Source organism: Denitrificimonas caeni, assembly GCF_905120345.1.
Taxonomy (GTDB): domain Bacteria; phylum Pseudomonadota; class Gammaproteobacteria; order Pseudomonadales; family Pseudomonadaceae; genus Denitrificimonas; species Denitrificimonas caeni_A.
Window position 1 is genome coordinate 1 of record NZ_CAJHOA010000009.1, and the last position, 105572, is coordinate 105572.

96 protein-coding genes, 1 tRNA gene, 1 pseudogene and 1 riboswitch are annotated in these 105572 nt (G+C 48.4%); of the genes and pseudogenes, 45 read left to right on the top strand and 53 right to left on the bottom strand.

Annotated features, from left to right (window positions below):
- Window positions 1–166 precede the first annotated feature (166 nt).
- The 4 genes from pssA to JYJ62_RS14425 all read right to left on the bottom strand — a co-directional run bounded on the left by pssA (window position 167) and on the right by JYJ62_RS14425 (window position 4404).
- On the bottom strand, window positions 167–1003 hold the full coding sequence (pssA, locus tag JYJ62_RS14410; protein ID WP_205342934.1) for a CDP-diacylglycerol--serine O-phosphatidyltransferase: 837 nt from the start codon (window positions 1001–1003) through the stop codon (window positions 167–169).
- 121 nt (window positions 1004–1124) lie between these two features.
- Entirely contained in the window at window positions 1125–2141 is a 1017-nt protein-coding gene (gene ilvC / locus JYJ62_RS14415; RefSeq protein ID WP_205342935.1) for a ketol-acid reductoisomerase, read from the bottom strand.
- Between the two features lie 44 nt (window positions 2142–2185).
- Window positions 2186–2677, bottom strand: a complete 492-nt coding sequence (gene ilvN / locus JYJ62_RS14420; protein WP_205342936.1) for an acetolactate synthase small subunit — start codon at window positions 2675–2677, stop codon at window positions 2186–2188.
- Between the two features lie 2 nt (window positions 2678–2679).
- Window positions 2680–4404 (bottom strand): acetolactate synthase 3 large subunit, encoded by a 1725-nt coding sequence (locus tag JYJ62_RS14425; RefSeq protein WP_205342937.1) that lies wholly within the window; start codon window positions 4402–4404, stop codon window positions 2680–2682.
- A gap of 459 nt (window positions 4405–4863) precedes the next feature.
- Between JYJ62_RS14425 and JYJ62_RS14430 the strand changes: the two genes are divergently transcribed.
- Entirely contained in the window at window positions 4864–5316 is a 453-nt protein-coding gene (locus JYJ62_RS14430) for a DUF4124 domain-containing protein (protein WP_205342938.1), read from the top strand.
- Between the two features lie 27 nt (window positions 5317–5343).
- On the opposite strand, the gene JYJ62_RS14435 is transcribed toward JYJ62_RS14430, so the two are convergent.
- The 3 genes from JYJ62_RS14435 to mrcB are packed head-to-tail and all read right to left on the bottom strand — an operon-like array spanning window position 5344 to window position 8729.
- A complete protein-coding gene (locus JYJ62_RS14435; RefSeq protein ID WP_232365814.1) occupies window positions 5344–5685 on the bottom strand; it encodes a YqcC family protein in 342 nt (113 codons plus the stop codon).
- On the bottom strand, window positions 5685–6368 hold the full coding sequence (locus JYJ62_RS14440; RefSeq protein ID WP_205342939.1) for a tetratricopeptide repeat protein: 684 nt from the start codon (window positions 6366–6368) through the stop codon (window positions 5685–5687). The genes JYJ62_RS14435 and JYJ62_RS14440 overlap by 1 nt, the downstream gene beginning before the upstream one ends.
- An 18-nt stretch (window positions 6369–6386) precedes the next feature.
- Window positions 6387–8729: a penicillin-binding protein 1B gene (gene mrcB / locus JYJ62_RS14445; RefSeq protein ID WP_205342940.1), complete on the bottom strand. Its 2343-nt coding sequence runs from the start codon at window positions 8727–8729 to the stop codon at window positions 6387–6389.
- A gap of 113 nt (window positions 8730–8842) precedes the next feature.
- On the opposite strand from mrcB, the gene JYJ62_RS14450 reads away from it, so the two are divergent.
- A complete protein-coding gene (locus JYJ62_RS14450) occupies window positions 8843–10405 on the top strand; it encodes an AAA family ATPase (RefSeq protein ID WP_205342941.1) in 1563 nt (520 codons plus the stop codon).
- 47 nt (window positions 10406–10452) lie between these two features.
- Here JYJ62_RS14450 and JYJ62_RS14455 read toward each other — a convergent pair whose 3' ends face one another.
- Window positions 10453–11076 (bottom strand): NUDIX domain-containing protein, encoded by a 624-nt coding sequence (locus JYJ62_RS14455; protein ID WP_205342942.1) that lies wholly within the window; start codon window positions 11074–11076, stop codon window positions 10453–10455.
- Window positions 11077–11132: 56 nt separating this feature from the next.
- Entirely contained in the window at window positions 11133–13016 is a 1884-nt protein-coding gene (gene thiC, locus JYJ62_RS14460; RefSeq protein WP_205342943.1) for a phosphomethylpyrimidine synthase ThiC, read from the bottom strand.
- A gap of 68 nt (window positions 13017–13084) precedes the next feature.
- A riboswitch (TPP riboswitch) is annotated at window positions 13085–13188 on the bottom strand.
- Window positions 13189–13343: 155 nt separating this feature from the next.
- Here thiC and JYJ62_RS14465 point away from each other — a divergent pair.
- The gene (locus JYJ62_RS14465; RefSeq protein ID WP_205342944.1) at window positions 13344–14780 is read left to right on the top strand and encodes a TolC family outer membrane protein; all 1437 of its coding nucleotides are present in this window, start codon (window positions 13344–13346) and stop codon (window positions 14778–14780) included.
- Between the two features lie 64 nt (window positions 14781–14844).
- Here the strand turns inward: JYJ62_RS14465 and nadC are convergent, their stop codons facing one another.
- Together nadC and JYJ62_RS14475 are read right to left on the bottom strand one after the other, a co-directional pair.
- On the bottom strand, window positions 14845–15693 hold the full coding sequence (gene nadC / locus JYJ62_RS14470; protein WP_205342945.1) for a carboxylating nicotinate-nucleotide diphosphorylase: 849 nt from the start codon (window positions 15691–15693) through the stop codon (window positions 14845–14847).
- A gap of 133 nt (window positions 15694–15826) precedes the next feature.
- Entirely contained in the window at window positions 15827–16306 is a 480-nt protein-coding gene (locus JYJ62_RS14475) for a hypothetical protein (RefSeq protein ID WP_205342946.1), read from the bottom strand.
- On the opposite strand from JYJ62_RS14475, the gene trmL reads away from it, so the two are divergent.
- The gene (gene trmL, locus JYJ62_RS14480; protein ID WP_205342947.1) at window positions 16305–16766 is read left to right on the top strand and encodes a tRNA (uridine(34)/cytosine(34)/5-carboxymethylaminomethyluridine(34)-2'-O)-methyltransferase TrmL; all 462 of its coding nucleotides are present in this window, start codon (window positions 16305–16307) and stop codon (window positions 16764–16766) included. The genes JYJ62_RS14475 and trmL overlap by 2 nt on opposite strands.
- Before the next feature lie 58 nt (window positions 16767–16824).
- Here the strand turns inward: trmL and aceF are convergent, their stop codons facing one another.
- Together aceF and aceE are read right to left on the bottom strand one after the other, a co-directional pair.
- Complete coding sequence (aceF, locus tag JYJ62_RS14485; protein ID WP_205342948.1) at window positions 16825–18447, bottom strand: dihydrolipoyllysine-residue acetyltransferase; 1623 nt, start codon at window positions 18445–18447, stop codon at window positions 16825–16827.
- A gap of 11 nt (window positions 18448–18458) precedes the next feature.
- Window positions 18459–21113 (bottom strand): pyruvate dehydrogenase (acetyl-transferring), homodimeric type, encoded by a 2655-nt coding sequence (gene aceE, locus JYJ62_RS14490; RefSeq protein ID WP_205342949.1) that lies wholly within the window; start codon window positions 21111–21113, stop codon window positions 18459–18461.
- A gap of 249 nt (window positions 21114–21362) precedes the next feature.
- Here aceE and glnE point away from each other — a divergent pair, with 249 nt between their 5' ends.
- Together glnE and JYJ62_RS14500 are read left to right on the top strand one after the other, a co-directional pair.
- Window positions 21363–24290 (top strand): bifunctional [glutamate--ammonia ligase]-adenylyl-L-tyrosine phosphorylase/[glutamate--ammonia-ligase] adenylyltransferase, encoded by a 2928-nt coding sequence (gene glnE / locus JYJ62_RS14495; protein WP_205342950.1) that lies wholly within the window; start codon window positions 21363–21365, stop codon window positions 24288–24290.
- Window positions 24291–24326: 36 nt separating this feature from the next.
- On the top strand, window positions 24327–25250 hold the full coding sequence (locus tag JYJ62_RS14500; protein WP_205342951.1) for a branched-chain amino acid transaminase: 924 nt from the start codon (window positions 24327–24329) through the stop codon (window positions 25248–25250).
- Window positions 25251–25323: 73 nt separating this feature from the next.
- On the opposite strand, the gene JYJ62_RS14505 is transcribed toward JYJ62_RS14500, so the two are convergent.
- The 5 genes from JYJ62_RS14505 to JYJ62_RS14525 form a co-directional block, all read right to left on the bottom strand.
- Window positions 25324–26109, bottom strand: coding sequence for a class I SAM-dependent methyltransferase (locus JYJ62_RS14505; protein ID WP_205342952.1), 786 nt, complete (start codon window positions 26107–26109; stop codon window positions 25324–25326).
- Entirely contained in the window at window positions 26109–26447 is a 339-nt protein-coding gene (locus JYJ62_RS14510; RefSeq protein WP_205342953.1) for a hypothetical protein, read from the bottom strand. Before JYJ62_RS14510 ends, JYJ62_RS14505 begins: the two co-directional genes overlap by 1 nt.
- Window positions 26448–26509: 62 nt before the next feature.
- Window positions 26510–27190 carry a tRNA (adenosine(37)-N6)-threonylcarbamoyltransferase complex dimerization subunit type 1 TsaB gene (tsaB, locus tag JYJ62_RS14515; RefSeq protein ID WP_205342954.1) on the bottom strand — a complete coding sequence of 227 codons (681 nt, stop codon included), beginning with the start codon at window positions 27188–27190 and terminating at the stop codon, window positions 26510–26512.
- 142 nt (window positions 27191–27332) lie between these two features.
- Entirely contained in the window at window positions 27333–27980 is a 648-nt protein-coding gene (adk, locus tag JYJ62_RS14520) for an adenylate kinase (RefSeq protein ID WP_205342955.1), read from the bottom strand.
- A gap of 205 nt (window positions 27981–28185) precedes the next feature.
- Window positions 28186–29661 carry an AAA family ATPase gene (locus JYJ62_RS14525; protein WP_205342956.1) on the bottom strand — a complete coding sequence of 492 codons (1476 nt, stop codon included), beginning with the start codon at window positions 29659–29661 and terminating at the stop codon, window positions 28186–28188.
- Between the two features lie 93 nt (window positions 29662–29754).
- Here JYJ62_RS14525 and JYJ62_RS14530 point away from each other — a divergent pair, with 93 nt between their 5' ends.
- Both JYJ62_RS14530 and coq7 read left to right on the top strand, forming a co-directional pair.
- A complete protein-coding gene (locus JYJ62_RS14530) occupies window positions 29755–30093 on the top strand; it encodes a histidine triad nucleotide-binding protein (protein WP_205342957.1) in 339 nt (112 codons plus the stop codon).
- 88 nt (window positions 30094–30181) lie between these two features.
- Entirely contained in the window at window positions 30182–30829 is a 648-nt protein-coding gene (coq7, locus tag JYJ62_RS14535) for a 2-polyprenyl-3-methyl-6-methoxy-1,4-benzoquinone monooxygenase (protein WP_205342958.1), read from the top strand.
- A 64-nt stretch (window positions 30830–30893) separates the two neighbouring features.
- Here the strand turns inward: coq7 and speD are convergent, their stop codons facing one another.
- Both speD and JYJ62_RS14545 read right to left on the bottom strand, forming a co-directional pair.
- The gene (gene speD, locus JYJ62_RS14540) at window positions 30894–31697 is read right to left on the bottom strand and encodes an adenosylmethionine decarboxylase (RefSeq protein ID WP_205343023.1); all 804 of its coding nucleotides are present in this window, start codon (window positions 31695–31697) and stop codon (window positions 30894–30896) included.
- Window positions 31698–31931: 234 nt separating this feature from the next.
- Window positions 31932–32354 (bottom strand): OsmC family protein, encoded by a 423-nt coding sequence (locus tag JYJ62_RS14545; protein ID WP_205342959.1) that lies wholly within the window; start codon window positions 32352–32354, stop codon window positions 31932–31934.
- 232 nt (window positions 32355–32586) lie between these two features.
- On the opposite strand from JYJ62_RS14545, the gene crp reads away from it, so the two are divergent.
- The gene (gene crp, locus JYJ62_RS14550; RefSeq protein ID WP_205342960.1) at window positions 32587–33225 is read left to right on the top strand and encodes a cAMP-activated global transcriptional regulator CRP; all 639 of its coding nucleotides are present in this window, start codon (window positions 32587–32589) and stop codon (window positions 33223–33225) included.
- Window positions 33226–33283: 58 nt separating this feature from the next.
- Here the strand turns inward: crp and JYJ62_RS14555 are convergent, their stop codons facing one another.
- Both JYJ62_RS14555 and JYJ62_RS14560 read right to left on the bottom strand, forming a co-directional pair.
- Complete coding sequence (locus JYJ62_RS14555) at window positions 33284–33844, bottom strand: response regulator transcription factor (RefSeq protein WP_205342961.1); 561 nt, start codon at window positions 33842–33844, stop codon at window positions 33284–33286.
- Between the two features lie 14 nt (window positions 33845–33858).
- The gene (locus JYJ62_RS14560; protein ID WP_205342962.1) at window positions 33859–35127 is read right to left on the bottom strand and encodes an ATP-binding protein; all 1269 of its coding nucleotides are present in this window, start codon (window positions 35125–35127) and stop codon (window positions 33859–33861) included.
- Window positions 35128–35275: 148 nt separating this feature from the next.
- On the opposite strand from JYJ62_RS14560, the gene JYJ62_RS14565 reads away from it, so the two are divergent.
- The 6 genes from JYJ62_RS14565 to JYJ62_RS14590 all read left to right on the top strand — a co-directional run bounded on the left by JYJ62_RS14565 (window position 35276) and on the right by JYJ62_RS14590 (window position 41879).
- Entirely contained in the window at window positions 35276–35995 is a 720-nt protein-coding gene (locus JYJ62_RS14565; protein ID WP_205342963.1) for an SIMPL domain-containing protein, read from the top strand.
- A 221-nt stretch (window positions 35996–36216) separates the two neighbouring features.
- A complete protein-coding gene (locus JYJ62_RS14570) occupies window positions 36217–38442 on the top strand; it encodes a TonB-dependent receptor domain-containing protein (protein WP_205342964.1) in 2226 nt (741 codons plus the stop codon).
- A gap of 66 nt (window positions 38443–38508) precedes the next feature.
- Window positions 38509–39108 (top strand): PepSY-associated TM helix domain-containing protein, encoded by a 600-nt coding sequence (locus tag JYJ62_RS14575; protein ID WP_205342965.1) that lies wholly within the window; start codon window positions 38509–38511, stop codon window positions 39106–39108.
- Between the two features lie 14 nt (window positions 39109–39122).
- Window positions 39123–39632 carry a DUF2271 domain-containing protein gene (locus JYJ62_RS14580; RefSeq protein WP_205342966.1) on the top strand — a complete coding sequence of 170 codons (510 nt, stop codon included), beginning with the start codon at window positions 39123–39125 and terminating at the stop codon, window positions 39630–39632.
- A 12-nt stretch (window positions 39633–39644) separates the two neighbouring features.
- Window positions 39645–40538: a DUF4198 domain-containing protein gene (locus JYJ62_RS14585; protein ID WP_205342967.1), complete on the top strand. Its 894-nt coding sequence runs from the start codon at window positions 39645–39647 to the stop codon at window positions 40536–40538.
- A gap of 120 nt (window positions 40539–40658) precedes the next feature.
- A complete protein-coding gene (locus JYJ62_RS14590; RefSeq protein ID WP_205342968.1) occupies window positions 40659–41879 on the top strand; it encodes an NADPH cytochrome P450 oxidoreductase family protein in 1221 nt (406 codons plus the stop codon).
- Window positions 41880–41889: 10 nt separating this feature from the next.
- Here JYJ62_RS14590 and JYJ62_RS14595 read toward each other — a convergent pair whose 3' ends face one another.
- From JYJ62_RS14595 to JYJ62_RS14610, 4 genes are all read right to left on the bottom strand, one after another.
- Window positions 41890–42570, bottom strand: coding sequence for a Fe2+-dependent dioxygenase (locus JYJ62_RS14595; protein ID WP_205342969.1), 681 nt, complete (start codon window positions 42568–42570; stop codon window positions 41890–41892).
- A gap of 53 nt (window positions 42571–42623) precedes the next feature.
- Window positions 42624–44834, bottom strand: coding sequence for a TonB-dependent receptor (locus JYJ62_RS14600; RefSeq protein WP_232365815.1), 2211 nt, complete (start codon window positions 44832–44834; stop codon window positions 42624–42626).
- A gap of 107 nt (window positions 44835–44941) precedes the next feature.
- Window positions 44942–46105: a type III PLP-dependent enzyme gene (locus JYJ62_RS14605; protein ID WP_205342970.1), complete on the bottom strand. Its 1164-nt coding sequence runs from the start codon at window positions 46103–46105 to the stop codon at window positions 44942–44944.
- A gap of 381 nt (window positions 46106–46486) precedes the next feature.
- On the bottom strand, window positions 46487–48040 hold the full coding sequence (locus JYJ62_RS14610; protein WP_205342971.1) for a methyl-accepting chemotaxis protein: 1554 nt from the start codon (window positions 48038–48040) through the stop codon (window positions 46487–46489).
- Between the two features lie 647 nt (window positions 48041–48687).
- Here JYJ62_RS14610 and folE2 point away from each other — a divergent pair.
- On the top strand, window positions 48688–49614 hold the full coding sequence (folE2, locus tag JYJ62_RS14615; protein WP_205342972.1) for a GTP cyclohydrolase FolE2: 927 nt from the start codon (window positions 48688–48690) through the stop codon (window positions 49612–49614).
- A gap of 66 nt (window positions 49615–49680) precedes the next feature.
- Window positions 49681–50889, top strand: coding sequence for a zinc metallochaperone GTPase ZigA (gene zigA / locus JYJ62_RS14620; protein WP_205342973.1), 1209 nt, complete (start codon window positions 49681–49683; stop codon window positions 50887–50889).
- Between the two features lie 73 nt (window positions 50890–50962).
- On the opposite strand, the gene JYJ62_RS14625 is transcribed toward zigA, so the two are convergent.
- Window positions 50963–52795, bottom strand: a complete 1833-nt coding sequence (locus JYJ62_RS14625) for an ABC transporter ATP-binding protein (RefSeq protein WP_205342974.1) — start codon at window positions 52793–52795, stop codon at window positions 50963–50965.
- A gap of 221 nt (window positions 52796–53016) precedes the next feature.
- Here JYJ62_RS14625 and JYJ62_RS14630 point away from each other — a divergent pair, with 221 nt between their 5' ends.
- The gene (locus tag JYJ62_RS14630) at window positions 53017–54600 is read left to right on the top strand and encodes a peptide chain release factor 3 (protein ID WP_205342975.1); all 1584 of its coding nucleotides are present in this window, start codon (window positions 53017–53019) and stop codon (window positions 54598–54600) included.
- 88 nt (window positions 54601–54688) lie between these two features.
- Window positions 54689–55486, top strand: a complete 798-nt coding sequence (locus tag JYJ62_RS14635; RefSeq protein ID WP_205342976.1) for a TatD family hydrolase — start codon at window positions 54689–54691, stop codon at window positions 55484–55486.
- On the opposite strand, the gene JYJ62_RS14640 is transcribed toward JYJ62_RS14635, so the two are convergent.
- The gene (locus JYJ62_RS14640) at window positions 55483–57513 is read right to left on the bottom strand and encodes a methyl-accepting chemotaxis protein (RefSeq protein WP_205342977.1); all 2031 of its coding nucleotides are present in this window, start codon (window positions 57511–57513) and stop codon (window positions 55483–55485) included. The genes JYJ62_RS14635 and JYJ62_RS14640 overlap by 4 nt on opposite strands.
- 283 nt (window positions 57514–57796) lie before the next feature.
- Here JYJ62_RS14640 and JYJ62_RS14645 point away from each other — a divergent pair, with 283 nt between their 5' ends.
- Complete coding sequence (locus JYJ62_RS14645) at window positions 57797–60178, top strand: penicillin acylase family protein (RefSeq protein ID WP_205343025.1); 2382 nt, start codon at window positions 57797–57799, stop codon at window positions 60176–60178.
- Window positions 60179–60224: 46 nt separating this feature from the next.
- Here JYJ62_RS14645 and JYJ62_RS14650 read toward each other — a convergent pair whose 3' ends face one another.
- Genes JYJ62_RS14650 through JYJ62_RS14660 form a run of 3 tightly spaced genes read right to left on the bottom strand, consistent with a single transcriptional unit; the run spans window position 60225 to window position 63677 of the window.
- A complete protein-coding gene (locus JYJ62_RS14650; protein ID WP_205342978.1) occupies window positions 60225–60974 on the bottom strand; it encodes a dual specificity protein phosphatase family protein in 750 nt (249 codons plus the stop codon).
- Window positions 60971–61699, bottom strand: coding sequence for a phosphatase PAP2 family protein (locus tag JYJ62_RS14655; protein WP_205342979.1), 729 nt, complete (start codon window positions 61697–61699; stop codon window positions 60971–60973). The genes JYJ62_RS14650 and JYJ62_RS14655 overlap by 4 nt, the downstream gene beginning before the upstream one ends.
- Before the next feature lies 1 nt (window position 61700).
- Window positions 61701–63677, bottom strand: coding sequence for an LTA synthase family protein (locus tag JYJ62_RS14660; protein ID WP_205342980.1), 1977 nt, complete (start codon window positions 63675–63677; stop codon window positions 61701–61703).
- Between the two features lie 113 nt (window positions 63678–63790).
- Between JYJ62_RS14660 and JYJ62_RS14665 the strand changes: the two genes are divergently transcribed.
- The 5 genes from JYJ62_RS14665 (at window position 63791) to JYJ62_RS14685 (ending at window position 69369) form a co-directional block, all read left to right on the top strand.
- Entirely contained in the window at window positions 63791–64474 is a 684-nt protein-coding gene (locus JYJ62_RS14665; protein ID WP_205342981.1) for a response regulator transcription factor, read from the top strand.
- A complete protein-coding gene (locus JYJ62_RS14670) occupies window positions 64464–65756 on the top strand; it encodes a sensor histidine kinase (protein WP_205342982.1) in 1293 nt (430 codons plus the stop codon). Before JYJ62_RS14665 ends, JYJ62_RS14670 begins: the two co-directional genes overlap by 11 nt.
- A 92-nt stretch (window positions 65757–65848) precedes the next feature.
- Window positions 65849–66532, top strand: a complete 684-nt coding sequence (locus tag JYJ62_RS14675; RefSeq protein ID WP_205342983.1) for a class I SAM-dependent methyltransferase — start codon at window positions 65849–65851, stop codon at window positions 66530–66532.
- A gap of 24 nt (window positions 66533–66556) precedes the next feature.
- The gene (locus JYJ62_RS14680; RefSeq protein ID WP_205342984.1) at window positions 66557–67255 is read left to right on the top strand and encodes a lipopolysaccharide kinase InaA family protein; all 699 of its coding nucleotides are present in this window, start codon (window positions 66557–66559) and stop codon (window positions 67253–67255) included.
- A gap of 65 nt (window positions 67256–67320) precedes the next feature.
- Window positions 67321–69369 carry an LTA synthase family protein gene (locus JYJ62_RS14685; protein ID WP_205342985.1) on the top strand — a complete coding sequence of 683 codons (2049 nt, stop codon included), beginning with the start codon at window positions 67321–67323 and terminating at the stop codon, window positions 69367–69369.
- Window positions 69370–69455: 86 nt separating this feature from the next.
- Here the strand turns inward: JYJ62_RS14685 and JYJ62_RS14690 are convergent, their stop codons facing one another.
- The 5 genes from JYJ62_RS14690 to JYJ62_RS14710 form a co-directional block, all read right to left on the bottom strand.
- Entirely contained in the window at window positions 69456–70304 is an 849-nt protein-coding gene (locus tag JYJ62_RS14690) for an ABC transporter permease subunit (protein ID WP_205342986.1), read from the bottom strand.
- A complete protein-coding gene (locus JYJ62_RS14695; protein ID WP_205343026.1) occupies window positions 70301–71182 on the bottom strand; it encodes an ABC transporter permease subunit in 882 nt (293 codons plus the stop codon). The genes JYJ62_RS14690 and JYJ62_RS14695 overlap by 4 nt, the downstream gene beginning before the upstream one ends.
- A 26-nt stretch (window positions 71183–71208) precedes the next feature.
- Window positions 71209–72363, bottom strand: coding sequence for a polyamine ABC transporter ATP-binding protein (gene potA, locus JYJ62_RS14700; protein WP_205342987.1), 1155 nt, complete (start codon window positions 72361–72363; stop codon window positions 71209–71211).
- A 61-nt stretch (window positions 72364–72424) separates the two neighbouring features.
- A complete protein-coding gene (locus JYJ62_RS14705; RefSeq protein WP_232365818.1) occupies window positions 72425–73510 on the bottom strand; it encodes a polyamine ABC transporter substrate-binding protein in 1086 nt (361 codons plus the stop codon).
- A 128-nt stretch (window positions 73511–73638) separates the two neighbouring features.
- Window positions 73639–74736 carry a polyamine ABC transporter substrate-binding protein gene (locus JYJ62_RS14710; protein WP_269751430.1) on the bottom strand — a complete coding sequence of 366 codons (1098 nt, stop codon included), beginning with the start codon at window positions 74734–74736 and terminating at the stop codon, window positions 73639–73641.
- A gap of 314 nt (window positions 74737–75050) precedes the next feature.
- On the opposite strand from JYJ62_RS14710, the gene aguB reads away from it, so the two are divergent.
- Genes aguB through JYJ62_RS14725 form a run of 3 tightly spaced genes read left to right on the top strand, consistent with a single transcriptional unit; the run spans window position 75051 to window position 77535 of the window.
- Window positions 75051–75929 carry an N-carbamoylputrescine amidase gene (aguB, locus tag JYJ62_RS14715; protein WP_205342989.1) on the top strand — a complete coding sequence of 293 codons (879 nt, stop codon included), beginning with the start codon at window positions 75051–75053 and terminating at the stop codon, window positions 75927–75929.
- A 7-nt stretch (window positions 75930–75936) separates the two neighbouring features.
- Window positions 75937–77031, top strand: coding sequence for an agmatine deiminase (aguA, locus tag JYJ62_RS14720; protein WP_205343028.1), 1095 nt, complete (start codon window positions 75937–75939; stop codon window positions 77029–77031).
- A gap of 36 nt (window positions 77032–77067) precedes the next feature.
- A complete protein-coding gene (locus JYJ62_RS14725) occupies window positions 77068–77535 on the top strand; it encodes a c-type cytochrome (protein ID WP_232365816.1) in 468 nt (155 codons plus the stop codon).
- A gap of 81 nt (window positions 77536–77616) precedes the next feature.
- Here JYJ62_RS14725 and JYJ62_RS14730 read toward each other — a convergent pair whose 3' ends face one another.
- From JYJ62_RS14730 to JYJ62_RS14740, 3 genes are read right to left on the bottom strand one after another with little or no spacing between them, the layout of a single operon-like run.
- Window positions 77617–78306: a cytochrome b/b6 domain-containing protein gene (locus JYJ62_RS14730; protein ID WP_205342990.1), complete on the bottom strand. Its 690-nt coding sequence runs from the start codon at window positions 78304–78306 to the stop codon at window positions 77617–77619.
- Window positions 78307–78326: 20 nt separating this feature from the next.
- Complete coding sequence (locus tag JYJ62_RS14735) at window positions 78327–79472, bottom strand: PilT/PilU family type 4a pilus ATPase (protein ID WP_205342991.1); 1146 nt, start codon at window positions 79470–79472, stop codon at window positions 78327–78329.
- 29 nt (window positions 79473–79501) lie between these two features.
- Window positions 79502–80536 carry a type IV pilus twitching motility protein PilT gene (locus JYJ62_RS14740; RefSeq protein ID WP_205342992.1) on the bottom strand — a complete coding sequence of 345 codons (1035 nt, stop codon included), beginning with the start codon at window positions 80534–80536 and terminating at the stop codon, window positions 79502–79504.
- 285 nt (window positions 80537–80821) lie between these two features.
- On the opposite strand from JYJ62_RS14740, the gene proC reads away from it, so the two are divergent.
- From proC to JYJ62_RS14785, 9 genes and pseudogenes are all read left to right on the top strand, one after another.
- Window positions 80822–81640, top strand: coding sequence for a pyrroline-5-carboxylate reductase (gene proC / locus JYJ62_RS14745; protein WP_205342993.1), 819 nt, complete (start codon window positions 80822–80824; stop codon window positions 81638–81640).
- Between the two features lie 9 nt (window positions 81641–81649).
- Window positions 81650–82255 (top strand): YggT family protein, encoded by a 606-nt coding sequence (locus JYJ62_RS14750; RefSeq protein WP_205342994.1) that lies wholly within the window; start codon window positions 81650–81652, stop codon window positions 82253–82255.
- Window positions 82252–82551, top strand: coding sequence for a DUF167 family protein (locus JYJ62_RS14755; protein ID WP_205342995.1), 300 nt, complete (start codon window positions 82252–82254; stop codon window positions 82549–82551). Before JYJ62_RS14750 ends, JYJ62_RS14755 begins: the two co-directional genes overlap by 4 nt.
- Window positions 82552–82755: 204 nt before the next feature.
- Window positions 82756–83895, top strand: coding sequence for a homoserine O-succinyltransferase MetX (gene metX, locus JYJ62_RS14760; RefSeq protein WP_205342996.1), 1140 nt, complete (start codon window positions 82756–82758; stop codon window positions 83893–83895).
- Between the two features lie 7 nt (window positions 83896–83902).
- Window positions 83903–84505 carry a methionine biosynthesis protein MetW gene (gene metW / locus JYJ62_RS14765; RefSeq protein WP_205342997.1) on the top strand — a complete coding sequence of 201 codons (603 nt, stop codon included), beginning with the start codon at window positions 83903–83905 and terminating at the stop codon, window positions 84503–84505.
- Window positions 84506–84523: 18 nt separating this feature from the next.
- Window positions 84524–84943 (top strand): DUF4426 domain-containing protein, encoded by a 420-nt coding sequence (locus JYJ62_RS14770; RefSeq protein WP_205342998.1) that lies wholly within the window; start codon window positions 84524–84526, stop codon window positions 84941–84943.
- Window positions 84940–85524 carry an RdgB/HAM1 family non-canonical purine NTP pyrophosphatase gene (rdgB, locus tag JYJ62_RS14775; RefSeq protein ID WP_205342999.1) on the top strand — a complete coding sequence of 195 codons (585 nt, stop codon included), beginning with the start codon at window positions 84940–84942 and terminating at the stop codon, window positions 85522–85524. The genes JYJ62_RS14770 and rdgB overlap by 4 nt, the downstream gene beginning before the upstream one ends.
- 53 nt (window positions 85525–85577) lie before the next feature.
- Window positions 85578–86714, top strand: a pseudogene (hemW, locus tag JYJ62_RS14780) (radical SAM family heme chaperone HemW); the annotation flags it as partial.
- Window positions 86715–86743: 29 nt separating this feature from the next.
- Window positions 86744–87067 (top strand): DUF3392 domain-containing protein, encoded by a 324-nt coding sequence (locus tag JYJ62_RS14785; RefSeq protein WP_205343001.1) that lies wholly within the window; start codon window positions 86744–86746, stop codon window positions 87065–87067.
- A gap of 139 nt (window positions 87068–87206) precedes the next feature.
- On the opposite strand, the gene trmB is transcribed toward JYJ62_RS14785, so the two are convergent.
- The 4 genes from trmB to JYJ62_RS14805 form a co-directional block, all read right to left on the bottom strand.
- A complete protein-coding gene (gene trmB / locus JYJ62_RS14790; protein ID WP_205343002.1) occupies window positions 87207–87935 on the bottom strand; it encodes a tRNA (guanosine(46)-N7)-methyltransferase TrmB in 729 nt (242 codons plus the stop codon).
- Between the two features lie 64 nt (window positions 87936–87999).
- Window positions 88000–88794: a thiazole synthase gene (locus JYJ62_RS14795; protein WP_205343003.1), complete on the bottom strand. Its 795-nt coding sequence runs from the start codon at window positions 88792–88794 to the stop codon at window positions 88000–88002.
- A gap of 41 nt (window positions 88795–88835) precedes the next feature.
- On the bottom strand, window positions 88836–89036 hold the full coding sequence (gene thiS / locus JYJ62_RS14800; protein ID WP_205343004.1) for a sulfur carrier protein ThiS: 201 nt from the start codon (window positions 89034–89036) through the stop codon (window positions 88836–88838).
- Between the two features lie 64 nt (window positions 89037–89100).
- The gene (locus JYJ62_RS14805; RefSeq protein WP_205343005.1) at window positions 89101–89469 is read right to left on the bottom strand and encodes a DUF423 domain-containing protein; all 369 of its coding nucleotides are present in this window, start codon (window positions 89467–89469) and stop codon (window positions 89101–89103) included.
- A 63-nt stretch (window positions 89470–89532) separates the two neighbouring features.
- Between JYJ62_RS14805 and mtgA the strand changes: the two genes are divergently transcribed.
- Entirely contained in the window at window positions 89533–90243 is a 711-nt protein-coding gene (gene mtgA / locus JYJ62_RS14810; RefSeq protein WP_205343006.1) for a monofunctional biosynthetic peptidoglycan transglycosylase, read from the top strand.
- 102 nt (window positions 90244–90345) lie between these two features.
- Here the strand turns inward: mtgA and sodB are convergent, their stop codons facing one another.
- The 7 genes from sodB to folB form a co-directional block, all read right to left on the bottom strand.
- The gene (gene sodB / locus JYJ62_RS14815; RefSeq protein WP_205343007.1) at window positions 90346–90927 is read right to left on the bottom strand and encodes a superoxide dismutase [Fe]; all 582 of its coding nucleotides are present in this window, start codon (window positions 90925–90927) and stop codon (window positions 90346–90348) included.
- Between the two features lie 146 nt (window positions 90928–91073).
- On the bottom strand, window positions 91074–91676 hold the full coding sequence (locus JYJ62_RS14820; RefSeq protein ID WP_205343008.1) for a LysE/ArgO family amino acid transporter: 603 nt from the start codon (window positions 91674–91676) through the stop codon (window positions 91074–91076).
- Between the two features lie 77 nt (window positions 91677–91753).
- The gene (locus JYJ62_RS14825) at window positions 91754–92188 is read right to left on the bottom strand and encodes a c-type cytochrome (protein ID WP_205343009.1); all 435 of its coding nucleotides are present in this window, start codon (window positions 92186–92188) and stop codon (window positions 91754–91756) included.
- Window positions 92189–92311: 123 nt separating this feature from the next.
- On the bottom strand, window positions 92312–93385 hold the full coding sequence (alr, locus tag JYJ62_RS14830; protein WP_205343010.1) for an alanine racemase: 1074 nt from the start codon (window positions 93383–93385) through the stop codon (window positions 92312–92314).
- Between the two features lie 94 nt (window positions 93386–93479).
- Window positions 93480–94733: a D-amino acid dehydrogenase gene (locus JYJ62_RS14835; RefSeq protein WP_205343011.1), complete on the bottom strand. Its 1254-nt coding sequence runs from the start codon at window positions 94731–94733 to the stop codon at window positions 93480–93482.
- A gap of 68 nt (window positions 94734–94801) precedes the next feature.
- Window positions 94802–95335, bottom strand: a complete 534-nt coding sequence (gene folK, locus JYJ62_RS14840) for a 2-amino-4-hydroxy-6-hydroxymethyldihydropteridine diphosphokinase (protein ID WP_205343012.1) — start codon at window positions 95333–95335, stop codon at window positions 94802–94804.
- Complete coding sequence (gene folB, locus JYJ62_RS14845; RefSeq protein ID WP_205343013.1) at window positions 95326–95679, bottom strand: dihydroneopterin aldolase; 354 nt, start codon at window positions 95677–95679, stop codon at window positions 95326–95328. Before folB ends, folK begins: the two co-directional genes overlap by 10 nt.
- A gap of 50 nt (window positions 95680–95729) precedes the next feature.
- On the opposite strand from folB, the gene plsY reads away from it, so the two are divergent.
- Window positions 95730–96305, top strand: a complete 576-nt coding sequence (plsY, locus tag JYJ62_RS14850; protein WP_205343014.1) for a glycerol-3-phosphate 1-O-acyltransferase PlsY — start codon at window positions 95730–95732, stop codon at window positions 96303–96305.
- Between the two features lie 3 nt (window positions 96306–96308).
- On the opposite strand, the gene tsaD is transcribed toward plsY, so the two are convergent.
- A complete protein-coding gene (gene tsaD / locus JYJ62_RS14855) occupies window positions 96309–97337 on the bottom strand; it encodes a tRNA (adenosine(37)-N6)-threonylcarbamoyltransferase complex transferase subunit TsaD (protein ID WP_205343015.1) in 1029 nt (342 codons plus the stop codon).
- A 197-nt stretch (window positions 97338–97534) separates the two neighbouring features.
- On the opposite strand from tsaD, the gene rpsU reads away from it, so the two are divergent.
- From rpsU to JYJ62_RS14880, 5 genes are all read left to right on the top strand, one after another.
- Window positions 97535–97750 carry a 30S ribosomal protein S21 gene (gene rpsU, locus JYJ62_RS14860; RefSeq protein ID WP_022966022.1) on the top strand — a complete coding sequence of 72 codons (216 nt, stop codon included), beginning with the start codon at window positions 97535–97537 and terminating at the stop codon, window positions 97748–97750.
- Between the two features lie 260 nt (window positions 97751–98010).
- Window positions 98011–99957 (top strand): DNA primase, encoded by a 1947-nt coding sequence (gene dnaG / locus JYJ62_RS14865; protein WP_205343016.1) that lies wholly within the window; start codon window positions 98011–98013, stop codon window positions 99955–99957.
- A gap of 68 nt (window positions 99958–100025) precedes the next feature.
- A complete protein-coding gene (gene rpoD, locus JYJ62_RS14870; protein ID WP_205343017.1) occupies window positions 100026–101879 on the top strand; it encodes an RNA polymerase sigma factor RpoD in 1854 nt (617 codons plus the stop codon).
- A 78-nt stretch (window positions 101880–101957) separates the two neighbouring features.
- Window positions 101958–102034 (top strand) — tRNA-Ile (locus JYJ62_RS14875).
- 304 nt (window positions 102035–102338) lie between these two features.
- On the top strand, window positions 102339–103346 hold the full coding sequence (locus tag JYJ62_RS14880) for an endonuclease (protein WP_232365817.1): 1008 nt from the start codon (window positions 102339–102341) through the stop codon (window positions 103344–103346).
- Window positions 103347–103487: 141 nt separating this feature from the next.
- Here JYJ62_RS14880 and JYJ62_RS14885 read toward each other — a convergent pair whose 3' ends face one another.
- Window positions 103488–104375, bottom strand: a complete 888-nt coding sequence (locus JYJ62_RS14885; protein ID WP_205343019.1) for a DMT family transporter — start codon at window positions 104373–104375, stop codon at window positions 103488–103490.
- A 97-nt stretch (window positions 104376–104472) separates the two neighbouring features.
- Between JYJ62_RS14885 and JYJ62_RS14890 the strand changes: the two genes are divergently transcribed.
- A complete protein-coding gene (locus JYJ62_RS14890; RefSeq protein WP_205343020.1) occupies window positions 104473–105264 on the top strand; it encodes an AraC family transcriptional regulator in 792 nt (263 codons plus the stop codon).
- Between the two features lie 98 nt (window positions 105265–105362).
- Here JYJ62_RS14890 and JYJ62_RS14895 read toward each other — a convergent pair.
- Window positions 105363–105572: TRAP transporter large permease subunit (locus JYJ62_RS14895; protein WP_205343021.1), on the bottom strand; the 210-nt coding region annotated here is incomplete at its 5' end.

The following is a 105572-nucleotide window of genomic DNA, read 5'->3' on the forward strand; positions in this document are numbered from 1 at the left end:
AGCGCGAACCTGTCAAGCTAATTTTTAAGTTATTTCCTTAAGAATCAACCTGTTACGTTAAGCTGTGAAACCTTGTTCGCCTAACGAGGTGCGCATTCTACAGCAGGAGCACTTCCTGTCAACAGCAATTACCAAGGAAATGCAAAATACTTCAAAAACGACGTCTTTACTGCTCAACCTGACGCTTACGTAGACGCAACATATACTGCACAGGACCTGAAGCGGCATAAACCAGGAACATAAGTAGCAGAATACGCGGTGGGTCACTGAATACAACAGCAAAAACTAAAACCACAACTAAGATTGCTACAAAAGGCACGCGCCCTTTAAGATCAAGATCCTTAAAGCTGTAGTACTTAATATTACTCACCATCAACAAACCCGCTAATGCGACTAATATGGCAAACAAGATGATGACCGCAAATGGTAAGTCAGCGCCACCCACTCCTTCATCGCTAAACGCCCAAATAGCCCAAACCATACCAGCAACCAGCCCTGCAGCGGCTGGACTGGCCAAACCAATAAACCAGCGCTTATCAACGATGCCTATTTGCGTATTAAAGCGTGCTAAACGCAAAGCAGCACAGGCTACATAGATAAAGGCAATCGTCAGTCCAACATTACCCAGCTCTGACAGTGCCCACTGATAAGCAATAATCGCTGGTGCCAAACCAAACGCGACCATATCAGACAAAGAATCGTACTCAGCACCAAAGGCGCTCTGCGTATTGGTTAACCGCGCCACTCGCCCATCTAAACCATCGAGCACCATAGCGACAAACACAGTTGCTGCGGCAACATAAAAATTTCCATTTATCGCACATATGATCGAATAAAACCCAGCAAACAGGTTAGCAGTGGTAAATAAATTCGGCAGCAAGTAGATACCTCTGTGCCGCACTTTGCGACCTTCGTTATCGTGGCCTTCTTCAACATGCTCATCTATAGGCAACAAACTCTCAATAGACGATGCGTTATCGTGTTCTTCAGGACGCTGATTCATAAACTTCCTTAAGCTTCTCTAGGTAATAAACCAATCTATCTGGTAAGGGTATTATTTTATACTAAATAAGTACCTGAAACGAAAAACGCGGCCTAAGCCGCGTTTTTCAATTGTAAGTAAATCAGTTCTTTGATTTATCAACAATTTTGTTAGCAGAAATCCACGGCATCATAGAACGCAATTTCTCACCAACCACTTCAATGCCGTGCGCAGCATTGTTGCGACGGTATGCAGTCATTGAAGGATAGTTCGTTGCACCTTCAGTGATAAACATTTTCGCATATTCACCATTCTGAATGCGCTTCAGAGCATTACGCATTGCTGCGCGTGACTCAGCATTGATCACTTCTGGGCCAGTAACGTACTCACCATACTCTGCGTTGTTAGAGATTGAGTAGTTCATGTTCGCAATACCACCTTCGAACATCAAATCTACAATCAACTTCAATTCGTGCAGGCACTCAAAGTATGCCATTTCTGGAGCGTAGCCCGCTTCAACCAACACCTCAAAACCAGCCTTAACCAACTCAACAGTACCGCCACACAGGACAGCCTGCTCACCGAACAAGTCAGTTTCGGTTTCGTCTTTAAAGGTTGTTTCGATAATACCAGTACGACCACCACCTACACCGCTGGCGTAAGACAGAGCAACGTTTTTCGCATTACCCGAAGCATCTTGGTAAATAGCGATAAGATCTGGAATACCACCACCTTTAACAAACTCAGAACGTACAGTATGACCCGGCGCCTTTGGCGCGATCATAATAACGTCGAGGTCAGCACGTGGCGTGACTTGGTTGTAATGCACAGAAAAACCGTGAGCAAAAGCCAAAGTTGCACCTTTTTTCAGGTTTGGCTCTAATTCTTCTTTGTACAGTTGACCTTGGAACTCATCCGGAGTCAGAACCATAACGATGTCAGCAGCTTTAACAGCAGAGGCAACATCTGAAACTTTCAAACCATGCGCTTCAGCTTTAGCAATTGAAGAAGAACCAGCGCGTAGACCAACAGTGACATCAACGCCTGAATCTTGCAGGTTGCATGCATGCGCATGACCTTGCGAACCATAACCAATAATGGCTACTTTTTTGCCTTTGATAATGGATAAGTCACAATCTTTGTCGTAGTAAACTTTCATAAAATTCTCCTAATGTTGGAGAGCCCGCGCTCTCCATGATTGATTCAAAGGCTTAAAACTTTATCGCCGCGCGCAATACCTGTCACACCACTGCGCACAACTTCTAAAATAGAGGCTGGACCAATTGCCTGAATAAAGCTGTCCAGCTTATCTGTTGTTCCTGTGAGTTGCACCGTGTAAAGACTTGGTGAAACATCAACAATCTGCCCCCTGAAAATATCAGCGGTACGCTTGATTTCTGCACGCTGAGCACCGCTGGCTTTTACTTTAACCAGCATCAACTCACGCTCAATGTGTGCACTTTCTGACAAATCGACCAATTTAACCACTTCGATCAGCTTATTAAGGTTCTTAGTGATTTGCTCAATCACTTCCTCTTTACCAATCGTGGTTAAAGTTAGGCGCGACAGTGTTGGATCTTCTGTCGCAGCAACCGTCAAACTTTCAATATTGTAGTTACGCTGAGAAAACAGGCCGATTACACGAGATAAGGCACCTGGCTCATTCTCCATCAGCAAAGAAATAATATGTCTCATGATTATGTCCGCTCCGTTTTGCTGAGCCACATATCACGCATTGCACCATCACGGATCTGCATTGGGTACACGTGCTCACTCGCATCAACTTGAATATCTAAGAATACCAAGCGATTTTTCATCGCAAAGGCTTCTTCCATTTTTGGCTTGAGATCTTTCAAGTCAGTAATACGCATACCCACATGACCATACGCCTCAACTAACTTAACAAAGTCAGGCAATGACTCCATATAAGAGTGCGAATAGCGACTGTTGTAGACCATATCCTGCCACTGGCGAACCATGCCTAACACACCGTTATTCAAGTTGATAATCTTAACTGGCAGGTCATATTGCAAGCAGGTTGACAGCTCTTGGATATTCATCTGAATACTGCCTTCACCGGTCACGCAAGCAACGTCATCATCAGGAAAGCTCAGCTTAACGCCCATCGCTGCAGGAAAACCAAAGCCCATCGTGCCTAAACCACCGGAGTTAATCCAACGATTAGGTTTATTGAAACGATAATATTGCGCAGCAAACATCTGGTGCTGACCAACATCCGAGGTAACAAACGCATTACCGCCAGTCACTTCGCTCAAAGTTTCAATAACTGCTTGCGGCTTGATAACGTTGCCATCACCACTGTCGTAGGGGAACATTTTACCGTTACCGCGCCACTCATCGATCTGCTTCCACCAGCTCGCAACAACATCTGGATTTGGCTGAGTTCCAATATCTTTTAGCGCGGCCAGCATATCGGCCAACACGCTATCAACCGGCCCAACAATCGGAATGTCAGCTTTAATCGTTTTCGAAATAGACGCTGGGTCAATATCAATATGAATAATTTTTGCGTTAGGGCAGAATTTAGCGGCACCATTAATCACGCGGTCATCAAATCGCGCACCAACCGCCAACAACACGTCGCAATGATGCATGGCTAAGTTAGCGGTGTAGCTGCCATGCATCCCAAGCATGCCGAGGAACTGGCGGTCATCACCTGGAAAGCAACCCAAACCCATTAAGGTATTGGTCACTGGCACATTGAGCAATTTAGCCATTTCAGTCAATGGCGTAGACGCACCACCTAAAATAACACCACCACCGGCATACACAACTGGACGCTTAGCAGCTAGCAACATTTCTGCCGCTTTGCGAATTTGCCCAGAGTGCCCGCGAGTCGCTGGTGCATAAGAGCGCAACTTAGCTTTTTTAGGATAGCTGTATTCAAACTTATCAATTGGATTAGTCATATCCTTAGGGATATCAATAACCACTGGACCAGGTCGACCTGACTCAGCTAAATAGAAAGCTTTTTTCATCACTTCAGGAATGTCTGAAGCATGCTTAATAATAAAACTGTGCTTAACAATCGGACGCGAAATACCGATCATATCGGTTTCTTGGAAAGCGTCTGTACCGACCATATCACTGGCCACTTGACCCGAGATAACAACCATCGGAATCGAGTCCATAAAGGCTGTCGCAATACCAGTTATCGCATTGGTCGCGCCTGGACCTGAAGTCACAAAAACAACACCCGCTTTACCAGTCGCGCGCGCATAGCCATCGGCCATATGCGTTGCCGCTTGTTCATGACGCACTAAAATATGCGTCAGAGCAGGCTCTTTGAATAATGCATCGTAGATATGCAAGATGGCCCCACCTGGGTAGCCATAAATATATTTAACGCCTTGGTCGCGCAGTGAGCGAACAACCATTTCTGCGCCGGATAAAAGTTCCACAGTAACACCTCTAAAACGCCAGAATAGCGCCCCTCATCAAGGGCAATCTGATTGTAGGTTGCTGTCATTTGCAGCATGGATGCCGGTGATTGCCGACTACCCAGCCACTTAAATAAAGCAGCATAGAGAAACCCGAATGTCTAAAGATTCCTCACCCAGCGCGAGGTAACGCGATACGGGTATAGCGGGCGGCACGGGTACGCACCTCATGAACTAACGCTATAAGCGCCTTTTTGAGGCGAACTTTACAGCAATCTATGAATTGTTCGTATTCAGCAGCCGCAAGTCAAGCACTACGAGACAATTCTCTCGGTTCTTGGGCTATTTATTGTCTATGATAGATATTTATAGGCCTTGTGCGCAACCACAAGGTTACCCTATGAGCTTTTACGCTATATTAAGGCTCTTATTTGCCTTATCTCTATTTGGCTTTTTGCACACACAGTATAAGGAAATTGCATGCGCTGTTTTATAACGACTGCCAGCCTTTTATTATTGCTTAGCTCTTCACTAATCGCCGCTCCTATTTACAAATGGGAAGACGCGCACGGTGTGACTCATTTTGGTTCAGAACCTCCAGCTAACCAAACAGCCGAAAGCATCAATAGAACTTTTTCTCAACCTAAGCCAAGCCAAAAAACAGCCGCTCAAGTAACAGCTGAAGAAATCAAGACCAGCGCTGACATACAAGCTGAGATCGATCGCCAAGTACGCAAACAAGTTGCCGAGGAGGAAATCACTCTACGCAAGTATTGCACAGAGGTTCGCTATAACCTCTCACAGTTAGAAAACAACCCTCGAGTTTTGGCCGAAATCGACGGTAAACCTACGCGGCTTAGCGAAGAGCAACGCCAAGCACGTATCGCTGAACTGAAAAAAATTATTAGCGAGCGCTGCGTTGACGTTAAATAACAACGCAGCGACATCACCCTCAACCCGCTAATGCAGCACATTCGCGCCAACAATGGCTGTATCGATACGCTTCAAACAACTCAGTAAACGAGTTGTTTGCGCCAGCTGATCACGATAAACCACTTCGGCCATATCACAAATCGCACACTGACTCGGCAAGGCCTGATCAGCCAGCAAAATACTCTGCATCCGCGGTATAAACAGCCACTGTAACCACTCTGCAAACTCCAACGTGTCAACGCAAAAAGGCTGCTGGCTTTGCAGAGCTTGTGCACTTGGTGCTTGCTGCTGCCACCAACCTAATTGTTGCAACTCATCTTGCAACTCAGCCAATAGCGCCATCAAGAAAAATTTGCGCTGAGCAACCATTATAAGTTAACCCTTGCGCGGTTCTGTGCTTCTTGCGCGCCAGATGTATTACCTTGCTGCGCACGTGCACGAGCGATCAAGTCCCACAGTCCAGCTTGCAACGCAGGACGCCCATTGCTATAGCTTAGGCCGCGCTGAGCCAACTGCTCAGCCTGCCCTGCATCACCTTGCGCCAAGCGCACTTCAGCTAAGCGGTATAGCACTTGCGGCTCGCGTGGTGCAATACGCTGCGCACGTTCAAGACTTGACGCAGCACCATTAAAATCACCACTGCCTTGCTGTTGTTTGGCTGTGGTTAATAACGCTAATACCGCGCCATCAAGCTGCTCGTCTGCGGCTAAGCGTGCTTGATTGCCAATCGGCATTGGTGATGTTGGCGCTGGAGCTGCTGTGCTAGGTGTGCTTGAAATGGAGTCAGCATGGTATACCTCAATGCCGCCAATTGGAGCGCTAGGCACAGCGTAGGTTTGCACTGCTTCACTCTCGCCTTGAGGCATCACGGTTACCGTGGGCTGCTGAGCAGTTTGTGCTGTGCCAGCAGATTGACGTGCTCGATTGTCACGCATCGCACCAGGCGTTAGCGGTCCACCACTTTCCACAACGGGTATTGCTCGCTGCTGCGAGCCAGCACAACCGGCCAAAAGCGTCACTAATGCAATTAAAATGATGGCATGCTTACTCACGTTTATTCCTCATAGCTATTAATTTAACCAACTGCGAATCCAACTTTTAACCGATTCAACAGGCGCAATCTCATACGCAGGCTTATCGCAAGACTCGCCGGCTAAAGGCTCGCTACCGCCAATATACGGCATTTGTACGGCACCCGGACAACCTTTCGCACTGCCTAAACCAGAATAAGCATCAACCCACGCCATCACCACATTACCCGGTGGCGTCATATTCAAGGAGCTTGGCGCGGCGGTCTGCATAAAATTCGCCCAGACCTGTAGAGCTCCGCTGGCACCGGTCAGCGGTGTTTGGCCATTATCATCACGCCCCATCCACACCACAGCCAACAAATCCTGACCAAAACCGGCAAACCAACTATCACGCGAATCATTACTGGTACCGGTTTTTCCCGCCAAGACCACTGAAGACGGCACTCGGTTATACACTGAGCGGCCAGTTCCTTCAGTCATCACGCGACGCATTGCTTCTTGAGTTAAATAAATCGCGCCCGCATCAAAACGTTGCTCCACCGTATAGGGATAACGCCCTAAAGGCTCACCCTCTGCCGTTAAAACACTGCGAATAGCACGCAAGGGTGTATTAAAACCACCATTGGCAATGGTTTGGTACATGCCGGCCACCTCAATCGGGGTCAAGCTGCCGGCACCCAACAGCATCGAGGGATAGGCTGGCCAATCACGCTCAACACCCAGTTTACGCAGCGTTTGCAAGACGCGAGGCACGCCCATTTCCAAGCCGAGCTTTGCTGTTGAGAGGTTATACGACTGCGCCAAGCCTTGATATAAAAATACCGTACCATGCTCTTTACGATCATAGTTTTGCGGCGTCCAAACTTTACCATTTTGGCTTTTAACGGAAAAAGACTCATCTTGGATGTAGCGGGTCAAGGTGTACTGGCTGGGCTGCTCTAAAGCCGTGAGATAGATAGCAGGCTTCACTAGCGAACCAATTGGGCGTAGCGCATCTAAAGCGCGATTAAAACCCGCATAGCGTGGGAGACGACTACCTAGCAGCGCCAGCACTTCACCGGTTTCTGGATTGCTGACCAGCATCGCCGACTCGACCTTATCGATTTCTTTGCGCCCTGCCAGTTGCTTATAGGTTTTATCTAACGCCTCTTCTGCTTTGCGCTGCAGGATCGGGTCAAAACTGGTAAAGATACGCAATCCTTCTTCGGTTAAATCTTGATCACGGTAGTCTTCGCGTAATTGACGCTTTACCAGATCAACAAAGCCAGGATAAGTCGTGTTAGCAAGACTGCCACGTGTAGTAATACCCAGCGGCTGCTTCTTCGCATGACTCGCCTGTTCAGTATCAACAACTCCTTGCTCTGCCAATAAATCAATCACTAAATTACGGCGCTCAAGAGCACGCTCTGGCTGACGGCGAGGATTATAGTAAGACGGCCCCTTAACCATACCGACCAAGAGAGCTACTTGATGCAACTTCAACTCAGGCAGTGGCTGACTAAAAAAGTACTGACTGGCCAAACCAAATCCATGTACCGCACGCTGTCCGTCTTGACCTAAAAAGACCTCATTAAGGTAGGCCTCTAAGATTTCTGCTTTACTGTAATGCACTTCAATCAGCAGCGACATCAAGGCTTCAGTCACTTTACGCGTTAAGGTGCGCTCATTACTGAGAAAGAAGTTTTTCACCAACTGCTGAGTCAGCGTACTACCACCTTGGCGTAGCGAACCAGACGAAGTATTAACCCATAAGGCGCGCGCGATAGACTTTAAAGAAACGCCATGGTGAGTATAAAAATCGCGATCTTCCACGGCAATCAGTGCTTGCGGCAATAAGTCAGGCACTTGATCCAAACGAACCAAGATACGGTCTTCCTGATGCGCAGGGTATAAGCCGCCAACCAGTAAAGGCTCAAGGCGCGCCACCGCTAAAGGCGTCCCGTTCGAGAGCGCCAAGCTTGCTACGCTACTGCCAGAAAAGCTCACTCGAAGCGCTTGCGCAGGCTCAGCCCCCTCATAAAATTGAAAGCCTCGAGTATGCAACTCAACGGTATTGCCATTGACAGCGACAGCACCGGAACTCTTTGCTGAAGACTCGTTACGGTAGCCTAAAGCGTTCAACTCGGTTAAAAAGTCTTGTTTATTAAGCTTTTGCCCAGCGAATAACTCTAAGGGCCGCGCATAGACTTTGGCAGGAACCGTCCAGCGCTTGCCAGAAAACTTCTCTTGCACAATGGCATCTAAATACATCAGGACACCAGCAAGCACTACAACAGCGACGATAGACAGCTTAACAAACAAGCCCAGCCAGCGACCTGAAGTTCTTGCTTTACGCTGGTTTGCAGTCTTTTTAGAAGACCGAGAAGTTGATTTTCGAGTCATACTACTAATTACACCTGTTTTGTTTCAGTTCAAAATGCATGTTGTTATAGTTTGCACAGTTGCCCACAGTTGCCATAATGAAGGCATTATTTTATTACTCTGAAGGATCACCTGTGACTCAAGCCCTGATTGCCGCCCTACAAAACCCTACAATCTTTCCGCATCCTGTCGAAGATTTTCAGGTCATCGAAACGCATATCTCATGGGTCATTCTGACAGGCCCCTATGCTTATAAAATCAAAAAAGCGGTTAACTTTGGCTTTTTAGACTTTACTGATATTGCTGCTCGCCAACACTTTTGCAATGAAGAAGTTCGTCTTAACCAGCGTTTAACCGAAGGTCTCTACCTCAACGTTGTGGCCATCACCGGCACTATCGATGCCCCAGAATTAAACGGCAATGGTCCAGTGATTGAATACGCGGTTAAAATGCGTCAGTTTCCGCAAACCCAACTTTTGGGCGATATGCAAAAACGCGGCGAACTCTGCGAAACTCATATTGATGCACTGGCTAAACAAATTGCCCGCTTCCACCATGAAGCGCCTCGCGTACCAGCAGAACACGCGCTGGGTGATCCATACGCAATTATGGCACCAATTCGCCAAAACTTTGAGCAAATCCGCCCACTACTCAGCGAACCCGCTGATTTACAGCAACTGGATGCACTCGAGGCTTGGGCAGAAGATGGTTTTACCCGCTTACTCCCCTTATTAGAGCTACGTCGCCACAATGGTTCAATTCGCGAATGTCATGGTGACATTCACTTAGGCAACGCTACCTTGCTGGACGGTGAAGTGGTGCTGTTTGACTGCATCGAATTTAACGAGCCGTTCCGCTTAATTGATGTTGCTTCAGATGCAGCGTTTCTCGCCATGGACCTCGAAGACCGTGGCCTTAAGCCTTTGTCACGTCGTTTTATTAATGGATGGTTAGAGCTGACTGGCGACTACCAAGCCATGCCGCTGATCAACTTTTATAAAGCCTATCGCGCCATGGTACGTGGTAAAGTTAACTTGTTCCGTCTTGGTCAAGAAACTGACCCAGTACAGCGCGCAGCGATTGTGCGTCAATACCGCAGCTATGCCAATTTAGCTGAAAGTTACAGTGCGATTCCATCACGCTTGCTGGCCATTACTCATGGTATTTCTGCAGTGGGTAAAAGCTCCGTAGCGATGCGCTTAGTCGAAGCCTTGGGGGCTTTACGCTTACGCTCTGACTTTGAGCGCAAACGCTTGTTTGGCGAGCAGGATAGTGAACAGCAAAACACTTTAGGCGGTGGTATTTACAACCCCAATGCCAGTGCCGCCACTTACCAACGTCTGCATGCCCTGGCTGCTGATGCGTTACAAGCAGGTTTCCCAGTAGTGATCGATGCCACCTACTTAAAAAGCGAGCAGCGTCATGATGCTTGGCAGATTGCAGAAAACACCGGCACACCGTTCTTAATTCTCGACTGCCAGGCTCCCGATGAAGTGGTTGCTACATGGTTAAAACAGCGCCAAGCAGAAGGTCTAGATCCGTCTGATGCGACAGCGGATGTGATCTTGGCACAGCGTGAAAACCTAGAGCCGCTCAGCGTTACAGAGATTGCACAAAGCTATCTTGTCGACACTCACGACGCAGCAACTTTAGATAATCTGATTAACCAGATTCGCAAACGCTTACCTGGTTTATAAGCTATACGTTCTTGGCTGCGTTATATGCAAGCGCAGCCAAGACGATTTTAAAGTGCCAGCCAATCAGCCCTCACTTGTTCTTTGTTTAATGCCAACCACTGCAGAGCAATAATACTTGCGGCATTATCAATACGCCCATCGCGCACAGCTTGCAAGGCAGACTCTAGTGGCCACACATGCACGCGAATATCCTCACCCTCTTCTTCTACGCCAAACACACCACCAACACCGTCTGTCGAACAACGTCCCACATAGAGATAGACACGTTCATCTGAACCACCGGGTGACGGATAATAGGTCATTACGGGCATTAACTCATGCAATTCTAAATCCGCTTCTTCACGCGCTTCGCGGCGTGCAACCTCTTCTGGCTGCTCATCGGTATCAATCAAACCGGCCACAATTTCTAGCAACCACGGCTCAGGGCTTTTATCCAAGGCACCAATACGAAACTGCTCAATTAAGACCACCGAATCGGTGTGTGGATCATAGGGCAACACGCATACCGCATCAGGTCGCACAAACAACTCTCGACTGAGAGTCGGTCCCATGCCGCCAGCAAATAACCGATGCTTTAAATGCACTCGATCTAATTGATAAAAGCCTTTAAAACACTGTTCACGCTGCTCTACCACAACATCATTTTCACGGTTCATTGTGCGCTCAAGCATCTTTATCTCCCACAAAAAAGCGGCCACTTAGAGCCGCCTTTTATACCACTGCCGGTTTAAACCTGCTTATAGATAATCGAGCCTTCTTCACGAAAACGCGCAGACTGCTGTTTAAATCCCGCTTCAATGGCTTTCTGCGAGTCAGTTAGACCATTTTCTTTGGCGTACTGGCGCACTTCTTGACTGATTTTCATTGAGCAGAATTTAGGTCCACACATTGAGCAAAAATGCGCCACTTTGGCTGACTCTTTCGGTAAGGTTTCGTCATGGAAAGAGCGTGCGGTATCCGGATCGAGAGCTACATTAAACTGATCATCCCAACGGAACTCAAAACGTGCCTTACTTAAAGCATCATCACGTAACTGCGCGCCAGGGTGACCTTTGGCCAAGTCTGCGGCATGCGCTGCAATCTTATAAGTGATAATGCCCGTTTTCACATCATCCTTATTGGGCAGACCTAAATGCTCTTTGGGCGTGACATAACAAAGCATGGCGCAACCGTACCAAGCAATCATCGCCGCACCAATACCCGAGGTAATGTGATCGTAACCTGGGGCAATATCAGTGGTTAATGGGCCAAGCGTATAAAAGGGTGCTTCATCACAACACTCCAGTTGCTTGTCCATATTTTCTTTAATCATATGCATCGGCACATGACCTGGACCCTCAATAAAGCACTGCACATCATGTTTCCACGCAATCTTAGTCAGCTCTCCTAAGGTTTCCAGCTCTGCAAATTGCGCAGCATCGTTAGCATCGGCGATAGAGCCGGGGCGCAAACCATCACCTAAAGAGAAGCTGACATCATAAGCTTTCATAATTTCACAGATGTCTTCAAAATGCGTGTAGAGAAAGTTTTCTTGATGGTGAGCTAAACACCATTTGGCCATGATCGAGCCACCACGCGAAACAATGCCGGTCACGCGCTTGGCGGTCAGCGGTACATAACGCAGCAAGACACCGGCGTGAATGGTAAAATAATCAACGCCCTGCTCGGCTTGTTCAATCAACGTATCGCGGAACAACTCCCAAGTCAGGTCTTCAGCAACCCCATTCACCTTTTCCAGCGCCTGATAAATGGGCACGGTACCGACTGGAACCGGCGAATTACGCACAATCCACTCACGGGTTTCATGAATATTTTTACCGGTGGACAAATCCATAATGGTGTCTGAACCCCAACGTATCCCCCAGGTCAGCTTAGCCACTTCTTCTTCAATGGATGAGCCCAGCGCACTGTTACCGATATTGCCATTAATCTTCACGAGGAAGTTACGGCCTAAAATCATCGGCTCCAGTTCAGTATGGTTGATATTGGCAGGAATAATCGCACGGCCACGGGCAATTTCCGAGCGTACAAACTCTGGAGTGATTTCTTTAGGAATGCTGGCACCGAAACTTTGCCCTGGATGCTGGTGATCTAACAAACCTGCGTCACGCGCTTTCTCTAACTTCAAGCTCTCTCGAATCGCTACATACTCCATTTCAGGAGTAATAATACCTTGGCGTGCATAGTGCATTTGTGTAACGTTTTTACCTGCTTTAGCGCGTCGCGGGTTGCGGATCGAAACGAAGCGCATCTTACTTAACTCAGGATCATCTAAGCGTTCTTGGCTAAAGCTCGAGCTGAGCCCACTCAGAATTTCAGTATCATCACGCTCTACAATCCAACTGCTGCGCACATCAGTCAAACCTTTTCGCACATCAATTTTTACACAGGGATCGCTATAGGGGCCGGAGGTATCGTAGACAAAGACGGGGGCATTTTCTTCAATACCCTCGTCCGTCTCGGTCGGCGTCAGGCTGATTTCACGCATCGGTACGAGAATGTCAGGGCGCGAGCCTTCAACGTAAATTTTTCGCGAGTTAGGAAAGGGCTGGATCGACTGTTGATCGACTTGAGCGGTATCACTGAGATGCTGCGACAGGGCTTGATTCATGCTATTGGCTCTCCAAAATACACCATAAAGTGTCGGGGGAACCAACGGACAAAGGCAGGTCTACCTTGCGGCAAACTTATCTTGTTCCCTACGCGAGTATGAGCTCGATCAGGTTCAACGGGATCCAGTATAACCGATCTCAGCTCTATTCAGAGCACCCCGACAAGAAACAGACCACAGTCTACGCATGGTACAACATAAACTGCAAGCACACGCGACTAAGCGCTAAGCTGTACAATGCCTTAAACAATGTTAGAGCACGCTTGACCGACTTAGTGATCATCCGTAGCCTTAAGCCGATTTCTCTTTGCAAAACTTAGGATATTGATGATGCGTGTACTGTCGCTTACTTTTGCTATAGCTACAGTTTTGGGATCGGCCGCTTATGCAGCACCGCTCAGCCAAAACAAAGTTAACCTGCTCGATGTCTACCAACTCGCAGTTGATAACAACGCAGATTTAGCTGCAGCCCATGCTGACTACCAAGCACAACGTGAACGCGTACCGCAGGCGCGCGCAGGCTTGCTACCGCAAATAGGTGCCGGCGCCAGCAACTCGAACAGTCGCAGCAAGGTCGACACAACTGATGGTTCGAAAACCACTTCTCGTAGTGGCCTCGTCTATCAAGCCAGCTTAAGCCAACCACTATTTCGCTTAGATCGCTGGTACCAATTACAAGCTGCACAAGCAACCAATGAGCAATCAGCGTTAGAGTTATCAGCGATTGATCAAAACTTGATTTTGCAAAGCTCTGAAGTGTACTTTGCGGTGCTGCGTGCGCAGGATAACCTAGCCGCCAGTCGTGCTGAAGAATCTGCGTTTAAACGCCAGTTTGATTTAGCCAGCGAGCGCTTTGATGTCGGCTTGTCCGATAAAACCGATGTTTTACAAGCGCAAGCGGCCTATGACGCTGCCCGCGCGAATCGTATGGTTGCTGAACGCATGGTCAGCGATGCTTTCCAAGCCGTTAGCACTCTGACTAATGTTGATTTAGCCGCGTTAGAAGGAGTGAAGCACAGCTTACCGATTCTTGCACCAACACCGAACGATGCCAGCGCATGGGTCAATACCGCTACCGAACAAAACCTCGGTTTACAAGCCATTAACTTCGCCGTGCAAGCTGCGCAAGAGAGTGTCAAACAACGTAAATCAGGCCACGCGCCGACCGTTGATGCTATCGCGCAATATCAAAAAGGCGATAACGACAGCATGGGTTTTGTAAATAGTGGCTTTCCTGGCATGCCAAGGTATGACGGTAAAGCTGAGCAAGGCAGCGTTGGCTTGCAACTTAATATCCCTTTGTACACCGGTGGCATGACCAGCTCGCAAGTACGTGAAGGCGTGTATCGTTTAGATCAAGTTGAGCAAATGCGTGAAAGCCTGCGGCGTAAAACGGTACAAGATGCACGCAACTTCTACCGTGCGGTAAATACCGATGTTGAGCAAGTACAAGCGCTGAAACAAGCGATTATTTCTAGCCAGAGCGCTGTCGAAGCCACGCAGATTGGCTACGATGTTGGTACGCGAAATATTGTCGATGTGCTGGATGCGCAACGCTATCTGTACGCGGCAGTACGCAACTACAACAATGCGCGCTATGACTACATCTTAAACAATCTACGCTTGCAACAAACAGCTGGCACGCTCAGCCCTGATAATTTGCAAGCGTTATCGATCTATTTAAACCCCAACTACAACCCCGACAACGACTTTCTACCACCCGATTTAGATAAAGAAATCGAAGCGAATCTACGTCGCCGCTAAGCGTTTAGACTGGCTGCTCACTAGAGCAGTCAGCCACAGACAATACTGCTGTATAAGTCGAGATTTACAGGCTTAAGCGCATGGATAAGTCGATCGCCTTTACATCTTTAGTTAAGGTACCCAGAGAGATATAATCAACACCCGTCCCGGCTATCGCTCGAATCGTCTGTTCATTGACACCACCCGATGCCTCTAGCTTGGCTTGTGAAGCATTGAGCTGAACCGCAGTGCGCATATCGTCTAAGCTCAACTCATCCAGCATAATAATGTCAGCACCCGCTGCCAGTGCTTCACGCAGCTCATCAAGGTTCTCCACCTCAACTTCAACAGGTTTGCCTGGGGCAATACGATGTGCAGCTGCGACAGTGGCCGCCACCCCGCCACAGGCGGCGATATGATTTTCTTTAATCAAAAAAGCATCGTACAGGCCCAGTCGATGATTATGGCAACCGCCACAGGTGACAGCGTACTTTTGCGCCAAACGTAAGCCCGGTAAGGTTTTGCGGGTATCCAATAATTTAACTGCGGTGCCCGTCACCCTATCAGCGAAATATTGGCAACGTGTCGCGACCGCCGACAAGCTTTGCAAGAAGTTTAGTGCGGTACGCTCACCCGTCAGCAACGCTCGTGCTTTGCCTTGCAGCTCAAACAACACATCATTGGCTTGCACGCGCTGGCCATCAGCAACCAGCCAGCGTACCTGTACGCTGCTATCAACCTGACGAAAGACTTCATTGACCCAAGCCACGCCACTGATCACTGCAGACTCGCGCGTAATCACTCGAGCGCTGGCAGTTTTTTCAGCAGGTATCAGCTGTGCAGTGATGTCCCCCGAGCCAATATCTTCCGCCAAAGCGATACGGACATTGGCTTCAATTTCTGCGCCTAACTGCTCAAGTAAAAGATTGGCCATGTTCTGCTCCTCAATAAATTGCAGCCATTATAAAGCCTTACCCCAGCATTAATAGCCAGACCTAATAACACGGTCGTACTTTTAACAGCCAAACCTCGCGCTAAGCCAAATCACTTAGCACTCTACACATAGTTTACAGATCCGCATGGTCTGCTGACACGCTGATCTGTATATCAGCACACCAACGCTCCTCAGCAACACGCTGACGCCAGTGCCCAAACACAGGCTGTAAACCAATAAAGACAATGCGTACACTAGAATCTTGCGGTTCAACGCGCCAACGCACAGGCGTATTCCCCGTTAAAATAATCTCTCCTTGCGCAGACTGTCCCTGCGTATCAAGCAGTACCAACTGGTAAATACCTTGCTGATTATTCTCTTGGATCGGCGTCGACTGAGATAAGCAGACACCCAAGCCGTCAGCATAGGTCTGCAATTGCACAATACTAGGACTGCGTTGCGGCAAAGGTTGAGGATCAAATAAGCGGCCAAGCATTAAGCCCAGCAAAAATCCGACCAGTATTAGACTGGCAACAAATTTGATCAGTAACTGCCGTCTTGGCAACACTTCCAAGGTAGAATTGGCGTCTATTTTATTGCTAGGATCAAGCATGTTTCACGTTATTCTCTTTGAACCAGAAATCCCACCCAACACCGGCAATATTATCCGCTTGTGCGCGAATGTGGGTTGCAGCTTACATTTAATTGAACCACTTGGCTTTGACTTTGACGACAAACGTTTACGTCGTGCCGGCCTCGATTATCAAGAGTTTGCCCATGTGCAACTGCACGCTAATCTAGAGGCGTGCTTAAACGTTTTGCAGCAACCGCGCCTCTTTGCCTTAAGCACTAAAGCCGCACATAGCTATGCTGATGCGACTTATCAAGACGGTGATGCTTTTATTTTTGGTCCAGAAACACGCGGACTGCCTGCAGACATACGCAATAGCATACCTGCAGAGCAATTGCTGCGCTTACCGATGCGTGAAGGCTCACGCAGTTTAAATCTGTCCAATACGGTAGCAATTGCTGTGTATGAAGCGTGGCGACAGTTAGACTTTGCCGAGCAGTAACAAAAACACCCCGACACGCGTTCAGCCTGTACGGGGTGTTAAGTGACGGCTTAAAGACTTACAGCAATAAGCTGCGGATCTCGGCTAACAACTCACTCAAGCGTCGAGTAAAGTGTGCAGCGGCGGCGCCATTAATGACACGGTGGTCATAAGACAACGACAATGGCAGCATTAAGCGCGGATCAAAACCCTCGCCATTCCACACCGGTTGCATGGTCGCCCGTGAGACACCGAGAATAGCCACTTCAGGTGCATTGACAATCGGCGTAAAGCCGGTGCCGCCAATGTGCCCTAAGCTGGAAATCGTAAAGCACGCGCCTTGCATCTGCTCAGCACTGAGCTTTTTATTGCGCGCTTTATCCGCCAACTCAGCCGCTTCGGCAGACAATTGCAGCAAGCTCTTCTGATTGACATCACGAATCACTGGCACCAACAGCCCTTCAGGGGTATCGACAGCAAAGCCTAAATGCACATACTTCTTGCGAATCAATGCTTTGCCGCTCGGCGCCAGCGAACTATTGAAATCTGGCATTTCTTGTAGCAGATGCGCACAGGCTTTCAATAAGAACGGCAGTATCGTCAGCTTCACTCCCGCTTTTTCCGCAACAGCTTTTTGACTGACGCGAAACGCTTCTAAATCGGTAATATCCGCCGATTCAAACTGAGTCACATGCGGCACATTCAGCCAACTGCGGTGCAAGTTTAATGCGCCGATTTGCTGTAAGCGGGTCATCGCTACTTCTTCGATCTCACCGAAGCGAGCAAAGTCTATTTCAGGAATTGGCGGAATACCGCTGCCCTGCTCAACAGTGCTACTGCTTTGTTTACTCAGAGCGGTTTGCACATAGGCATGCACGTCTTCTTTAACCAGACGTTGATGCGGGCCACTGGCGGTAACTAAACCAAGGTCCACACCAAACTCACGCGCCAACTTACGTACCGCAGGACCGGCATGTACCACGGTCGTTTTGCGTTTATCTGGACTTGGTGCGGTTACAGGTGCCACGGACACTGCGGCACTCGGCTTGGCTGCCACAGCAGATTCAGCAGCAGCGGCAACAGGTGCCACAGCTGCAGGCGCCTGACTGACCGCCGCTTGTGCGACTTTGACCTTAAAGATTAAGTCACCGGTACCGACTTCTGCATCTAGACGGACCAACACTTCAACCACTTCACCGCTGACCGGTGAAGGAATTTCCATACTGGCTTTGTCCGACTCTAGGGTCAGCAATGATTGCTCTTCAGTAATCTGATCACCCACGGCCACCAGCAGCTCAATCACCCGCGCTTTACCAGAGGAGCCAATATCTGGCACATGGATTTCTTCAACAATATTTTCTGCCGCCACCTCAGCCACACTCGGCACCGCCGCAGCTTGTGCGACAGGTGCAGGTGCAGCCGGCTCTGCACGGGTCTCAGCGACCGGCTCAGCGTTGTCCTCCGGTGCTTCATCGACTTCCAACTCTAATAAGTCATCACCTTCTTTAAGGCGATCACCCAGCTTGACTGAAAGGCTTTTAATCACTCCAGCTTTAGGCGCAGGAATTTCCATACTGGCTTTATCCGACTCAAGCGTCAGCAAGCTCTGCTCCGCCTCAATGCGGTCGCCCACTTTTACAAATAACTCAATCACCTCACCCTCACCGGTGCCGATGTCGGGTACGCGAATTAATTCACTCATCGTCGCTCTCCTCAGCAGTCCAGTGGGTTAGGTTTATTGGCATCGATACCAAACTTCTGCATGGCATCAAGCATCACTTGCACATCCATTTGGCCTTGAGCAACTAAGCCTTCTAACGCCGCCAACACCACCCAGTAACGGTCCACTTCAAAGAAGTGACGTAGTTTTTTACGTGAGTCACTGCGACCAAAACCATCAGTGCCCAACACTTTGTACTGGTCTTGCGGCACCCATTGGCGCACTTGATCAGCATACAATTTCATGTAATCGGTTGATGCCACCACGGGCCCACGACGATCCTGCAAGCAATTTTCGATATGCGACAGGCGTGTCGTTTCACGCGGATGTAAACGGTTCCAACGCTCAGCGTCTAAGCAGTCGCGACGCAGTTCGTTAAAGCTGGTGACACTCCAGACATCAGCGCCCACACCAAATTCATCACGCAGAATTTTTGCGGCTTCGCGTACTTCAAGCAAAATCGTACCGCTACCTAATAGCTGTACATGCAAATCACTGCTGCGTTTGTCTTCTTCAAGCAAGTACATACCGCGAACAATATCGGCCTCAATACCTTCACGCTCAGGCATTGCCGGTTGCTCGTAGGCTTCGTTCATCATGGTGATGTAGTAGTAACGATCATTTTGTAGCTCAAGCATTTGATAAATGCCTTCGCGAATAATCACCGCCATTTCGTAGCCGTAGGTTGGATCATAGGTATGGCAGTTCGGAATAGTGCCCGCCAAAATATGACTGTGACCATCTTGGTGCTGTAAACCTTCACCATTCAGCGTGGTGCGTCCTGCAGTACCACCCATCAAGAAACCTCGAGCACGAATATCACCTGAGGCCCAGGCTAAATCACCAATACGCTGGAAACCAAACATCGAGTAGAACGCATAGAAAGGCAGCATCGGCTGGTTGTGGTTACTGTAGGCTGTTGCTGCAGCAATCCACGCCGACATCGCACCCGCTTCGGTGATGCCTTCTTCAAGGATCTGTCCTTTTTTGTCTTCCTTGTAATACATCACTTGGCCATGGTCGACCGGCTGATACAGCTGACCAACTGCCGAATAAATACCCAACTGACGGAACATGCCTTCCATACCAAAGGTGCGCGCTTCATCAGGCACGATGGGTACGATACGCTTACCTAAGTCTTTATCTTTGAGTAATTGCGCCAAAATACGCACAAACACCATGGTCGTGGAGACTTCACGATCACCACTGCCATCCAGAATACTTTTCAAGGTTTCCAGCGATGGTGTCGGAACACTGATACTTTTCATCCGGCGCTGCGGTACAAAACCACCGAGTTTTTCACGACGCTCTTGCAGATAACGCATCTCTGGGCTGTTTTCTGCAGGACGATAGAACGGCAAGCTTTCTAAGTTCTCATCACTCACCGGAATATCAAAACGGTCTCTAAAGCCTTTGAGGCTGGCTAAATCAACTTTCTTCACGTTGTGAGCAATGTTTTGCGCTTCACCGGTACCAGTACCATAACCTTTAATGGTTTTTGCCAAGATCACCGTGGGCTGACCGGTATGGTTAACCGCCGCATGATAGGCAGCGTACACTTTAAACGGATCATGACCACCACGATTGAGGTTCCACACCTCATCATCGGTTAGATCAGACACCATCTCGGCTAAGCGTGGATCAGCACCAAAGAAGTCTTTACGGACAAAGGCGCCATCATTGGCTTTATAGTTTTGATAATCACCATCCAGCGCTTCATCCATACGACGCTGCATAACACCTTCAGTGTCTTTAGCAAACAACGGATCCCATAAGCGGCCCCATAGAACTTTAATAACGTTCCACTCAGCACCACGGAAGTTACCTTCCAACTCTTGGATAATTTTCCCATTACCGCGCACTGGGCCATCTAAGCGCTGCAAGTTACAGTTGATCACAAAAATCAGGTTGTCGAGTTTTTCACGACCGGCCAAAGAAATCGCACCCAGCGATTCTGGCTCATCGGTTTCACCATCACCTAAGAAGCACCAGATTTTTTGCTTGCCCGGCTCAATAAAGCCACGGTGCTCAAGGTATTTCATAAAGCGTGCTTGGTAAATCGCTTGAATTGGACCTAAACCCATCGACACCGTTGGGAACTGCCAGTAGTCCGGCATCAACCAAGGATGCGGATAAGATGACAAGCCTTCGCCATCGGTTTCACGACGGAAATGGTCCAATTGCTCTTCAGTGATACGCCCTTCTAAAAAAGAACGCGCATACACACCTGGCGAGGCATGCCCTTGGAAATAAATTAAGTCACCACCATGTTCTTCGGTCGGTGCTTTAAAGAAATAGTTGAAACCAATGTCATACAAGGTCGCACTGGAGGCAAAGGTGGCAATATGTCCACCTAAGTCGGGATCGGCTTGGTTAGCACGCATCACCATGGCCAAAGCATTCCAGCGCACTAAAGAACGAATGCGGCGCTCCATAAATAAATCGCCAGGCATTCGTGCTTCATGAGTAACCGGAATAGTATTGCGATAAGGGGTTGTAATGGCATGCGGTAAACGCGTGCCGCTGCGACTGGCCAGCTCGCCTAAACGCGATAAAATATAATGAACGCGTTCTTCGCCTTCGTGCGCTTGGACAGAATCCAAGGCGTCCAGCCATTCTTGTGTTTCTACCGGATCAAGATCTTGCATGTTTTGCTCCCGAACAAAGGGTCTATTGATGATAAGACCTATACGTGCTTCATGTCTTGTGAACAGTCAGCCCATGGCACTGCAAAGTCATATTGTTTTTCTTTTATGTAGTTTTACTACAAAACGACGCGCGAGTCAGCATCTATTCACTACATCTTTTGGCCAAGTGCTTTTCTTGGACACGCCACAACCTGTGAATTTAAGGTATCTTTACTGACACCCTTGGCGCGACAATGTTCAGGATCTCGCATGACCCCTCTTTTACTGGATACAATTCCTTCTAGCTTATTATTTTTGCAACAAAGAGCACAGCGCGAATGGGCGCATGCCCTGCAAGAACAACAGATTGCTAACCCATTATGGCCTGACAGCCGCTATCAAGCGTTTATTCGTGTCTGCAGCCTCAGCGATTTCGTTCTAGGCCAAGCAATTCGTGATCCGCAAATGCTAATTGATTTAGTCGCTTCTGGGCAGCTGGACCGTACTTTGGTGCCAGGGGAAATACGCTATCAACTCAATGAGCGCTTAACCGATTGTGCCGATGAGACCAGTCTCTTACTGCATTTACGTCAATACCGTAACCGTCAACAAGTACGTATTATTTGGCGTGATTTAATCCGGCAATCTGAACTGAGTGAAACCTGCCGCGACCTCTCGGCCATGGGCGACGCCTGTATCGACTTAGCCTATCACTGGCTGTATCAGCAACACTGTCAGCTGTTCGGCACGCCAATTGGACGCTATAGCAAACTACCACAGCAACTGGTCGTGCTGGGTATGGGCAAGCTCGGTGCCTATGAACTGAACCTCTCCTCGGATGTCGATCTGATTTTTACCTACCCTGAGGGCGGTGAAACCGAAGGGGCAAAACGCAGCCTCGATAACCAAGAGTTTTTCACCCGCCTGGGCCAGAAGCTGATTAAGGCCTTGGATACTATTACCGTGGATGGTTTCGCCTTTCGCGTGGATATGCGCCTGCGTCCTTATGGTTCAAGCGGTCCACTGGTGTATAGCTTTAACGCCATTGAACAGTATTACCAAAACCAAGGCCGCGACTGGGAACGTTATGCGATGATTAAAGCGCGCGTGGTCGGTGGTGATCAAAATACCGGTGCGAGTTTATTGCGTATTTTGCGGCCCTTTGTTTATCGACGTTATTTAGATTTCTCGGCGATTGAAGCGCTGCGCTCAATGAAGCAACTGATTCAACAAGAAGTGCGCCGCAAAGATATGGATGACAATATCAAGCTCGGTTCAGGCGGTATTCGCGAGGTCGAGTTTATTGCACAAGCCTTCCAGCTGATTCATGGCGGACGTGATTTAAGCCTGCAACAGCGCCCTTTGCTGAATATTTTAGACACCCTCGCTGCGCAGGGCTATATGCCCTCGGCCGATGTCACCGAACTGAAAGACGCCTATCGTTTCTTGCGCTACACCGAGCACGCCTTGCAAGCTGTTAGTGATTTGCAAACGCAAAGCCTGCCGGATACCGAACAAGAGCAAGCGCGCATTGCTTTTATGATGGGGTTTAATGATTGGACGACGTTTTTCGGACAACTGATGTATTGGCGTAAACGTATTGAGCACCATTTTCGCGATGTGATTGCCGATCCCGACGAAGATGACGAAGATTGTATAGGCGCTGAATGGCTACCGGTCTGGGAAGACTCAATTGCCGTAGAGAGTATTTGTCAGCAACTCAGCGAAGCGGGCTACCATGACAGTCATGCGGCTTGGCAACGCATTGTACAATTGCGCGAAGGCAGTCAAGTGCGAGCCATGCAACGTTTAGGACGTGAGCGTTTAGATGCTTTTATGCCACGTTTTTTATCGCAAGCCATTGAGCACGATAATCCTGATCTAGTACTGGAGCGGGTTTTACCACTGATTGAAGCGGTCGCCCGCCGTTCTGCTTATCTGGTGTTATTGACTGAAAACCCTGGAGCACTGCTTAGAGTGATTAGCCTCTGCGCGGCCAGCCCATGGATAGCCGAACAACTAAGTCGCTTCCCAGCGCTGCTGGATGAGTTACTCAATGAGGGACGCTTGTATCGCCCACCGCTGGCACCTGAGTTAACGGCGGAGTTGCGTGAGCACTTATTGCGTATTCCTGAGGAAGATATTGAACAGCAGATGAATGCGCTGCGTCACTTCAAGCTAGCGCACCGGCTACGTGTCGCCGCCTCGGAAATCGCCGGCACTCTGCCACTAATGAAGGTCAGTGATTATCTGACCTGGCTGGCGGAAGCGATTCTGGAGCAAGTGCTGCACTTAGTCTGGAATGAAATGGTGCGCAAACACGGCATGCCACAACGCATGGATGGCAGCCGCAGTGAGCTCGACTTTGTGGTGGTGGGGTACGGCAAGCTCGGCGGAATTGAGTTGGGCCACGGCTCTGATCTGGACCTGGTCTTTATTTACGATTGTGACCCCTTGGCTGAAACGGATGGCGCTCGGCCTGTCGATGGCGCGCAGTTTTATACCCGTCTAGGGCAACGGGTTATCTCAATGCTGACTACGCGCACCACCGCGGGAGGGCTCTATGATGTGGATATGCGCCTCAGACCCAGCGGTGATGCAGGCTTACTCGCCAGTTCACTCAGCGCCTTTGCTCGCTATCAAGAAGAACAAGCCTGGACTTGGGAACACCAAGCACTGATACGTGCACGGGTATTGGTCGGTAGCCCTGCCTTAACCGAGCAATTTAACCAAGTACGACTGAACGTTTTAGGACGTCAACGTAGCCTGCCAGTCTTGCAAGATGAAGTCAGCGAAATGCGCGCAAAAATGCGGCATAATCATGGCACTCAGATCACCCAAGGTGGTTTAGGCCAGAATGCATTCAATAGTGATGTGCCATTTGATCTAAAGCAGGATGCTGGTGGTATCGTTGACATCGAATTTATGGTGCAATATGCCGTTCTAGCTTGGTCATGGCAATATCCACAACTGGTAACCTATACCGATAACATCCGTATTCTTGACGGTCTCGGCGCAGAAAACCTGCTCAATGCGGATTATGTTCGCATGTTACAGGAGGCTTACAAGGCCTATCGTGCTGCTGCCCACCGTCTGGCCCTGCAAAAGCAGCAAGGCGTGGTTGAAGGCAATTTATTTACCGACGAACGTCACGCAGTGATGGGCGTTTGGCAAGAGCTGGGCTTGAGTTATCTGTAAGCATTTTTTAAATATTATTTTCAGGAGCACGTAAAAATGTCGATGGCTGATCGTGATGGCGTTATTTGGTATGACGGTGAAATGGTTGAATGGCGTAACGCAACCACTCACGTTCTGACTCACTCATTGCACTACGGCATGGGTGTCTTTGAAGGCATTCGCGCCTATAAAACGCCTCAAGGTACCGCGATTTTCCGCTTACAAGCACACACTGACCGTCTGTTTGAATCAGCACATATCATGAATATGAAGATTCCTTTCACTAAAGAGCAGATCAACGAAGCAGTGATTGCTTCAGTGCGTGACAACAAACTGGATAGCGCTTATATTCGTCCTTTGGCGTTTTATGGTTCAGAAGGCATGGGTATCCGTGCTGACAACTTAAAAGTACACCTCATTGTTGCGGCATGGCATTGGGGCGCGTACATGGGCGATGAAGCCTTGAAGAATGGTATTAAAGTGCGTACCAGCTCCTTCACCCGTCACCACGTGAATATCACTATGACCCGCGCAAAATCAAGCGGTGCTTATGTGAACTCTATGCTAGCGTTACAAGAAGCAGTTTCTGGCGGTGCTGACGAAGCGCTGTTACTTGATCCAGAAGGTTATGTAGCTGAAGGTTCTGGCGAAAATATTTTCCTCGTTAAAGATGGCGTCATTTACACACCAGAAGTGACCGCCTGCCTCAATGGTATTACCCGTAATACCATTTTGACTCTCGCTAAAGCGCGCGGTATCGAAATCGTTGAGAAACGTATTACTCGCGATGAAGTGTATATCGCTGATGAAGCGTTCTTTACCGGTACTGCTGCCGAAGTGACACCCATTCGTGAAGTAGATGGCCGTCAAATCGGTATCGGCAGCCGTGGTCCAGTCACTGCAGTGCTGCAAAAAGCCTACTTTGATTTAGTAACGGGTGAGACTGATGATCACGCCGAGTGGCGCACATTGGTTAACTAAGCGTTCGTAACTGATTAAAAAGCCCGCTGAAATTATTTTCGCGGGCTTTTTTTGTAATTGATACTTTCATCCGTTACGACTTTAAACTTTTCTTCGCATAGACATCGTAGCGGCTGGATTTACCATCCAAGCTATAGGTCGGTGCTGTACCAGCAATCGCTGGTGCTTTGCGCGGACGCTTGACCACGACGCGGTGGCTGGCTAAGGCTAAAGCGGCAGCCAATAAATCAGACGCATCATCATCAGCACCCACTAAGGGCTTAAACAGACGCATTTCTTTTTTCACCAATGCGCTTTTATCACGACTGGGAAACATCGGGTCAAGGTGAATAACCTGCGGCGGCTCTGCCGTCCAAGCCAACATGAGCTCAATGGCATCGCCAACCAGCAAGGGCATCCGCTGTACAATTCCCAGCACTTGCGAGTCAAGCCGTGCCCGGCGCAAACCATCAGAGAGTAAGGCCGCAACAATCGGATTGCGCTCAATCATCGTCACCTGACAATCCAAACATGCTAAGACAAAGGCATCGCGACCAAGGCCTGCCGTTGCATCTAAAACAGTTGGGCGAACACCCGGCTGGATGCCCACTGCTTTAGCAATCATCTGGCCGGTACCGCCACCAAACTGACGACGATGCGCCAGCGCGCCTTCAATAAAATCAACCCGAATCGGCCCAGGAGCTGAAGCGCTGAGTTCCTGTAGCTGCAAGCCGTCAACGCTGACCTGCAAAGCAAACTCAGCCTCGCCCTCTAGCGGCAAACCTAAATCCTGCGCCCACTGCACGGCTGCAGCTTGATCAGCAGCAGTCATGGCGTCAACGCGGATTAATACAGCTGTGGTTAAAGTTAAATCTGACATTAAGCGTACAAATCAAGGCCGAGGACGGTGGCCGCTTCTTCTGCTTTACTACTAAACCCCGCAGTACTGCTGTAACTGGCCAAGGCTTTGCTGGCTTGATACTGCTGTGCCGGATTATTTAAAGCTTGCCGCGCTTCGTATTGCTGGATCTGCATGTGCGCAGAAGCTCGCGGCACTGCTTGATAAGTATCCAAGCGCAAGGTATCAGAAGCGTTAAGCGGTTGCTGTTGACGGTTACGGCTTTCAGCCTCGCGCACAGCAGCATCCATCTGCGCACTGCTATCAGGGCGCGTGGTTCTGTTGGGCACATAAGCAGGTGAAAAACCGTCAATACGCATTGCTTTAAAATCCTATTAACTGAGCTGCACTGTAACCAGAGTTAGCCAACAGTTCAATCCTGTTAAGGCTGCTTCGGCGTTGCTACTTGATCGCGTAGGTAAATCGGCTGCGCCTGCTGCGCGCTAATCGCTTCACCGCGCTGCCACATTCCTTGCGCGAGGTTCAAAATATCCACAGCGTGAGGTAATAATTGCGGGGCTCGCGCCTCAACCGGTACGGCAATTCGCTCAGCATAGGCCTGCCAACCGGTACCGGCGGCAAACCATTCAGTATCAGCGGCGCCGCGCGGCAATTCTGCGCGCTCTGGTGGTAGTACGGCCTCGATTCCTTGCAGCTGCACTTCACCATCAAGCAAGGTATAGCACCCCCAGTACACTTCATCCATTCGTGCATCAATCGCCACGGCAACGTGTTTAGCACCGTATTCACGGCACGCACGTTGGGCAATCGCAGCCAGGTTGGATATCGGTAGCACTGGGCATTCGAGAGCAAAGGCTAAGCCTTGTACTACGCCTACCGCAATCCGTAAACCGGTAAATGCGCCTGGACCACGGCCAAAAGCAATCGCATCCACGGCAGTTTTAGCAATACCGGCCTCGGCCAATACTTCGCTAATCATCGGCAAAATAGATTGTGCATGTAAACGAGGAATGACCGCGTAACGGCTGAACACTTGCCCATTGTGTAATAACGCAACAGAACAAGCTTCAGTGGCCGTATCCAGCGCCAATAAAGTCGTCATGATTTATCGTCAAGTAATTGAAAACAGAATTGTAGCAGGCAGACTGCTAACAGGGGAATTTTGCACAACAAAGGACAAAGAATACATTCGCTATTACATCGAGTTCGCTCACTGCAAAAACGAATGTATTCCTTAAGTCAGCTTAGGCCAGTGCAGCCAATACCTTCGCGGTAATTTGCTCAACTGAACCGACACCCTCAATAGCACTGTATTTTGGTGTGCCATTGACCGCTGCTAAATCTTGATAGAAAGCAACCAGCGGCTTGGTCTGTGAGTGGTAAACAGACAAACGGTGACGCACGGTGTCTTCTTTATCGTCTTCACGTTGAATTAAGTCTTCACCTGTCTCGTCGTCTTTACCTGCCACTTTCGGTGGATTGTGCAAATCATGATAAGTACGACCTGAAGCGGGGTGCATACGGCGGCCAGCAATACGGCCGACAATTTCTTCATCTTCCACAGCAATTTCAATCACATGATCGATTTCAACACCGGCGTCACGCAGTGCTTCTGCTTGCGGAATGGTGCGTGGAAAGCCATCGAATAAAAAGCCATTGGCGCAATCATCGGCAGTAATGCGCTCTTTAATCAAATCGATGATGATGTCATCTGACACCAAACCACCGGTTGCCATCACGTTTTTAACTTTCAATCCCAGTGGACTTTCTGCCTTAACAGCCGCACGCAGCATATCGCCAGTAGAAATCTGTGGAATGCCAAACTTTTTAGTAATGAATCCGGCTTGTGTGCCCTTTCCGGCGCCCGGCGCTCCTAACAAAATAACGCGCATTATTGTGCTCCTTATATTAAAGATTATTATCGTAAAACTCTTAACAGAGCAGCATTAGGGCTGCTCTGTATATTTAAATGAGGTGGCCTTCTAAAGCCCAAAAGCGACCAAGATACACATCAGCCTTTAGTCGCACAAGAAAAATTATCAGCGCTAGCCAGTAAAGTAAGTCGACTCAGCACTATTTTTCTAAATCAGCATAACCCTAACCAGCATGAACGGTTCGCTCTGCGGCCCAATGTCGCAGTGCCGTCAGTTCTTCTGACATCACCACGGACAACGGCACTGTGCGCTGTAACGCTTCAAGCAACAGTGACTGTACAACAGGGACCTGCCGCGCCTGTGCCGCATACAATGCAGACACCACGGCTTGCTCAATTTCCGCACCAGAGAAACCTGCACTGGCCAGTGCTAAGGCAGTCACATCAAAATTTTCAGCCGCCAGTTCGCGCTTTAGCAAATGGATTTTAAAAATATCTTCACGCACTGCAGGCGCAGGTAGGTCAACAAAGAAAATCTCATCAAAACGACCTTTACGCATCAACTCTGGCGGTAAGCGCTTAATGATATTAGCCGTAGCCACGACAAAGACCGGAGCTTTACGCTCAGCCATCCAGGTTAACAAGGTGCCTAAGACTCGCTGACTGACACCATTGTCCATATCTCCCGTCGCTAAGCCTTTTTCAATTTCATCCATCCACAGCACACAAGGAGACATGCGTTCAGCCATCAGCAAGGCTTCACGTAAATTGCGTTCGGTTTCACCAAAATATTTATTGTATAAACTGGCAAAATCTAATCGCAGTAATGGCAAACCCCAAAGACCGGCCACCGCTTTCGCAGCCAAGCTTTTACCGCTGCCTTGCGCGCCCAACAACAGCATGCCTTTTGGTAGATCATTAGCTGTGCCAGCCATAAACGCGGCTTGGCGCTCAGAGAGCCACTGTTTTAAGTTTAACAAACCACCCACGTCAGCAAAGTGTGCAGTATCAGCCTCGTAACCCAACACGCCATCTAGATCCAGCAACTGGAACTTGGCTTTATTAAGCTCAGGTAAATCTTCTTGGGTTATAGCACCATCATCACAGATCAAACTACGCGCCAGCAGACGAGCATCAGCATGACTTAAGCCGCGTAAGTTTTTCACCACCTGCTGCAAGGTTTTATTATCGGTACGCACACGCAAGCCACGATTGACCTCACTCCAGCGCACGGCTTCTTCACGAACCAGAGCCAGCAGCTCATCCTCACTCGGCAATGACAAACTAAAACGTGCCGCATAACGCTGCACTTCAGACGGTAATTTTAACGCATGTGAAACCAGTATTAGTGTCGGTTTATCCGGTCCTGCAGCCATCGCAATATCTTTAACTAAACGAATCAATAACGCATCATTCTCAAGAAATGAATGCAGATCAAAAAACACATAGAGCCCTGCCTGCGGATCAGCTTTAACCAAGCGCAGAGCCTTCTCTGGGACATGACTGTCCTCCAGCATCGCGCCACCAAAGCCAAGATTTTGCAAGCCTTCGCTGATTGACCAGACATGCAAATTGATACCGCGCTGAACCACCAGTGAGGTCAATGTTTCTAAGACGCGCAGCTCATCCCACGACTCAATCACAATTAAGCGCACTCGTGAATCTAAAACCAGCTGTAAATCTTTAAGATCATTTTTCAAACGGCTGCACCCATCAAAACATTATCAACACTGGTGATTGAACGACCAGACAGCTAAACTCGAAGAATCTTACAACAAGCAGAGGTCGGTGTTATGGATTGTTTGTTTTGCAAAATTGTTGCGGGCGAAATCCCCGCACGCAAATTATATGAAGATGAACATGTCGTCGCCTTTCATGATATTGCAGGCCAAGCACCTGTACATTTTCTAGTAATTCCGAAAAAACATATCAGCATGCTGTCTGACTTGACCCCAGAAGATACTTTTGTAGCGGGACATATTCTCTATACGGCACAGCGTTTAGCTAAAGAGCAAGGCTGCGAAGAAGGCTTTCGCGTGGTGATGAACACCAACGAAATGGGCGGTCAAACTGTTTACCATATTCATATGCACGTGCTCGGCCAACGACAAATGAGCTGGCCACCAGGCTAGGCGTATACTGATAACGCTATAAAATATTAGGTAAGGTGCTGATCCTCCTTGCTGCACAGTTATTACGGCCATTTAACAGGAGCCTGCTATGTCCTCTCAACGCCACTACTCGCCCATTGATCGTTTGTTACTGCAAGCTGATGCGGCCCTGCGCACCTTAATTCCTAACAGCAGCCACGCGCACCGCCCATCACCCGCAGTACTAGAGCCGCAAAGTGCGTTAGACACAGAACAAACACGCCATATTGCAGGTTTAATGCGTATTAACCACACCGGTGAAGTCTGTGCTCAAGCGCTGTACCAAGGCCAAGCATTGACCGCCAGCCTGCCAGAGATTCGCGAAAAAATGGAACAAGCAGCCGAGGAAGAAATTGATCATTTAGTGTGGTGCGAGCAACGTATTCGCGAACTGGGCAGCCACACCAGTCTGCTCAATCCGTTGTTTTATGGCTTATCCTTTGCAATAGGTGCGACGGCTGGAGCGATCAGTGACAAAGTCAGTTTAGGTTTTGTTGCCGCTACTGAAGACCAGGTCTGTAAACACTTAGATGATCACCTGCAGCAAATCCCAGAAACAGATCGCAAGTCTCGTGCTATTTTAGAACAAATGCGCATCGATGAAGAACAGCACGCGACAAGTGCACTGGATGCAGGCGGCTATCGTTTCCCAGCGCCAGTTAAGCTGGGCATGAGTCTGATGGCAAAAGTGATGACCAGCAGCACCTACCGTATTTAGTCAGTAGAAAACCACTTAAAAAAAAGCGCTGATAATCAGCGCTTTTTTATTGACGTAGCAACGCTTAACGATTTGTTTGCGGCATATTACGCCCGTAAAAAATCTCTAGCATTTCATGGCGTAAACGCTCTTCTACATCACGGCGTTGCTCGTAGGATAGATTACGGGTGGCATCACCGAATAAATAATCATCCAAATCAAAGTTTTTCAACAACATCTTGGTATGAAACAAGTGCTCTTGATACACGTTCACATCAGTCATTTGATAGGCTGAGCGTGTATCTTCAGACAAGTAATTCTGAATCGAATTAATCTCGTGATCAATAAAGTGCTTACGCCCTTCAATATCGCGAGTAAAACCACGGACACGGTAATCAATCGTGACAATGTCAGAATCAAACTGGTGAATCAGGTAGTTCAGTGCTTTTAGCGGTGAAATCACTCCACAGGTTGATACATCAATATCAACACGGAAGGTCGCCAAACCATCCACCGGATGAATTTCCGGGTAGGTATGCACGGTAATATGGCTTTTATCCAAATGCGCCAGAATAATTTCTGGAAGAGGACCGGGTGATTCCTCAATTTGACTGGCAGTGGGTTCTACCGGCTCTTCTGAAATCAAGATCGTCACACTCGCGCCTTGCGGTTCGTAGTCTTGACGAGCAATATTCAAAATATTAGCGCCGATGATGTCAACAACATCAGTCAGTATTTGCGTTAAACGTTCAGCATCATATTCTTCATTGATATAGCCAACGTAGGCTTGCTGATCATCTGTCGTTCGCGCATAACTGATGTCATAAATATTAAAGCTCAAAGTCTTGGTGAGATTGTTGAACCCATGCAGCTTGAGTTTACTGGTCAACGTTAGATGCTCTTCATTGGTGCGGCGCAGCCGCGTTATCATGCACGCCGGTCAACTGTATTCAAAGTTACATCAATACAGTTGCGTAGGGCAGTTTTCACCTCTTCGCAATGCGATTCTGGTTTCCCTTACACACCCACTTAGTGTGTAGAAAAGGGGCGCGCCATTATGCAGAGCAAGACCTGTGGATGCTAGCTTTTAGCCAGAATAAATTAACAAATCTTGACCGCGGCTCTAAGCCAATTCAATAATTTCAAAACTGTGGGTAATCTCAACGCCGGCGCGCGCCAGCATAATCGATGCAGAACAGTATTTTTCCGCAGATAAATCAACCGCGCGTTTGACCACTGTTTCTTTTAAGTCAGTACCACTGACAATAAAATGCAGAGCAATTTTAGTAAACACCTTAGGCTCAACATCGGCCCGTTCAGCATCAATACGGACTTCACAATCACGTACAGCTTGGCGTGATTTTTTCAAAATACTGACCACATCAAAGTTACTGCAACCGCCTAAGCCCATCAATAACATTTCCATTGGACGTACGCCGACATTGCGTCCGCCGCTCTCTTCTGGGCCATCCATCACCACCGTGTGACCACTGCCTGACTCAGCTAAAAACATCGCCTGCTCAACCCACTTTACCCGCGCTTGCATAACCTATACTCCAATTGCTTACGGAAAAAAGGCAAGCTTACCACAGCCCTTAAAATCCCTCGCCTATAGGCAAAAAACCTAACTAATACTCTTTAATTACATCCCTATTACAACTGTTTAGTACCCTTGCGCAACCTAGGCTTAGCTTTATGATAAGTGCAACACACTTATAAAAACCAGAAGAATGATTGCTTTGCACTCTAAAGACCAGGTTCATTCTTGAGGCTATCGCATGGCTGTCATCAGCGCAAAAAGTAAAAACATCGAGAAAATTCTTCAACACTGTAATAAGCGTTATTACAGTAACAAAAGCAGCATTATTTGTGCAGGCGACCCTTGTGAATCATTGTTTTTTATTCTGCAAGGCTCCGTCACCATTCATATTGCAGGTAGCAATGATAAAGAAATTATTATGGCCTACTTAAACCCGGGTGACTTTTTTGGTGAAATGGGCTTATTTAGCTGCAGCACCTCTGAGCCACAGCGTAGTGCTGGGGTACGAGCAAAAACCGCCTGTGAGGTCGCGGAAATAAGTTATGAAAAGTTTCGTGAACTAAGCCAGCGTGACTCTGGGCTATTGCACACTCTGGGCAATCAAATGGCCGATCGCTTGCGCAACACTACACTTAAAGTCGGTGATCTCGCTTTTCTAGATGTCACCGGTCGCATTGCTAGTACCTTACTGGCGCTGTGCAAAGAACCCGATGCCATGACCCACCCTGACGGCATGCAAATCAAAATTACTCGTCAAGAGATTGGCCGCATTGTTGGCTGTTCGCGCGAGATGGTCGGGCGCGTATTGAAAAACCTTGAAGAACAAGGTTTAGTCGACGTGAATGGTAAAACCATGGTGGTGCTGGGCACCCGTTAAAGCTCTCGACTTGAGCTCCGAAGGCGTCTGCGTGATCCTACGCAGACGCCTGCTAACCTTAACGATGAACGGGGCGCTTTTGTAATTTACGCTGCAGAGTGCGCCTGTGCATACCCAAGGCACGGGCTGTCGCGGATATATTACCGTCATGTTCAGCTAACACGCGCTGGATATGCTCCCACTGCAAACGATCAACCGACATTGGATTCTCAGGAACCAGTGTGGCTAAATCAGCATGATCCGACAACAGCGCTACGAGAACATCATCGGCATCCGCCGGCTTGCATAAGTAATTGGATGCGCCTCGTTTAATCGCCTCAACTGCAGTGGTGATACTGGAGTAGCCAGTTAAAATCAGCACCTTCATCTCAGCATCTAACTCCAGTAACTTCGGCAGTAACACCAAGCCAGAGTCACCATCCATTTTCAGATCAAGCACCGCGTAATCCGGCAAATCAACTTTAGCTAAAGCTAAGCCCTCATCCGCAGAGCCGGCAATCGACACACGCAAACCGCGTCGTGACATCGCGCGTGCCATCACCCGAGTAAAGGTTTCATCATCATCCACCAACAACAAATGCGGCTGTTCTTCACCTTCAAATAGGTTTTCTTCAGTCACTTGTAACTCCTCGCTTAAAGCACTATATGCATCCGCGGTAAACGTAACTCCGTTAAAGTCCCACCGCCTTCTTGGTTATACAACTTTACCGTGCCGCCTGCACGAATAACGCTAATCTGGCTTAAAAACAGGCCTAAGCCAAAACCTTTGCCTTTCGTGGTAAAAAACGGTTTGCCCAACTGTTCAGCAATCGCCAAAGGCACACCTGCGCCATAATCACGGATAGTGATAACAATCGACTGCTGATCCCAGCCTAAACGAATCACTAAGTTGTCAGGACAGGCATCCGCTGCGTTATTGAGCAAATTAAGCAATGCCTGGCTTAAGTCCACCGCTGGCATCAAGGTTGGTGCCACACCAACACCGGTTAACTGATAACGATAAGTAGCCTCGGGACGCATCAAGTGCCAGCGGTGCAAAGCGGCTTCTAACCAGTCGACGACACTTTGCTCTTCAATGGTTTGCCGACGATCGGCTTCAGCCGCACGTACCAAGTGTTGCAAAGTACCCTTGCATAACTTCACTTGTTCTTGCAGTAGAGCTAAGTCATCTTGTAACTCTGCCTGCTCTCGGTATTCATGGCGCAACTCTGTCAGTAATACACTCATGGTTGATAGCGGCGTACTTAGCTCATGAGCAGCACCCGCCGCTTGCGTTGCCACCGCTAATAATTGCTGATCACGCATACTGTCTTCACGTCGCGCAGCACGTAACTGGTCTTGCTCGCGCACCGCTTCGGACATTTTCGAAACGAAAAATGTAATAAATGCCGCTGATAAAGCAAAATTCAGCCACATACCAAATAAATGCAGGGTAATCAGTAACTGCCCCACTTGTTCGCCCTGCAAATGTAAGGGTCGATACCAGATCAGTAATGCCGTATAGCCAGTCAAGGCCAAGCCACTCAGCACAATAGAATGCAGCCAAGGCAAGGTAGCGGCTGCAATCGTCAGCGGCACTAAGTAATACGCCACAAAAGGATTGGTCGATCCGCCCACATAATACAGCAAGCCACTGTGGATTAATAAATCCATGGCTAGGTGAATCGCAAACTCCAGCTCAGTCACCGGCCAACTGCCGCGCAAACGCAAACTGGTCAACACACACATGCTCAGCGATAGTGCCAATAACACCAGCAATGGTAACCACGCTAATGCGACCAAATCACTCATATAGGTAAAGCCGAGCGTACCTGCTTGTGCGGCCAGAACTAAAAGACGAATCCACGTCAACCGCCATAAATTCCGGCGACTTGCAGATAACAGCTGTATGGGTGCCAACATAACTTCTCCTTAACCTGCTATAGAGTATAACTGTCTGGCAGCAATCCACTGCACGCTGCGACTCATAGTCACATAAGCCGGTCTTAATGAACCTATATTCAGCTAAGCTGTCTTTTTATTTCATGCACAGGATGCACATGGAGTTTTTATGATCCAGTTTTTACGCGTCACACCTATCATTTTATTGATCAGCAGTCTCGCAACAAGCACTGCTGTACTGGCTAACGAACAAACTTACAATCAAATATCCTTGCGTGCCGAAGCGCATCAAGAGGTCGCTCACGATCAAATGCAAGTCACTTTGTATAGTGAAGCACAAGACACGGATCCTGCCCTTCTCGCCACTACAGTCACCAATGCACTCAATCAAGCGATTGATAAAGCCCGTTTACAACCGCAAATCAGCGTTAAACTGGGCAAACGTAGCAGTTACCCAATTCATGACAGTAAAGGTCAAAAAATCACTGGGTGGCGCGAACGTGCAGAAGTACGCTTAGAAAGTACCGATTTTTCTGCACTATCCTCGTTAACTGGTGAGCTTCTAAAAACTTTAAAAATGGCCAATATGCAATTTAGTATCGCCGCAGAAACTCGCATCAGCAGTGAAGACGAGTTGCTTAAACAAGCGATTAGCGCTTTCCAAGCCAGAGCCAAACTGGTCAGCGATGCGTTTGGTAGCACGCACTATAAAGTGGTGAATCTAAACTTAAACAGCAATGGCTTTTCACAGCCACCGATCTACGCGCGCTCCGCCAAGATGTTCTCATCCGGAATGGCTGAGCAAGAAAACGCAGTACCAGAAATTGAAGCGGGCAGCAGCCAAGTCAGCATTATTGCCGATGGCGTGATTGAGGTCGCTCTGCCTTAAACAGCCTGCGTGACAGGATGGCACACTATTCTGTGTCATCCTAATGAGTACCGGGCAATACTTCGTCACGAAAATGTCAGCAAAACGGAGAACCGTCCTTAGCTATTAAGACACGCAGATAGCTCAAACCAAGCCACATACGAATAGTAATAATTCTCAACTCTATTTACATTGCAGTTGCGAATGGTTAGCATGCGCAGCATTCTTATTTGGAGTTTGCTATGCGTATCCCTTTTGCTTATTCATTGCTTGCTTGTTCTATTCTCTGCACCAGCAGTCTTGCTCTAGCTGATCAATCCCCTGCTCAACTCGGCTCAACCGTAGTCAGTGCCTCAGGTTTTGAGCAAAAAATTACCGATGCGCCAGCCAGTATTTCAGTGGTGAGCAACGCCGACCTGCAAAAGAAACGCTACAGCAATCTCGCGCAAGCCTTAGATGATGTTGAAGGCATCGATGTTAAGCAAACCACTGGAAAAACTGGTGGCTTAAACATCAGCATGCGTGGCATGCCCAGCGATTACACGCTGATCTTGATTGATGGTCGTCGGCAAAACCCAGCGGGCAGTGTGACGCCGAACGGCTTTGGCGATACCTCCACCAGCTTTATGCCACCGATGTCAGCCATTGAGCGCATTGAAGTGATTCGCGGCCCAATGTCGACCCTGTATGGTTCCGATGCCATGGGCGGGATCATTAATATCATTACCAAAAAAGTCGGTAGTGAATGGAACGGTAGCGTCACCGCAGACTACACCTACCAAGAAGAACGTGATTTCGGCGATACCGGCGGCACCAGTTTTTACAGCAGCGGCCCGCTGATTGACGGCTTACTCGGCCTCAATGTACGCGGCAGCTTCTTTGATCGCCAAGCATCAGATCTAACCTACGGCAGCGGTATTAATGTCAGCAAACGCGGCCCTTCCCCAGTTGAAGGACAAAATTTCAACCTTGGCGCTCGTTTGAACTTCACCCCGCAAGATAATCATGACTTTGCTTTAGATTTTGAAAAAGGTCGGCAACGATACAATAACGATGACTGCCAACTGGGTACTTTAGATGGCAAAAAAGGTGGCGACGCGATCGATGGCTGTGCTGTTAACGATGCAAGCAAAGCCAATGGTTACAGTGATGAATTAAAGTTTGAGCGCACTCAATACGCCTTAACTCATACCGGTCGTTTTGATCTAGGGACGCTGGACAGTGCGATCACCTACAACACCACTGAAACCTTTGGCCGTAGCATTCCTGGCACCATTGGCACCGGTTATGTCGGTTTTCCTGACATTGTTGGCGGCGATAAACGCACCTTAAAATCCACTGATTTAGTTGTCGACACTAAGTTTGTCACAGCGCTCACCGACAATACGGTCAGCACCCTTGGCGGCCAGTACTGGGATGCCGAACTGGAAGATGGCATCGCCACCAAGAAGTTTAAGCAAGAGGCCGCTGCTGTCTTTGCCGAAAACGAATGGCACATGAGCGATGATCTAGCACTGACGTTGGGCGCGCGTTATGACCGCCATCAGGCGTTTGGCGGCCATACCAGTCCACGTGCGTACTTAGTTTGGAACACCAATGATAATTGGACACTGAAAGGCGGCGTGAGCAAAGGCTATAAGACCCCAAGTTTGAATGATCTACACAGTGGTATTAACGGCGTAACCGGTCAAGGTAAAACCACCACAATCGGCAATCCCAACTTAAAGCCAGAAACCAGTACCAGCACTGAATTTGGTATGTACTTTGATAACCTCGCTGGTTTCAATGCCAACGCCACAGTTTTCCATAACAAATTTAAAGATAAAATCGCCACAGGTAATCCTATTATCGATCCACTCTGCGCCGGTAACACGGGTGGCGAGTGCTCACAGAAAATCAACGTTGATGAAGCCATTACCCAAGGTTTTGAGCTGGCCGGTCGCTGGCAGTTTGCTGATGCTTGGAGCGTGAATGCCAATTACACCTTTACCGACAGCGAGCAAAAAAGCGGCAAAGATAAGGGCGAGCCTTTAACCAATACACCTAAGCACTTGGCTAACGCCAGCTTAAATTGGGCGACCACTGACAGACTTAATCTATGGCTGAAAAGTGAGTATCGCGGCGAACGCGCACGCTTCACCTCAAAATACGCCAACCTTGCCAACGCCAATGGCAGTTACTCCACCAGCCAATCCATTTATCAAAACCTTGGCAAGAACATGCAGGCTTATACCTTGCTCCACTTAGGCGGCTCTTATCAAGCCACCGAAGAGTTGTCTTTCAACGCAACCCTCTACAACCTGCTCAACAAAGACTTTGTTAAAGGTAAAAGTTACGCCACCTACAGTAATGCTGGCGTCGCTAACGGTATCGCTTACGGCACTGACTATACCCACTCCACTGCAGGCTCTTCAGGCACCATCGAAGAAGGCCGTCGTCTATGGATGTCAGCCACCTACGCGTTCTAACTTTCCACTCGTTTAAACACCACTCGCATGCAACATACGCGGGTGGTGTTTGCATCAGGTCTCCTTATGCGTCCTCCTGTTTGGCTCGGCACACTTAGGCAATGGCACTGGATCAGCTCGGCACTGTGCTTAGCTGGCATGCTGCTGTTTGCCGTCACCGGCATCACCCTGAATCACGCCAGCCAAATTAGTGCTAAACCGCTCATCGTTACCCTCGACAGCGTCTTGCCCAAACCATTACTCGCTGAACTGCAGCTCGCCGCGACACAGCAACAGATTCCCCGCTTGGCACAAGACTGGATTGAGCAGCAACTCCAGCAATCGATCAATCCAACCCATGCCGAGTGGTCTTCTGATGAGCTGTATTTAGCCTTACCACGCCCCGGTGGTGATGGCTGGTTCAGTATCGATTTAGACAGTGGCGAATTGCTTTATGAAAGCACTGATCGTGGCTGGATTGCTTATTTTAATGATCTGCATAAAGGCCGTCATAGCGGTGCGGCATGGTCGTGGTTTATCGACATTTTCGCTGGCATTTGCGTGCTATTTAGCTTCACTGGGCTGTGGTTGCTGACGCGGCAAACAAACATGCGCCCAAACACTTGGCCGGTCACCTTGGCAGGCTTGGTGATTCCACTACTCATCATGCTGTTATTTATTCATTAAGGAAGGATCGTTTCATGCTTAGAAAAGCCCTCGCTGCATGCGCGTTAGCCACCTGTTTACCAGTCAGTGCTGCTGATCTGAAAATTGAGTTAGACATACCTCGCCTCGAAGTTGCTGAATACCACCGTCCGTACGTCGCGCTGTGGATTGAGCAAGACAACCAGCATATTGCCAATTTAAATGTCTGGTATGACTTGAAAATGAAAGACAACGAAGGTGAGAAATGGCTCAAAGATATGCGTCAATGGTGGCGTCGCAGTGGCCGTAGCCTTGAGTTGCCAGTCGATGGCGTCAGCGGTGCAACACGCGCGGTGGGCACACACTCACTAAACTTTAACGGCGGCAGCGCTGCTTTACAGCAGCTCAAAGCCGGCGACTACGAGTTACTGGTTGAAGCGGCTCGCGAAGTCGGCGGGCGTGAAATTTTACGTATTCCTTTCAGCTGGCCACCGTCGCAAAAAGTCAGCGCAAAAGCCCAAGGCTCCAGCGAACTTGGTGCCATCAATCTCACCCTCATTCCTTAAGGAAACCTAACAATGAAACCTATGATCAAATGGACTGCACTGGCGTTAGCCATCTGCTTGCCGCTCAGCGCCCATGCCCACCGCGCATGGATGTTGCCTTCAGCGACAGTACTATCAGGCGATGAACCTTGGATTAGCGTTGATGCTGCAGTTTCCAATGATATTTTTTATTTTGAGCATTTCCCGCTACAAATCGAAGGAGTCGGTGAGCCCTTGGTGATGCCTGGGCAAACACCAGCAGGCAAAGATGCAAAACCAGCACCGGCACGCCCGCGTGCGCAATTGGAAATTATCCGTCCAGACGGCAGCTTAGCCAAACCCCTCTTTGCCAATACCGGCCGTTACCGCAGCACCTTCGATGTACAACTGGATCAAAAAGGTACATGGAAGTTAGCCATTGCTAACCAAGGTCTTTTTGCTCGTTACCAAGAAAATGGCGAAATGAAGCGCTGGTCAGGCAAAGCTGCAGATTTTGCCAAACAGGTGCCAAAGGATGCAGAAAAACTGCAAGTCACCGAAAGCGCCAGCCGCATGGAAGTTTTTGTCACGTCAGGCCAACCCTCTGAGCAAGTGCTTAAACCGACTAACAAGGGCTTAGAGCTGATCGCAAAAACCCACCCTAACGACCTCTTCGCCGGTGAAACAGCGCACTTTGCTTTTCTACTCGATGGTAAACCCGCCGCAAATTTAAAAGTCACGGTGATTGCTGAAGGGATTCGCTACCGCGACAGCCTCAACGAGATCGTACTGAGCACCGATAACAACGGCGCTTTTTCTATCACTTGGCCACAGGCTGGCATGTACTGGCTCGAAGCTGTGAGCACGCAAGCCATTACCAGCACAGAGTCACCGGCCACACAAAAACGTGCCAGCTACAGCGCCACTCTAGAAGTGTTGGCACCCTAAGTACCTATGTTTGAGATCGTTGCAGACCATAGCCGCCAGCTCATTGCTGCTGGCGTGCTACTGAGTTATTGCGGATGCTGCATCTGGACTTGGTATGGTTATCGCGCCAAGCAACGCACTATGTCTTACGCGACAGGGGATCTGCTCATTGTCTGGGCCAGTCAAAGTGGTAACGCCCAGCAACTTGCTGAGCAACTGCAGCAGCAACTCAGCCGAGCAGGGAAATCTGCAAGCTGTTTAGCTCTGGATCAGCTCAGTAGCAGCCTGCTGCAAAAAAGCACACAGATCATCTTTATCGTCAGCACCTTCGGCGAGGGTGAAGCGCCTGAACATGCGCGTCTATTCTTAAAAAATGTATCGACCGACTGTCATCTGCAGCACCTCAATATTCAGGTGCTCGGATTAGGCGATCGTCGTTATCCAGATTTTTGTAAATTTGCCGAACAACTGCAAGCACGCTTAGTCGCACAGGGTGCAAAATTAAGCTTACCCTTGATGACTGTCGACAATATGCAAGCAGAACAGCTGGCTCATTGGCAGCAACGTATGGCTGCACACTTTGCCATCGACACAATTGAGCCAAGCCAGTACCAACCCGTTTGGTTTAATGCCACTCTGCTTGAGCGCCAGCACCTCAACCCTTACAGCAACAGCCCTGGGCTCTATAAACTGCGCTTTCAAACCGCACACTGTGACTGGCAAGCTGGCGATACTGTGCGGGTACACCCCTTCAATGATCCAGCGTTCAGCAGCCGCGAATACTCCATTGCATCAAGCGCTACGAGTGGTTACTTAGAGCTGATCGTGCGCCTCAACTACGATGCTAAACAAACACCGGGGCAATGCTCAGGCTGGCTCTGTGAAACGCTAAGTCTTAACGACAGTATTGCCTTTAGCCTCTGCGGCAAGCCTAACTTTAACGCTGTAGAGCAACACAAACCGGCGATTTTCATTGGCGCTGGCAGCGGCTTGGCAGGCTTAAGAGCACACCTTGCCGAGCGGCCACAGTTCAGTCAAAACTGGCTGATTTTAGGCGAGCGCTGCCCGCGCACCGATCGACTGCTGCCTGAAGAATTACATCAATGGCAGCGCAGTCAGCACCTCACTTATCTTGATTACGCCTTTTCCCGCGATACAAATACACCCCGTTATGTGCAAGATTATCTAGATGAACAGCACCAGCGCTTACTCAGCTGGCTCGAACAAGGTGCGGTGATTTATGTCTGTGGCCGCTTGCAAGGGATGGGACGTGGCGTGCAAGAAACCTTGACGCAACTGCTCGGTGAAGAGCAGATGCAGAGCTTGCAGCAACAAGGACGTTATCGTACGGATCTATATTGAACAGGGAAGCTTAACGTGCCCAGCGTCTGAGCAAATTATGATACACACCGGTCAATTGCACACTGGTGGCATGGCCGACACCGAGCGCTTGATTGACTTCTTGAATACTGGTGTCCAGATCAAACAACAAGCTACGCTGCGCATCTTCACGAATCAGACTCTGCAGCCAGAAAAAGGAACAAACGCGCTGCCCACGTGTGATGGGCATTACCTGATGCAAGCTGCTCGATGGATACAAAATCATATCACCAGCCGGCAACTTAACGCTGTGCGCGCCGTAAGAGTCTTCCACCACCAGTTCACCGCCATCGTATTCATCCGGCTCGCTAAAAAACAAGGTCGCTGATAAATCCGTACGCACTTTTTGTCCGGTTTGCCGATCGATGCGGATCGCATTATCCACATGAATACCAAAGCCTTGTCCGACTTGGTAGCAATTAAATAATGGTGGGAAAATGGTGTCTGGCAACGCAGCAGCAACAAACAGCGGATTGTTGTGTAAGGCCTGCACAATCAGCGCACCGATGTTGATCGCAGTAGTCGAGTCTTGCGCTAACTGCAGATTATTTTTTGTCATCGCCGACTGAAAGCCTGAAGTGGCGTTACCGTCCTGCCAGCTCGCTTGCGCCAATAACTGGCGACACTCTTGCACCTGCTGCGCAGTTAATACATTAGGAATATGTAACATCATCGTCTTAATCTCAAAACACCCTTGCTGCATTAAACAGCAAGGGTGACATCATTTTAGAACGTATAGGTGGTCGATAAAATCAGATTGCGACCATCACCAAACTCCACTGCCGATGAGCGTGAGCCATCACCAGGACGCTGACGTACCCGTTCAACATAGTCTTTATCAAAGATATTATTAAGGTTCAGTTGCACACCCAGCTGATCATTCACTTGGTAACCGATCAAAGCATTATGCACCCAATACTCTGCCAACTTAGCACGGTCTTCCGAGGTGACATTGCGCTGACTGACATAACGGCTGCCATAACCCACTTGCCAGCCCTGCGGTAGATCATAAGTGGTCCAGAGGTTGAATGAATGCGGCGGCGTATTACCCAACGCCTGACCTTTTCTATTGGCATCATTTGACTTGGTGGTTTCACTGCTGAGGTAGGTGTAGTTGGCATAGACTTTCCAATCAGCTGTCACCTTTCCGGTTGCACCTAACTCCACACCCTGCACACGCTGCTCACCCGCCATCCGGTACGAACCATCGGCTAACTGTTCGCGGGCATTGGTTTTCTCAACACGGAAGAGCGCACCATCCAACTCTAAGGCACTATTGAAGAAGGTCCACTTAGTACCCAATTCGAGTGTGCGGTTCTTCTCAGGAGATAAGTCTGCCGTGGCGCCACTAACGCCAGAACCCATAGTGGTTAAAAACTCAGCAGACGGGTTAAACGAGGTGCCATAGGCCACATAAATCCGGCCATTATCCGCAGGCTTATACACCAAGCCCGCACGCCCACTGAACTTTTTATCTTCAGTTCGGTACGTATCGGTGAGACCTGTTTTTACTGTGGTCTTCTCAAAGTCGCCATTGAGCCAGTCATAACGCAGGCCCAGATTGATATCCCATTGCGGAGTGAGACTGATAGTGTCAAAGGCATACAGCGCTTTATTGGTCAGGTGGGTTTCGGTGTTATCCAATGAGGTGCGCTGCGCAGGGCCGGCGTAATAACCTGGTGGGTTATACAAGTCATAATCAATGCCTGTAAAATCAAAGGCATGGTTATAAGCTTCACGCTCATAGGTTTCTCGTGAGATTTCGCCACCCGCAACCCAGCTGTGCTGCATACCCAACAGCTCATTTTCACCAATCAAACTCAGCTGATTGATCCACATTTGTGACTCGACATCACGACCATAGGCTTGAGGGCCTGCTGGCTGGTAACGTCCCGCAGGTATCAGCCGATTCGTGCCTTTTTCTTTATCAAGATTCACATGCGAAGCTGAAATCACGGTATCGCGATCAATGCGGCTGTAACGGGTTAAGTTTTGCAGCTGTAACGAATCGCTAATATCGTGCTCAAATTTAACCGTGAAAGCATCGCTAGTAATGTCTTCTTTATCAAAGTTACGAAAACCAAAGTAATCATCACGACTGACGCCCGACAGCTTTTTACCGTCGCGTGCCGGCACCCCGTAATCTGGTAGATTGTCATCGACTTGATGAAAATAACTCAGCGTGAGGCGCGTCGCATCGTTCAGACCAAATAACACTGAGGGTGCAATACCCCAACGCTTACGATCAATATCATCACGACCTGGCACATCATTTTCATGCGCCATTAAATTAAGACGAAACGCACTACCAGTGCCCACGCCTTCTAGACGCTGATTGGCATCCAGCGTCATACGGTGATAACCATCGGTGCCTAAAGCTGCGCCGAGCTCAGCAAAATTACGCTGTTTGGGTGCTTTACTGGCTTGGTTGATACTGCCACCGGTAGTGCCGCTGCCGCCAAACACTGAATTCGGGCCTTTAATCACCTCAACCGCTTCAATATTAAAGGTGTCAGTACGATTGGTTTGTGTGCTGTCGCGCAGGCCATCAATTTGCATATTGGCATTGGCGCTAAAGCCACGAATATTGATGCTGTCACCTGAACCACCACCGCCCTCACCAGCATTGAAAGTAATGCCTGAGACGTTACTCAAGACTTGACGCAAACTCAGTGCCTGCTGCTCTTTAATCACTTCGGCAGGAATCACTTGAATGGTTTGTGGCATATCGAACAAAGGCACAGTGTTCTTAACCGAAACGGAATGAGTGGTGCGATAGGCTGGCGTCTCACCCACTACTGTTTGCGAATCAAGTTCGACGGCAGCGGTGTTGTCTTGTGCAACTGACATATGGCTGGCTGAGGCAAGCGCAAGACCAACGGCAGTGACTAACAAAGAACGCGGTTGTTTTTTTGATGAAACGATAGATGCAGGCAAGGGAGTTCCTCCTTTTTTAGAAGAAGGAATCCTAAATGATAACAATTAGCATTACCATTACTTTATTGACATATCTCAATAAAGTAATGGTATATACAGAGCGAGTCTTACAGGTAGTAAGATTTCAACGGCGGAAAACCATTGAATTCAACCGCACTGTAGCTGGTGGTATAGGCACCTGTTGATAACCAATAGAGCCGATCTTCACTGGCTAAGTTCAACGGCAAACCGTATTTGTAGTTTTCATACATAATATCGGCGCTGTCACAGGTTGGACCGGCAATCACCACATCTTCCAGCTCGCCCTGCTTTTCGGTCCAGATCGGGAACTTAATCGATTCATCCATGGTTTCAATCAAACCGGAGAATTTGCCGACATCGGTATACACCCAACGCTCAACTGCCGTGCGTGATTTACGCGAAACCAATACCACTTCACTGACCAAAATACCGGCATTAGCAATCAAGGAACGGCCTGGCTCAAGAATAATTTCGGGTAAATCATCACCGAAATCTTCTTTTAAGAAACGGGTAATTTCTTCAGCATAGGCTTGCAGTGTATTGGTGCGATTCAAATAGTTGGCTGGGAAACCGCCGCCCATATTGATCATTTGTAAATGAATGCCATCTTCTTCACGCAAGCGCTCATAAATGATTTTCACTTTACCAATCGCCGCATCCCAAGATCCGATTTCACGCTGCTGTGAACCCACATGGAAGGAGACGCCGTAAGGCACTAGGCCTAACTCGCGCGCCAGCACCAATAAGTCCATCGCCATATCGGTTTGGCAACCAAACTTACGTGACAATGGCCAATCAGCCGAGCCTGAGCCTTCGGTCAGAATACGCACATAGACTTTAGAGCCCGGCGCAGCTTTAGCAATATTGCGCAAGTCAGCTTCTGAGTCGGTGGCATACATGCGTATGCCCTTCTCATAGAAGTAACGCACATCACGGGCTTTTTTAATGGTGTTGCCAAAGCTGATTTGCTCAGGCTTCACGCCGCATGACAGCACCTTGTCTAATTCATAGATCGAGGCGATATCAAAGTTAGAGCCTTTTTCATTCAGCAACTTAGTGATTTCTACCGCAGGGTTAGCTTTCACTGCATAGTAAATTTTTGCAAAAGGAAAGTTTTCTGCAATTTCATCGTAAGCGCGTGCGATGGTCGCTGTATCAATCACCACAAATGGGGTTTCATGTTGATCAGCAAACGCCTTCATTTTTTTAAATGTTTCAGGCGCGAAGTAATCTTCCACTTTAATGGACATAGCTGGACTCCTCTCCGGGTCGTGGCAAAATCAAGAAAACAAGGGGTTAAACCTGAACGCTGAATCCGTTTCCCCACTTTGGTTCGCCTACTTCCCAAGGCATGTCGCCGATGATTTATAGCGTTAAGCGCTATCAACCTCTCGTCGTCAGTACTTGAGCCGGATGGATCGTTTCAGCATGAGCGTTCTAGGCGCGCACTTTAGGACGATGACTCGGGGATAGCAACATTAAAAAAACACATCTTAAGACTTTTTAGCTATAAGCATTTAAGATAGCCATAATAGCGGGTAATAAGAAATAGACAAGCGCAGCGTCCTTGCGCGCGAATACTGCTCGGATTGGCAATCACTACTCAACAGCATGCAGACTCTATCGGCCTATTAAGATCGAAAGCGATTGACCAATTCATGCAACTGCTCAGAAACACGCTGTGAGCTGCGGATACTCTCAGCACTGTCTTCGGTGCGATGCAAACTACGATCAGCCAGCGCTGAGATCTCAGCGACTTGACGGTTGACATCTTGTGACACCATCGCCTGCTCTTCCACTGCAGTGGCCATTTGCTCAGACATCGCGGAGATCTTGCTGACAGCCTCAACAATGCCCAGCAGCATGCTTTCTGACTCCACCACTCGCTGTAAACCCATTTCAGCATCGGCAGCGCCTTCTTGAGCAACCAATACCGAGGTGGCCGCTTGTGCACTTAAGCTCTGCACAATATGACCAATATTTTTTGCTGAATCACGGGTGTTCGCCGCCAATAAACGTACTTCATCGGCAACCACAGAAAAACCACGACCATGTTCGCCTGCCCGTGCTGCTTCAATCGCCGCATTCAGCGCCAGCAAGTTGGTTTGATCAGAAATGGTTTCGATTGATGCTGCAGCACGAGCAATAGCATCGGTTTGATCCGCTAAGCGTTTCACTGACTGGCCAATATCTAATACCGTACCGCGCAGTTGCTCGATAGAAGTGCGAGTAATATGAGCAATCTCGACACCCTGATTAGCTAAATCACTGGAGTGATCAGCCTGTCCTGCGGTTTTTTGCACATTATCGGAGATTTCATGAATGGCCAAAGACATCTCATGCATCGCTGTTGCTACCAACTCAGTTTGCTGGTTTTGATTAATCATCTCTTCACGAGCTTTTTCAGTCAGCGCTAAACCGCGTCGAGATTGCTCGGTGACCTGCCGTGAAGCATCTTCAATACGGGTCAAGACTGCATCCAAATGCGCGCGTAAGCTCATCACGCCGACCATAATATTACCAGTCATACCGTGCTGATTGGTGTAAGTGCTCGCGGCCAACGGGTGCATAAAGACACCTTCCAGCTCATTGCTGATCAACTGCAAATCATGCTTGTACTGCAAATACTGGATGCCACCGAAGGCTAATAAGGCCGCTATCAGCCACAGCGTACTGGCTAAAGGTGACACGCTATAGCCTAAGATTAATGCTGGAATAATAAAACCAACTGCTGCCATCAATTGCTTTAAATAACGTGGGACTTGCAACTGCAGACGCTTACGATTCATCCGTGCATAAAGCTTCTCGGCTCGCTCGACATCAACACGTGAGGGACAGGAGCGTACTGACTCATAACCAACAACTTCTGCATGCTCAGTCACAGGGGTTACATAGGCACTGACCCAGTAATAATCGCCATTTTTACAGCGATTTTTCACCATGCCCATCCACGGCCGCCCCGCTTTAAGGTGTCGCCACATCACCTCAAACGCTTCTCTGGGCATATCTGGATGGCGAACAATATTGTGATGCTGACCTACCAACTCGTCACGCGAAAAACCACTGATCTTTTCAAAACCATCATTGCAATGTGTAATAACACCTCGCAAGTCAGTACTAGAAATAAGTTTAATATCAGAGGGAAAGCGTTGTTCTTGATGGGTTATTGGTCGTTCATTTCGCATAGCAGTCACTTTGAATATACCCACGCATAATAATGTAGTAATGAATTAAGTTCGTCTGTCTTGCTCGGCCTAGCCATTGCAGATCATTCAAACGATGACAGCCTGCAACGGTGCGTGCTTATTGCACAAGACCAAAGCCCTATTCGACCGTAAGCTGTCACTATAAAAAGTAAACGGACAGAACTGCTATCACGACTCAGCAGTCACTGTTGCCATACGCATATCAGAATTCTGAGCAGCTTTAATTAAGCGCTAATTAGTCGTTCAAGATAATACAAATGTCGGTCATCTGATTAGCAAATCAGACATATATAGATTAAAACAGGCTTACAAATTGGACACGCGTTTAGCACCTTAATATGGCGAAACAGCGTCACTTGATTTATGACATAAATTATACGCTAAAAAAACTGCGCGGCAGTATGAAATAAAACACATTGGTGCAAAATATAGACATAGTACAGCCCACTGCAAAAACCAATGGAGCTTAGCAATTTAGCAGTAAGCCTTAGTCCAGTAGTAGATAATCCAGCCCCAAGTCGGCTTATCAGTCAAACCAACCCGTAGCAACAAAGATGAGTATTCATTGTCATCGAAGCAGTAATAGTTATATTATAACGTAATACTTCTTATTGTATGCGATAACCATGACTCGTGCCCTTCCTGATATTTCCTTAGACACACAAGCCCATATCCACACAGCAATCAACTGGGTAGGTATGGATAACATTGATCTGCCACTGTGCTTTGCTGAGGAGCATCTCAGTACTTTGGCCACGCAAGCCTGTTTTCAGGTTGATATGGGTAATGCAAAAAGCAAAGGCATCCATATGTCGCGCTTGTATCAGTTACTCGATGAGCTCGCAGCAGTGCAACCGCTAACGCCAGCCGCTCTGCTAGCGACCTTACAGAAAGCGATTGCTGGCCAACAAGAAGCGCAAGCTTCACAGGCACGTTTAATCCTGCGCTTTAATTTATTACTTAAGCGTCCTGCGCTGCTAAGTACTGAGCTCGCGGGTTGGAAAAGCTACCCTGTGCAACTGCATGCGCAGTTATCACCAACAGGATTCCAGCTCTCGGCAGACGTCAAAATCGGCTATGCATCCACCTGCCCTTGCTCTGCGGCCCTAGCTCGCCAACTGTTAGCCGAGCACTTCAGCGCAGCCTTCGCCACGGCTGACAGCTGCAGCCCTGCAGACGTTGCGCACTGGTTACAACAGCATGGCAGTTTTGCCACTCCGCATAGTCAACGCAGCCAAGCCACGGTCAGCGTTACTGTGCCACAAGGCGCTGTACAGTTTGGCTTAGTATCGCTCATTGATTGTATCGAAGAGGCTCTAGCGACTCCGCTGCAAACAGCGGTGAAACGTATTGATGAGCAAGCCTTTGCTCGCCTTAACGGCCAGAATTTGATGTTTGTCGAAGATGCGGTACGTCGTATGCAGCAGGCCTTGGCTGGGCGTTACACACACTTTTCCGCCACGGCTCGTCACTTAGAGAGTCTGCATGCACATGATGCACTCGCGTCAATTAAGCAGACCAGCACCTGCGTATCTAACGCTTTCTCACTTTAATCAACTTACTGCGCTGCTGTATCTAATCACAGCCGCGCAGCATGACTCAATGCAAGGAAAAACAACATGTCCACTCCGCTTCCCGTTACCGTGTTATCTGGTTTTTTAGGTGCAGGCAAAACCACCTTACTCAATCATATTTTAAAAAACCGCGAAGGCTTACGCGTCGCCGTCATCGTCAATGATATGAGTGAAATTAATATTGACGGTAACGCTGCGCAACAAGGGGTTGAGCTCAATCGCGCGGAAGAGCAACTGATTGAGATGAGCAATGGCTGCATCTGCTGCACCTTGCGTGAGGACTTGCTAAAAGAAGTGGCAACGCTGGCCCAGCAAAATCGCTTTGATTATTTGCTGATTGAATCCACTGGTATTTCCGAGCCATTACCGGTGGCAGAAACCTTCACTTTTACCGATGAAAACGGCCACAGTTTATCCGACATGACTCGTCTTGATACCATGGTCACCGTGGTGGATGGGGTTAACTTTTTAACCGATTATCAAGAGGCGCAGTGGATCGGCGAACGCGAAAACAATATTGCTGAAGAGGATGAGCGCGCCATCACTGACTTATTAGTTGAGCAGGTGGAATTTGCCGATGTCATTTTAGTCAGCAAAACCGATCTCATCAGCCAAGTGGCCTACCAAGAATTAGCAGCGATTTTGCGCTCGCTCAATACCCAAGCGAAAATCTTACCGATGCGTATGGGCGATATTCCTCTCGCCGAAGTATTGAATACCCATGCCTTTAAGTTCGATACAGCCGCACAAGCACCCGGCTGGCTACAAGAAATGCGCGGCGAGCATATTCCCGAAAGTGAAGAGTACGGTATTGCTGCGCATGCATGGCAAGCGCGCCGTCCGTTACATGCCGAGCGCTTCCATCAGTTTCTAAATCAAGAATGGTGTAATGGGCGCTTATTACGCTCCAAAGGTTACTTTTGGCTGGCACCTTGCCCTGATCTGGTGGGCAGCTGGTCACAAGCCGGAGGCATGATGCGTTACAGCTATGCCGGTCAATGGTGGGCCAGTGTGCCACGTGCCGACTGGCCACAGGATGCCGAGAGTTTAAAATCGATCGAAGAGAAATGGCAGGACCAGGTCGGTGACTGCCGTCAAGAGCTGGTCTTTATTGGCCAGAACATTAACTTTAATCAGCTCGAAGCTGACTTAGCCGAGTGTTTACTGACCGATGATGAGTTGGCACAAGGTCCTATCATTTGGCAACAATGGGCCGAACCGTTTAATTTAGCGGGCACATTAGAAGTGGCATAAAGTGACAGCGGTTACATCACATATAGCGATGTAACCGCTGCTGTCTGCGATAAAAGAGTGCCCATCAGCCTGATTATTCGCCGCCTAAAAAACCTCCCGACTGACGATTCCATAAACGAGCATATAGACCATTTTTTGCCAATAACTCATGATGACTGCCCACTTCCACAATCTGCCCCTTATCCATCACCACCAAGCGGTCCATCGCAGCAATAGTGGATAAACGGTGGGCAATCGCGATAACAGTCTTACCCGCCATTAAGTCATACAGACTTTCTTGAATTGCCATTTCCACTTCAGAGTCCAAAGCGCTAGTGGCTTCATCGAGGAGCAAAATCGGCGCATCTTTGAGCATCACTCGGGCAATGGCAATGCGCTGGCGTTGGCCGCCGGACAGTTTAACCCCACGATCACCGACATAAGCGTCCAAGCCGCTGCGCCCTTTGGCATCGGATAATGACGGAATAAACTCTGCCGCTTGTGCGCGCTCAATGGCTTGCTGCAATTCTTCTTCTGTAGCCTCAGGACGGCCATAGACAATATTTTCGCGTACAGAACGATGCAACAATGAGGTGTCTTGGGTGACCATACCGATGTGCTGACGTAAGGATTGCTGACTGACTTTGGCAATGTCTTGACCATCAATCAAAATCTGCCCGCTGCTGACATCATAAAAACGCAGCAAAATATTCACTAGCGTAGATTTTCCGGCACCAGAGCGACCGACTAAACCGATTTTCTCGCCGGCTTTAATATGCAGATTAAAATCACTCATCAGCGGTGTGCCGTTACGGTAGGCAAAGTTCAGCTGTTTAAACTCGATGTCACCCTGGGTGACTTTAAGCTCAACGGCATCTGGCGCATCCAAGAGTTTTACCGGCGTACTTATAGTGTTCATACCATCTTGTACGGTGCCGAGATTTTCAAAGAGCATGGTGGCTTCCCACATAATCCAATGCGACAAACCAATCAAACGCAGCGCCATCGCAATTGCTGCCGCCACCGCTCCCACACCAATTAAATCTTGCTGCCACAGATACAAACTCAAAGCTGCGGTAGCGCCGACCAAGAGCATATTCAAGCTGTGGTTGAGCAGTTCTAAATAGCTGACCCAGCGCATTTGCGCATGCACCGTACCCATAAACTCTTGCATGGCTTGCTTGGCATAACGCGCTTCACGGCCACCATGGGAAAACAATTTGACTGTAGCGATGTTGGAATAAGCATCGGTAATGCGCCCAGTCATCAACGAGCGCGCATCGGCTTGAGTACTGGCCAACTGCGCCATACGCGGGACAAACACGCGCAGCACTACGCCAAAAATCACTAACCAAGCGACAAAAGGCAGCAGTAGCCAGGCATCAAAACTCAGTAAAATAACTGCAGTAGTAAGAAAATAAATCACCACATAGACCAGCATTTCCGCGCAGATCATGATGGTATCGCGCACCGCCAAGGCGGTTTGCATAACCTTGGCGGAAATTCGCCCAGCAAACTCATCTTGGTAAAACTGCATACTTTGACTGAGTAACAACTGATGAAACTGCCAACGCAAACGCATCGGCAAGACACCTTGCAAGGTCTGAAAACGCACATTACTGGCAAGCAGTACCCACAGTGGACTGAGGATAATCAGCGCCAACATAGCTAACAGCGGTGTGCTTTTTTCCGCCCAAAGCTGCGCTGGGCCATATTGATTCATCCAATCCACAATCAAGCCCATCATTTGAAACAAGACTGCTTCAAAGACACCAAGGCCTGCGTTAAATAACACCAGCACTAACAGCCAAGGCCCAGCGCCACGTGCGCAGGCCCGAATAAAATGGCCAATCGTCACCTGTTTCACAACCAGCGGTTGTTCAGGATAAGGATCAATGCGCCGCTCAAACCAATCAAACCAAGCCATACATAACCTTGTCAAAAAAAGTGATCCACACTGCTCATCACCTATCAAACCACACAGCGCAGCTAAGCCAACTAGTTTAACCCAATCAGCCATAAGCACTGCGTATTTGCGTCTTTACAAGATTTAATCAGCGATTAAGCGCGCCTATTTCCAACTGAGTGGGTAACTCCGCTATAATTACCGGCTAATTTTTGATCTTTTGATTTTGAGGCACTATCAGCATGAGCAAACAGGCTGCCGAAGTCGCGAAACGTCGTACGTTCGCTATTATTGCCCACCCGGACGCCGGTAAAACCACCATTACCGAACGCTTATTGCTGATGGGACAGGCCATTTCCGTTGCCGGTACGGTCAAATCACGTAAGTCTGACCGCCACGCCACCTCTGACTGGATGGCCATGGAGCAGCAACGGGGTATTTCCATTACCACCTCAGTGATGCAGTTTCCTTACCGCAAGCACATGATCAATCTGCTCGACACCCCGGGTCACGAAGACTTCTCGGAAGATACGTATCGTACACTCACCGCGGTCGACAGTGCTTTGATGATGATCGACGGCGGTAAAGGGGTTGAGCCACGCACTATCGCCTTGATGAATGTCTGTCGGATGCGTGATACGCCGATTATCAGCTTTATCAATAAAATGGACCGTGATATTCGTGACCCGATTGAGTTGCTCGATGAAATTGAAGCGGTACTCGGTATTAAAGCAGCGCCCATCACTTGGCCGATTGGCTGTTACCGTGAATTTAAAGGCGTGTATCACCTCACCGATGATGTGATTTATGTCTACACCTCAGGTCATGGCCATGAACGTACTGAAGCGAAACTGATTAAAGGTCTCGATAGCGATGAAGCGCGTGCGCATATCGGGGACCTATACGATAAATTTGTCGAAGACCTCGAACTGGTTCAAGGCGCTTGCCATGAGTTTGATCATGACCAGTTTCTTAAAGGCAAAATGACACCCGTATTCTTCGGTACTGCCTTGGGCAACTTTGGTGTGGACCATGTTCTTGATGCCTTTGTTGATTGGGCACCACCGCCACAGCCACGTACGGCGCTGGAGCGTGAAGTACGCCCAGAGGACGAAAAGTTCAGCGGCTTTGTCTTTAAAATTCAAGCCAATATGGACCCGCGCCACCGTGACCGCATTGCCTTTATGCGCGTGTGCTCAGGTAAATATGAGCAAGGTATGAAAATGCGTCATGTGCGCATCAATAAAGAGATTCGTATTGCCGATGCGCTGACCTTCTTCTCCAGTGAGCGTGAACGTTTAGAAGAAGCTTATGCCGGCGATATTATTGGTCTACACAACCACGGCACCATTCAAATTGGCGATACCTTTACCGAAGATGAAGATTTGTCCTTTACCGGTGTTCCACACTTTGCGCCAGAATTGTTCCGCCGTGTCCGTCTAGCCGACCCATTGCGTGCTAAGCAACTGCGCCAAGGTCTGCAAGAGCTGGCTGAAGAAGGGGCAACGCAAGTATTTTTCCCGCAGCGCAACAACGATATTATTCTCGGTGCCATTGGTGTGTTGCAGTTCGATGTGGTGTTTAGTCGCCTGAAAGAAGAATACAAAGTGGCCTTTATCTACGAAAATATTAACGTCTGGTCAGCGCGCTGGATTGAGTGTGACGATAAGAAAAAGCTGCAAGAGTTTAAAGATAAAGCCCATGAAAACTTATCCATTGATGGCGGTGGTCATCTCACCTATCTTGCCCCAACTCGGGTCAACTTAAGTTTGATGGAAGAACGCTGGCCGGATATTAAGTTCTTATCAGCACGCGAATCGCACTAAGCTCAATCAGCAACACTGGACTTACTCAACTGTGAGTCCCACTCTAAAAGCGCAGGTTTAGCCTGCGCTTTTTTGTTGGAGCGTCTTCATGTTATTGATTGATAGCCACTGCCATCTGGATTTCCCCGCTTTTGATCACGACCGTGAAGCGGTGATTGCTCGCAGCCAAGCGCTGGGTGTGGAGAAAATGATTGTGATCGGTGTCACCCGTCAGCATTGGCCGCGCTTATGCAATACCGTAGAGAACACCGCAGGTTTATATGCTGCCTTCGGTCTACACCCCTACTTTCTCGCTGAGCATCAAGATAAGGATATTCAGGCGCTAGTTGAGCAGTTGAGCCGCTATCAAGATCATCCCAAACTGTGTGCGGTCGGTGAAATTGGTCTCGATTTCTTCTTAAAAGAGCTCGATCCGCAGCAGCAAATTCGTTTATTTGAGCAGCAACTGACAATCGCAGCGGAGTTTAACTTACCGGTGATTATCCACTCGCGGCGCGCCAACGCACAGGTCACTGTCAGCTTAAAACAAGCCAAGCTGCCGCGCGCGGGCATTATTCATGCATTTTCTGGCAGTTATGAAGAAGCCTTGGAATATATCAAGCTGGGCTTTTTACTGGGCTTTGGTGGTGCTGCGACGTGGTCACGCGCCACCCGTTTACAAGCCGTACTCAAGCGCCTGCCCATCGACAGTATTGCCTTAGAAACAGACAGTCCTGATATGCCACCGCAGTGGTTAGCAGGGCAACGCAACAGTCCTGAGCAACTCCCGCAGATTTGCCAGCAATTGGCGCAAATCTGCGGGATGTCCAGTTCAGCGTTTGCCGCACAGACGACAAAAAACGTGCAGCGCTTGTTTGGCTGGAACAGCTCAGCCTTGACCGGCTAAATTTTAAAAGCATTGATCAAGGTTTTTAGATACTCCACTTGCCCACTCATATCCTGACTGGCCTGTGCAGTTTCATCAGCGCCTTGTGCAGTCAACTCACCGGTTTGATTAATTTGCACAATCGTTTGATCAATATCGTGCGCCACTGCGGTTTGCTGTTCAGCAGCGGCGGCAATTTGTTGAATTTGATCAACAATCATCCCAACAGCCGCGAGAATATTTTCTAACGCGCTCTGCACATCAACCGACTGCGCCACAGTTTCATCCGCCATTAAATGGCTGCTACTCATCGCCTTAACAGCAGAGCTGACACCACTGTGCAGTTGACTGATCATCTGTTCGATTTCTTCTGTGGATTGCTGCGTGCGTCGCGCTAGATTACGCACTTCATCAGCCACCACCGCAAAGCCACGACCTTGCTCACCGGCACGCGCCGCTTCAATCGCCGCATTCAACGCCAACAAGTTAGTTTGCTCAGCAATGCCTTTAATCACGTCCAGCACTTGACCAATCGATTTACTATTGGTCGCTAGCTGATTAATCACCAGCACTGAAGTGTTGATTTCCTGCGCAAGCTTTTGGATGCTGCTCACTTGCTGCTCAACTCGCGCGCGTCCGGTCACTGTTTCATCGTTGACACTCTGAGCGTTACTCACTGCAGCCGCAGCACTATTGGCCACTTCTTGTGAGGTGGCGGACATTTCATTCATTGCTGTCGCCACTTGCTCAATTTGTGCACGCTGCTGAGTCACCGCTTCACTGCTTTGCGTGGAGACACGCTCAACTCGTGTTGCTTGTCCTTCGACATCCTCTACAGTGCCATTGACGTGTTTAAGTAAGGCATGAATACGCTGCACCGTTTGATTAAAGGCTGCGCCTAACTCTCCAATTTCATCACGACTTTGCACATTAAAATGTGCAGTTAAATCACCTGCGGCAACGCGATCCATTACCTGACCAAGACTGCGTAAACTCGCTCGAGTCGAGATATAAAACGCGCCATACAGATAGCCTATCAACAAAAAAACTGCGACTAAGGCAATGATCAACAGCATCATTTGCAAACGATAACTGATCAGTCGCGCATCCAGCAAAGCATCTAAATAACGCACAGTTTGACTATTTAAGTGGTGGGTTTTATTAATTAAGGCCGATGTTTGCTGAAACAGCGTATGCCAAGGCTTATCCAAAGAATCCGCTAAAATCACTTCGTTCTCGAGCAAACGTAAACTCTCGAGCAGGGTTGCACGACTCTCAGTAGCTAAACCACTGAGCGCACTATACGCGGCGGTACTCCCAGCTAAAGCCTCTGTGAGCTTCATATCGTACTCGGCATCGAGCTTTTCAAGACTCAACTGTAAGTCGTCTAAGCGGCGACTGTTTGTCGAGTCCAAGTAGCCTCGAGCCATTGACAAGCTGGCTACAGCACGCCCATCACCTAAGCTGAGCGTGACCTCTGGCGTCACCTCAGTGATCAAGGCCACCAATTGCCGTACCTCTAGCTGCGGGTCCTGACTGAGCCCCGTTTGGCTGGCGATAAAACGATTAAACAGCACACCTCTGGCTAATAATTCGCTGGCTAAGACAGCTCTGTTTTGTAAAGATGCCTCACTGCGGATAGTCACTAAGCGCTCTAATAACTGATCGCGTTTCAACACAAAATCGGCACGTTGTTCTTCATCACCTTGCAGCAACTCTAACGCTTGCCATTGATTCGCGATGTCCTGCTGCAAGCCCTCAACCCGCTGCTCTAATTCGCCGGTGGCACCACCCTGACCAATCACCGCATTGATACGTAGCAAATCATGCCAAGCTTCCAGTTGCGCAGTAATTTTTAAGCTTGCATCTAGCTGCTGTAGGCCATTCACTTCAGCTTGGGTATGGATAAAATCCAGATATGAATCGCGCACTAAATAAAAATTAGTCACTAGCATGGGTAAAAAAAACAGTGCGCTAATCAAGCTAAACTTCATGCCAAAACTTAAACGATTCATCAGCTTAATCGCTGGATAGAGTAGTATTTTCAAAGCAGCCCCCAAGTCTTTCTTATTTTATATTGGCATCGTAACAGCGAACTAAGCTCAGTAAATCGTTATATTTTTATGACCGTACAGTCTCTTTACTGGAACGGTTTAGACTGCCACGTCTATCGCTCAAACTATCGACTCAGAGGCTGACAACTTAAACCCAGAGGGGAAAAGTTTGACATCTCCACACAGGCACTTTTAACTATGCCGATAGTTATACTCGCCTTCTGCTGTGCTTAACGCGGCACGCTATATTTGTATTTTCTACACAGGCTTAATGATGATGAAACGTTTTTTTATTTTTTGCACTGTGCTGCTTGGCTGCAGCGCATTAGCGGCCGCTTGGTATGTGCAAGATAAACGTCCACAACGCTCAGGCAATCTACAACTAACAGAGCTCAGCGCAGCCGTTGATGTGCATTACGATGAGCGCGGTGTGCCGCATATTAAAGCGCAAACCGAACTGGATGCTTATCGTACACTGGGTTATGTCCACGCCCAGGATCGCCTCTTTCAAATGGAAATCATGCGTCGTTTAGCTCGCGGCGAACTCTCTGAAATTCTGGGTGAAAAAACCGTCAAACTCGACCGTTTATTCCGCACCTTGCGTCTGCATCAACATGCTCAGCAATATGTACAAAAAATTGATTTAGACAGCGCGCCTGCGCAAGCGCTACAGGCCTATCTCGATGGTATTAATCAATACCAAGCACAAGGCCCGAAACCGTTGGAGTTTGATTTACTCGGAATAAGCCCACGCCCCTATACCATGGAAGATACCATCAGTATTGCTGGCTATTTAGCCTACAGTTTTGCCGCGGCATTTCGTACCGAGCCCACCCTAAGCTATATTCGCCAAGAACTGGGTGAAGACTACTTATCTATCTTTGACCTCAAAACACCCAGCGGCGGCGCGCTACCCCAGTTAGCGCTAACAGATTCAGACTGGTCACATCTACACAGCTTGGCACAGCTCAGCCAAGAGGCAATATTTGCTGCCGGCTTACCACAATTTGAAGGCAGTAATGCTTGGGTGCTAAACGGTTCCAAAACAGCCAGTGGTAAACCCTTATTAGCTGGCGATCCACACATCAGCTTCTCGGTACCCGCCGTCTGGTACGAAGCCCACTTGCAAGCACCTGGCTTTGAATTGTACGGCCATTTCCAAGCGCTTAACCCTTTTGCTCTACTGGGCCACAACCAAGAGTTTGGTTGGTCAGTCACGATGTTTCAAAATGATGACCTCGACCTTATTGCGCTAAAGAGCAACCCTGAAGACCCACAACAAGTTTGGCAAAATGGTCAATGGCAAGCATTGGATAGCCAAACCCAATGGATTGTTATTAAAGACCAAGAACCACAGCAGTTAATCCTATATAACTCAGCCTACGGCCCCATTATTAATGATATTTTAAACGATCAAGAGAGTGATACGCCGATTGCCATGTGGTGGACTTTCTTAGAAACAGAAAACCCTATTTTGGATGCCTTTTATGAACTCAATCGTGCCAATACTATGGATAAAGCGCGCCAAGCAGCCAGTAAAATACATGCCCCTGGTCTGAATATTGTCTGGGCCAACGCCCAAAATGATATTGCCTGGTGGGCAGCCGCAAAAATGCCAATCCGCGATAAATCAGCACAACCATCGTTCATTCTCGACAGCCAAACAGCTGCCAGTAAAAAATACGGTTTTTATCCATTTAGCGCTAATCCACATGAAGAAAACCCAGCGCGTGGTTATATTATCTCGGCTAATTTTTTACCCGCCTCGCCCAAAAAAGTACCGTTACCGGGTTACTACAACTTAGCCGATCGCGGCGCACAGTTGATCGAGCAACTCAGTCAGTCGAATATGCAGTGGGATATAAAAAATAGCCAAGCAGTACAACTGGGTGACCGTACGGGTTACGCCCAACGTTTACTCCAGCCGTTGCTAGAGGATTTACAGGCCTGCGCGCGCGGTACTGAAGAAAAAAAACTGATCCAACAACTCAGTGTTTGGCAGGGTAACTATCCCATCAACAGCTACCTACCCACACTCTTTACTGAATTCACCTACCAGCTTTTACAAGCGGCCATGCTCGACGAACTGGGTGGCAGCGTCTTTAATAACTTAATGAATACTCGGATTATCGATAGCGCCTTGCCTTTGTTAGCTGCCGATCCGCAATCGCCTTGGTGGAACAATCATCGCAACGCTGAAATACAAACTCGGCAACAAGTGGTTGCCCAAGCATGGCAAGCCACACTACTGCACTTACGCACAACCTTTGGCGTTGACCCCAATGATTGGCTCTGGGGCACAGCACATACTCTGACTCACAAGCACCCCTTAGGTCAGCAATCACCATTAGACAGCTTGCTCAATATTGGCCGATTTGCAGCGCCGGGTGGCCATGAGTTACCTAATAACTTGTCCAGTGGTTACAGCAGTGCACCTTGGGCCGTCGCTTACGGTCCATCGACACGCAGGATTATCGATTTTGCCAGTCCCGAGCAAGCGCTGGTCGTTAACCCTGTGGGACAAAGCGGCGTACGTTTCGATCGTCACTATGACGACCAAGCCCAAACCTATATACAAGGTCAATACTTTCAGTCACATCTTGCCGAAAAGGATATTCAACAGAACACGCAAAGTACCTTACGTTTGCTGCCGCAATAAACGTAACGAGAGTCACCTCAGGCCTCGGGCCTGAGATGACCTCTACTTAAATTCCCGCAGGATTCAAGACAACCTGCTTATGTCCCACCCATGCAGAGCTATGTTGTGCGTCCTTGTTTAACACGTTGTGAGTTTGCTCTTGCCACCAATTCGCAACTTTACACCACGCTAAAGACCGAGTACTGCAGGCACCGCTGGCTAACGCCTGCTTAATGGCCGCTACATCGACATTTTCAAGATAACGAGTTGCTCCAGCCATACGCTGTTCACCGCCATAACCTTGCTGCATTTCGGCCATCGCAGCGGCTTTACTCCAACCTTCAAACACCATTCGATACATCGCCGCAATCAGTCCGGTACGGTTCTGTCCGTGCTTACAATGCATCAGCACTGCACCTTTTTGTTGCGCGCTGGCAATACTGCGCAGTACTCGCAGCACGTCAACATCATCAATACGATCAGTGCGTAAAGGGATCTGCACCTGCGCAATGCTGTCATCTTGCAGCCAAGTACTGTCGGGTTTTTGATAAAAATTAATCACCGTTTTAATATTTTGCTGCTGCAGCCATGGCACATCATCTTCTCGCGGTAAAGCGCTGCGGTAGAGCACATCACTCATTTTATATAAGTGATAGCTAGCATCCACCGATTGCGCCCATTGTGTCGGACGCGGCTCAGCGCTACTCAATATTGCTAGCGATAACTCAGACTCAGAAGTTTGCACATAGTGGCGCACAACAAGGCTGCCGATCAGCACCACCAGCAGTGCCGCGAACGTATAGAGGTAGCGTTTCATCGTGCCACCTGCGCAATAAGCTCAGACTTAGCGCAGCTGCTGCTGCTGCGATATAACAACAACCCATAGCAGAGCGTACAAATTAGCCAATCAAATAAAAACGTCCACAAATTATGTGAGAAGAAATGCGCACCCTGTAACATCCGTCCCAGCGAAAAGATCGAACCTAAAGTGATGGCAAAGACTAAACAAACCTTCGCCGTACGCGGTTTAATATCACGTAAGGCAAAAAATAAGGCCATCAGTGAAAAACCAGCTGAAGCATGCCCGCCAGGCCAGCAACGACCTGGATTAGCGGTTACTGGGCGAGCCTCAAGCAAACCGGAATACAACTCTTGCCCACCAAACTCCTGCAAGCTCCATGGGCATTGCACGCCAGTCAACGTCTTCAGTGGGGTCACTAAGGCCGTCGAGATTCCCAACGCCAAAACCACATACCCCAGCCGACGGCGCCACACCCGTAATCTCTGCGCAACGAAACTGAGGACGAAGCCAGCAATGGCCAACACTCCAAAAGCGATAACCACTTGCTTAGCGCGATCATGTAAAACGTCTTCTAAGAAAAAGCTTTTTGCTCCAATAAAACCACTATTGGGTTCATACATCAGTCGAGCTAAACCCAGATCAAGCGCGTGTGGCTCAAATATTAATAAGCCCGCCATCAGTAATAAAGGAATCGATAACGCATACTTAAAATTGAAAGGGTGTACGGTTAAAGTACTCATATCACTGCTGTCCTTGCAAGCGGGCTAAGATCGGTTGTTTAACTACTGCTGTGCCCTGCCACTTCAATAATCCTTGGGCAATGTCATAACTTGCACCTTGGTAATAGGCAATATCGCGCTGTACGAGTTCATTACTTTTATTGGTACGGCGTTCATAACTCACACCTAACGCATCATCATGGCGGCGCACCGTTTTACGTGGGCTAAGAATGGCTAAGTCACCACCATCAAACAGGCCTAAGTGTTGGTAGTTACCTAACAGCGCACGTCCACGCAGAGCTGCTTCAGGACGCAATATGTCACGACCAAAAAAAGTGCTGATATAGGATTGATTGAGTAGGCCAAGCAAGGTTGGCGCAATATCAATTTGACTCACTAGCGTGTCAATTTCATTTGGTTGCAGATAATGCGGCGCATAGATAAACATCGGGATGTGATAGTTGCTCACCGGCAAATCTTCTTTACCAGCACTGCCTGCAGTATGGTCAGCAACAAAGACAAAGATCGTCTCAGCAAACCAAGGTTTCTGTTGCGCTTGGCGTAAAAACTCACCAATAGCATAGTCGGTGTATTTCACTGCACCTTCACGCCCCTCACCTGAAGCAATATCAATACGACCATCAGGATAGCTATAAGGACGATGATTAGAAGTGGTCATCAACTGTAGAAAGAAAGGCTTGCCCTGCGCATGATCGGCATCGGCAATTTTCAAAGTCTGCGCGTATAAATCTTCATCAGCCATACCCCAAGCATTGGTAAAGCTCATCTCACTGTCTGGCACACTGCTTTGGTCAACAATGCGATAACCATTGCCAGAAAAGAACGCATTCATATTGTCAAAGTAACCACGGCCACCATAGACAAAAACGCTGTCATAGCCTTGCGCATTGAGTTGCTGACCTAAGCTAGCAAAGCCACTTTCGCGCCCAATACGTTTCACCAAGGAGCGACCTGGCGTCGGTGGCACCGATAAAGTAATCGCTTCTAATCCACGATCGGTACGAGTGCCGGTAGCGTAAAGATTAGTAAAGGCCAAGCTTTCACGGCGTAATTTATCTAAATTGGGCGTGAGTCCACGCTCATCACCAAAGCTGCCTAAATACTTCGCCGACAAGCTTTCAATGGTGACTAACACCACATTTAGATGACGCGGTGCGCCCTGATAAGTAATTTCACGACGAATATCCAGCGGGTTATCGCTGACAAAGCGCGCATGACTTTCTTCGACTTCGGCACGCAATAAAGCACCGACTTGCTGCTCATCAAGAGTGGCGTAAAAGCTGGGGTAATCCAGTTCATTATTACGGAATGCGGCAAAAAACTGATAAGGACCATTCGCTGCCAACTCACGTTGATAGCTATTGCCATCACTGCCGCGCGGGAAATCCTGACTGAGCAACAATCCCGAGAGACCTGCTAGCGCAATCAACACGGCAAGCCCAGGCAACCGAGAGAGCACCTTGCTTTCAGGTACACGTAAGGCCTTGTGCAGGGGTTTCTTCAGCATTACAGTGAGCACAACAGCCAGCAACGCTAGACCTGCCAGTAGAGGATAAACCGGATAGGACTCAAGAATATTGTCGATGACTTCTTTGGAATAAACCAAATAATCCACGGCAATAAAGTTGAAGCGCACCGAAAACTCATCCCAAAACAGCCACTCGGATACAGCGGTAAATAACATAACAAACAGGCTTATCGCAAACATCATCCGCAGCAACAACTGATGCCAACTATTCGACCATAGCCACTGCGGGCAAAAGGTCAGATAGAGACCTAACGGCAGACTGGCAAAGCTCAAAAAGCCCAAGTCATAGACTAAACCTTGGACGAACATTAATAATAATTGCCAGACACTGACGTCCGCGGCAGAAAAACTAGCGCACAATAAAACGACGCGAGTGACGGTAAATAATGCCAGCCATGCGATACTAATCATCGCCAAATAGCGCCAGCGAGAAGCGTTAAGCAGTAACATAAGACAGCACCTAGTCAGATTAATAAGGCAGCAGTGTGCGGCAATGGCTGTGAGGCAATTGTTAATCTGATGTGAAAATACTGTTAAATACGTAACTTATACAGCGAGTGTCCATGCGCATTTTAGTGATTGAAGACAACCGAGATATTCTTGCCAATATCGTTGATTACCTAGAGCTCAAAGGCTTTATTGTTGACTGTGCCCAAGACGGCCTCAGCGGTATGCATCTGGCTCTCACCCAACCTTACGACTTGATTGTTTTAGATATTATGCTGCCAGGTATGGATGGTTATCAGGTCTGTCAAAAGCTGCGCCAAGACGCTGGAATCAACACACCAATTATTATGTTGACTGCTCGTGATGCGCTAGATGATCGCCTGAAAGGTCTGCATTCAGGTGCCGATGATTATCTCGTTAAGCCTTTTGCCCTATCCGAGTTAGTCGCACGCATTCAAGCCGTGTTACGCCGCAGTTTAGGAATCAAAACACGGGTTCTTGAAGTCGCTGATTTGCACTATAACCTCGAAACCTTAGAGGTTAGCCGCGCCGGGCAAGCGCTTAAGCTTAATCCGATCGGACTTAAACTACTGGCGATTTTGATGCAGCGTAGCCCTGCCGTAGTGCGCCGTGAAACACTTGAAGAGACACTCTGGGGCGATGATGTGCCAGATAGCGACAGTTTGCGCAGCCATATTCATCAGCTACGGCAAACGATTGATAAGCCCTTCACAACCCACCTGCTGCACACCATTCACGGTGTCGGTTTTCGCTTAACGGATCTCGGCCATGAACACTAAACAGCCTTTAGAGCGGCGGATTATTATCGCCTTCACCGTCATGACGTTGCTGGTCAGTGGTACTTTTTCCTTGGGTATTGTTGGCATCGTCCATTTCATCGAGGAACATCTAGTTTCCCAAGAACTCGACCGGCAACTGCACGTTGTCGTGCATGAAGATTTACCTAAAGGTCATCCGCCACGTTTAGATCCAGAAACCCGTTTTTATGCCAGCAACCTAGAAAAGTTTGCGATTCCTCCACAGTTTAATCAGCAAGAACCTGGCTTTACGGAAGTGGTGGATGGTGATGAAGCATTCTATGTCTACATGCAAGAAATCAACGGCGTGCGCTATGTTCTGGTGCAAGAACAAGATGAGTTTGAACAGCGTGAACAAGCTTTATTTAATGTAGTGCTCGCTGGCTTTCTGTTGAGCATTGTTGGTGCTTGGGTCTTAGGCCGATTCATGGCGCGTAAAATCATGCAGCCAGTCAGCCGCTTGGCTCAACAAGTGCAACACCGTGACCAACTGTTACCATTAGCGCCACCGCTAGCGCCAGAATACGCGGATGATGAAATTGGCCATTTAGCGGCTGCTTTTGATCGCACTTTAAGTAAATTACGCAGCAGTTTAGAACGCGAAAAACTCTTTACCAGCGATGTTAGCCATGAGTTGCGCACGCCGTTAATGATCATCGCCAGCTCCTGTGAACTGCTCTCTGAAGCGAATTTATCAGAGAAAGACAATACCCATTTACAACGTATTCAGCGCGCCAGCGAAGAGATGCACGATCTGGTGCAAACCTTTTTGATTCTTGCCCGCAGCAAACCCGAAGAAGCTATTTTAGGCGGACAAGCCACCTTACAAAAAATTACCGATGCACAAGTAGAACAGTGGCAGCCCTTATTTACTGAAAAAAATATTCACTTTCAACTCTGTACTGCGCAGCCGCCTAACCAGGTTTTTTACAATGCTATCTTTCTGCGCACTGTACTCTCAAATCTGCTACGCAATGCCTTGCACTACACCGAACAGGGTGAAGTTATTTTAACCTTGTATAGCGATCACTTCACTGTTGAAGACACGGGCATTGGTATCCCTGTTGGTTTTCAAGAAAACATTTTCGAGCCATTTACCCGAGGCGAAAACGCACGCGGTGAAGGTTTGGGGCTGGGCTTATCTTTGGTCCGTAGAATTTGTAATCACCAAGGCTGGTCGATCCAAGTCAGTACCCGTACACCGACTGGTAGTTGTTTCAGGGTATTGTTAGACACTAAAACGGATACGCTAAAGAAAACCTAAGAACTCACATATTTTTCACATCCATTTAACATCGGCTTGATGACGCTCAGCTTAGGCTATGCAGTATTCCTTATCTCGACAGGACAACTGCAATGCCTAAAACGCCTATCCAATTGGCTTTTTCAGAAAAATATGATCAAGCCCATGCTCAGCAATACTTGGAAAAACATCAAGATGGCTTAGCTCGTCAACTGTCGCATTATCGCGACCAGCAACTGGCTCGTCGCGCATTAAGCTTAGCTGGTGAACCTGACTTAGTTCTAGACTTACCCTGTGGTGCCGGACGCTTTTGGCCAACCCTAGCCGAGCAACCCAATCGTATTATTTTAGCCGCAGACAACTCTGCTGACATGCTCAGCACCGCATTAGCCTCACAACCCGAATCTATCACCGAGCGCGTGCGCACCTTTCAAACCTCAGCCTTTGCTATCGACTTACCCGATAACTCCGTCGACAATATCTTCTGCATGCGTTTACTGCACCATATTGAGCAACCTGAGCACCGTCTAGCCTTACTCAAAGAGTTTCATCGCACCACGCGCGACAGCGTGATTATTTCATTGTGGGTGGATGGCAACTACAAAGCTTGGCGACGTAAAGTGTTAGAGAAGCAGCGCTTGCAAGAGGATCCATGCTATAAAAGCAGCAACCGATTTGTGATTAGCCAAAAAACAGTCGAACAAGAGTTTATTCAAGCTGGATTTAGCATTCAAAACCATCTCGATTTTCTACCCGGCTACTCCATGTGGCGAGTCTATGTTTTACGAAAAAAATAATAACTGAGTCATAAGAGGTATGGCATGAGCGCAGCAGGACAACTTCACGAGCAAGACTTTAATGCTTGGTGGTTACGTACCGGAGAATGGGTCGAAGAACCCAACCAACGTCGCGGCGGGGAAAGTGGCGTGCAATTTCTTGCACCTGAAACACCCGAGCAGCCTTGGCTATACAGCAAACGTCAAATCGGACATCAGTTTTTTTCTTTACGCCACCCGTTTGGTTACCCGACTGCATTGCGTGAAAAAAATGCTCTGCAGGCTTTAGAACACTTGGGTGTACGAGTGCCAAAACTCGTGTTTTACGGGGTAACAAAACGAGGCAAAAACTGGCATGCGTTATTGGTCACCGAAGCGCTCACAGGTTTTGTCAGCTTAGACGAATGGTACAGTCAGCAACAGGCGCAATCTGTAGATAGCACGACGATTTCATCAATGCTGCAGCAGGTGGCCAACAACTTTTATAAAATGCACACAGGTGGCTGGCAACATGGTTGCTGCTACGCGAAACATATTTTTATTAAGATTAATCCGCAGCAGACACCCGAAGTCGCTTTTATAGATTTAGAAAAAGCGCGCCGTCGCTGGCCAGCACATCAAGCTGCTTTACACGATATTAAACAGTTTGGACGCCATCGTGGCGGCATGCCAGAAGAACATTGGCAGCTTTTTTTACAGCATTACTGCAACCTAAACCCAAAGTTACGTACTAAGTTGGCATAATTTTGCGGCCGCAACAACGCAGACACCTACCCTCTCTTCTATTCATGCCAACATAGGCGTTATTTATGCTTTCCAGCACTCCCTCTGTGCCTAAAAAAAGAATCACTTTAGGTTCACATTTACTCTTTAGTTGCGCCAGTATTGTGCTATGGCTGCTGTTATTAACAGCCTTACGCGCCTTACTCTTGGCCTATAACCATGAAATGATCGGTAGCACCAGTACCGCAGACCTGCTTGAGGCCTTTAGCAATGGCGTACGCTTTGATCTACGCTTAATCGTTTATGTGAGTGTGCCATTACTGCTCGGCATACTGATTCCATGGTTGATGAATCAGCGCCGCATGCTGGTGGCTTGGCTCGTACTCAGTGCTGCTGTTAGCATTTTACTGGGTATTATTGAACTCGATTTTTATCGCGAATTTCATCAACGTCTTAACAGTTTAGTCTTTCAATATCTGAATGAAGATCCCGCGACGGTGCTAAGTATGCTTTGGCACGGCTTCCCAGTCGTGAGCTTACTCAGCGCATGGTTAGCCTGCACCCTAGTGATGTTTCTACTGTTCTCTTGGGCAGAACGAAAAACCCGCATCTACAGTACTGCAGCCTCTGCCTACAGCTATCTCGCTCAAGGTGTGACCTTCTCGATTTGCTTAGTGATTTGCGTGATCGCAGCACGCGGTACTTTGCGTCAAGGCCCACCCTTACGCTGGGGTGATGCCTATACCACCCACTCGATGTTTGCCAATCACCTTGGCTTAAATCCGGTACTTAGCTTATATAACGCCGCCAAAACTACTTTTTCTGAACACCGCGATAATATTTGGAAAGCCACGCTACCTGCAGCCGAAGCACAAGACATTACTCGCAACTTAGTGCTAACGACACATGATCAATTAACAGATGCTGACAGCGCTGCCATTCGCCGCATCTATACGCCTGTCGCTGATACGCAGCTGAACGTGCGTAATGTTGTGGTGATTTTGATGGAAAGCTTTGCGGGACGTTATACCGGGGCATTGGGTAGCAACGATCAAATCACTCCGGAGTTTGATAAATTAAGTAAAGAAGGGTTACTGTTTACCCGCTTCTTTGCCAACGGCACCCACACCCACCAAGGTATGTTCGCCAGCATGGCGTGTTTCCCCAACTTACCAGCATTTGAATACCTGATGCAAAGCCCTGAAGGCGGCCATCAGTTTTCTGGTTTACCACAGCTCTTAAGTGTACGTAACTTCCAAGATGCCTATGTCTATAACGGCGACTTTGCTTGGGATAATCAACAAGGTTTCTTTAGTAATCAAGGGATGACCAACTTTATTGGCCGCAACGATTATGTCAATCCGGTGGTGTCGGATCCAACGTGGGGCGTCTCCGATCAAGATATGTTTGATCGCAGTATCATTGAGCTGAATAAGCTTAAAGATGACAAACCCTTTTATGCATTGCTGCAAAGCCTGTCGAATCACACCCCGTATGCGCTACCCGATACCTTGCCGACTGACGCAGTGACTGGCCACGGCAGCTTAGATTTACACCTGACGGCGATGCGCTACTCTGACTGGGCCTTAGGTGAGTTTTTTAAGCAAGCCAAACAACAACCTTGGTACAACGACACTCTTTTTGTAGTGCTCGGTGACCACGGTTTTGGTGCGCCAGAACAAATGACCGAAATGGACTTGTACCGCTTTCACGTGCCGATGTTGCTACTTGCGCCAGGTATCCAAGACAAATGGGGAGCGAAAAACTCTACAGTTGGCTCACAAGTGGATATGGTGCCGACTATCATGGGTCGCTTAGGCGATAAAGTACAACACCAGTGCTGGGGCCGCGACTTATTGACTCTGCCTAAGGATGATCAAGGCTTTGCGATTATCAAACCTTCAGGTAGCGATCAGACCGTGGCGCTGATTAAAGGTGAACGGATTGTGATCAAACCTAAAGATCTTGATGCTCGCGTCTGGAACTACCAGCTTGGTGCAAACCCACAGAGCGCACCCGCTACAGAAGAGCCTGCTGACAAGCAACTGTTGCAGCAGCTCAATGCCTACATACAGACAGCAACAAGCAGCTTGCTCGATAACACTGCCGGTGCACAGGCCAGTCCTGAAGAGTAAACGGTGTTGCTAGTACAACGTACAATGCTATAAACAAAAACGCCGCAATCTACTTCAATAGACTGCGGCGTTTTTATTCAGCGCAATTATGCCTGACTGGCGCGCTCCTGCTCTTTAATCTGTGCCATCGCCCTTTTACGGCTTTCTTCAGCGCGACGCGTAAAGAACCACAGCAAGAAAGTAGCGATGGAAATAAACAGGAGAATCAAGCTGGCCACCGCGTTGATCTCTGGTTTAACGCCCATACGTACCGCAGAGAAGATTTCCATTGGCAAGGTCGTTGAGCCTGGACCGGAAACAAAGCTCGCCAATACCAAGTCATCCAATGACAAGGCAAACGACATCATCGCTCCCGCCGCTAAAGACGGAGCAATCATCGGCACCGTAATCAGGAAAAACACTTTCCATGGCTTAGCACCGAGATCCATGGCCGCCTCTTCCATAGAGCGATCAATTTCCCGCAAGCGCGACGACACCACTACCGAGACGTAAGCGGTACAGAAAGTGGTATGCGCGATCCAAATGGTGATCACACCGCGCTCCATCGGCCAGCCAATCAGCTGTGCCATCGCCACAAACAAGAGCAACAAGGACAAACCGGTAATCACCTCTGGCATCACCAACGGCGCGGTAACCATGCCGCCAAACAGCGTACGTCCGCGAAAGCGCCCGACACGAGTTAACACCAATGCGGCCAGTGTGCCTAAGGCAGTCGCAGCAATCGCCGTGTAAGTAGCAATCTCTAGCGAACGCAGTACCGCATTCATTAGCTGGGTGTTATCCAGTAAACCGGCATACCACTTGGTTGACCAGCCACCCCACACTGTCACTAAACGTGAAGCGTTAAAAGAGTAGATCACCAAAATCAGCATCGGCAGATAAATAAATAGCAAGCCAGCGATCAGCATAAAGCGCGAGAATCTAAAGTTCTTCATGCTTTACCCTCCATCTCACCGGCTTGGTTACGATTAAATAAAATAATTGGGATAATTAAAATCAGTAGCATAATCACCGCTAACGATGCCGCTACCGGCCAATCGCGATTATTAAAGAACTCTTGCCAGAGCACCTTACCAATCATCAACGTTTCCGGACCGCCCAGCAGCTCTGGAATCACAAACTCACCAACCACCGGAATAAACACCAGCATACAACCGGCAATCACACCGCTTTTCGACAACGGTACTGTAATTTTCCAAAACGCGGTATAGCCTTTAGCGCCAAGGTCAGAGGCGGCTTCTAACAGCGAGAGATCATGCTTAACCAAATTGGCATACAACGGCAGCACCATAAACGGCAAGTAAGCATAGACAATGCCGATATACACAGCGATATTGGTGTTAAGAATCTGCAACGGTTCATTGATCACACCCAGCCACAGCAAGGCATTATTGAGCAAACCGTTATTGCTGAGAATACCCATCCAGGCATACACGCGAATCAGCAGTGCCGTCCAGGTCGGCATCATAATCAGCAGCAACCACACCGGCTGCATCTGCTTACTCGAGCGAGCAATGGCATAGGCCATGGGATAACCGACCAACAAACATAGCACTGTACTAATTAGAGCAATTTTTAATGAGCCTAAGTACGCCGCGATATACAGCTGGTCTTCACTGAGCAAGACGTAATTACCAAAGTTCAGCAACACCGTCAGTTGACTGTCCGCCCATTCAGTCAAACTGGTATACGGCGGAATCGCGATATCCGCTTCAGCAAAACTAATTTTGATAATGATGGCAAACGGCAGTAAGAAAAACAGTAGCATCCAAAAAAACGGCACGCCAATCACTGCATGACGGCCCTTGGGCAACATCCCGAGTAATTTTTCGCGTATTGTCATGATTGGAATACCACGCCGCTGTCATCCACCCAATGCACATACACCTCATCATCCCAAGTCGGACGTTTGACGTTACGCTCTGAGTTAGCAATAAAGGCTTGGACAATGGTGCCGGATGCTAACTCAACGTAGTACACCGAGTGTCCTCCGAGGTAAGCAATATCATGTACGATACCTTTGGCCCAGTTATAGTCTTGGTGCTCAAGATCATCCGGTTTGTTGCTGCATAGCAGTAATTTCTCTGGACGCAGAGCAAAAGTGACACGCTTATCTTCAGCCAAGCTGGTGATCCCGTGACCGATATAAATCGGACGTTCAAGCTGCGGACAAATAATCACCGCATGGTCGGAATCATCGGTAATAATTTCACCATCAAACAAATTGACGTTACCAATAAATTCGCAAACTAAGCGGCTGGCAGGCGTCTCATAAATATCCATCGGGCTACCGACTTGAGCAATCCAACCTTGGTGCATGATGGCGATGCGCTCAGCCATGGTCATAGCTTCTTCTTGGTCGTGAGTCACCATCACACAGGTTACCCCCACCCGCTCAATAATCTCCACCAATTCCAACTGCATTTGCGAACGCAGTTTTTTATCCAATGCACCCATCGGCTCATCCAGTAGCAACAGCTTAGGACGTTTCGCCAAAGAACGGGCTAAAGCCACACGTTGGCGCTGACCACCGGATAACTGGTGCGGCTTACGCTTGGCATATTGCGTCATATGCACCAGTTTCAGCATTTCAGTAACACGCTCAGCAATTTCTTGTTTGCTCAGGCTGTCTTGCTTTAAGCCGAAAGCAATATTTTGCTCAACACTCATATGCGGAAATAAGGCATAAGACTGGAACATCATATTAATCGGACGCTCATAAGGTGGCATGTGAGTAATATCAACACCATCCAAGACAATACGGCCTTCAGTCGGCGTTTCAAAACCCGCTAGCATCCGTAGCAAAGTCGACTTACCCGAACCCGAACCACCCAGTAGAGCAAAGATCTCACCTTTATTAATTTTCAGCGAGACTTCATCCACCGCTAAGGTGTCATCAAAGTACTTGGTGACGCGCTCAATTTTTACTAAAACGTCTTTAGGTTTTTGCAAGTTAGCAAGTGCTTTCTTGTACGCGCCTGAGGCTATTGCCATAGAGTTCTCCAAATGCAGAAAGCCCAACCTTGCGGCTGAGCTTTACAAACTTAACAGATGATTATTTTCCAGATTTAAAACGAGTCCAGCTGCGGGTTTTAATGCGCTGCACGTTGCTCGGTAACGGCTTTGATACAAATAGATTATCCAATACAGCCTGCTCTGGATAGACCGCTGGATTATTTCGGACGTCTTCGTCCATTAACTCATCAGCATAACGATTAGGGTTAGCATAACCGACATAATCACTGATTTGAGCAATCACTGCTGGATCAAGTAAATAGTTAATAAAGGCATGCGCCTCTTCGACATTTTTCGCATCAGCTGGAATCGCCAACATGTCGAACCACAGATTACCACCTTCTTTGGGAATACTGTACGCCACGCGCACGCCTTGGCCTGCGTCATCAGCACGATCAGCCGCTTGCAAGACATCACCTGAGAAGCCAGCAGCAACACAAATATTACCGTTGGCTAAGTCGCCAACATATTTGGACGAGTGAAAATAGGTGACATAGGGACGAATTTCAGCCAATTTCTCCTCTGCTTTTTTGTAATCTGCAGACTTATGGCTATTAGGGTCTAGACCCAAATAATTGAGCATGGCGGGTAGCATTTCATCCGCTGAATCCAGAAAAGCCACACCGCACGTGCTGAGTTTTTTCATGTTTTCTGGTTCAAACAACACTGCCCAGGAATCAATACTGTCAACGCCGAGCACGTCTTTAACTTTATCAACGTTGTAACCAATGCCATTGGTGCCCCATAAATAGGGCACAGCATATTGATTACCGGGATCATTGACTGCGACTTGCTGCATCAATTGCGGATCTAAGTTATCCCAATTGGGCAGTAAGCTTTTATCTAATTTGGCAAACGCACCAGCTTGAATTTGGCGGGCTAAAAAGTGATCAGAAGGAACGACCACATCATAGCCACTACGGCCCGCAAGCAATTTACCTTCCAATGCTTCATTAGAATCAAACACGTCGTAAATTACTTTGGTTTGTGTTTGCGCAGTAAAGTCTTCTAGTACTGACTTACTAATGTAGTCTGACCAGTTATAGACGTGCACTTTCGGCTCAGCAAAAACCTCTGAACTTATTGTTATACCGATCGTTAGCGCTAATACAGCACTCTGTATCAATCTAGGCAATAGCCCATCCTCCAACCTTTAAACGTGAGCTGCTGATGCAACCCAACTGTGCGTTTATTGCTAATATGCGCGGGTTACATACAGCCATGAAAGACTGAAAAACCGCGCATAGTAGGTGATTATTTACCTGATTTAATTTTAGTCCAGCTGCGCGTCATAACACGCTGAGTTTTTGCCGGTAAATCAGGGAACGTATAGAGTTTACTCATGACGTCTGCTGGTGGATAAATGCCTGGGTCAGTACGAATCGACTCTTCAACTAACGCGGTTGCTTGCTGATTGGCGTTAGGAAACTGTAAGTAGTCAGTTAAATCTGCCATCACTTGCGGCTCTAGCAAGTAGTTAATAAACTCATGGGCTTCTTTAACGTTTTTAGAATCGCTTGGAATCGCGACCATATCAAAGAACGTACCTGCACCTTCTTTAGGAATTTTATAGGCAACTTTGACCTTGCCACCGGCTTCTTCTGCTCGTGACTTACTCTGATATAGATCACCTGAGTAACCTATCGCCATACAAATATTACCGCTGGCCAAGTCGGAAATATACTTGGACGAGTGGAAGTAAGTGATATAAGGACGAATGGTTAACAACAGCGCTTCAGCTTGTTTTAAATCGTCTGGTTTTTCACTATCAGCTGGCAGGCCTAAGTAATGCAAGGCGGCTGGAATAATTTCGGTTGGTGAATCAAGTAAGGCCACGCCGCACTCATGCAGTTTGCTAATATTTTCAGGCTTAAAAATAATATCCCAAGAGTCAATCGGCTGATCACCTAATACGGCTTTAACCTTATCGACGTTGTAACCCAGACCAATCGAGCCCCACATATAAGGGATCGAATACTGATTACCCGGATCACTGATTTCTAGGGTATGCAATAAGTCTTTATCGAGGTTATCCCACAGCGGCAACTGGGTCTTATCCAGTTTCTGATAGACGCCTGCTTTAATTTGCTTAGCTAAAAACGGGTTAGAGGGCACGACAATATCGTAGCCTGAGCCACCCGATAGCAATTTAGCTTCAAGGACTTCATTGCTGTCATAGACATCAAATACCACCTTAATGCCACTTTTCTTTTCAAAGTTGCTGATCGTAGTGGGTGCCACATAATCAGACCAGTGATACACCTTCAACACACGCTGCTGCTCAGCCTGCACCGAAGCAACAACAGCCATGCCGACAGCGGCGGCCAATAACATTTGCTTAGTTTTTTTCACGCGCACAGCTCCTTTAGTTCATTGTGTTAATCAAGTTAAATGCGCGCTCTGGCCGCGCTATGCGAAGTCTGGCAAGGTCTGCTTCAGGACTCAAGATGTAAAAGCACATTTAGTGCTTTATTGTGTCATTAGCAGGAGAAAAGAGCCGATAAACTGATTTAAGTGTAGATAACTTATCACATTCAACCCGGCTCATCTTTATCGCCCTTGTAGCAACAGATCAACGGTTGCTAAAGCACAAGGTAGGCTTGGGTTGCGCAGAGTAATCAGTTAGCCTAGAAGCCAGTTTATTTTTAGTCGTTTGGAGTGTTTCTATGTCACGCATTGTCAGTGTCGCCATCACGCAAATGGCTTGTTCTTGGGATGCTGCAGCCAATATTGCTAAAGCGGAGCAACTGGTGCGTCAAGCAGCCAAGCAAGGCGCGCACATCATTTTGCTGCAAGAGCTATTTGAAACCCCTTATTTCTGTAAAAAACCAAATCCTGATTACTTACAATTGGCCACTACCGTAGAAAACAACCCGGCGATCCTGCACTTTCAAAAGATTGCTAAAGAGCTGCAAGTGGTACTACCGATCAGCTTTTTTGAGCGTGCCGGTCAAGCTCGATTTAATAGCATTGCCATTATTGACGCCGATGGCAGTCTGTTAGGCGTGTACCGTAAAAGTCATATTCCTGATGGCCCTGGTTACCATGAGAAGTATTACTTCAACCCAGGCGATACCGGCTTTAAAGTGTGGCAAACACGCTATGCAAAAATTGGCGTCGGTATTTGCTGGGATCAGTGGTTCCCTGAATGCGCACGCGCCATGGCTTTGCAAGGTGCCGAACTATTGTTCTACCCAACCGCAATCGGCACTGAGCCGCATGACGCCAACATTAACTCGTGCGCGCACTGGCAGCGAGTACAGCAAGGCCATGCCGGAGCCAACCTGACTCCTCTCATCGCCTCCAACCGGATCGGTAGTGAAGAGCAAGACGGTTACAACATCACCTTTTATGGTGCTTCTTTTATTGCCGATCAGTTTGGCGAAAAAGTCGCCGAACTCAACAAGAGTGACGAAGGCGTTGCCGTACACAGTTTTGATTTAGATAAACTGGAGCACACCCGTACTGCTTGGGGTGTATTCCGTGATCGCCGGCCTCATCTATATAGCAGCTTAAAAACCCTCGATGGCCAATTGGAATCTTAATATGCTGCTGAGTCAGACACTGAGTACACCTGCGGCCGATGGCTTTCGTATGCCTGCCGAGTGGGAGCCACAGCAGCAAATTTGGATGCTCTGGCCCGAGCGTCCAGATAACTGGCGATTTGGCGCTAAACCTGCACAAGCAGCATTTTGCCAAGTGGCCTTAGCCATTGCCGACTATCAACAGGTCAGTATTGGTGTTAGCGCAGCGCAGTATGACAACGCCCTAGCCCGCCTAAGTCATGCCAATATTCGCGTATTAGAACTGAGCAGTGACGATGCATGGATGCGCGATACCGGCCCAACCTTTGTTATCAATGCCGCTGGTGCAGTGCGCGGCATTGATTGGGCATTTAATGCTTGGGGTGGCTTGCAAGGAGGCCTGTATTGGCCATGGCAACGCGACGACCAAGTCGCGCGCAAAGTACTCGCGATCGAACACCTACCACGCTATCGCACTGATGATTTTATTTTAGAAGGCGGCGCTATTCATGTCGATGGCGAAGGGACGCTACTGACCACAGCCGAATGCTTACTCAACAACAACCGTAATTCGCACTTGAGCCCAGCCGAGGTTGAGCAATACCTGCGCGACTACCTGAATGTCAGCACCATCATCTGGTTACCTGAAGGCTTATACAACGACGAAACCGATGGTCATATTGATAACTTCTGCTGTTTTGCCCGTCCTGGTGAAGTGATTTTAGCTTGGACCGACGACACCAGCGATCATAATTATGCGCGCTGCCGCACGGCTTTAGCGGTTTTAAACAGCAGCACCGATGCACAAGGTCGCCAATTAAAAGTGCATAAAATGCCGCTACCCAGCCCAATTTATGCCACCAAACAAGAATGTGATGGCGTTGATATCGTTCTAGGCTCACAGCCGCGCAGCCCAGACATTCGTCTCGCCGGATCTTATATAAACTTTTTAATCATTAATTGCGCTATTATTGCTCCAAGTTTTAATGATCCAATGGATACCATTGCAAAAAGCATCCTGCATGAGATATTTCCTGATCGCGAGATCGTGATGGTACCTGGACGAGAAATCTTACTTGGCGGTGGAAATATTCACTGCATTACCCAGCAGCAACCTAAATAATAAACGGGACTATGTTGCTACAAAGGAGAGAGCCTGATGAAAAACCTGATGATTGGCGGCCTAGCTGCACTTTTTTTAACCACCAGTTTAAATGCAAGCGCACAAATTGATCCAGAAGATCAAATTAACTTCCGTAAAGCTGGTTACAGCTTTATGAGTTGGAATATGGGTAAAATCAAGGCAATGGCCATTGATGAAAGCGTGGCTTGGGATCCAGCACAAGTGCAAGCAGCAGCAAACAGCATTGCTGCAACAGCCAATTCAGGTATGGGTGCGTTATTTAGCCCTGGCACTGAAAAAAGCATTGGTGATACTAAAACACGCGTTAAACCTGAAATGTTTACCGACCGTGAAGGCGTCACTAAAGTAGGTATGGCGTTTAATAAAGCTGCGAACGAACTAGCAGTCGCTGCTGCAACAGGCGACAAAGCCGTCGTTGCCAAAGCGTTTGCAGCAACCGGTGACAGCTGTAAAGGTTGCCACGACAAATACCGCAACGACTAACTCTTTACCGTTTGGTTAATGTGTTATGCAAAAAAGGTCGCCAATTGGCGACCTTTTTTATGCACGCTGAACGGAGTTAAGCTACCAAGCGGGGGCAGCGACTGGGGCTGGCGGCGGCTTACTTTGCCACTCACCGGAAGCCAAGTACACCGCACCCAAAGCAACGGCTACAGCAAAAACAAAAGCCAGCCAATGCCCACCTTGTGCTGGTTTTTGCTGCGGATACTGTTGCTCTGCTTTCCCTGTCAGCATCGCTGTGACCAAGTTGTGTTTCTTCAGTACTGCATGCGCAATAATCGCCAACACATGCAACGTAATTAAGCCAATAATAATCCACAACCCCAGTTTGTGTAGGCGCGTAATATCAGCACTTAAGCTGCTACTCACCAATTTATAGAGCGGTCCAGTAAAGGCAATATCATCATTGGTAAATAAACCACTAACCGCCTGCCAGCTCAGCATTCCCAGCATGGCAAACACTGATAAGACACCCAATGGGTTATGCCCTAACTGCCGCCACTCACCTCGTAAGTATTGCGGTAACGCTAGCAACGAGCAGAGTAAAGTCGATAAACGAGCATACGTAGAGCCAAGCAACAGCCAAGTGATGCGGAAACTCAGCAGGCCCACGATCAGGAGACCTGCACGCGCATGCCAATCCATCCAACTGCCACCTAACCACCCTGTCAGCAAGGCCGTTATCACGCTCAATACCAAGAGCCAATGGAATACACGCAACGGACCATCCCATACACGTATCTGTTGTGTCATAAATCTAATCTCCTTATTGTTTAACGCATACGTCGACCTGGATTTTCGTCAGTACCGCGCAAAGATAATCCAGATGACGTACTCGTGGAATTTTTACCTGCCTCCTCTGAGCCCAATTTAATCATTAAGCGTAAATCATTGCCTGAGTCAGCATGCGCCAAAGCGTCTGCATAGGTAATTTCACCCTGAGAATACAGAGCATACAAGGCTTGATCAAAGGTCTGCATGCCACTCTCTGTAGAGCGTTTCATCAAAGGTTTTAATGCATGCACATCACCTTTGCGAATTAAGTCAGCCACTAACGGTGTATTGATCAACACTTCAATCACCGCTCGACGGCCTTTACCATCAACGGTCGGCAGCAACTGCTGGGCAACGACAGCGCGTAAGTTAAGAGATAAATCCATCCAAACTTGCGCATGTCGATCAGCGGGGAAAAAATTAATAATACGGTCTAACGCTTGGCTGGCGTTGTTTGCGTGCAAAGTGGCTAAGCATAAATGACCGGTTTCGGCAAAAGTCACGGCATACCCCATCGTTTCACGGGTACGCACCTCACCAATTAAAATCACATCGGGTGCTTGCCGCAACGTATTTTTCAGCGCGACCTCAAATGACTCGGTATCAATACCCACTTCACGTTGAGTAACAATACAGTTTTGATGCTGGTGAATAAATTCAATTGGATCTTCAATTGAAATAATATGCCCCGAGCCGTGCTTATTGCGATGTCCAACCATTGCCGCTAACGAAGTAGATTTACCCGCTCCGGTCGCACCAACAAATAAAACCAATCCTCGCTTGCTCATCGCCAGCGTTTTTAAAACCTCTGGCAGCTTTAAACCATCCAAGCTCGGAATATTAGTTTCGATACGACGCAACACCATTCCAATCAAATTACGTTGATAGAATGCGCTGACTCGAAAGCGGCCAATACCATCGGCATTGATCGCAAAGTTACATTCAAGCTGCTCAGAAAAATCACGACGCTGACGCTCACTCATAACGTTCAGCACCATCTCACGCGCCATCTCAGCCGACAAAGGTGTTTTAGTGACCGACAGGATTTTACCGTTTATTTTCATTGCAGGCGCAACACCCGCGGTAATAAACAGATCTGAACCGCCCTTTTCGACCATTAAGCTTAAGAGCTTTTCAAAGTCCATAGCCTGCCCCTACTGCACCTTTGGTGAGCTTAAAAGTTTTCTGGAATTTTAGCTTTTTCACGCGCACTTTCACGGCTAATCAAACTTTTCCCTATCAAATCTTTTAAGCAACTGTCCAGTGTCTGCATCCCTAATGAGCCGCCGGTTTGGATAGCCGAATACATTTGCGCAACTTTATCTTCACGGATCAAGTTACGAATAGCGGGTGTTCCTAGCATAATTTCATGCGCAGCTACACGACCCCCACCGTTTTTCTTCAGCAGCACTTGCGAAATGACCGCCTGTAAAGATTCTGACAGCATAGAGCGCACCATGGATTTTTCTTCCGCAGGGAACACGTCAACGATACGGTCAACAGTTTTTGCGGCAGAAGTAGTGTGCAAGGTGCCAAACACTAAGTGACCGGTTTCTGCGGCTGTTAGCGCTAAGCGAATGGTTTCCAAGTCACGCAGTTCACCCACCAAAATAACATCGGGATCTTCACGCATAGCTGAGCGTAATGCTGCACTAAAACCATGGGTATCGCGAAATACTTCACGCTGGTTGACCAGACTTTTTTTCGATTCATGGACAAACTCAATCGGGTCTTCAACCGTGAGAATGTGCAGGTACTTGTTACTGTTTAAATGGTCTATCATCGCTGCCAGGGTGGTGGATTTACCTGACCCTGAGGGGCCTGTCAGCAAGACTAAGCCTCGTGGCACATCAGTAATATTGCGAAAAACCTTACCTAAACCAAGGTCATCCATGCTCAGCACTTTTGACGGGATGGTACGAAAGACTGCCGCCGCACCGCGGTTTTGGTTAAAAGCATTGACTCGGAAACGCGCCACACCCGGCACTTCAAATGAAAAGTCAGTCTCTAAAAACTCCTCATAATCCTTGCGCTGCTTGTCATTCATAATATCGTAAATCAGCGCATGCACCTGCTTATGTTCCATAGCAGGTAAATTAATTCGGCGTACATCACCATCAATACGTATCATGGGTGGCAAGCCTGACGACAAGTGCAAGTCAGATGCGCCTTGTTTCGCGCTAAAGGCCAGCAGTTCAGTAATATCCATAGCGCTCCCCAGTCACAAATAAACAGTTAAAATATCGTTATATTATTGTACGGTATGATGCGTAGCTAAATAATATCTACGATAGCAGACAATCATGCACAGCTATCTATAAAGTGGCTGGCTGCGCTAGCGAACACGCCGGCCCAGTATAAGCAAAGTCTTGCGTAAATCGTCAATTGCAGGACAATTAGCAGCTGTGTTTAAGATCCGCATGCAATAATTGAATGCCGCGCATGCGGTTAAATACTATTTATAAGTGCATTAGCAATAAAGGAGCCTCACTCAGTGGGCAATACACAGATTACTTTTATAGGCGCTGGCAATATGGCCGCCAGCCTGATTGGCGGTTTATGCAAACAAGGCGTCAACGCTGAGTGTATTCGCGCCAGTGACCCGGGCCTTGGCGCACTTGAAGCGCTACAAAATAGTTACGCCATCCGTACCTTTAGCGATAATGGTTTAGCTATTAAAGGAACTGATGTCATTGTGCTCGCGGTTAAACCGCAAGTCATGCGGCACGTCTGTGAACAGTTAGCACCCTCTATCACGCAACAGCAGTTAGTGATATCCATCGCAGCAGGCATCAATTGCGATAGCTTAAGTCGCTGGCTGGGTGTCAATGCGATTGTCCGTTGCATGCCCAATACACCGGCATTAATACAACAAGGTGTGAGCGGCCTCTACGCGACAAAGTACGTATCGGCGCAGCAACGCGAACAAGCGCAGCAGCTATTATCGGCTGTCGGCTTAGCAGTTTGGTTGGATCAAGAGCAACAAATTGATGCTGTCACTGCCGTCTCAGGGAGTGGGCCAGCCTATTTCTTTCTGCTCATTGAAGCCATGACTGCAGCGGGCATTAAGCTTGGTTTACCTGCAGAAACGGCAGCACAACTGGCAAAGTACACAGCTCAAGGCGCCTCGACAATGGCCTGCCAAAGCACCCTAGAAGCGGCGCAACTGCGCCAGCAAGTCACATCGCCGAACGGCACCACAGAAGCCGCTATCGGCACCTTCCAAAACGGCGGCTTTGCTGAGTTAGTCGAGGCTGCTGTACGCAGCGCCGCATCACGCTCAGCAGAGCTTGCCCAACAATTAAGCGAATAAGAGGACTGTATGTCAGGACTTACTGAAGCGTTCATTTACATTATCCAAACGCTAGGCCAACTCTATTTACTGATTGCGCTACTGCGCTTCATATTGCAGTTAGTGCGAGCTGACTTTTATAACCCGCTCAGCCAATTCACGGTAAAAGTGACCCAACCACTACTTGCCCCGCTACGCCGCGTCATTCCTAGCGTGGCCGGTATTGATCTGGCCGGTTTAGTCTTTGTCCTGCTGCTGCAACTGCTGCTGATAATAGTTATATTATCGATTGTAGGTTTTCCAATCTTAGACAACCTGCCCAATATATTGGCATGGACACTGATTGCTGTTGCAGGCTTATTTTTAAAGATTTTCTTCTTTGCTTTAATTATTAGCGTTATTTTGTCGTGGGTGGCACCGGGCAGCCAGAATCCTGGGGCACAACTGACGCAGCAAATTTGTGAACCAATGATGGCACCCATTCGCAACCTCTTACCCAATTTAGGCGGTCTAGACCTCTCACCCATTTTTGCCTTTATTGGCATTAATCTCTTAGAGCGTTTGGTGATTGCGAACTTAGCGACGAGCACTGGGTTGGTCGGGCCGATTCGTGCCTTGGTCAGTCCATTTCTATGACCGATTATGTTCGCTGGGATGCCGATGACCTAGTTTTACTCTGTCATCTGCAACCTGGTGCAAAACGTAGTGAGTTTGTTGGCATGCACGGCGATCGAATTAAAATACGTTTACATGCACCGCCCGTGGATGGCAAAGCCAATAGTCAGCTCATTACTTTTCTAAGCAAAGCTTTTGGCGTTACGAAACATGCGGTGCAAATCGAAAGTGGTGAACTGTCACGGCAAAAACGTGTGCGTATTACAGAGCCTAAACAGATTCCCGATATGCCTGAGTTTGCCCATTTATCAGTTTGAAACAATTAGTGCTCAACAGATGTACGCTAATGAGCGCCTAAGCAAAAGTCGCATCGCTACAACACCGTGCCAGTACGCTACAGAAGCCCTTAAACAGAGCTTCTGACGTAGAGAAGTAAAGCTTCAGGCGGTGAATATTGCATACGACTTGCCGCGACGGGCTAGGCTCTTTAGACTGCATCTCTAACTTTAGAGAGAGTTGCCGTGTCTTCCGTTTACCCAGCAGATTCTGTCGGTTTAGTCAGTCCTAAGGTGGCGCATTTTACTCAGCCATTACGCTTAGCCTGCGGCCGCACACTGGATCAATACGAACTGACCTATGAAACCTATGGTGAGCTCAACGCTACAGCCAGTAACGCTGTACTGATCTGCCATGCCTTATCTGGCACCCACCATGCTGCCGGTTACCACCATGCTGATGACCGTAAACCAGGTTGGTGGGACAGCTGTATCGGTCCGGGCAAGCCGATTGATACCAATAAGTTTTTTGTGGTCTCGCCGAATAACTTAGGCGGTTGCCATGGTTCTACCGGCCCCAGCAGTCGTAACCCTAAAACAGACAGAATTTATGGTGCTGACTTCCCAGTCGTCACCGTTGAAGACTGGGTCCACAGCCAAGCACGTCTAGCCGATTTACTGGGTATTGAGCAGTGGGCAGCAGTGGTTGGCGGCAGTCTCGGTGGTATGCAAGCGCTGCAATGGACCATCAGTTACCCTGATCGTGTACGTCATTGCATCTCCATTGCTGTCGCACCGCGCTTATCAGCACAAAACATCGCCTTTAATGAAGTTGCCCGACAAGCCATCCTTACCGACCCTGACTTTTATGCTGGACACTTTGTTGAAGAAGGTAAAATCCCTAAACGCGGCTTAATGTTAGCGCGCATGGTGGGCCATATCACCTACCTCTCCGATGACTCCATGGGCGAGAAGTTTGGTCGCGAGTTAAAAACCGATCGTCTCAACTATGACTTCCATAGCGTTGAGTTTCAGGTCGAAAGCTATTTGCGCTATCAAGGTGAACAGTTTTCCAATAGCTTTGATGCCAATACCTATTTGCTAATGACCAAAGCACTCGACTACTTTGATCCGGCCGCTGAGCATGCTGGCGATTTAACCGCGACCTTTGCCTGCGCCAAAGCAAATTTCTATATTATTTCCTTTACCACCGACTGGCGTTTCTCCCCTGCTCGCTCAAAAGAAATTGTTGATGCGCTGATGGATGCCAAAAAGAACGTATCCTATTTAGAGATTGATGCCCCGCAAGGTCATGATGCGTTCTTAATTCCAATTCCGCGTTACCTGCAAGCATTTAGCGGGTACATGAACCGCATCAGCCTGTGAGACAACTATGAGAGCAGATTTAGAAATTATCCAAAAATGGATTCCCGCCAATAGCCGTGTTCTTGACTTAGGCTGCGGTGACGGTGAACTCTTAGCCTGGCTGCAAGAAAACAGGAATGTCACCGGCTATGGTTTAGAAATTGATGCCGATAATATTGCTGCCTGTATTGATAAAGGCGTCAATGTTATTGAGCAAAACCTTGACCTTGGTTTAGGTAACTTCGCCAACGACAGCTTTGATGTTGTGGTGATGACCCAAGCCCTACAAGTGGTGCACTATCCTGATAAGATTCTGCAGGAGATGCTACGTGTCGGCCGCACCTGTATTATCACCTTTCCCAACTTCGCACACTGGCGTTGCCGTTGGTATTTAGCCCATAAAGGTCGCATGCCGGTCTCGGACTTTTTACCTTATACGTGGTACAACACACCTAACATTCATTTTTGTACATTTACTGACTTTGAAACACTGTGCAGTGATATGCAAATGACGGTCCTTGACCGTCTGGCGGTAGACCATCAATACCGTCAGAATGTTGGTAATCGTATCTGGCCCAATCTACTCGGTGAAATTGGTATTTACCGTGTGACGGGTGCCAATGCTCGTTAACTTAAGGAGTTTACCACTATGCGTTATTTACTGATTGTATGCATAAGTTTCTTTATGGCATTTGCCGCTCAGGCCGAACGTAAACAAAGCTATGGTGCACTGGATGTGCATTACAATATTTTCAATTCAACATTTTTACAGCCCGATACAGCCAGCGCGGTAGGTTTAAACCGTAGCAAAAACCAAGCGGTGCTCAATGTATCCATGGTCAAAAATGCTAAAGGGCAAAAAGGCGCAGTCACGGGTAGTTTTCAAAACCTACTGGGACAAAGCGAAACACTGACCTTTAAAGAAATCGATGAAGGTGATGCAGTGTATTACTTAGCGCAATTTGCTATTACTGGCCAAGAAATTCTTCGTTTTGACCTGCGAGTCACTGACGCTGAAGGTCAAGTACATTCTTTAAAATTTAACCAAGAAGTCTTCCCTGATCTATGAAAGAACTCGTTCTAGCCAGTCATAACACTGGCAAACTGCGTGAACTGCAGGCTTTGTTGGGTGATAGTGTGATAATTCGCTCCATCGGCGAGTTCAGCGATATCGAGCCGGAAGAAACCGGCTTAAGCTTTATCGAAAACGCCATCTTAAAAGCGCGTAATGCCTGTAAAGTTTCAGGCTTACCCGCTTTAGCCGATGACTCAGGTTTAACCGTTGATTATTTAAACGGGGCGCCTGGAATTTACTCAGCACGTTACAGCGAAACTGGTGGCGATGCGGGCAATAATCAAAAGCTGCTCGCCGCTCTACAAGGCGTACCAGATGCACAACGTGGTGCGCAGTTTATTTGCGTGCTGGCTTTATTGCAGCACGCAGATGACCCGCTACCTATTATCTGCGAAGGCCGCTGGCACGGCCGCATTTTGCATGCAGCACAAGGCGAACATGGTTTTGGCTACGATCCCCTGTTTTACGTGGCCGAACAACAGTGCAGTAGCGCAGAACTGCCCAGCGCATTAAAAAATCAACTGAGCCATCGCGCCCAAGCCATGCAACGACTAAAAAAACAGCTGTCCTTATGAGTCTGATTGCGTCTGACTTAAGTACGCAACACGCACTCAAAAATGGTTTTAAACTGCCACCGCTAGCGCTGTATGTGCATATTCCATGGTGCATTCGTAAATGCCCTTATTGCGATTTCAACTCGCATGCGGCGACGCCTGAATTACCTGAGCAGGCCTACGTTGCCGCAGTCTTGGCTGACTTAGATTTAGATTTAGTGCATGTCCATGAGCGCCAACTGGAATCGATTTTCTTTGGCGGTGGCACGCCCAGCTTATTTTCAGCCGCGGCATTACAAACCTTGCTTGAGGGTATTGAGCAACGTATCCACTTTAGTCCAAACATTGAAATCACTCTGGAAGCCAACCCCGGCACCTTTGAACAAGAAAAGTTTGCAGCCTATCGTGCGCTGGGTATCAACCGTCTCTCGATTGGCATCCAAAGCTTTGCCGACAGCAAGTTACAAGCCTTAGGCCGAGTGCACTCAGGCACAGAAGCCATTGCTGCCATTGCAATGGCCCGTAAAGCTGGCTTTGATAACTTTAATTTGGATTTAATGCACGGCTTGCCGGATCAATCGCCAGAAGAAGCGTTAGCTGATTTACAAACTGCGATTGATCTGTCGCCCAGCCACTTATCTTGGTATCAGCTAACCATGGAGCCCAATACCGTTTTTTGGAATAAGCCACCCATTTTGCCTGAAGATGATGTGCTCTGGGATATTCAAGAAGCCGGTCAAGCTTTGCTGGCTAAGCATGGTTATATCCAATATGAAGTGTCAGCTTATGCTCGTGCAGAAGCAGTGGCGCAACACAATGTTAACTACTGGTCGTTCGGTGATTTTATCGGTATCGGTGCTGGTGCGCATGGCAAGCTCAGCGATCCACAAGGACGAATTCAGCGGACTTGGAAGACCCGCCAGCCTAACGACTACCTGAATCCAGACAAACCCTTCTTAGCCGGTAGCGCCACGCTTGCCGCTGATGACTTACCCTTTGAGTTTTTGATGAATGCCTTACGCTTGAGCGATGGTGTTGAACTCAAACTGTTTAGTGAACGTACGGGCTTAGCTATTGCAGCGCTACAGGACGGCCTCAGCCAAGCCCGTCAACGCGGTTTACTCTGCAGCGACCCTGAACGTTTAGCCGCCAGTGCACAAGGGCAATTGTTTTTAAATGATTTACTACAAATCTTTCTAACCTCTGCATAGTCAATCATAACGCTAGATAAGGAATCTCTATGGACGTCTTGTTTGATTTTATCCTGACTCTATCCAAGTGGAGTCGTTTGCATCTGCACGATATTGCCTTGGCAATAATGGCGACGGCATTAGTGCTATTTGGCCCTATTATTAATACTTGGGCGCGTCGCACAGTGGGCCATCTAAATTTTGCCATACGCATTATAGCTTTTGCTGCGCTCTGCATATTAGGCTTCGGTTTAGCATTGATTTATCTAACGCCTTTATTAGCCAGCACCCTTGCACACCTGAATAACTACACACTCGCACCGGTACTGCTCATGATCTTTATTCTGGTTGGGGTTTTAGCCGATAGAAACTAGGTTTGCGTAATACGCTGCGCTGGATCGATGGCGCAGCGTTAAACATCTTCAGTCACTGATCGGCTAAGACTTAGATCTACCCGCCAGGTGCAAACAGAGAGAATGGCTCTAGCGGGTTCAATAGTACGATAACTCTAGTTTATTCAGCGGCTGGATCAGCCACTCGCTGGAATTTAAAATCCCAGACACCATGTCCTAAACGCTCACCACGACGCTCAAACTTGGTCACCGGACGTTCTTCTGGGCGTGGTACCCAGGTTTGCTCTGCAGACAAGTTCTGCAAGCCTGGGGCAACATTAAGCACTTCGAGCATATATTCAGCGTACTCTTCCCAGTCAGTCGCCAAGTGGAAGACTCCACCCTCTTTCAGTTTTTGACGCACCAACTGGGCAAACTCAGGCTGCACAATTCGTCGTTTATGGTGACGACTTTTATGCCAAGGGTCGGGGAAGAACAGCATCAGGCGATCAAGACTGGCATCTGCCACACAGTGCTTTAGTACTTCCAGCGCATCACAACTGTAGACGCGTACGTTATTGATATTCTCGGTCAATAAACCATTGAGTAGCGCGCCAACGCCAGGGCGATGCACTTCAATACCGATAAAATCCTGTTTAGGCGCCGCTTTCGCCATTTCCAGTAAGGACTGTCCCATGCCGAAACCAATTTCTAAAGTGCGCGGTGCTTGGCGGCCAAACACTTGATCAAAATCTCGCAAGCCATCAGCCAACAATAAGCCAAACTTTGGCCAACCTTCATCTAAACCACGTTGTTGCCCGTCAGTCATACGACCAGCACGCATCACATAGCTTTTAATTTCACGGCGGCGCACAGGCAGTGCTGCACCTGTGATCAGATCGTCTGTCATGGGAATCCTATCTAAATGAGTGCAATGGCTGTGCAAGAGAGGCACAGCCATTTAATTAATATACTTAACCGATCATGCCATCAAGTGGCGAAGAGGCACTGGCGTAGAGTTTTTTCGGCATGCGCCCAGCTAAATAGGCTAAACGCCCTGCTTCAATCGCATGACGCATCGCTTGCGCCATTAGAATTGGCTGCTGCGCATTAGCAATTGCGCTGTTCATCAGCACCGCGGCGCAGCCCATTTCCATCGCGATCGTCGCATCGGAGGCAGTACCCACTCCGGCATCCACCAGCACTGGGATTTTCGCTTCTTCTAAAATAATGCGTAGGTTATACGGATTACAAATCCCCAACCCCGTGCCAATCAAACCGGCTAATGGCATCACTGCAATGCAACCAATTGCTTCCAACTCTCGCGCAATAATAGGGTCATCGCTGGTGTAAACCATCACCTCAAAACCTTCATCAACCAGCACTTTAGCGGCTTTTAAGGTTTCGACGACATTCGGAAACAAAGTCTTCTGGTCCGCCAGGATTTCCAACTTAACCAGCGTGTGATTACCCAGTAACTCACGCGCTAAACGGCACGTACGGATTGCCGACTCGGCATCATAACAACCGGCAGTATTTGGCAAAATGGTATAGTGATCAGGGCTGATCACATCCAACAAATTCGGCTCGTCTTTATTCTGACCAATATTGGTCCGACGCACCGCTACAGTGACAATTTCAGCACCTGAGGCTGCAATCGCTAAACCGGTTTCTTCCAGATCTTTATATTTACCAGTACCGACCAATAAGCGTGATGAGTAAATTTTACCCGCTATTTCAAAGGGCCGGTCTATACGCGCAAGATTCATCTAAAGCCTCTCTATTAGTAAGTCAAGACGATCAGCTAAGACTAACCGCCGCCAATCGCATGTACGATTTCAACAGCATCGCCTTCTTTAAGAGTCGTTGATTCATACAGGCTGCGTGGCACAATTTCGAAGTTTAACTCGACGGCAACGCGGCGCCCTGCTAACTGCAGATGCTCAAGTAAACCTGCCACACTGAGCGTATCGCTTAATGCGTAGGCTTCACCATTCAACTGAATATGCATAACACAACCGTGAAATTCCGAAGGGCTTTCATTTTAGCGGGTTCATTAGCCGATCACCAAATATTTACGCTTTACGCCAAGCGGAACAGGCCAAACTGAGCCAACCTAAGACTAATAAACTGCCGCCAATCGGGGTGACCAAGCCGGGCTTAAGCGCTGTCAGTACCAACAGATATAAGCTGCCGGAAAATAAAATAATGCCTAGGGTAAAAAACACTGCTGAGAAAACCAATGCTCGCGAAGGACGCCGTTGCGCCAGCAGCACAACCGACAATAGAGCCAAGGCGTGAATAAACTGATAGTGCACGCCAGTTTGCAACACCGCTAAGGATTCAACACTTAGCGTATTTTTTAAACCATGGGCGGCAAATGCACCGAGTAACACCGCCAGCGCGCCAAACACTGCCGCGATAAATACGCCATAACGTTCCACAACCACTCCAAAGCCCTAACCGGGCTGTATATACTCTAATATCTAGTTCATTAGGTTAGCACTATGCTTGCGAAACTGCTGCGCACCGTCTTGATCACGCTCTTCGCCTGCCTGGCACTCAGCATACTCTTGGTGTTGCTGCTGCGCTGGGTAAATCCGCCCTACAGCGCACTCATGTTAGAACGACAACTGCGCGCCACGCTAGCAGGACAGAGCTACAGCAGCCAACGCAGTTGGGCCGCTTGGCCAGCATTACCGGATAACTTGAAAATGGCGGTGATTGCCGCTGAAGATCAGCAATTCCCCAATCATCATGGCTTTGATATTGCCGCGATCCGCGCCGCTCTCTCACACAATAAAAACAGTGAAAGTATACGAGGCGCCAGTACGATTTCACAACAAGTGGCGAAAAACACCTTTTTATGGTCCTCGCGCAGTTGGTCGCGAAAAGCACTGGAGGCATGGTTTACGCTATGGATTGAGCTGCTCTGGAGTAAGGAGCGCATTCTAGAGGTATATTTAAATAGCGCCGAGTGGGGCCCTGGTATTTTTGGTGCAGAAGCAGCCGCACAGTATCATTTCAAAACACCTGTAACGCACCTCGCCAACCAACAAGCCTATACGCTGGCCGCTGTGCTGCCCAGCCCTTTGACCCGTAGCGCCAGCCAACCCAGTCTAGCAACAGCACAACGCGCCCGCTGGATCAGCCAGCAAGTTCGGCAATTGGGTGGTAGCAATTACTTAGAAACACTGAAATCCACGCACTCTGAGTAGATGCATGTATTCAATAAAAAAGCCGCTTAAATAAAAAGCCCCCAATGTTGCCAAGGCAACGATTGGGGGCTTTTTTGGAACTGGCGTTAGGTATTCAGCAACTTAAGCAGCAAAGTTTTTCGCTACGAAGTCCCAGTTAACCAAATTCCAGAATGCTTCCACGTACTTAGGACGTGCATTACGGTAGTCAATGTAATAAGCATGTTCCCAAACGTCACAGGTCAACAGCGCAGTGTCGCTTGTGGTTAATGGGCAGCCGGCACCGATAGTGCTAGATAGAGCTAAAGAGCCGTCGGCTTTTTTAACTAACCATGCCCAACCTGAACCGAAGGTACCGATTGCAGTTTTGGTAAATTCTTCTTTGAATTTTTCAAAAGAGCCAAACGCTGCGTTAATTGCATCAGCTAAAGCACCCGTTGGTGCACCACCGGCATTTGCCGCTAAGCAATTCCAGTAGAAAGTGTGGTTCCAAACTTGTGCAGCGTTGTTAAATACGCCACCTGTTGAAGATTTAATAATCTCTTCTAGGCTCTTACCTTCAAACTCGGTACCTGGAACAAGATTATTTAAGTTCACGACATAGGCGTTGTGGTGCTTGCCATGGTGAAAATCTAGGGTTTCTGCAGAGATATGTGGTTCTAATGCATTTTTTTCATACGGAAGTGCAGGTAATTCAAAAGCCATGATTATTCTCCAGTAACATCAGACGAGGCACAATCAGCAAGCTTATTAAGCGGACAGCTGATTCAATTGCCAGCGGTTCCAGCTTGCCTTAAGTCACTTATCATAGCACTCCAAAGGCAGCTTATCCACGCAGTAAAGCTAAGGGTTTAGTCAGCTATTATTAATTGCAGGGCCACACTGAACATCATCAAGGCCACCAAAAAATCAATGACACGCCATGTTATGGGCCGTGCGAGCCAAGGTGCTAGTTTTGCCGCCGCCAAGGCCAAGCTAAAAAACCAAACCACGGAAGCCGTCGCCGCACCCAGCACATAGGCACTCGGAGAAGGTTGCTGTGCCCCCAACGAGCCAATCAATAAAACGGTGTCCAAATAGACATGCGGGTTTAACAGGGTCACGGCAAGGGCGGTCGACAGCACCGCACGCAATGATTGCGGCGCACGTGCCGTAACAACTCCCAACCTATTTGTGCGTAACGCGCGCTGTAGCGCTAAGGCACCATACCACGATAAAAAAAGCACCCCACCCCAACGCGCAATCGCTAGCAATAGCGGGCTACTGGTGAGCAATTGCGCCAGCCCATAGACGCCACAGGCAACCAATAACACATCAAAAAAAACGCAGAGACTAGCTACCCAGAGGTGATGTTCACGGCGCAAGGCTTGCGATAAGACAAACGCATTCTGTGCACCAATGGCCATAATTAAACCTAAGGCGATAGCTAAACCATTGAGATAACTGTGCAGCACGAGGCCATCCTTGAACTATTGTTTTTGAGTACCATAAAAAAACCGCCCTGCGGCGGTTCTTTTAAATCAGCAACGACTTACAAACCAGACATCGACTTAATCGCAACCATTAACTCGTCATCAGTACAATCGCTGCAAGTGCCTTTTGGTGGCATCGCACGAATACCGCTGATGGAAAACTTCAGCAAGCCTTCTAAGCCACCTTGAGTGTCTGCACGCTCTTGCCAAGCAGCAGTCTCACCAATGATAGGTGCACCCAGTAAGCCGGAGCCATGACACGCCACGCAATGCTTATTGATAATATCATCAGCACTGCGACCTGCAGAAGCAACGGCGGCTCCAGCAGCAGCGGCACCTGCCGGAGCATTCGCACACTCTTGGCCTTGTACACAGACTTCGCCAACCGGCTTAATGCGTTGTGCAATGTCTTCATCAGTGGTTGCTTGTGCACCGGCAGCCCATAAGGCTAAAACCGTTGCTTGAGCGAGCAGAATTTTTTTCATCAGGTTCACGGTACACCCTCTATTATCATGACAATTCACTCTCGCAACATGTCTTTTGCGAGCTCTACACAGTATAACCACTCCCCGCCCTCAGGCAAACAGAACAATAGCTGCAATAGTGCTTTTTAAACATCACACAGCTGTATATTCATAGCGAACACGTTTGACATTGCATAACAACTCATAAGAAATAGTACCCGCACGCGCCGCTACCTCATCAATCGAAACCTGATTGCCCCACAATTCGACCGTACTGCCAACGCCCGCTTGACTCAGCCCAGTCAAGTCGATCGCCAGCATATCCATGGAAACACGACCCAACAATTGCGTCAGACAGCCATCCACCGCAACCACTGTGCCTGTTGGGGCATGCCGCGGATAACCATCAGCATAACCGATCGCGACAATACCCACCCGCACCGGCTGACTGGCGACAAATTGCGCACCATAACCGACCGGCTCGCCGCTTGGTAACTCTCGCACAGCAATAATTTTTGACTGCAACGTCATCACTGGCTGAAATTTTTCCGTACTTAAGCCCTGCATGGCAACCGGCTGACTGCCATATAAAATAATACCGGGACGTGACCAATCACTACGAATCTCAGGCCAGGCTAATAAAGCTGGAGAATTACACACACTGATTAGCGACTGCATGCCAGCAGTGGCATCGGTAAAAACTTGGAATTGTTCGTGTGTTCGCGCCGAGTCAATTTCATCAGCACGAGAAAAATGGGTGATTAACACCACCGTAGCAACATTTTTACTGGCCTGTAAGCGCTGCCAAACAGCGCGGTATTCGGCTGGAGAAAAACCGACACGGTGCATTCCTGAATCCATTTTCAGCCAGATGGTCAAGGGTTCAGCTAATACAGCTTGCTCGACAGCCTTAAGCTGCCACTCTGAATGCACAACGCACCACAGCTGATGCTCGACAATTTGCGCAAGCTCATCCGGGTGAAAAAAGCCCTCGAGCAAGACAATCGGCAACGACACGCCCGCGGCGCGCAACTCCAGCGCCTCTTCTAAACAAGAGACGGCAAAGCCATCCGCTAGATCATGTAAAGCCTGTGCACAAGCGACAGCACCATGCCCATAGGCATCAGCCTTGACCACTGCCAGTGCTTTATCTGCGCACAATTTTCGTGCAAGTTGGTAGTTGTGCCGTAAGGCTTGCAAATTAATTAACGCGCGTGCTGGACGCATGAGCGACTCACTCTCCAAATTAAAATCTTGTAGCGAAAATTCGTAGTCAAGCAACCTAATCCCAGCGCTGCGCAACACAAAGCCCAGCGGTCACTCAGCAATAGCGAAACATATCCAAACCTTCCGTGCTGATCTGCGGCGTTTTCTTGCTGATAATATCGGCTAAGTAATTGGCAGAACCACAGGACATGGTCCACCCTAAAGTGCCGTGACCGGTATTTAAAAACAAATTGCGATAGCTGGTTCGACCAACAATTGGCGTACCGTCTGGTGTCGCTGGCCGCAGTCCGGTCCAAAACTCAGCCTGAGTTAAGTCGCCACCTTGCGGATAAAGTAGACCGGTCACGTACTCTAAGGTTTCGCGGCGCTTAGGGTTAAGCGACAAATCAAAGCCGCTGACTTGTGCCATACCGCCGACCCGAATACGTTGATCAAAGCGCGTAATCGCCACTTTGTAGGTTTCATCAATAATGGTGGATTGTGGTGCCATCGACGGCTCAGTAATGGGCACCGTCAGCGAATAACCTTTGAGGGGATACACTGGGATTTTAATTCCAAGCGGCATCAACATCGCTCGTGAGTAACTACCCAGTGCCACCACATACTGGTCAGCAACCTCTAATTGATCGTCAATAGTCACGCCAGTAATGCGATCGCCGCTGTTGCTAATACTTTGCACGGTGCATCCTAAACGAAACTCAACCCCCAGGTCTTGCGCCATTCGCGCTAAATTGCGGGTAAATAAATTACAATCACCAGTTTGATCATTGGGCAAATGTAAAGCGCCCGCTAACGTGTCAGTGACGGCCGCTAGTGCCGGTTCAACACGAGCAATCTCACTCGCACTCAGCAACTCATAAGCAACACCCATGCGTTCTAGCACAGCGATATCTTGCGCGGCATTATCCAACTGCTGCTGAGAACGAAATAATTGTGTAGTGCCTTGCTGTCGACCTTCATACTCAATACCAGTATCGGCACGTAAAGCATCAAAACAGTCACGACTGTACTCAGCCAAACGCACCATGCGTTCCTTATTCAGCGCATAACGTGCCGCCGTGCAATTACGCAACATCTGCAGCATCCATTGGTATTGATACGGATCAGTGGTCAGGCCTACGGAAAAAGGTGAATGACGCTGTATGAGCCACTTTATGGCTTTCAACGGAATACCTGGGGCGGCCCAAGGTGATGAATGGCCAGGTGAGAGTTGCCCAGCATTAGCGAAACTGGTTTCCTCAGCAGCCGCCAGTTGGCGATCGACAACCACCACTTGAAACCCTTGTTTGGCTAAATAATAAGCTGTTGTTACCCCAACCACACCCGCACCCAACACCAGAACCCGCATAACTACCCCATTATTTAACTAGTGAGTGACTGCCCCACGCATTATGCGCTTATAACGCCTCGCAAGTGCTAAACCACAGAGGACTTTAACAACGTTGGAGGCGTCAATTGCTGTCCGTGCCAAACAAACATAACCGGCCAGAGCTGCTGATTAATCTGCGCGTGCTGCCATAGCTCAAGAAAACTGCGCTGCGCGACTGGATGCACCACATCAGGCGCTAATAACGCCAGTGGCCACAAAACAAAGGCATTTTTTAAGATTTCGGCACGCGGCAAGGTAATACTCTCGTACACGCCTGTTTGCTGACCATAGAGGAGAACGTCGATATCCAGTGGCAAGCCTCGACGTGGCAGTGCATAACGACCATTGATAGCCTCAATATGCTTAAGGTGCCGGTCGAGTTCTGCTAAAGGCAGATGGGTTTTAAAATGCACCACCATATTTAAAAAACAATCACTGCGAATACCTACAGGTTCGCTTTCAAACACAGGAGAACAATCTAGCTCACCAAACAACTCTACTAAAGCATCAAGACCCGCACAGATATGCATCTCGCGCTCAATATTGCTGCCCAAACCCAGGTACACATCGATTAACGGCATCCGCGTTCAATCTCCACGCCGACACCTCGCGCACTAGCAACAGCGCCGGGTTTAGTCACTTTTAAGCGCAACCAAGGAATATTGAACTCGGTCATTAATAGCGCAGCCAAGCGCTCAGCGAAGGTTTCCACCAACTCAAAACTACTATTTTGCGCAAAACTGTTAATCCGCGCAGATACAGCAGCGTAATCTAACGCTAAATGCAACGCATCATCTGCAGCGCAGCGGCGGTTATCCCAACCCATTTGCACATCCACCAACAGATTTTGGCGAATCGTGCGTTCCCAGTCGTAGGCACCAATCACGGTGTCCACTTCTAGACTTTCGATAAATACCGTGTCCACTTTGCTCCTGCCTCGTTAGAATCAAGACTCGCTGGCCTTGGATCATTCAAATGTTTGAGTTACTACTGGTGTGCGCTTATCTTACTGGCTCGTTGTCATTTGCCATTTTGCTGAGCCGTTATTACGGCAATAGCGACCCGCGTTCGCAGGGCTCTGGCAATCCTGGCGCGACCAATATGTTGCGTATTGCCGGTAAACGTCTGGCTATTCTGACCCTGCTCGGCGATCTGAGCAAAGGATTACTGCCAATTTTAATTGCCAATCGACTCGGTTTAGACCAACAACAGCAAGCATGGGTCGGTTTAGTAGCGGTTATCGGTCATTTATATCCTATTTATTTTAACTTTCGCGGTGGCAAAGGCGTCGCGACGACAGCCGGTATGCTACTGGGCTTATACCCTCCAGCCGCGCTACTGGCCTTGGCCGTTTGGCTACTCACTTTTAACCTGACTCGGATCAGTTCACTGGCCTCATTAGCCAGCGTCGTTTTGTGTTTACCTTTACTGGCTTGGCAACAGCCGCACGCATTACTACCGGTTAGCGTGCTGAGCATTTTGCTGGTTTGGCGCCACCGCAGTAATTTAAAAGACTTACTGGCCGGTAATGAGCGCAGCTTTAAAGATTAATATTTAAACGAGTGGCGGCAGTTCTTCCATCGGCCAACGCGCACGCACATGAATACTTTGACCTTCTTTTTGCCCCGCCAATAAGCGTTGGCAACCAGCGTAAGCGATCATCGCGCCATTATCTGTACAAAACTCGGGACGTGCGTAAAACACCTGCCCCTGACGTTTCGCCAACATATTTTCCAACGAGTGACGTAAGGCTTGGTTAGCACTGACGCCACCGGCAATCACTAAGGTCGTTAAGCCTTCTTGCTCGAGCGCACGTTGGCATTTAATCGTTAACGTCGCCACCACTGCGGTTTGAAAGGCACGGGCTAAATCCGCACGAGTTTGTTCACCATCATCACCCGCCGCAATACATTTTTGCCAAGCCATGAGCGTCGCCGTTTTTAAACCGCTAAAACTAAACTGCAAACCTGGACGATCGGTCATGGGCTTCGGCAAAGTAAAACGACCTGGCACTCCCTGCTCAGCAATGCGTGCTATTTCAGGGCCACCGGGATAGCGCAAACCCATCATTTTTGCTGTTTTATCAAAAGCCTCACCGGCGGCGTCATCAATCGACTCGCCCAGTAAGCGGTACTCACCAATACCATCAACACGCACCAACTGGGTGTGCCCACCCGATACCAGCAAAGCAACAAACGGAAACTGCGGCGGGGTATTTTCAAGCATCGGTGCTAATAAATGGCCTTCCATATGGTGCACACCGACAGACGGTATATCCCAAGCAAAAGCTAACGCTTGCGCGCAAGATGCACCCACCAGCAAAGCACCCACCAAGCCAGGTCCCGCGGTGTAGGCAATCCCTTCAATCTCACTTGGGCGACACTGCGCCTCAGCCAACACCTGCTCAATCAAGGGCAACATGCGCTTAATATGGTCACGTGAAGCCAGCTCTGGAACCACGCCACCATAGACTCGATGCAAGTCAATTTGACTAAATAAAGCATCAGCTAATAAGCCGCGTTGACTGTCGTACAACGCAACTCCCGTTTCATCGCAGGATGTTTCTAGACCCAACACCAGCATTTAATCTGCCCATCCAACTTTACAATAAAAGAATATACACGCATCATAAGCGGCTTAGAGGTGATGTTCTATGATTTTTTGGTATTGCCTTTGCTTTTATTATAAAAAGCAGGTAATATCCGCAACCCTTGAAAACCGATATGTATTTAATCCTATTACATATCTACAACCCGGTCATTGATGAAGGTACGAATCGGATGCCAACTGTCAAACTTAAAGACAACGAACCATTTGACGTTGCTCTGCGTCGCTTCAAGCGCTCCTGCGAAAAAGCCGGTGTTCTTGCTGATGTACGCAGTCGCGAGTTTTATGAAAAGCCTACTGCAGAACGCAAGCGTAAAGCCGCAGCAGCAGTAAAGCGTCATGCAAAAAAAGTACAACGCGAACAACGTCGTCACGAACGCCTGTACTAAGTTACACAGGTTTAGTGCTTAGCAAAGCCCGGATTCGTCCGGGTTTTGTCGTTTTATTCAAACCGTTTTATTCAACCCACTCTATTCTGTAGAATCTGCTCAGTTCGGCATAACACGCCAAGCCTGCAATCACTCTACTAACAGTTTACATCGACAAAACTTACACAACAGTCAACTGTCACACGGATACGTGCGTCTCCACGCAGACTCTCGTATTTAACAGCGCTGCAGTGAGATAAACCCAGCATTGTAGGAGCTCCATGGCCGGATTAATTGCGCAAGGCTTTATTGATGACTTACTCAACCGCACCGACATTGTCGAAGTGGTGGGTTCGCGCGTGCAATTAAAAAAATCTGGAAAAAACTACACGGCCTGCTGTCCATTCCACCAAGAAAAAACACCCTCCTTTAGCGTCAACCACGAAAAACAGTTTTACTACTGTTTTGGTTGTGGCGCAGGCGGTAACGCTCTTGGTTTTATTATGGACCACGATCACCTCGACTTTCCTGAGGCGGTTGAAGAATTGGCTAAGCGTGCCGGTGTTGAAGTGGAACGTGAAGACAGCAATAGTACAACCCCACAAAAGCCACGTCAGCCGGTTGACTCACCACTCTACGCCTTACTGACAGCAGCCAGCGAGTACTATCGCACAGCACTTAAAAGCCATCCGCAACGCAATGCCGCCGTTAATTATCTTAAGCAACGCGGTGTATCTGGCGTGATTGCTCGTGATTTCGCACTAGGCTTTGCCCCACCAGGCTGGGACAACCTGAGCAAACACTTAGGCGGCGACAGCTTGCAAGAAAAAGCTCTGATTGATGCTGGCCTGCTGGCTGAAAATGCTGACAGCCAACGCCGCTATGATCGCTTTCGTGATCGAATTATTTTTCCTATTCATGATTCTCGTGGTCGTATTATCGGCTTTGGTGGACGCGTACTGGGCGATGATAAACCCAAATATCTAAACTCCCCAGAAACCGCTGTTTTTCATAAAGGCCAAGAACTATACGGTCTTTTTGAGGCGCGCAAACACAATCGCCAACTCAATGAAATTATTGTCGTTGAAGGCTACATGGACGTTATTGCCCTCGCCCAACAAGGCCTGCGTAACGCCGTCGCAACACTCGGTACAGCCACCAGCGAAGAGCACATTAAACGTCTGTTTCGCGTTGTACCCAATATTTTATTCTGCTTTGATGGTGATAACGCCGGACGCAAAGCCGCTTGGCGCGCACTCGAAGCCACGCTGAGCAATCTAAAAGATGGCCAGCAAGCACGTTTTCTATTTGTACCGGACGGTGAAGACCCCGATAGCTTAATTCGCAGCGAAGGTCTCGAGGCCTTTCAAGCGCGCATCGCCCAGCAGTCCGTCGCCCTAACTGAATATTTTTTCACCCACTTAGCAGAAGAAGTAAATCTTGACTCGCTGGAAGGCAAGGCACATATGGCAACTCTCGCTGCGCCGTTGATCGAGCGTATCCCAGGAGCCAACTTGCGCGCTTTAATGCGACAAAAGCTGTTGCAACTTACCGGCCTGTCCGGCGTAGCCAACGTAAGTACAGAAAGCCACCCGCCGCCACAAGACTGGGCGCCGACGCCTGACTACGAGCACGACGCCGCAGAATTTGCTTCATACAGCCCTTTTCATACCGACGACTATCCGGACATGCCAGAGCATGCTGCCACTCAGTCGCCGAAGAAATACGACCGCAAAGAAAAACCGTGGTCGAAAAAAAGCGCCCCAGCACAGCAATCAAATCGTGCTAAAACCGCTGTAGAAACCCCGCACTTGGCCGCTCTGCGTACCTTGCTGCATCATCCACACCTTGCTCTAAAAGTTGACACCGCAAGTAAACTCGCCGCAGAAGATGACCTTTATGCGCAATTGCTCGTCTCATTACTGGAAGCGCTGCAGAAAAGCCCCAACCTCAGCCCTTTACAATTGATTGCACGCTGGTACGGCACCGAACAGGGCCACCTTTTGCGTGTATTGGCTGAAAAAGAATGGTTAATTGATGCAGAGAACCTTGAACAGCAATTTTTCGACACCATAACTAGCTTAGCATCCCGTCAACGCGAGCGCCTTATTGAACAACTGTTGAACAAGGCCCGCTCGGATGAGCTTTCTAGTGAAGACAAACAACACTTGCGTGCATTGTTTGAACAGCATAACAATGCACCAAGTACTGCCGAAACTGGCAATTAAGCTGCTATATACAGTATAATATGCATCTTTATTGCCGTTCGGCCCAGACCTTTCATGGATAGGGTGATATGTCCGCAAAAGCACAACAATCTCGTTTAAAAGAACTCATCGCCCTCGGCCGCGAGCAGGGATACCTGACTTACGCCGAGGTCAACGACCACCTTCCTGAAGATATTTCTGACCCAGAGCAGGTCGAAGATATTATTCGCATGATCAATGACATGGGAATTAATGTCTCTGAAGCTGCGCCGGATGCTGACGCCCTACTCTTAGCAGGTGCAGATACTGATGAAGCGGCCGCTGAAGAAGCTGCTGCTGCTTTAGCCGCTGTAGAAACAGATATTGGCCGCACCACTGACCCAGTGCGCATGTATATGCGTGAAATGGGTACTGTGGAGCTGTTGACCCGCGAAGGCGAAATTGAAATCGCCAAGCGTATCGAAGAAGGTATCCGTGAAGTGATGGGTGCTATCGCCCACTTCCCAGGTACTGTCACCGGTATTCTCGATAGCTTTAATCATGCTATCACTGAAGGAACTCGTCTTACTGACATCTTCAACGGCTATATCGATGCCGATGATGAAATTGCCGTACAGCCAACGCCTGTTGCTGCAAAAAGCACCGCAACGGATGCTAAAAAAGTAGCTGATGACGACGATGAAGAAGAGGCTGAGGAAACTGAAGAGGAAGAGGAAGAAGCCGGTGACGGCGGTCCTGATCCAGAAGTTGCCAAACAGCGTTTTGGTGCAGTAGCTGAGCAACTGGCTAAAGCCGAAAAAGTTCTGCTTAAGCACAAGCGTAATAGCAAACAAGCAGTAGCTGCCCTGCAAGAGTTGGCCGAACTGTTTATGCCAATTAAATTGGTACCTAAGCAGTACGATGCACTGGTTCTACATGTACGTGATGCGCTACAGCGTGTACGTTTGCAAGAACGGGCCATTATGCAATTATGCGTACGCGATGCGCGTATGCCGCGTGCTGACTTCCTAAAACACTTTCCTGGTAATGAAATAGATTTAGAATGGTCTGTCAAACTCAGCGAAGGTAAAGCACGCTACGCTGCAGCTTTGGCCCCATTGGTTGAGGAGATTCAGCGCAATCAGCAAATCCTGATTGACCTAGAAAAAGATACCACTTTAACCATTGCTGATATCAAAGATATCAACCGTCGCATGTCCATTGGTGAAGCCAAAGCCGGGCGCGCCAAAAAAGAAATGGTTGAAGCGAACCTGCGTCTAGTCATTTCGATTGCCAAAAAATACACCAACCGTGGCTTACAATTCCTCGACTTAATCCAGGAAGGTAACATTGGTTTGATGAAGGCTGTCGACAAGTTTGAATACCGTCGCGGTTATAAATTCTCAACCTATGCGACCTGGTGGATTCGTCAGGCGATTACTCGTTCGATTGCTGACCAAGCACGCACCATTCGTATTCCTGTACATATGATTGAAACCATAAATAAACTCAATCGTATTTCTCGCCAAATGCTACAAGAAATGGGTCGCGAACCGACTCCAGAAGAGCTTGGCGAGCGTATGGAAATGTCTGAAGACCGCGTCCGCAAAGTCCTCAAAATTGCCAAAGAGCCGATCTCCATGGAAACGCCAATTGGTGACGATGAAGATTCGCACCTTGGTGATTTTATCGAAGACTCAACCATGCAGTCACCGATCGATATCGCTACGGTAGAAAGCCTCAAAGAAGCCACACGTGACGTACTCGGCGGTTTAACCGAACGCGAAGCGAAGGTGCTACGTATGCGTTTTGGTATTGACATGAATACTGACCATACTCTTGAAGAAGTCGGCAAACAGTTTGATGTAACCCGTGAGCGGATTCGTCAGATTGAAGCCAAAGCGCTACGCAAGTTGCGCCATCCATCTCGTAGCGAGCATTTACGCTCCTTCCTTGATGAATAAAATCAACAACCCCCGATAATTCGGGGGTTTTTGTTTGCGTCTTTACAACACACAGGTATAATCAGCCGCTGCAACTGGGGGCCCATAGCTCAGTTGGTTAGAGCAGGGGACTCATAATCCCTTGGTCCACGGTTCAAGTCCGTGTGGGCCCACCATCTTAACCCCAGGAACGGCACAGCTTAGCAGCAGATTTACTAAAATCTGTACTCTAATCAAGTCAACAAAAAGATCGCTTCGCACTAGAGCTATAAGCCTTAGCCAACATCACTGCATCTTATAAAAAGCCAACGGATAACCCGTTTATCCCTAATGGCTCGTATCAATATCGATAAAATTTCAGCCTCGTCTACGGATAGTCTTGATTGGCATTGTGCTTTTAACATTCTGCCCTGCTCTTTTATTCAATTAATCAAACAACCTATCACTGACCCGTGCGTTAAATTTCTAAGGAATTTATTTTTGTCTTCGTCTTTACTACGTTCATTACTGGCGACTTTCTCGCTGATATCTATAGTTTTTATTAGCTCATCGACTTTTGCTGCAGCACCGACAACATTTTCCCAAGCAAAAGTTGCTCTAAAAAAGCACATCTACTTTGACCAAAACAACCACGGCGCTCTGGGCACGCTTTACTGCGGCTGTGATTGGCAGTGGGTGGGGAGTTCCGGAGGACGCATTGATCCTGAGCGCTGTGGCTATACAATCCGTGCTATCGAAAACCGCGGCATCCGCACCGAGATAGAGCATATCGTTCCCGCCAGCTGGTTTGGGCAACAAAGACAATGCTGGCAAAACGGCGGGCGTAAAAACTGCAACAAAAACGATCCCGTCTTTAGCCTGATGGAAGCTGACTTACATAACATGTCAGTGAGCATTGGTGAGCTCAACGCCAACCGTTCAAATTATCGCTTTGGTCTTCTACCGAGTACGCCACAACAGCACGGCCTATGCAAAAGTAAAGTCGATTTTAAGGCGCGCGTCTTTGAACCCCGAGACGAGGTTAAAGGCTTAGTCGCCCGCGTCAATTTTTACATGCATGATCGCTACAATCTCACCATGAGCGAGCCCCAGCAGCGCTTGTTTATTGCGTGGAATAAACAGTTTCCGGTGAGTCGTTGGGAGCTAGAACGGGATCAGCGTATTACTCAAGTGATGGGCCATAGCAATGGTTTTGTCACGGGAAAGCGCACCTGGAGCTTCAAACATCGCAACAGTGGTATAGGTGTGCTCACAGCGACCGCGAAAACACCTCGCACACAGTTACCGAAGACAGTTAACAGCAATAAGACTCGAACACAAAAAAGTGATGCGGCAGTGTTACCGATACGCGGTAACCGTAACAGCAAGATTTACCATACAGAAAACTGCTCAAGCTATAACTCAATGAAACCAAGCAATATCGTTAACTTCTCTAGCGAAGCTGATGCGCTGAATGCCGGTTATCGCAAAGCGAAAAATTGTCGCTGACAGCGCGACGGAATCGTTGCAACACCATCGAATCATTCACTGCAATGATTCAGTCCTTTCCCACAGCATTGTAGTGTAGTGCCTGCAAGAGCAGCGCGCAGGTAGTGAGGCATGCCTAGAATGCTGAGTAAAAGAAAGGCTCTAGACGGCCTCTGTCTGCTTTTTTAATGGCCTTGTCCAGCGCTCAGATAGAACCACGCCAAACAAGGTCAAGCCACCACCTAATGCGTGATACAGCGCCAAGCGTTCCGACAGGACTAGCGCAGCAATAATAATAGTCAGCACTGGCATTAAGTTAAAAAATACTGCCGTACGACTGGGGCCTAACGAGCGGATGGCGCGCATCCACGCCAAAGGTGCAGCGATTGAAGCAAACACACAGGCAAATAAAACTAGAGGTAGGTTAGCGCTGTTTAAACCGGCTTTTTCTGAAAACCAAAACAGTGGAAACAACACCACTATCGCCACGAGAATTTGCAAGTACAACAATTGTAGCGCCGGTATTTCCATCTGCCAGTACTTCAGTAAAGTGCTGTACAGCGCATAGGCCAATGTAGCAATCAACATCATCGCATCGCCCATATTAATACCTTGCTGCATCAGAGTACTCAGATCACCATGACTGACCACTAATAACACGCCTAAAAATGAGCATAGCGCGCCAAATATCGCCCCCATGGTCAAACGCTGGCCCAAAGCAACAATCGCCATTCCTAACGACATCATCGGCATCAAGGATAAAATAATCCCCATATTGGTGGCCGAAGTTTTCGGTGCAGCAAAGTACGCGAGGCTCTGATAAATCGCCATGCCCAGCACGCCTAAGACAAAAATCCTGAGTAGATGCGGACGAATATTAGGCCAATTGCGCAACACTGAACGCAAGATAAAAGGGGTAAATAACACCCCAGCGAAAACCCAGCGATAAAAGCCTACTTCAGCGGGGAAAATCACCCCGACTGTCATTTTATTCACTACCGTATTGGCCGACCAAAATAATACCGCCAGCAATGGAAAAGCGTACTGCATATCAAGCATCCTTATGAGCCAAGGCACCATTATCACCCTGTCCGAATAAAGAGCTATACTGTTTTTCAGTCAATTTATCGCAGATGCCAGACAATCCATGCAGCACACTCTAAAAATCCATCAGAGCATGCCACAATTTAGCGACTTACCTGCGCCGCTGTTCTTTCGCTACGATGAGTTTGATGCGCAAAGTCATCACCGTGCGCATGCGCATGCGTGGGGCCAGTTGAATTACAGCTCGCACGGCGTGATGCAATTAGAGATTGAGGGTCAACGCTTTATCTCACCACCGAGCTATGCGGTATGGATTCCGCCACATGCCATCCATAGTGCTTATAATCGTCATAGCGTGGTCTATCGCTCAGTCTATTTGGATCTACCGCTGTGTGCTGACCTGCCTCAGCAGCCATGCAGCGTTATGATGAACGATATTTTAAAAGCCATTTTAAATAACTTTGCTGAACGTGACGTACAAATCCCACGCACGGCTGCGGATCAGCGTTTAGGTGCAGTATTGCTTGATCAACTGCATGCCGCAGCCGTTGAGCACAGCTACCTACCCTATGCCTGCAGCGCGCCAACCTCTTTTGTCGTGGACAGTCTACGGGCGCAGCCGGGCAATACTGACACCCTCGCCACTTGGGCGGATCGGGTCTTTGTCAGCGAGCGTACCTTAGCCCGCCAGTTTGTCCGAGAAACAGGTATCAGTTTCGGTGAATGGCGACAACGTTTACGCTTTCTAACAGCAATCGAACGCCTTGAAACAGCTCAATCGATTAAAGAAATTGCCTTTGATTTGGGCTATAGCAGTCCAAGTGCCTTTATCAGCATGTTCCAACGTCACGCACAATGCACACCTGAACACTACCGCCGTCAGCGCTGCAACTGAACGCAAGCTGCTCCAAATAAACAGCATGCTCGCATATAAAACGGCTGGAGCACCACGCTAACAGCCGTTTTATATTGCAGCAAACACAGTTTCGCACGTTACATCCCCAACATGTTCGGCAAGCCCATCGAGATGCTCGGCACATAGGTGATCAGCACCAAGAAGCCCAGCAGGATCATCAGCCATGGCATAGCAGCTTTGATCACCTCAGACAGCGGCATACCGGTCACTGCAGAGGTGACAAATAGGTTGAGCCCCACCGGCGGGGTGATCAAGCCGATCTCCATATTCACCACCATAATGATACC

Bases quoted from the DNA above. Each gene is read 5' to 3' on its own strand.
- JYJ62_RS14575 (WP_205342965.1), top strand. From the start codon at position 38,509: ATGCGTCCTCCTGTTTGGCTCGGCACACTTAGGCAATGGCACTGGATC.
- JYJ62_RS14585 (WP_205342967.1), top strand. From the start codon at position 39,645: ATGAAACCTATGATCAAATGGACTGCACTGGCGTTAGCCATCTGCTTG.
- JYJ62_RS14565 (WP_205342963.1), top strand. From the start codon at position 35,276: ATGATCCAGTTTTTACGCGTCACACCTATCATTTTATTGATCAGCAGT.
- ilvN (WP_205342936.1), bottom strand. From the start codon at position 2,677: ATGAGACATATTATTTCTTTGCTGATGGAGAATGAGCCAGGTGCCTTA.
- JYJ62_RS14645 (WP_205343025.1), top strand. From the start codon at position 57,797: ATGAAACGTTTTTTTATTTTTTGCACTGTGCTGCTTGGCTGCAGCGCA.
- JYJ62_RS14735 (WP_205342991.1), bottom strand. From the start codon at position 79,472: ATGGACTTTGAAAAGCTCTTAAGCTTAATGGTCGAAAAGGGCGGTTCA.
- JYJ62_RS14725 (WP_232365816.1), top strand. From the start codon at position 77,068: ATGAAAAACCTGATGATTGGCGGCCTAGCTGCACTTTTTTTAACCACC.
- JYJ62_RS14685 (WP_205342985.1), top strand. From the start codon at position 67,321: ATGCTTTCCAGCACTCCCTCTGTGCCTAAAAAAAGAATCACTTTAGGT.
- JYJ62_RS14730 (WP_205342990.1), bottom strand. From the start codon at position 78,306: ATGACACAACAGATACGTGTATGGGATGGTCCGTTGCGTGTATTCCAT.
- trmL (WP_205342947.1), top strand. From the start codon at position 16,305: ATGTTTCACGTTATTCTCTTTGAACCAGAAATCCCACCCAACACCGGC.
- JYJ62_RS14655 (WP_205342979.1), bottom strand. From the start codon at position 61,699: ATGAGTACTTTAACCGTACACCCTTTCAATTTTAAGTATGCGTTATCG.
- JYJ62_RS14835 (WP_205343011.1), bottom strand. From the start codon at position 94,733: ATGCGGGTTCTGGTGTTGGGTGCGGGTGTGGTTGGGGTAACAACAGCT.
- JYJ62_RS14630 (WP_205342975.1), top strand. From the start codon at position 53,017: ATGAGCAAACAGGCTGCCGAAGTCGCGAAACGTCGTACGTTCGCTATT.
- JYJ62_RS14580 (WP_205342966.1), top strand. From the start codon at position 39,123: ATGCTTAGAAAAGCCCTCGCTGCATGCGCGTTAGCCACCTGTTTACCA.
- JYJ62_RS14530 (WP_205342957.1), top strand. From the start codon at position 29,755: ATGGATTGTTTGTTTTGCAAAATTGTTGCGGGCGAAATCCCCGCACGC.
- plsY (WP_205343014.1), top strand. From the start codon at position 95,730: ATGTTTGAGTTACTACTGGTGTGCGCTTATCTTACTGGCTCGTTGTCA.
- JYJ62_RS14510 (WP_205342953.1), bottom strand. From the start codon at position 26,447: ATGCGTATTGACGGTTTTTCACCTGCTTATGTGCCCAACAGAACCACG.
- JYJ62_RS14785 (WP_205343001.1), top strand. From the start codon at position 86,744: ATGGACGTCTTGTTTGATTTTATCCTGACTCTATCCAAGTGGAGTCGT.
- JYJ62_RS14650 (WP_205342978.1), bottom strand. From the start codon at position 60,974: ATGAAACGCTACCTCTATACGTTCGCGGCACTGCTGGTGGTGCTGATC.
- tsaB (WP_205342954.1), bottom strand. From the start codon at position 27,190: ATGACGACTTTATTGGCGCTGGATACGGCCACTGAAGCTTGTTCTGTT.
- JYJ62_RS14665 (WP_205342981.1), top strand. From the start codon at position 63,791: ATGCGCATTTTAGTGATTGAAGACAACCGAGATATTCTTGCCAATATC.
- tsaD (WP_205343015.1), bottom strand. From the start codon at position 97,337: ATGCTGGTGTTGGGTCTAGAAACATCCTGCGATGAAACGGGAGTTGCG.
- aceE (WP_205342949.1), bottom strand. From the start codon at position 21,113: ATGCAAGATCTTGATCCGGTAGAAACACAAGAATGGCTGGACGCCTTG.
- JYJ62_RS14505 (WP_205342952.1), bottom strand. From the start codon at position 26,109: ATGTCAGATTTAACTTTAACCACAGCTGTATTAATCCGCGTTGACGCC.
- adk (WP_205342955.1), bottom strand. From the start codon at position 27,980: ATGCGCGTTATTTTGTTAGGAGCGCCGGGCGCCGGAAAGGGCACACAA.
- thiC (WP_205342943.1), bottom strand. From the start codon at position 13,016: ATGAATCAAGCCCTGTCGCAGCATCTCAGTGATACCGCTCAAGTCGAT.
- JYJ62_RS14465 (WP_205342944.1), top strand. From the start codon at position 13,344: ATGATGCGTGTACTGTCGCTTACTTTTGCTATAGCTACAGTTTTGGGA.
- JYJ62_RS14560 (WP_205342962.1), bottom strand. From the start codon at position 35,127: ATGTTGGCACCCATACAGCTGTTATCTGCAAGTCGCCGGAATTTATGG.
- JYJ62_RS14625 (WP_205342974.1), bottom strand. From the start codon at position 52,795: ATGGCTTGGTTTGATTGGTTTGAGCGGCGCATTGATCCTTATCCTGAA.
- JYJ62_RS14740 (WP_205342992.1), bottom strand. From the start codon at position 80,536: ATGGATATTACTGAACTGCTGGCCTTTAGCGCGAAACAAGGCGCATCT.
- JYJ62_RS14435 (WP_232365814.1), bottom strand. From the start codon at position 5,685: ATGGTTGCTCAGCGCAAATTTTTCTTGATGGCGCTATTGGCTGAGTTG.
- JYJ62_RS14635 (WP_205342976.1), top strand. From the start codon at position 54,689: ATGTTATTGATTGATAGCCACTGCCATCTGGATTTCCCCGCTTTTGAT.
- zigA (WP_205342973.1), top strand. From the start codon at position 49,681: ATGTCCACTCCGCTTCCCGTTACCGTGTTATCTGGTTTTTTAGGTGCA.
- JYJ62_RS14500 (WP_205342951.1), top strand. From the start codon at position 24,327: ATGTCGATGGCTGATCGTGATGGCGTTATTTGGTATGACGGTGAAATG.
- crp (WP_205342960.1), top strand. From the start codon at position 32,587: ATGGCTGTCATCAGCGCAAAAAGTAAAAACATCGAGAAAATTCTTCAA.
- JYJ62_RS14795 (WP_205343003.1), bottom strand. From the start codon at position 88,794: ATGAATCTTGCGCGTATAGACCGGCCCTTTGAAATAGCGGGTAAAATT.
- JYJ62_RS14690 (WP_205342986.1), bottom strand. From the start codon at position 70,304: ATGAAGAACTTTAGATTCTCGCGCTTTATGCTGATCGCTGGCTTGCTA.
- JYJ62_RS14610 (WP_205342971.1), bottom strand. From the start codon at position 48,040: ATGCGAAATGAACGACCAATAACCCATCAAGAACAACGCTTTCCCTCT.
- mrcB (WP_205342940.1), bottom strand. From the start codon at position 8,729: ATGACTCGAAAATCAACTTCTCGGTCTTCTAAAAAGACTGCAAACCAG.
- aceF (WP_205342948.1), bottom strand. From the start codon at position 18,447: ATGAGTGAATTAATTCGCGTACCCGACATCGGCACCGGTGAGGGTGAG.
- JYJ62_RS14670 (WP_205342982.1), top strand. From the start codon at position 64,464: ATGAACACTAAACAGCCTTTAGAGCGGCGGATTATTATCGCCTTCACC.
- alr (WP_205343010.1), bottom strand. From the start codon at position 93,385: ATGCGTCCAGCACGCGCGTTAATTAATTTGCAAGCCTTACGGCACAAC.
- JYJ62_RS14750 (WP_205342994.1), top strand. From the start codon at position 81,650: ATGTCAGGACTTACTGAAGCGTTCATTTACATTATCCAAACGCTAGGC.
- thiS (WP_205343004.1), bottom strand. From the start codon at position 89,036: ATGCATATTCAGTTGAATGGTGAAGCCTACGCATTAAGCGATACGCTC.
- rpoD (WP_205343017.1), top strand. From the start codon at position 100,026: ATGTCCGCAAAAGCACAACAATCTCGTTTAAAAGAACTCATCGCCCTC.
- metW (WP_205342997.1), top strand. From the start codon at position 83,903: ATGAGAGCAGATTTAGAAATTATCCAAAAATGGATTCCCGCCAATAGC.
- mtgA (WP_205343006.1), top strand. From the start codon at position 89,533: ATGCTTGCGAAACTGCTGCGCACCGTCTTGATCACGCTCTTCGCCTGC.
- pssA (WP_205342934.1), bottom strand. From the start codon at position 1,003: ATGAATCAGCGTCCTGAAGAACACGATAACGCATCGTCTATTGAGAGT.
- rdgB (WP_205342999.1), top strand. From the start codon at position 84,940: ATGAAAGAACTCGTTCTAGCCAGTCATAACACTGGCAAACTGCGTGAA.
- JYJ62_RS14475 (WP_205342946.1), bottom strand. From the start codon at position 16,306: ATGCTTGATCCTAGCAATAAAATAGACGCCAATTCTACCTTGGAAGTG.
- JYJ62_RS14660 (WP_205342980.1), bottom strand. From the start codon at position 63,677: ATGTTACTGCTTAACGCTTCTCGCTGGCGCTATTTGGCGATGATTAGT.
- dnaG (WP_205343016.1), top strand. From the start codon at position 98,011: ATGGCCGGATTAATTGCGCAAGGCTTTATTGATGACTTACTCAACCGC.
- glnE (WP_205342950.1), top strand. From the start codon at position 21,363: ATGACCCCTCTTTTACTGGATACAATTCCTTCTAGCTTATTATTTTTG.
- JYJ62_RS14595 (WP_205342969.1), bottom strand. From the start codon at position 42,570: ATGATGTTACATATTCCTAATGTATTAACTGCGCAGCAGGTGCAAGAG.
- JYJ62_RS14545 (WP_205342959.1), bottom strand. From the start codon at position 32,354: ATGCAAGCGCGGGTAAAGTGGGTTGAGCAGGCGATGTTTTTAGCTGAG.
- trmB (WP_205343002.1), bottom strand. From the start codon at position 87,935: ATGACAGACGATCTGATCACAGGTGCAGCACTGCCTGTGCGCCGCCGT.
- JYJ62_RS14605 (WP_205342970.1), bottom strand. From the start codon at position 46,105: ATGTCCATTAAAGTGGAAGATTACTTCGCGCCTGAAACATTTAAAAAA.
- JYJ62_RS14570 (WP_205342964.1), top strand. From the start codon at position 36,217: ATGCGTATCCCTTTTGCTTATTCATTGCTTGCTTGTTCTATTCTCTGC.
- sodB (WP_205343007.1), bottom strand. From the start codon at position 90,927: ATGGCTTTTGAATTACCTGCACTTCCGTATGAAAAAAATGCATTAGAA.
- ilvC (WP_205342935.1), bottom strand. From the start codon at position 2,141: ATGAAAGTTTACTACGACAAAGATTGTGACTTATCCATTATCAAAGGC.
- JYJ62_RS14455 (WP_205342942.1), bottom strand. From the start codon at position 11,076: ATGCTTGAGCGCACAATGAACCGTGAAAATGATGTTGTGGTAGAGCAG.
- rpsU (WP_022966022.1), top strand. From the start codon at position 97,535: ATGCCAACTGTCAAACTTAAAGACAACGAACCATTTGACGTTGCTCTG.
- aguB (WP_205342989.1), top strand. From the start codon at position 75,051: ATGTCACGCATTGTCAGTGTCGCCATCACGCAAATGGCTTGTTCTTGG.
- JYJ62_RS14890 (WP_205343020.1), top strand. From the start codon at position 104,473: ATGCAGCACACTCTAAAAATCCATCAGAGCATGCCACAATTTAGCGAC.
- coq7 (WP_205342958.1), top strand. From the start codon at position 30,182: ATGTCCTCTCAACGCCACTACTCGCCCATTGATCGTTTGTTACTGCAA.
- folK (WP_205343012.1), bottom strand. From the start codon at position 95,335: ATGCCGTTAATCGATGTGTACCTGGGTTTGGGCAGCAATATTGAGCGC.
- folE2 (WP_205342972.1), top strand. From the start codon at position 48,688: ATGACTCGTGCCCTTCCTGATATTTCCTTAGACACACAAGCCCATATC.
- JYJ62_RS14590 (WP_205342968.1), top strand. From the start codon at position 40,659: ATGTCTTACGCGACAGGGGATCTGCTCATTGTCTGGGCCAGTCAAAGT.
- nadC (WP_205342945.1), bottom strand. From the start codon at position 15,693: ATGGCCAATCTTTTACTTGAGCAGTTAGGCGCAGAAATTGAAGCCAAT.
- JYJ62_RS14885 (WP_205343019.1), bottom strand. From the start codon at position 104,375: ATGCAGTACGCTTTTCCATTGCTGGCGGTATTATTTTGGTCGGCCAAT.
- JYJ62_RS14675 (WP_205342983.1), top strand. From the start codon at position 65,849: ATGCCTAAAACGCCTATCCAATTGGCTTTTTCAGAAAAATATGATCAA.
- JYJ62_RS14755 (WP_205342995.1), top strand. From the start codon at position 82,252: ATGACCGATTATGTTCGCTGGGATGCCGATGACCTAGTTTTACTCTGT.
- JYJ62_RS14680 (WP_205342984.1), top strand. From the start codon at position 66,557: ATGAGCGCAGCAGGACAACTTCACGAGCAAGACTTTAATGCTTGGTGG.
- potA (WP_205342987.1), bottom strand. From the start codon at position 72,363: ATGGCAATAGCCTCAGGCGCGTACAAGAAAGCACTTGCTAACTTGCAA.
- JYJ62_RS14770 (WP_205342998.1), top strand. From the start codon at position 84,524: ATGCGTTATTTACTGATTGTATGCATAAGTTTCTTTATGGCATTTGCC.
- JYJ62_RS14430 (WP_205342938.1), top strand. From the start codon at position 4,864: ATGCGCTGTTTTATAACGACTGCCAGCCTTTTATTATTGCTTAGCTCT.